Origin of the sequence: Tritonibacter sp. SIMBA_163, from assembly GCF_046535935.1 — a bacterium.
GTDB classification, from domain to species: Bacteria; Pseudomonadota; Alphaproteobacteria; order Rhodobacterales; family Rhodobacteraceae; genus Epibacterium; species Epibacterium scottomollicae.
This window is the reverse complement of the sequence record NZ_JAWJBP010000007.1, coordinates 1-112,655: the sequence shown is the minus strand read 5'-3', so window position 1 is coordinate 112,655 and position 112,655 is coordinate 1. Positions and strand designations below refer to the sequence as shown.

Below are 112,655 nucleotides of genomic sequence, written 5' to 3'. Positions count from 1 at the left end.
GTCGAGAAGGCGCAATGATCCGTGGCCACCACCGACAACGATCCGGACTGCAGGCCAGCCCAGAGGCTGTCCTGATGCTGCTTGCTACGGAACGGCGGCGACATCACCCGGCGCGCGGCATGATCCCAGTCGGCGTTGAAATACTCGCTCTCATCCAGCGTCAGATGCTGGATCAGCGGCTCGCCCCAGACCCGTTTGCCTTGCATGCGCGCACGGCGGATGGCCTCGTGGCTGTCCTCGCAGGAGGTGTGCACCACATAGAGCGGCACGCCCGCCATATCGGCGATCATGATGGCACGGTTGGTGGCCTCGCCCTCCACCTGTGGCGGGCGGGAATAGGCGTGCGCCTCGGGGCCGGTGTTGCCCTGCGCCAGGAGTTTCGCGCTGAGTTCGGCGACCACATCGCCGTTTTCAGCATGCACCATGGCAATGCCGCCCAGCTCCGACAGCCGCTGGAAGGACGAATAGAGCTCATCGTCGTTCACCATCAAGGCGCCCTTGTAGGCCATGAAATGCTTGAATGTGTTGATGCCACGCGTCTCGATCACGGTCTTCATCTCGTCAAAGACCTGCTCACCCCACCAGGTGACCGCCATATGGAAGGAATAGTCGCAGTTCGCCCGCGTGGATTTGTTATCCCAGCGTTTCAGCGCTTCCAGCAGGCTCTCGCCCGGCTGCGGCAGTGCGAAATCCACCACCATGGTGGTGCCGCCCGCCAGACCTGCGCGGGTGCCGCTTTCGAAATCATCTGTGGAATAGGTGCCCATGAAGGGCATCTCCAGATGGGTATGCGGATCAATCCCGCCCGGCATCACGTAGCAGCCGGTGGCGTCCAGCACCTCGTCGCCCTTCAGATCCGGGCCGATTTCGGTGATGACTCCGCCCTCGACCAGCACATCCGCCTTATAGGTCAGATCCGCGGTCACGATAGTGCCGTTCTTGATGACTTTGGTCATTGTTATCTCCCTGTGGTCCAGCGCCTGTCGCGCTGTTGTCTGTCATCCCCGGGCCGGCTTCTTGTGGCTCTGAATACCCCGGGAGAGGCGCGCCTGCAAACGGCGCGGCGGGGGCGGCGCCCCCTTGTTCCTGTGCGGTCAGGCGACGATCTCTGCCGTCTCCAGCACCGCATGCAGCATCACATCGGTGCCCGCTGCCGCCCATTCCTGCGAGATATCCTCGGCCTCATTGTGGCTGAGCCCATCGACACAGGGGCACATGATCATCGCCGTCGGCGCCACATCGTTGATCCAGCAGGCATCGTGGCCAGCGCCCGAGACGATATCCATATGGCTGTAGCCCAGACGTTCGGCGGCATTGCGCACCGCCGAGACACAACCGGGATCAAAGGTGACAGGATCAAAATGCCCCACCGGCTCGATCTCCAGCCCGAGGCCCAGCTCTTCGGCGATCTCGGCAGCCTTGGCCTCGAATTGCGACCGCATCGAGGTCAGCTTTTCCAGATCCGGGGTGCGGAAGTCGACGGTGAACACCACCTTGCCGGGGATCACGTTGCGAGAGTTCGGATAGACGTCGCAATGCCCGACCGCACCCACCGCATGTGGTTGATGCGCCATGGCGATCTCATGCGCCGCCTCTGTCATCCGCGCCATGCCAAGGCCCGCGTTCACCCGCATATTCATCGGGGTCGAACCCGTGTGCGCGTCCTTACCGGTCACCGTGCATTGCAACCACCAGAGCCCCTGCCCGTGGGTCACGACGCCAATGTCCTTCTTCTCAGCTTCGAGAATCGGCCCCTGCTCGATGTGGAGCTCGAACATCGCATGCATCTTGCGCGCGCCGACCGCCTCATCACCGACCCAACCGATGCGCTTCAGCTCCGCGCCAAAGCTCTTTCCCTCGGCATCCTCACGCCCGTAGGCCCAGTCCTGCGTGTGTTTGCCAGCAAAGACCCCGGAGGCCAGCATAGCGGGGGCAAAGCGGGTGCCCTCCTCATTGGTCCAGTTGGTGACCACGATGGGGTGTTTGGTCTTCACGCCAAGGTCGTTCATGGTGCGGATCACTTCCAGCCCGCCAAGCACGCCAAGCACACCATCGTATTTGCCGCCCGTCGGCTGGGTGTCGAGATGCGAGCCCATGTAGACCGGCAGCGCGTCAGGATCTTCGCCCGCCCGGGTGGCAAACATGTTGCCCATCGTGTCCAGCCCCATGGTCATGCCCGCGGCCTCGCACCAGGATTGGAACAGGGCGCGGCCCTCGGCGTCTTCGTCTGTCAGCGTCTGGCGATTGTTGCCGCCCGCGATGCCGGGGCCGATCTTGGCCATCTCCATCAGGCTGTCCCACAGCCGGTCGCCGTCGATTTTCAGATTCTGTCCAAGCGTCGTCATTTTACGCTTCCTTCCCTGTCGTCTGCCCCATTCTCATCTCGCGGAACGGGTTTATTGTGGCTGGTGCAGCCTGGGTCAGTGGCTTATGTCTCGTCCAGTGGAATTATCGGGCCTTTCGGTCTGACATTTGACCATCTGGTCAAACTCACGCTAACAGCAGATGACACTCAGTCAAGAATTAGCGCGCCTTTCGTGATGTTTTACATTCGCGCTGCTGGACAAATGCGTGAAAACCGGGCGAGTCTGCCGGTGATCATATGAAAAGAGAGACCCGGCCCGACATGCCCAGAGACCGCAGCCCCACCCGGATCCAGAAACGCAACCGCGCCACGATCATCGAAGCGGCGCTCGACGTGTTCTCCCAACATGGGTTTCGCGGCGCCACGGTCGACCAGATCGCCACTGCCGCCGGGCTGTCAAAGCCCAATCTGCTCTATTACTTCCCCTCGAAAGAAGCGATTTTCACCGAACTTTTGTCAGAGTTATTAGATACTTGGCTGGCACCCTTGAGAGAAATTGACCCGCAGGGGGAGCCGCTTGACGAAATTCTGGCTTACGTGACGCGCAAACTGCAGATGAGCCAGGACATGCCGCGCGAAAGCCGTCTCTTTGCCAACGAAATCGTGCAGGGTGCGCCGCGGATGATCGATGCGCTGTCGACGGATCTGCGCGCGCTGGTGGATGAAACAGAGACGATTTTTGCGGATTGGATGGATGCGGGGCGGATCGCACGCGTGCATCCCCGTCACCTGCTGTTTTCCATCTGGTCCCTGACCCAGCACTATGCGGATTTCGAAGTGCAGGTGCAGGCCTTGATGACGCCAGAAGATCCGTTTGCAGAGGCAGGCGCCTTCCTGGATACGCTCTATCGCCGTATGCTGACCCCGACGCCCTCACCGGCGATTTTGGGTGACGCATAGCCAGATATCACGGGTTTTGTCGGCCTGAAAACGCAATGTCCTGATGCCATTTCGCCGTGCGCACCGCGCCTTTTGCCCAGTTTGGCGTTTGGTCTGGCTGGCATCTGATCTGGGTGCTGGCGTATCATCCTATTATCAGACGTATACAACGCCAACACCCTCCGTAATTTCACGCGGCGCCCAACGGCGCGACGCCCTTACTCCGCAGCAGTTGCCGCAGGGTTGTTCGGATGCGCAGTCCAGTTGCCATACTCGCCGGACACCACCTGCCCCGTGCGCTCATCCACCGCGCCGACTGCGATCTCTTCCATGGTGATGCAGTTCTCGACCGGGCAGACATTGACGCAGAGGTTACAGGCCACGCATTCATCGTCCTTCACGGTAAAGGTCCGGTCCTCAGACATGGCGATCGCCTGGTGCGAGGTATCCTCGCAGGCCGCAAAGCAGCGACCACATTTAATGCAATCGTCCTGGCTGATCCGCGCCTTGGTGACGTAGTTCAGGTCGAGATACTGCCAGTCGGTGACGTTCGGCACAGCCATGCCGCGGAAGTCCTCGATCGAGGTGTAGCCTTTCTCGTCCATCCAGTTGGACAGGCCGGAAATCATCTCTTCCACCACCTTGAAGCCATAGGTCATGGCAGCGGTGCAGACCTGCACGTTGCCGGCCCCCAGCGCGATGAACTCCGCCGCGTCGCGCCAGGTGGTCACGCCACCGATGGCAGAGATTGGCAGGCCAGCGGTCTGCGGATCACGAGCGATCTCGGCCACCATGTTCATGGCGATCGGCTTGACCGCCGGGCCGCAATAGCCGCCGTGGGTGCCCTTGCCACCAATCATCGGCTCCGGCGACATCGCATCCAGATTGACCGAAGTGATCGAGTTGATGGTGTTGATCAGCGACACCGCATCGGCATTGCCCGCATGTGCGGCGCGCGCCGGGTGGCGGATGTCGGCGATGTTCGGCGTCAGCTTCACGATTACCGGCTTGCCGTAGTATTTCTTGCACCATTCGGTGACCATCTGGATGTATTCCGGCACCTGCCCCACGGCGGACCCCATGCCGCGTTCAGCCATGCCATGCGGACAGCCGAAGTTCAGCTCGATCCCGTCGCAACCGGTCTCTGCCACACGCGGCAGGATCGCCTTCCACGCGGCCTCCTCGCAGGGCACCATGATGGAGGCAATCAGCGCACGGTCCGGGTAGTCCTTCTTCACCCTGGTCATCTCATCGAGGTTCACCTGCAGCGGACGGTCGGTGATCAGCTCGATATTGTTGAGCCCCAAGAGCCGTCGGTCGGCGCCCCAGATCGCGCCGTAGCGTGGGCCGTTGACGTTGACCACCGGCGGGCCTTCGGCGCCGAGCGTTTTCCAGACCACACCACCCCAGCCGGCCTCAAAGGCGCGACGGACGTTATATTCCTTGTCGGTGGGCGGCGCGGAGGCCAGCCAGAACGGGTTCGGCGATTTGATGCCGAGGAAATCTGTCGTAAGATCAGCCATTTGATCTCTCCCTATTTGCTAACTGTGCAGCCTGCCCTGCGGCGCAGGGCGGCACACAGCGGCTTCAGCCCATCAGGCTGGTATGGATGTCTTCGGCCGCGTCGCGGCCCTCGGCAACGGCGGTCACGGTGAGGTCTTCTCCGCCCGAGGCACAATCGCCCCCGGCCCAGACCCCGGCGACGGACGTGCGGCCTGTCTCGGAGACCGCAATTTTGCCGCCAGTGACGTCCATGCCCTGCGGCGCGCCCTCCAGCGTTTGCCCGATCGCCTTGAACACCTGATCGGCGGCCAGACGGGTGGTCTCGCCGGTGCCTTTCACGCGTCCGTCGACAACCTCGGTGTATTCCAGCTCGATCTCGGCGGATGCGCCATTGCCGTGGATGGCCTTTGGCATCACGTTGAACATCAGCTTAACGCCCTTGGAAGCGGCGAGATCCTGTTCGAACCGGCTGGCGCCCATTGCACCGCGATCCCGGCGATACGCGATGGTGACGTTTTCCGCGCCCAGCAGTTTCGACTGCACCGCCGCGTCCACCGCGGTCATGCCGCCGCCGATCACCACCACGTTGCGGCCCACCGACAGTTCGGTCAGATCATCCGCCTGGCGCAGATCCTCGATGAAGGACACCGCATCCCGCACGCCTTCCTTGTCCTCACCCTCGGTGCGCAGCGCGTTGACGCCGGCGAGACCGATCGACAGGAACACCGCGTCATGGTCGGCCTTCAGCCCTTCGAGGGTCAGCCCCTTGCCAAAGCCCTTGTCATATTCGATCGAAATGCCGCCGATCTGCAGCAGCCACTCGACCTCGCGCGCGGCAAAGTCATTGGTGGATTTATAGGCGGCGATGCCAAATTCGTTGAGGCCACCAGCCTTGGACTTAGCCTCATAGACCACCACGTCATGGCCCTTCATCGCCAGACGATGCGCTGCGGCCAGTCCTGCCGGGCCTGCGCCCACAACCGCGATCTTCTTGCCGGTACTGGCCGCGCGGGTGAATGGATGCACGTCCTGTTCCATCAACAGATCGGTGGCATAGCGCTGCAGGCGACCGATTTCGACCGGCTTGCCTTCGGCCACTTCGCGCACGCAGACCTCTTCGCAGAGCGTCTCTGTCGGGCAAACCCGGGCGCACATGCCACCAAGGATGTTCTGGTTCAGAATTGTTTTGGCCGCGCTTTCAGCATGGCCACCCTGAATTTCACGGATGAACTGGGGAATGTCGATCGAGGTGGGGCACGCGGTCATGCAGGGCGCATCGAAACAGAAATAGCAACGATCCGCCGCGACCGTGGCCTCATGCGCGTCAAAGGGCGCATGAAGATCCCCGAAGTTGTCGGCAATCTCTGCCGCGGACAAGCGCGCGGCGTGAATCCCGGATGCCTGGTGGCTACTCGCCATTGGGTATCTCCCTATTGGTGTTGGGTGTTCGTTTTTTCTCTTGTTGTTGGAATCAGAGTGCCACAGGCTGATTTTTTATCAACTGGTAAAATTTTGGATTACTGTATTTTCTTCATAAAATGCGCAAACAGCAGCCCGTAAACCACTGTTCCGATTGAACAAGACGCAAGTGATGAAATCGGTGGCAGATGCGCGTGCATAGCACGTCACCAGATCGTCAAACGCAAAACGGGGACCTGAGTCCCCCCAGATCCCCGTTCAAACAGCTGTGTTGCGCAGACCGCGTTAGTGCATGCCGAGCGCTTCTTTGTACATTTCCAGCACCGCCTCTTCTTCGGCAATGTCGTTCTCGTCACGCTTGCGCAGAGCGATGATCTTGCGCAGAACCTTGACGTCATACCCGCGCCCCTTGGCTTCGGCCATGACCTCTTTCTGCTGCTCGGCGATCGCTTTTTTCTCTTCGTCCAACCGCTCGAACCGTTCCACGAACTGACGCAGCTCGCCTGCGGTCACGCGGTAGTTTTCGCTCTTTTCGTCTTCGGTGATGTCCATGTGATGGCCCTCGTGCAATTTGCCTCAACTGGTCCGGCTTGCCACCGGTTGAGGCAGAGGGATACAGCGCCCTCCCCCGCCCCGCAAGACTGGAGTTAACCGCCCTCGCGCTTGCAGTGCGGCGACCACTCTTGTAGGCGCTAATCCACCGGTACGGCCCGCGCGCGCTTCGCTGCGTCGGACGCTTGAGACAAGAGGTAGGCGGAAATGGAATATCTGGTTTGGGCCGGCGGCGCCCTGTCGATCCTGGGCATGCTGGGGCTTGCATGGTGCGTGCTAAGCGTCGTGCGCGCAAAGCGCAAAGGGCTCGACGACGAGGAGCTGCGCGCCGTTTTGCAATCGGTTCTACCGAAGAACCTCGGTGCGTTGCTGCTGTCGGTGCTGGGTCTGATGCTGGTCATGGTCGGCCTGTTCCTGAGCTGATCGCCCCGGATCAGGCTTCTGACCGGTTGCGACACCGACCCAGGCGCAACCGGCGGTCTTCAATGTCGCGTTTCAGATCGGCATATTGTCGAACTGGCTTTCGACGATTTCGTCATTGAGAACCTGCTCCGTGCGCCGCAGATGTGCGGGCACCGAAACTCCGGTGTCTTTGATCCGCTTCAAGACCTGCGCAAACTCTGGCTGCAGGTCCAATCGAGCCTGTTCCGGCGCGATGCGGATCTTCTTCTCAAGCTGGCAGGCACGTTCAATCAGTTGCTCCGTGGTCATTCGTTACTCTCCTCCCCTACACAACGGCGTCACTGGCCCCGAGGCAGTCTCTGGCGCGTCGCCGCATTGCAACAGTCTACATCAATCCAGAGTTGCCGCAATGTCAGGCGAGCGCAATTCCCTAAATTGACGCAGGCCTGCAGAAAAAGTCTAAAAATAAGGCACACCGCGCTGCAGCGAGGACGAGCTTTGATTTCTGCACACGCAAATGAAATGCTGCGATAGCTAGCGTTAACTCAACTCTTACGTGTGTATCACATAGGAGCTCGACAACCAGAACCACATTTATTTTCTCGGTCGATTTTATTGCAGTGCAGCACCCTTCTCAGGCGATCGGGGACCAGAGAATCCCCGATCAGCCCCGCCATTCCCATGCTGGCGGCGCGCCCTCGCGGGGCGTCGACGCGAACGCAGCCCCGAAACGTTGCGGTGCTGTCTCATGCCCAGAGAGGTTGCAGCCGCCTCACCCTTGCACGGGCTCTGTCGCTGGGTGCGCGTCGGCACGGCTGTGCCGGGACCGCGCCTGTGCTTCGTTCTGGACCAGCGCGCGGCAAACGCGTAAACAAACGCCATGGATGCACGCACGCTTACGCCCCGCTATTCGGTTACTCCGCAGATCTCCGTGGAGGATGTTCCCGCCATTGCCGCAGCCGGTTTCACGACCGTGATCTGCAACCGTCCTGATGCGGAGGTTCCGCCGAGCCATCAGGCGGATACGATTCGTGCTGCTGTGGAAAGCGCCGGTCTGACCTTTCATGTCCTCCCCCTGACACATCAAACGATGACCCCAGAGAACGTCGCTCAGCAACGTGCCTATTTTGAAAATGCCGACGGTCCGGTACTGGCCTATTGTGCCTCCGGTACACGTTGTTCTGTGATCTGGGCCCTGGGCCAAGCGTCCGACGTTTCGGTGGACGAGATAATGTCGACAACGCAGAAAGCGGGCTATGACCTGTCTGGTTTGCGCCCAACTCTGGAAGCGCTAAATGGCTAAGGCTGTTTCTAACGCTCGATAAAGTCACATTGCATATGGCCCGCGCATGAAATGCCGGGCCATTTTCGACAGAACACACCACGCGTTGCTCATAGCTGTTTGCTCAGACGCGTTTCGCGCCATTTGCACCTCGTCGACCTTAAGTGCCGGTTTCCGGCAGCTCGTGATTGAGGCCCGCAAGTTCCGAAATCTCTGCCGCGGCATCATCTGCGTTGAAATCCCCGAGATCGTTCATCGGCAGTTCCGGCAGCTCCCCCATGCCAGCAAAATCACCCATCGGCATATCGCCCGCATCGAGCCCGCCGTCGAGATTGCCACCGAGGTCGCCGCCCAGGCCTCCCCCGAGGTCTCCGCCGAAATCGTTGCCCATCATGCCGCCAAAATCATCGCCGAGGCCATCGCCCGGCTCTTGCAGCCCCTGTGCCGCAATCGACAGGTCCAATGTATTGTCTTCGAGCGCGGGCGCTGCGCCCTGGCCAATGCCGTCAGAGAAGACACCTTCGTTGCTGGGAACCAGTCGGGTGCGCTGCTCATGCAAGCGCACAGCCCTGGCCCCGTTGATCTGACCGAGGCGTCCCTTCGCAATATGCTGACCGTTGATCGCAATCAGATCAGTCTCATAGAGATAGGCCTGATCCAGCGGCAGCAAATCGCCTGCTTTCAGACCAGAGAACTGGCGCAGTGGAATACGCTTCTTGCACAGGACGGCCGAAAGCTCTGCGCGCATTGAGCCGACGCTGGAACCAAGGCGCGGCCCGCTCACCGAATTGGATTCGTCATATTCCTCGACCGACGGTTCCGGCAGCACCAAGCAGATCTCGCCCTGCATCTTGCCGGTCGCCAGATCCACATTGAGGTTGATAACGCGATAGTCATCAGCTTCCATCCCAAGGACCAGCGTGCGCACATCCTCGACCTGAGCGCCGAAGCGATAGCCCTCGAAGATGCGCAGATCAGTCTGCTCCTCAAGCAAGGCCGTGACCTTGGAGAACATTTTTTCAAGAAACTCCGCCACCATGGCGGCATCCGTGGGCGTATAATTTCGCTCGTCACCGTACATGCCAAGCACGGTGCCCATGGTCTGCTGTTGAATCAACGCGGTCACCGCCGCCGCGTCGAATGTGGCCGCGCCGATGCGCCCTTCCGGACAATCCAGCACCACCAGCAAATGCTTGTCGGACAGCAGTCCACTGAGATCCTCTGGCACGCGGTTGGTCTGGCGCGCTGCAATCACCGCCATGGGCAGTTCACACAGGTCCTCGGCTGCACGCGCCACAGACCTGCGCAAGGCCTTCAGCGTGATCGAGCCACCTGTTCCTGCTGTGCCCTCTTTTGAGGCCGCAAGTTTTCGCGCCAGTCCCCCGACCGCGCGCTTGCCATCCTCGCTTTGATCCTTGTCAGTCATAAAATGAACCTGAGCCTTCCACACCCGTATGAAACTGGTTTTAGCCCAGAGCTGGTTACCAAGACCTTTACAGAATTCAGCGGATTTCTTCTATTTTCATCTGAATTGGAAAAGTTACACGAAACGCCGCCCCCGCAAGCGCTGGTTGAAAGCTAATATCGCCTCCAAGACGGCGCATGATCTCCTTGCAAATCGCCAGGCCAAGCCCCGCCCCACCAGCACGTTCCGGCGTCGCCCGCGAGAATTTTTCAAAAATCATCTCGTGGAAATCTGCAGGGATGCCCACGCCATTGTCACAAAAATCGACATGAACCTGCCCGTTCGTATTGGAAACGGAAATTTGCAACTCTGGCGCAACGGCTGTGCAATATTTCTGAGCATTCGCAATGAGATTGATAAAGACCTGCGACAGCCGGTCCACATCCGTTTCCACCTCCATTGCCTCCACTGTGCGATCCCGCGTGACGCGCAGGGGCCCATCTGCCCCGGCCAGTGCGGATGCGACGGCATGGTCGAGAATATCCGACAGATGACGGTGAGACACATTAAGCGTCACCTCACCGCTCTCCAATACACTGAGATCAAGCAGATCGTTCAGCAGCCGCGTCAGACGCAGAGCCTCGTCGTGGATGATCGAGGCGTATTTATGCTGCTCCTGTGCGTTCAACCCCGGCTCGTCCCGCAAGATCTCTGAGAACGCCCGGACGGAGGTCATGGGCGTGCGCAATTCATGGCTGACCTGACTGAGAAAGACGTCTTTCTGCTCCGAAAGCTGCGTCAACTTCTGGTTGGTCTCGCGCAGCTGCCGCGCAGTGCGCGACAGTTCCTGAGACTGCGCCTCCAGCCGGCTTGAATACTCCAGAAGTTGCGCCGACTCGTCCGCCACAGCCAACAGATCTTCAACCGACACCGCCGCCCCGCTGACGATCTGACCGATCATCGCATGGGCTGCAGCCGCCCCGATCGAGGCGCTCAGCTCGCGCTCCAATTGTTCCAGGAAAACCGGCGTCGGCTCCGGCAGAGGCCCGGGTCCTCCCTGACGTTTCAATGCCGCCTGAAAAAACACCTGCGCCTCGTCCGGACCCAGGATGCGTTGGGACATGATCATCAGATCCTCGCTCTGGGCAACTGAGCCGGTCCAACCGCCGGGTCCTGCGGAATGATCGAAGACATGTACGAATTGCGCACCCTGTAGGCGCTCCATCGGGCTTGGAAAACTGCAAACGGACACAATCGCATAGGCGGCAATATTCAGGCTCATGGACCAGAGGACGCAATGCACGATCGGGTCCAGCCCCTCGATGCCAAACAGGGCCTGCGGTCGAAGCCAATGCAGGCCAAACGGTCCGTGCATCAGCGTCTCGGCCGAGAACACCCCGCCAGCAACCTCCGGCAAGAGAAGCGTATATCCCCAGACCGTGAAGCCGATGAACAGCCCCGCCAGCGCCCCGGACCGGGTGGCACCGCGCCAGAACAACCCGCCCACAAGCGCAGGCAGGATTTGCGAAATACCGGAGAACGATATCAGGCCAATGGCGGCCAATGCGGCCCCTCCGCCGGAAATCTGGTAGTAGGCATAGCCCAGCCCCATGATGGCAGCGATCGAGAAGCGGCGCGCAAAAAGCACAACGGAGCGCACATCCCCCGACACCGACGCACCACCAAAGGCTCCGGTGGTGCGCAGCCAGATCGGCATCACGATGTGGTTTGACACCATGGTCGACAGGCTCATGGCGGCGACGATCACCATCGACGTGGCCGAGGAAAACCCGCCGAGGAACGACAGCATCGCCAGCCCGTTCTGCCCTTGCGACAGCGGCAGCGTCAGCACGAAGAGATCCGGGTTGGCGCCCTCCGGCAACAGCTCCAGCCCGAGAGCCGCAATCGGCACCACAAAGATCGAGATCAGCAGCAGGTACGTGGGAAAGGCCCAGGCGGCGACGCGCAGATGTCGCTCGTCCTCATTCTCCACCACCATCACCTGAAACATGCGCGGCAGGCAGACGAAAGCAGACGCCGCAAGAAACGTGATCGCGGTCCATCGCCCGCCATCGACCTGCCAACCGCCGATAGGCGATTGGTCTACGCGATCCAGCACCTGTTCCACGCCTCCGGCCAGCCCCCACACGACAAAGATGCCCACTGCAACCAGTGCAATCAGCTTCACCACCGCCTCTAGTGCGACGGCCATGACCACGCCGTGGTGGCGCTCATTCGCATTGAGATTGCGGGTGCCGAACAGAATCGCGAAGAAGGCCAGCCCGGTGGCAATCCAGAACACCGTGCCGCTTTCATTGTGGCTCCGGGTTGGATCCGCCTCGGCGAAGATCGCCACCGACAGGGTGATCGATTGCAATTGCAGCGCGATGTAAGGTGTCACTGCGATCACCGCGAGCACGGTCACCCCGATGGCCAAGACGTTGGATTTGCCGTAGCGCGCCGACAGCAGATCCGCGATCGAGCTGATCCGCTGGCTGCGCCCCACGCGCACCAGTTTGCGCAGCCCCCACCACCAGCCGATCATCACCAGCGTCGGGCCAAGGTAGATGGTGATATACTCCATCCCCGACCGTGCCGCATATCCAACCGCGCCGTAGAACGTCCAGGCGGTGCAATAGATCGACAATGAGAGCGTATAGATCAGCGGTGATCGCATGAAGCGCGCGCTGCGCCCCCTGAGAGCCTGCCGATCAGCCCAGAATGCCACCATGAACAAGAGGGTCACATACCCGATACTGACCATCGCCAGAAGGTTCAGTGAGGTCATGCCTTCGTCTCCGAGGAGGAGCGATCTGGCTCCGCATCCGGCAGGCGTTCTGTCAGCACATCTACGGCTTCTGTCGGAGCGCCCTTGCCTGTCCAATGCACCGCCCAGCGACGCACGGCGATGGAAAAGCCGAACGAAAACAGGATCAGTCCGATCCAGACAGAAAAGATATAAATCATCGCAGAGGACATGCTGCTGCCCGACTGGCTGTCCGGCGCCACATCAGCTGACGGGTCAAGCTCTTGCCGTGCCCACAACAACGGCACCAGAAACAGCAGAGCCCCGATGAAGGGCGCAAGGCGCGAGATATCCATAAGGCGTCGTCGACGATAGGTACGCCGTTCGACAAAGGGGGCACGCAGCTCGTCCTTCCCGCCTGCGCCATCGGAGCGTATCATCGCGCGCGGCTCAGCCTGCGTCGCATATGGACGACACGGAGGGCATTGCTTGCTGCGCCTGAGCGTTCAGGTCGCGCACCGCGGTCAACACTTCCGTGTTGGAAAACGGCTTGGTCATGAAGCGGGTGACGCCAGCGCGTTCCGCCATTTCACGATCCTTGAGCTGACCGCGTGCGGTCAACATCAGCACAGGCAGATGAGCCATCGCCTCCACCTCTCTGATTTCGCGGATAATTTCCATACCGCTCTTACCAGGCAGCATAAGGTCGAGAATGACCAGATCGGGCGCCTCGGCCTCGATCACCGCCAGCGCATCGCTGCCGTCTGCATGTACCTTCACCTGCCACCCCTCGCGTGAGAGCAGGAAGCGGATCGCCTCTGCGATATTGGCTTCGTCTTCGATCAGAACGACTCGTCCAGCCATAGTCCCTCATGTCCTCCCCATGCACCGCGCCGTTTGCCGGTTCCTCCGGGTGCGGGGCGATCTTTGCATAGAACCAAAGCATCTGTCACCCGGCAGTTACATCTGCGCATGTTCCGCCCCGTCCGCATCCCGCAGGATCGACGGTTCACGACGCGCGGCGCACCCACGGCGCACACAGATGCGACAGCTGGCCCCCACGGGGCGCGAGTCTTCCGGCACAGGCTCATCGGGGAGCTGGGACGGCAGGATCAGCATTGCCGCCCGCAAGACTGGGTCATGGTCAAAGATCGGGGGCTCTGCCGTCCAGGAGATCGCAAAGCACGCGCTGTCACGCGCGGCCCGACCCTGCTGGTGAACGCGCCGTCGGATTGGCCTGCCCGGCTGCGACAGCGCCGTGAACAGCGGCCACAACGGGCAGGACGCCCCAAACCGTGGCAGTGAAAAGCCCGCGACAGGCTTGCGAAACAGGATCGAGCCGGAGGCGTCACAGATCACCAGACCAGCGGGGCGTCCCAAGACCTCTTCCGGGATCACCGCGAGACGGCGCAGCATGCGATGCAGATCGACGCCAAACTCCCGCGCCAGAACATCCGGTGCGACACCGCAGCGCCCTAACGCTTCCTGCAAGATGGCCAGCGGCATTTCGCGGGCATCCGCCTCGTAATCCGCCAGCGCTGCTGCTGCGAGTTTGCGGGCGGCACGGCTGTCCAGTTCGGACGCCGCATCCGCAATCTGCTGCGCGCTGCGCTCGCCCGCCTCCAGCTCTGCAAAATAGAACCCCCGCGCGGTAAAGAACGCCTCGACTTCCTCCTGTGGAATTCCACGGCGTTCCGCCCCCTGGTCGCTGTCGTCCAGAAACCGCACCAGCGCCCGGCTGCTGTCGGCCAGCCGCTGCGCATCTTCGTCCAGGTTTCGGTGAAATCGGTCGCGCCACTCGGCTTCGAGTTCGCCCGGCTCTGCCAGAATGCCCGCGGTGGACCGGATGGCCGCAGCGGTGGACAGGACCTCGTGCAATGACGCCGCCAGATGCGGATCATGGGTCAGCCGATCCGAAAGACTGCGCACCGTGCGTTCCAGCGCGCCAATGCGGCCATGCGTTTCAGCCAGCACTTCCGCCCAACCTGGAAAGCGGCCGGCAAATTCGTCGACCCGATCTATTTCCACTGCCGGCGTGCGCGCCTCCGCGGCTGCCTCGCGCAGGGAGGCCACCAAGGTCGCCTCGACACCATCGGTCAGGATCGACGGCTCAACGCCCAGCACATTCGCCAGCGTCACCAGCAGCTTGCCGCCGATTCTGCGGCGGTTGTGCTCGATCAGATTGAGGTATGAGGCGGAGATCCCCACATCCCGTGCCAGATCAGCCTGACGCAGCCCCAGCATCAGGCGCCGCTCACGAATGCGGCTGCCGGTCAGACTGTCTCCTGCCATGGTGATACCTCCTCCGGCAAAACATCGGATTTTCAAAGGCTTTCTGCGTCGCAGAATAAGAAAATTTACCGCAAACAGGGTGCCTCTGTACATTTCTTTACAGAAAAACCCCACAAAACAAGGGTTTTATTGCGATGATTTACAATACGCGCCCATACTCATTTTGCACAATGATGCGAGGAGACGCGCGAAAGTGAGGAGTCGCGCCTCTCCTTTTTATTCCAGGGAGGAAACCAAATGTCCAAGACAGACCTAAGCCGTCGTGGCTTGCTCAGAACCGGTGCCGTGACAAGCGCCGGGCTGGCGCTGCCGACGATTTTCACCGCGCAGAGCGCCTCGGCCTTCACCAATGATCCCACCGGCGGAAGCGTCACCCTCGGCTTCAACGTGCCGCAGACCGGCCCCTACGCGGATGAAGGCGCCGACGAGCTGCGCGCCTACCAGCTGGCGGTCGAGCACCTGAACGGCGAAGGCGACGGCGGTATGCTGAACACCTTCACCTCCAAGGCGCTGGAAGGCAGCGGCATCCTGGGCAAGAAGGTGGAATATGTCACCGGCGACACCCAGACCAAATCTGATGCGGCGCGCGCCTCTGCGAAGTCGATGATCGAAAAAGACGGCGCCATCATGATCACCGGCGGGTCGTCCTCTGGCGTGGCGGTTGCGGTTCAGGGCCTGTGCCAGGAGGCGGGCGTCATCTTCATGGCGGGTCTCACCCACTCCAACGACACCACCGGCAAGGACAAGAAAGCCAACGGTTTCCGTCACTTCTTCAACGCCTACATGTCCGGCGCTGCGCTGGCTCCGGTGCTGAAGAACCTCTATGGCGATGACCGCAAGGCCTATCACCTGACCGCCGACTATACCTGGGGCTGGACGCAGGAAGAATCCATCAAGGCCGCAACCGAAGCGCTGGGTTGGGAGACCGTCAACACGGTGAAGACCCCGCTCGCGGCGACCGACTTCTCCTCTTATATCGCGCCGGTGCTGAACTCCGGTGCAGACGTGCTGGTGCTGAACCACTACGGCGGCAACATGGTGAACTCGCTGACCAACGCGGTTCAGTTCGGCCTGCGCGAGAAGGAAGTGAACGGCAAGAACTTCGAGATCGTCGTGCCGCTTTACTCCCGTCTGATGGCCAAGGGTGCGGGCGAAAACGTGAAAGGCATTCACGGCTCCACCAACTGGCACTGGTCGCTGCAGGACGAAGGCTCCAAGGCGTTTGTGCGCTCCTTCGGTACCAAATACGGCTTCCCGCCCTCTCAGGCGGCGCATACCTGCTACGTGCAAACGCTGCTTTATGCGGATGCGGTGCAGCGTGCCGGGTCGTTCAACCCCTGCGCGGTGGCCGAAGCGCTCGAGGATTTCGAATTCGACGGCATGGGCAACGGCAAGACGCTCTATCGCGGCGACGATCACCAGTGCTTCAAGGACGTTCTTGTGGTGCGCGGGAAAGAGAACCCGACATCCGAGTTCGACCTTCTTGAGGTCGTCGAAGTCACGCCACGGGCGCAGGTCGAATACGCAGCGGATCACCCGATGTTCGCAGGCGGCCAGCTTGGGTCCTGCAACCCGGGCTCCTAAGCGAGAGCACACAGCACAGGTCGGGCGCGGCACACGCGCCTGACCACCCCTCTCCCGCACAGCTGAGGTCCACCTGAAACGCGCCCCGATGGCCATCGGGCGTGACCTGCTGCTGCACTCCGAAACCAGCCACCCAGACGAACCGGAAGGTGGGGATCATGGACGCATTCCTTCTGCAAATCCTAAACGGGCTCGACAAGGGCTCTGCCTATGCGCTGATCGCATTGGGCCTGACACTCATCTTCGGCACTCTTGGTGTCGTGAACTTCGCCCATGGGGCGCTGTTCATGATCGGGGCCTTCTGCGCGGTGACGCTGCAGAAGATCTTCAGCCTCAGCTACGAGACCGTGGATCCCGACAAGACCGACTTTCTCGGCAACCCGCTGAAAGTGAAAACCCCTTATGTGGAAAGCTGGTTCGGCCCAGAGTTCGGTGGTGCGATCATCGACTGGTCGGTGCCACTGGCGATCCTCTTTGCGATCCCGATCATGGTGGCTGTCGGCTTCATCATGGAGCGCGGGCTGATCAAGCATTTCTACAAACGCCCCCATGCGGACCAGATCCTGGTGACCTTTGGCCTGGCCATCGTGCTGCAGGAAGTCATCAAGTATTTCTACGGCGCCAACCCGATCCCAACGCCCGCGCCCGACGCGCTGAACGGTGTTGCCAACCTCGGCGCGGTGATCGGCATGGACCTGATCTATCCGGTCTGGCGCATCGTCTACTTCTGCTTTGCCTGTCTCATCATCGGCGGCGTCTTTGCCTTCCTGCAGTTCACCACCTTCGGCATGGTGGTGCGCGCCGGCATGGCCGACCGCGAAACAGTGGGGCTCCTCGGCATCAACATCGACCGTCGCTTCACCATCATGTTCGGCATCGCCGCCGCGGTGGCAGGGCTGGCGGGCGTCATGTACACGCCGATCAATTCGCCCAACTACCACATGGGCATGGACTTCCTCGTGCTGTCCTTCGTTGTGGTCGTTGTGGGCGGCATGGGCTCCCTGCCCGGCGCCGTCCTTGCGGGCTTCTTGCTCGGCATTCTCGAAAGCTTTGCCTCGATGGAATGGGCCATCAACCTGATCCCCGGCATCAACCAGATCATCATCTACCTCGTCGCCATCATCATCTTGTTGGTCCGCCCACGTGGCTTGATGGGGCGCAAAGGCGTGATGGAGGACTAACCCAATGTTCGGACTTGATAAAAGAGACACAACCCTGCTTCTGATTGTGGCTTGCCTCGCGATCTTTGCACCCTTCATCCTGAACCCGTTCCCGACCGACAGCGGGCTGGCACAGTTCAACGCCGGCTACCCGGACCTGATGCAGCGTTTCGTGATCTTCGGGATCTTCGCCATCGGCTTCAACATCCTCTTCGGGCTTACGGGCTACCTCTCCTTTGGCCATGCCGCGTTTCTCGGGGTGGGCTCCTACTCGGCGGTCTGGATGTTCAAGCTCCTGAGCATGAACGTGCTGCCGGCGATCATCCTCAGCGTCATCATCGCGGGCCTGTTTGCCCTGGTGATCGGCTACGTGAGCCTGCGTCGCTCCGGCATCTACTTCTCGATCCTGACGCTGGCCTTTGCGCAGATGTCCTTCAGCCTCGCCTATTCGGTGCTGACGCCGATCACCAATGGTGAGACCGGCCTGCAGCTGACACTGGATGACCCGCGGGTGCTGGGCCAGACGTCCACGGCGGATGGCTCGATCCCGGTGACCAACTTCTTTGGTCTGGAGATGCGCAGCACCTATGAGATGGCGGTGGGCCCCTGGGCGTTCCAGTTCAACATGGGCTACTACCTCTGCGCGCTGGTGCTGATCGCGGCCTTCTACCTGTCGATCCGCATCTTCCGCTCGCCTTTTGGCATGATGCTGCGGGCGGTGAAATCGAACCAGCAGCGGATGAACTATACCGGCCTAAACTCCAAACCCTACACACTGGCGGCCTTCGTGATCTCCGGCATGTATGCGGGGCTTGCCGGTGGCCTCATGGCCTCCATGGACCCGCTTGCGGGCGCGGAGCGGATGCAGTGGACCGCCTCTGGTGAAGTGGTTCTGATGACCATCCTCGGCGGTGCGGGCACCTTGATCGGGCCAGTGCTGGGCGCGGGTTTCATCAAGTACTTTGAGAACATCTTCTCCAAGATCAACAGCAACGTTCTGCACAGCTGGTTCAGCTTCCTGCCGGATGGGCTTGAGGATTTCATCGTCTTCATCATCTACCCGTTCATCGGCAAGGGCTGGCACCTGACCCTGGGCATCCTGTTCATGCTGGTGGTGATATACCTGCCAGGCGGTCTGGTCGAAGGCGGACAGCGCATCGGCAACTGGATCAGAGGGCGCAAGAAGTCTGACGCCCGTCAGAACGAAACCCACCCGGCGGAATAAGGAGAGAAATCAATGAGCATTCTCGAAGTCAAAAACGTCGGCAAACGCTTTGGTGGCCTGCAGGCGCTCTCTGATGTGAACCTCTCCGTCAAGGAGAACTCCGTTCACGCCATCATCGGCCCCAATGGGGCCGGTAAATCCACCCTGCTGAACTGTCTGGTGGGCAAGCTGATCCCCGACACCGGATCGGTGATGTTCGATGGCCAGTCCGTGCTGGGGCGCGCACCCTACGAGATCAACCAGATGGGGATTTCCCGCGTGTTCCAGACGCCCGAGATCTTTGGCGATCTGACAGTGCTGGAAAACATGATGATCCCCTGTCTGGCCAAGCGGGATGGCGCGTTCGAGCTGAATGCGATCGCGTCCGTCATGGGGCAGCGGGACATCATCGACAAGGCCGAGCATATGCTGGTGGAGATGAACATGGCCGACAAGCGGCACATGCATGCCGCTTCGCTGTCGCGCGGTGACAAGCGGCGGTTGGAAATTGGCATGTGCCTCAGCCAGGAGCCGCGCCTGCTGCTGCTGGACGAGCCCACCGCCGGCATGGCGCGGGCCGACACCAACAACACCATCGACCTGCTGAAGCAGATTTCCGACCAGCGTGACATCACCATCGCCATTATCGAACACGACATGCATGTGGTGTTCAGCCTCGCCAACCGGATCACCGTATTGGCCCAGGGCACCCCGCTGGTGGAGGACAACCCAGAAAACATTCGTGGCAATCCAAAGGTCCGCGAAGCCTACCTCGGCGAAACCGCGTAACAAGGGGACAGAGATATGAACGTCAAACCTGATTTCTCGAAAGGCGCCAATCAGGCGGCCACAGCCCCTGCCTTCCTGTCGATCTGGGATGTGCATGCCTATTATGGCGAGAGCTATATCGTGCAGGGCATCAACTTCAACGTCCATGAGGGCGAAATTCTGGCGCTGCTGGGCCGCAACGGCGCGGGCAAGACCTCGACCTTGCGGTCGATCGCCCGCACTGGATCGCCCATGGTGACACGGGGCGAGATCTGGCTCGACCACCAGCCGCTGCACCTGATGGCAAGCCATGAGGCCGCGGCGGCAGGCCTTGGTCTGGTGCCAGAAGATCGCCGCATCATCGCCGGCCTTACCGTCGAGGAAAACCTGCAACTTGCGCAGATTGCCCCGCCCATCGGTTGGTCCATCGAGCGGCTCTATGAGCTGTTCCCGCGTCTTGGCGAACGCCGGAAACAAGAGGGTGTGACACTTTCTGGCGGCGAACAGCAGATGCTGGCGATTGCCCGTGCCCTGGCCCGCGACATCAAGGTTCTGCTGCTGGACGAACCCTATGAAGGCCTTGCCCCGGTGATTGTGGATGAGATCGAAAAGACCCTCATCCACATCAAGGAACAGGGCATGACCACGGTCATCGTTGAACAAAACGCCGTGCGTGCACTGCAACTCGCGGATCGCGCAGTGATCCTGGACACTGGCGGCATTGTCTTTGACGGCACCGCGGCAGAGGTGTTGGAAAACGAAGAGCTGCGTTCGGAATATCTCGCGATCTGAGCCCCCTCTCCTCCCCGTCGCACGGTCTTGGACAACCGGGCGCACCTTATTGGCCGGGCCTGTTTCAGCGCCCGGTCATTTTTTGCCCCTGTCATTTTTTGCGACCTCCGGGGCCTGCGCCCTTTCCCCGGACGGTGCGTTCGGCATAAGACAAAGACCATGTCTGATCCCGCATTTGAATTCGCCCCCGTTGGTCTGGCCCTGCTTGAGCATCGCGTCATCAAGCGCTGCAACCTCCAATTTGCGGAAACCTTCGGTGGCAGCCCGGCAGAGCTGTGCGAGCTGCCGATTGCAGCCCTCTACCCCAGCGCCGAGGACTATCAACGCATCGGAGAGATCCTGCAGCTGCCCGAGGCGCAAAGCGGGGTCTACAATGATGAGCGCATCATGCGACGCACCTCCGGCGCGCTGTTTTGGTGCCGTGTCCGGGGCCGCTCCACCAGCATCAGCCAGCCCTTCCTGACTGGGGTGTGGTCCTTTGCCGACCTGTCCGAGGAACGCCCGGTTGTCAGCCTGACCCCGCGTGAGCGTGAGGTGGCCATTCTGACCTGCCGAGGGCTCTCGGCCAAGGAGATCGGACTGAAACTCGACCTCTCCTACCGGACGGTAGAGACTCACCGGGCGCGGCTGCTGGACAAGTTTGGAGCACGCAAGCTGCCCGAGCTGGTGGCAAAACTCAGCGGCATGCCCCTTTAAGCGAGGTCTGCGGCGGAACATTCCCCTGCAAAAACCATTGTAAACCGCCGGTTTCATCCCCATCCTGTGCCCTGACTGAGTACACTTTCCTTATGGTCAGCTATGGCCTATAAGGCCGCAAATTCCCGCCCCGGAACCGTTCGGGGCCAGACAGGACCCTGCCGAGGAACAAAATGACAAATAAATCTCATGAAGCAGATGTGGCATTCATCAAGGCTCTGGCAGAGCTTTTGCGCGAGAACGACCTGACCGAACTGCAGGTGAAGCGCGACTATGCCGAGGATGACAGCCTGAACGTGCGCGTTTCCCGTCAATTCCCCGCCGCACCGGTTGCGCCGATGCAGGTGGCAGCCCCGGCCCCGATGGCCGCAGCAGCACCTGCCGCAGCCGCCCCGGCCGCCGCAGCCACACCTGCCGAGGATCCGGCCAGCCACCCCGGCGCCGTAACCTCGCCGATGGTGGGCACCGCCTATCTGTCCCCAGAGCCGGGCGCGTCCGGCTTCATCAGCGTTGGCCAGCAGGTCAGCGAGGGCGACACGCTGCTGATCGTCGAAGCGATGAAAACCATGAACCACATTCCGGCGCCCAAGTCCGGCACCGTGAAGCGCATCCTGGTTGAGGATGGTGCTGCGGTGGAATTCGGTTCCCCGCTTGTGATCGTCGAGTAAGGCGCAGCCATGTTTGACAAAATCCTGATTGCCAACCGGGGTGAGATCGCGCTGCGCGTGATCCGCGCCTGCCGCGAGATGGGCATCCAGTCCGTGGCCGTGCACTCCACCGCCGATGCCGATGCAATGCACGTGCGTATGGCTGACGAGTCGATCTGCATCGGCCCGCCTTCTGGTGCGCAGAGCTACCTGTCGATCCCCGCCATCATCTCCGCCTGCGAGATTTCCGGCGCTCAGGCGATCCACCCGGGCTATGGCTTCCTGTCCGAGAATGCCAACTTCGTGCAGATCGTCGAAGATCACGGCATCACCTTCATCGGCCCCTCGGCGGAACATATCCGCCAGATGGGCGACAAGATCACCGCCAAGGACACAGCCAAGGCGCTTGGCATCCCCTGCGTGCCCGGCTCTGATGGCGGCGTGCCGGACGTGGAGACCGCCAAGAAGGTCGCCGCCGACATGGGCTACCCGGTGATCATCAAGGCGACCGCCGGTGGTGGGGGCCGTGGCATGAAGGTGGCCGAAACCGCCGCCGATCTCGTGCAGGCCTTCCAGACCGCGCGCTCCGAATCCAAGGCGGCGTTTGGCAACGACGAAGTCTACATGGAGAAATATCTCCAGAAGCCGCGCCACATCGAGATCCAGGTCTTTGGCGACGGTCAGGGCGGCGGCGTGCATCTGGGCGAACGCGACTGCTCCTTGCAGCGGCGCCACCAGAAGGTGTTCGAGGAAGCCCCCGGCCCCTCCATCACCGCCGAGGAACGCGCCCGCATCGGCGAAATCTGCGCCAATGCCATCGGCAAGATGGGCTATTCCGGCGCCGGCACCGTCGAGTTCCTTTACGAGGACGGCGAGTTCTACTTCATCGAGATGAACACCCGCCTGCAGGTGGAACACCCGGTGACCGAAGCGATCTTTGGTCAGGACCTGGTGCGCGAACAGATCCTGGTGGCCTCTGGTCAAAAACTGTCGTTCTCGCAGGACGATCTGCAGATCAACGGTCACGCCATCGAGGTGCGCATCAACGCGGAGAAACTGCCGAACTTCTCGCCCTGCCCGGGCAAGATCACCGCCTTCCACGCGCCGGGCGGTCTGGGCGTGCGGATGGATTCGGCGCTCTATGACGGCTATTCGATCCCGCCCTATTACGACAGCCTGATCGGCAAGTTGATCGTGCATGGCCGCGACCGGGACGAGGCGCTGGCGCGTCTCAGCCGCTCGCTGGGCGAGCTGATCGTGGATGGCGTCGACACCACCGTGCCGCTGTTCCACGCGCTGCTGCAGGAAAAGGACGTCCAGACCGGTGATTACAATATTCACTGGCTGGAAAAATGGCTCGACGCCAACCTGTGAACCAGACTTGATGACGACAGGGGTGGCAGAGTTTCTGCCGCCCCTTTTTTTCATTGTGTTAGACTCCAACTCATGACGCTGAGCGCAGATCTCCTATTGCATGCCTATGCCAGCGGCGTCTTTCCCATGGCGGAGAGCCGCGACGACCCCGACGTGTTCTGGGTCGACCCCAAGCGTCGTGGCATCCTGCCGCTGGATGGGTTTCGCATCTCTCGCTCGCTCGCCAAGCGCATTCGGCGGGGTGGCTATGAGATTGCGATCAATACCGATTTTGCCGGGGTCGTGACGGGCTGCGCAGATCGGGAAGAGACCTGGATAAATGACGAAATCTTTGATCGATATGCGGAATTGCACGATATGGGCTTCGCCCATTCGCTTGAGGTCTGGCAGGATGCAGAGCTGATTGGGGGTGTCTACGGCGTGTCGCTGGGGGCAGCGTTCTTTGGCGAGAGCATGTTCTCGCGCCGAACCGATGCCTCAAAGATCGCCCTGGCCTACCTGGTGGACCGCCTGAACGCCGGCGGCTACATCCTGTGTGACACCCAGTTCATTACGCCGCATCTTGCCTCACTCGGCGGGCGGGAGATCGCTCGCGCACGCTATCGCAGGATATTGGCAGAGGCCTTGCCACAATCCGGGGATTTCCTGTCGCCAGACATCCCTGACCCTCAGCTGCTCTTGCAGCGCAGGACCCAGACGTCGTAACGGCGATGGTCCAGCGCATTCAGCGCCGGGCTTGACGCGATCATCCAACCATCAAAGAACACTTTGCCGTCCTGACGATCCCGGATGCTCAGATAGGCGTAGGCATCGCCAGAGGGGTTCTCGGTTGGATAGCGACACTCTTTCAGCGTCACCAGCAATCCAAAGACCTCTGCGGAACTACCGGTTTGCAGCTCGACATCAACGCTCTTGCCGTTGACTTTGTCGAGGCCACGCAAGCTGACAATATTGCCTTTTTCCGCCTCGACCCGCTCCACCGTTTCGCGTTTCTCGGGCACCAGAGGCTCGGTCGGCGCAGGGGCCAATTCTTCGATAGAGATGGACTGAGCGGCCACAGTTGTGGCGCAGGCGAGACCAAACAAAACTGTCGTTAGTCGAAACATCACGAGTCGTCGCCGCCGCTGCCGGATACGAACTTCACCAGAAGCGAAATCAGGCTCACCGCCCCTTGGGTGTCCACAATCTCGTCCCCGGATTCAAAATTGAACGGCGACCCTCCGGGCATGACTTCTACGAAGTTGCCGCCCAGCAGGCCTTCGGACGCAATCACGATGGCGCTGTCGTCAGGGATCATGATGTCTTTACTTACCGAAAACGTCGTATCGGCGCGAAACGTTTCTGCGTTCAGCTCCACACCGGTCACCGTGCCGATCTTGACACCAGCCAGCCGGACGTCCGTGCCGACGCTGACACCTTCAAGGGAACGGAACGACGCGGTGAGCGGATAGTTTTCACCGCCGCGGGACAGGCCCGCCGCCTGCGCCGCATAGAAAGCGAAGCCCGCAGCAACCACCAGCACAAGGCCGCCGGTCAGAACTTCGGTCGTGGAGTGGGTCATTCAAAACCTGCCTTTTGGCCAGATCGAAACGGGTCATCAGGTTGGTCTCTGATGGCCCAGGAAATTGCTTTATTCGGGGCTCCAGGCCTCGTAGTCGCTGCGCTCTTTCGGAGCGCCGCCAGCCCGGATTGATCCTGCAGGCGCATAGGCCAGCATAGTACCGGTCAGGTTTTCCTGATGCGGCTTTTCCCACGGCTTGTGCTGCAGCGGCTTTTCACTGGGCACCTCGTTGAAGGTGCGGTGCAGCCAGCCGTGCCAATCCGCGTCAACACGGGAGGCCTCGGCCTCACCATTGAAAATCACCCAGCGGCGACTGTCATCGGCATTGCGGTAGAACACATTGCCCTGACCGTCCTCTCCAACCTTCACCCCCTTGCGGCGGGTGTAGATCATGGTGTTCAGGGTGGCGCCGTTCCACCAGGTCACGGCCTGCAAAAGCGTATTCAGGATTCCCATCGGTCCCTCCGAAAATCTCGTTCCCGATATGGCGTATTCTGCGTCCGAGGTCCAGTGGTTCGCGCCCCCGTGGTGAAGACGCAGGCGGGAATTGGCAGTTTTAACGCAATCGGTTAGGAGGTTGAGCCCTGTTCGGCGCGATATTCACAAAACCGTAAACGATTGCCAAAGGGATCGGTAACGGTGATTTGCAGCCCCCATGGCATAGCCTCAAGCGCCGGTTTGATGTTGCGATAACGCCGATCGCCCAATTCCTGATGCAGGGCCATGGCGCCCGAGATGGGCACAAAGCAGGTTGAGCCCGGCGTCGCGTCCCCGTGATGTTCGCTCAGATGCAGCACGCATCCGGACCGAGAAATCTGCATATAGATGGGGAAATCCTCTTCGTGGCGATGTTCCCAATCAACAGAAAACCCGAGATAATCGAGATAGAACTGCTGGGCCTTCTCCAGATCAAAGATGCGGATCACTGGGATAGCGGGGCGGATGTCGGTGGACGCCTTGTCTGTCATCTGATGCGCCTCAGGCCGACGGCGCCAGCGCGGTGACTTCGATCTCGATTCGAAATTGCGGCGCAATCAGATTGCACTCGGTCATTGTCGCGGCCGGTGGGTGATCCCCAAAGGCGTCCTTCAACAAAGGCCAGCAGGGTTCGAACTCGGCGGCATCCGGCAGGTAATAGTTAACCCGCACCACATCCGAAAAACTGGAACCAGCCTGTTGCAATGCACCCCGGATCGTCTCAAGCGCAGACCGGCACTGAGAGATCACATCTTCGCCCTGCCCCACTGTGCCAGCCACATGAACAAAGCCCCCTGCGACCACGGCCCGGCAGTATCCGATCTTGTCTTCAAATTCACCGCCGGAGGAAATGCGTCTGATGGTCATGAGGGATCCTTCTCTGTCTGCACAGTCAGTGTCTTGCTCCCCAATTTTGTAGGCGATCACGCGGGGGGGCAGAATTGCAATCTAAACAATCCTGCTATGCACAGACATGGTCAGGCGAGCGTGGACTGAAGAAAGCCGATCAGTGCTGTCCAGGCCCGCTTTGATGAGCGTTCATTGAACATCATGCCGCCTGCCTGATCTTGGGCTTTTGGGTTTGTGAAGGCATGTCCAGTGCTGCCAAATCCAAGCACCTGCCAGTCTGTACAATACTGGCTAAGCTCCTCTGCCAGTGTCTGCAGCGCATCAGGCGGGGCCAAAGGATCATCCCAGCCGTGCAGCACCAAAACTGAGGCCTCAAACGGTTTGTTGTCGAAATTCGGCGCGTCATAGACGCCATGCAGTGGGACGCAGGCCCGAATATCGGCTCCTGTGCGCGCCAGATCGAGCACGGCCTTGCCACCGAGACAGTAGCCCATGGCTGCAATCCGATCTGCATCCACCTGCGGCAGGTCCCGTGCAGCGTCGACTGCAGCGCGCATTCGTCGGGCCAACACGCGGCGATCTGAGGTGACTGCCGCCATTTGCGCTCTGGCGTCCTCGGGCGTCTCCACCCGGAGCCCATTTCCGTAGTAGTCCACCGCCAGCGCCACATAGCCAAGCGCCGCCAGTTCGGCGGCCCGCGCCCGCTCAAAATCACTGAGCCCGCCAAAGGCCGGTGCGATCAGCACGCAGGGCGCCGGGCCCCGTTGCGTTTCGTCCCAGACCAGATGGCCGATAAACTCATCCGTCCCGTCACTATAGGAGAAGGTCTGGTTTTGCATTTATGCCTCCGAAACAAATCAGTTCCGCCCGCGCGTCCCGCGACCCGTGCTGCCGCGGGACCACCCAGAAAAAAGGGCCGGTGTCCTGCTGACACCGACCCCGTTCATTTCATTTCGACACCAACAGAGATCATCCGGCGGTGGCCGATTCCTTTTCATCCGCGTGGATCATCAGGGGCTGCGCATCGGAGGTGACGGCTTCCTCATTGACGACAACCTTGGTCACGCTCTCCATGCCCGGCAGTTCGAACATGGTGTTCAGCAGAATGTCCTCAAGGATCGAGCGCAGCCCTCGCGCGCCAGTCTTGCGTTCGATCGCCTTCTTGGAGATCGCGGAAAGTGCTTCATCGGTGAAGTCCAGCTCGGTCTCTTCCAGCTCGAACAGGCGCTGATACTGTTTGACCAGAGCGTTCTTCGGCTTGGTCAGGATGGTAATCAGCGCGTCCTCGTCCAGATCTTCGAGCGTCGCCAGAACCGGCAGACGACCGACGAATTCCGGGATCAGGCCGAATTTCAGCAGATCCTCAGGTTCGAGATCGCGGAAGGTTTCACCAATGCCCGCTTCGCTTTCGTCGCGCACATCAGCGCCAAAGCCCATGGCAGAGCCCTTGCCGCGCTGTTTGATGATCCGGTCGAGACCCGCAAAGGCGCCACCGCAGATGAACAGGATGTTGGTGGTGTCCACCTGCAGGAATTCCTGCTGCGGATGCTTGCGGCCACCCTGCGGCGGCACGGAGGCCACGGTGCCTTCCATCAGCTTCAGCAATGCCTGCTGCACGCCCTCGCCCGACACATCGCGGGTGATCGAAGGGTTTTCGGACTTGCGGGTGATCTTGTCGACTTCGTCGATATAGACGATGCCGCGCTGCGCTTTCTCGACGTTATATTCGGACGCTTGCAACAGTTTGAGGATGATGTTTTCCACATCCTCCCCGACATAGCCAGCCTCGGTCAGCGTCGTGGCGTCGGCCATGGTGAAGGGCACATCGAGGATGCGCGCCAACGTCTGCGCCAGCAAGGTCTTGCCGCAGCCGGTTGGGCCAATCAGCAGGATGTTGGATTTCGCAAGCTCAATGTCATTCCCGGCCTTCTGGGCGTGGTTGAGGCGCTTGTAATGATTGTGCACCGCCACCGACAGCACACGCTTTGCCGTCGCCTGACCGATCACGTAATCATCCAGAACCTCGCAGATATCCTTTGGCGTCGGCACGCCATCGGTGGCCTTCATGCCGGAGGCCTTGGTCTCCTCGCGGATGATATCCATGCACAGCTCGACGCATTCATCACAGATGAACACCGTCGGTCCCGCAATCAGCTTGCGTACCTCATGCTGGCTCTTGCCGCAGAAACTACAGTAAAGCGTGTTCTTGCTGTCGCCGCTCGAGTTCGTCGCCATGGTCTACCTTTCCATCCGCCTCGGGGCCAGCGCGTGTCAGTATGCCCCGATTTCCAACCAGCTTAGGACAGCTCCCAACCGGCCACAATGTCAAATTGTGCTCCCTGACACACACAAGTGCACAGGGAACACAAAGCCGGCACAGTCGCCGGATCAGCTCTCTTCGTCGTCACCCTTCGCACGGTTCTCGACGATTTCGTCGATCAGACCAAATTCCTTGGCCTGCTCTGGTGCCATGAAATTGTCGCGTTCCAGCGCCTTTTCAATGGTCTCGTAGTCCTGACCGGTGTGTTTCACATAGATCTCGTTGAGGCGGCGCTTCAGCTTCTGCGTCTCCTCGGCGTGGATCATGATGTCCGTCGCCTGCCCCTGATAGCCACCAGAGGGCTGGTGCACCATCACGCGGGAGTTGGGCAGCGAGAACCGCATGCCGGCCTCACCCGCGGTCAGCAGCAGGGAGCCCATGGAGGCCGCCTGACCGATCACAAGGGTCGACACCTTCGGCTTGATGTACTGCATGGTGTCATAAATCGACAGGCCAGAGGTCACGACACCGCCGGGGCTGTTGATATACATGGAGATTTCCTTGGACGGGTTCTCCGCCTCAAGGTGCAGCAGCTGCGCCACGATCAGCGACGACATACCGTCATGCACCGGACCGTTGAGGAAGATGATACGCTCCTTCAACAGGCGCGAGAAAATATCATATGCCCGCTCGCCCCGGCTGGTCTGTTCAACGACCATCGGCACAAGAGTGTTCATGTAGGTTTCTGTTGGATCAATCATTGGACCTGCCTGTCTTGGGATCTTGTCGAGCACCATACCCGACGAAGGATTACCCGAGTCTTAGTGCTGCGAAAAATGGGCTGCAAGAGGTGCACCCGCATTTTAGCGGCAGCGTGATCCTGCAAATCATCAGGCCGATGCCTCAAGCGGACGGTCTCCGGTGTCGTTATTCACCGCACCGAGGTCGCAATATCCGGGCACATATCCCTGCCACGGGGATAGCTGGTATAAGAGCGCCGAACACACATGGTCCTGCGCCCGCACCCTTAGCCAGCATGGAAACGCCCGTGTCCGACGACAGTTTTGTTCAAAAAGGCGCTGCCGCCACGCTCTCGATCCCGCACATCGGAGAGCCGCAGGATTTCTATTTCCTGCTGTTGCCCAAGGCGACAATGCTGCCCGTCGCCGCGGCGATCGAACCGCTGCGGATTGCCAATCAGGTCACCAATACAAAGCTTTACCGCTGGTACATCATGACCGAGGACGGTGCACCGCTGCGCTGTTCCAACGGGATGATGGTGACCCCGGACATGGCGCTCGGCGCCTTGCCCTCGGATGGGATGGGCTTTGTCTGCGCCGGGGTGGAGCCTCAGGATGCGGCGGGCGATATCACCCTCAACTGGCTTCGGCGCGAACATCGCTTCGGCCGCAAGCTGGGCGGCATCTGCACCGGCGCCTTTGCCTTGGCGCAGGCCGGGCTGATCAAGAACCAGCCCTTTACCCTGCATTGGGAAAATCAGCCCGGCTTTGTCGAACGGTTCGAACACCTGAAGCCCTCGCCCAATATCTACGAGGTCACCGGCAGCCTGATGACCTGCGGCGGCGGCAGCGCGGCCACAGACATGATGCTGACCCTGATCGAGGAGCGTCACGGCAAGCAACTCGCCATCATCGTCGCCGACATGTGTCTGCATGTGCGCTCGACCTCGGGCGCGGCGCCGCAGAAATCGAACTACGCGGTCGCCATCGGCAGCCGCAACCAGCGCCTGCTGAGCGCGCTGCAATTGATGCAGGAATCGCTTGAGGAGCCGCTGTCGATCGGCGCGCTATGCACCCGGCTTGATATCTCGCGCAGACAGCTGGAACGGCTGTTCTCGCGTTATCTCGATCAGAGCCCGATGCATGTCTACTCCGACATGCGCCTCAGCCATGCCTTTGCGCTGATGAACGAGACCTCGATGTCGGTGACCGAAATCGCGCTGGCCTCCGGCTTCAACTCCGCGACTCATTTCTCGCGCCAGTTCAAGCGCAAGTTCGGCGCCAGTCCGCATTTCTTCCGCAAGGGCTGGGCCTGAGTCCCTTCGGCACCGTTCCCGAGGCACGCGCCCCCCAGACCTGACGGCAAACGCACTGAAATGTGACGAGTATTTCAACCCGGTTGCGCGTACACCCGGTCCAGTCTCGTAGCCAGCCAGGAGCCCTCGCCATGGTCACACAGTCACTCTCTGCCCGTCTTGCCGCCGGGGCGATTGCCGCCTTTGTTCTGGCCGCCCCATTGCACGCCTCTGAGCAGGGCGCGGATCTTCAGCCACGCGATGGCTGGGCGGTGCACGCCAGCATCAAGGATTACCCCACCCTGCTTGCGGATCTGAAAGCGGCTGTGCGCGACCATAATATGGGTGTGGTGACGGAGGCCGGCCCCACCGATGCCGCTGCCGCCCGTGGCATCACCATTCCCGGCAATCGCGTCGTGGGAGTCTTTGCCAATGACTACGCGGTACAGATCCTTGACCTCTCCACCGCCGCCATGATCGAGGCGCCAATCCGCTTTTATGTCACCGAAGGGGATGACGGCACCGCCACCCTCTCCTACAAGACACCAAGCCATGTGTTTGCACCCTATGTGCCTGAGGCTGGCGAGAAACTGGCCGCCGTCGCGGAGCAGCTGGATGGCGTCTTCGGCGCCATTGCCACCGCCGCCCTGCGCGACTGACCCATCTGATTCCAACGCGAGATGTTTCCTCCGATGACCCAATCCCTCCGCGCCGCCGATGTTCTCGCCCGTCGCCTCTATGAGGCGGGCTGCCGCCACGCCTTTGGCATGCCCGGCGGCGAGGTATTGACCCTCGTTGATGCGCTCACACGGGCCGGTATCACCTTCCACCTCGCCAAACACGAAAACTGCGCCGGTTTTATGGGCGAAGGGGTGCATCACGCCGATGGCGCTCCGGCGATCCTTGTGGCCACGATCGGCCCCGGCGCCCTGAACGGGGTCAACGTGGTGGCCAACGCCCATCAGGACCGGGTGCCGATGCTGGTGCTGACCGGCTGCGTCGATGCGGAGGAGGCGCAGACCTACACCCATCAGGTGCTGGACCAGCAGGCGGTCTTTGCCCCGATCACCAAGGCCAGCTTTCGTCTCGACGCCGCCGCCGCCGAGGTGATCGCCGATAAGGCCGTTACCATTGCCACGGAGGCCCGCCAGGGGCCGGTGCATATCGACGTGCCGATCACGGTGGCAGAAACGCCTGCAACCGAACGCCGCCCCCGCGGCGCGCCTGCCGGAGCAACCGCGCCTGCCGGTGCGACATTGGCGCAGGCGCATGGCTGGCTGGCAGAGGCCACCCGCCCGTTGGCAGTGATCGGCCTTGATGCGCTGCTGCCCGGCGGCGCGGAGGCCACAAAGTCTTTCCTTGAAGCCCGCCAGATCCCCTTTGTCACCACCTACAAGGCCAAGGGCATCCTGCCCGAAAACCATCCGCTCTGCCTCGGCGGGGCCGGATTGTCGCCGCGTGCGGACAGTCACCTGCTGCCGCTGCTGGAGGCCGCCGACCTGATCCTCTGCATCGGCTATGATCCGATCGAGATGCGCACCGGCTGGCGTGACGCCTGGGATCCGCGCCACACCCGGGTCATCGACATCACGCCAGAGGCCAACAGCCACTACATGCATCAGGCCAGCCTGCCGCTGATCGCGGATCTGCCCGCCACGCTGGCCGCATTGGCCGTGGCGCCGCCCGCTGCCCCTCTCTGGTCGGGCGGCGAGATTGCCAAGACGCAATCCGCGCTGGCCGACGCCTTCCCGCACACCGACGACTGGGGCCCCGCAGGCGTCATCGCCCAATGCATGGAAACCCTGCCCCGCGACACCCTGCTGACGGCAGACAGCGGCGCCCATCGCATTCTGCTCAGCCAGATGTGGAAATGCAGCTCACCGCGCCAGCTGGTGCAATCCTCCGGTCTCTGCACCATGGGCTGCGCCGTGCCGCTGGCGATGGGGCGCAAGCTGGCACAGCCCGACCGCACGGTTGTCAGCTTTTCCGGCGATGCGGGGTTCCTGATGGTCGCAGGAGAGCTGGCCACCGCCGCCGAGATGGGGCTTGCGCCGATCTTCGTGGTCTTTGTCGATGCCTCCCTCGCCCTGATTGAACTGAAGCAGCGCCAGCGTCAGCTGCCCAACGCGGCCGTCGATTTTGGCCACCACGACTTTGCCGCCATCGGGCGCGCCTTTGGCGGTCAGGGCCATCGCGTGCGCAACCGCGCCGAGTTGACCACAGCGCTTGATGCGGCCATGCAGGCGGACACATTCACCGTGATCGCCGCGGAAATCGACCGGGAGGGCTATGATGGCCGGATCTGACTTGTTGCCCCATGGCGCCCTCAAGGGTGTCAAGGTTCTCGACCTTACGCGCATTCTGGCCGGTCCCACCGCAACCCAGTTGCTGGGCGATCTTGGCGCGGATGTGATCAAGGTGGAAAACCCGTCGACGGGCGGTGACGACACCCGCCAATGGGGCAAGAGCGTCGCCGAAGATGCTGACCTCACACCCTATTTCATGGCCGCCAATCGCAACAAACGCTCGCTGGCGCTGGATATTGCCCACGCCGAGGGACAGGCGATCATCCGCCACCTGGCGCAGCAGGCAGACGTTCTGGTCGAGAATTTCAAACCCGGCGGGCTTGCCAAATACGGTCTGGATTACGCCAGCCTGCGCGAGAGCTGCCCGCGGCTGGTCTATGCTTCCATATCGGGATACGGCCAGACCGGACCCAATCGCGAAAAACCCGGCTATGACCTGATGGCGCAGGGATATGGCGGCATGATGTCCCTGACCGGCGAGCCTGACGGCGCGCCGATGAAGGTGGGCGTCGGCGTCGCGGATGTGATGTGCGGCATGTATGCCACCATCGGCATCCTCTCGGCACTGCGGCACCGAGATCTTACGGATGAGGGCCAGCAGGTCGAGCTGTCGCTGGTTGACGCGCAGATCGCCTGGCTGATCAACGAGGGCGTCAGCTACCTCAACACCGGGCAAAAGCCGCTGCGGCGTGGCAATGAACACCCCTCGATCATGCCTTATGGCACCTATGAGACCTCCGACGGCCATGTGATCCTCGCGGTGGGCAACGACAGCCAGTTCCGCCGTTTCATGGCGTTTCTGTCGCTTGAAGGGCTGGCGGAGGATGACCGTTTTGCCACCAACCCGGCACGGCTGGAGCACCGCGACGCGCTCAACGAGATCCTGAAGCCCGCCTTGCGACGCTTCAGCACCCAGCAGGTGATCGACGGCATGGAGGCCGCCAAGGTCCCTGTCGGGCCTGTGAAGACCCTCGATCAGGTGTTCGAGACGGATCAGGTCGACGCGCGCGAGATGGTTGTGACCATGCACTCCGGTGACACGCCGCTGCGCCTTTTGGGCAATCCTCTGAAGTTCTCGCGCACGCCGGTGACATACCGTAAAAGCCCGCCTAAATGCGGCGCAGACAGTGACGAGATTCTCTCGTCCGATGCGCCCTTCAAGGACGACTGACATCAACAGACGTGTTGCGGCCTTTGCCCGCCCCGCAATGTTACAGCCCCCGGCGTTTGGGCCGTCATATGCTGCATCAAACGGCATAGCATCCCGCTTTTGCGCCGTTTTTTGCTCATTTGCTCTGACGACAGTGACACAAAACCGCGCACAGCCACACGCGCCTTCACCAAAGCGCGAGTGGGGGGCGCGCGGCCAAAAGCGCTCCGCTAGCATCGTTTTCAACACAAGTTTTTTTCTCAAGCGCGCGAAAGTGACCCGCCCATGACCCAGGATATATTCGGACAGGATTGCAGTCTGACGGACGCGCATGCGCTCGATGCATGGAACGGCCTTCAACTTGGCGTGCTTGCCCATGCCGCAAGCACGGCCGATCATCTGGGCGCATTGCTGAAGGCCGCCCCTGATTTTGCACTAGGGCAGGCCATTCGGGGGATCTCGCTGCTGATGCTGGGTCGCTCTGAACTGGTCCCAATTGCGCATGAGGCGCATGCGATCGCAAAATCCGCCTATGAGGGCGCCCTGCCGCGGGAACGCAAGTACATTGATGCGCTGGAGGCCTGGCTTGGCGGCAAACCCTCGCGCGCCGTTGCCTGCATGGAAGAGGTTCTGACCCTTTACCCTTGCGATACGCTGGCGATGAAACTCAGCCACGGCATCCGCTTCATCCTTGGTGATGCACGCGGCATGCGGGCCTCGATCGAACGGGTTCTGCCTGCCTATACCACGGAACACGCCGGTCATGGCTACCTGCTCGGCTGTCACGCCTTCACGCTGGAGGAGACCGGCGAATACGACCGCGCGGAGATCACCGGGCGCCAGGCCCTGTGGACTGCGCCGGATGATGCCTGGGGCCTGCATGCGGTCGCCCACGTGCATGAGATGACCGGCAATGCCAAGGCCGGGCTCGACTGGTTTGACGGGCGCGAACAGGCCTGGGCGCATTGCAACAACTTCCGCTACCACGTCTGGTGGCACAAGGCGCTGATGCATCTCGATCTCGGGCAGGTCGACGCGGTGATGCGGCTTTATGATGACGAGGTGCGCAAGGACAAGACCGACGACTACCGCGATATCTCCAACGCCACATCCCTGCTGATGCGTCTGGAGCTCGATGGGATCAATGTCGGCAACCGCTGGGACGAATTGGCGGATCTCTGCGCAGAGCGCACTGAGGACGGCAGCCTGATCTTCGCCGATCTGCACTATCTTCTGGCGCTGGTGGGCGGAGACCGAAAATCAGCAACAACCCGTCTGGTCGAGCGGATCCACGCCGACGGGGTGTCCGGAACAACCGAAACCGCGCAAAGAATGGCCGACCCGGGCGCGACAGTTGCAACAGGGCTTGAGGCTTTTGGTGAAGGTGACTACCGAACAGCCTTTGATCGCCTCGCTAAGTCTCGGGATTCGTTGCAACTTGCAGGTGGCAGCCACGCTCAGAGGGACGTCTTTGAGAGAATGACCATAGACGCCGGTCTGCGGGCCGGAAACTGGGCGCATGTGGAAGCCATTCTTGATGACCGTCAGGCAAAACGCGGTGGCGCCGAAGACAATTACGCGATTGCCCGTCGCGCTTTGATCGCATCCGCCCGGAACAAGGGCAGCACCCAAAGCGTTCCAGCGGAGTGATCCTTTAGGAGATTGAAAACTGATGGCAGAAGTCGCGCCCTTTCCGGCGCCTGATAAGGGGAGCGCGTCCCGCGCCGCCGCCAATGCGATGAGTGCCCCGCCGGAGACTGCGGTGGCGTCACGCCCCCGCGACCCGCGCCTGGATTTCTACCGCGGCATTGCGATGTTCATCATCCTAAGCGCGCATATCCCCGGCAACCGCTGGGGCAGCTGGATACCGGCCCGTTTCGGGTTCTCGGACGCCACGGAGATCTTTGTCTTCTGCTCGGGCATGGCTTCGGCGATCGCCTTTGGCGGCTCCTTCGCCCGCAATGGCTGGTGGATGGGCACCGCCCGCGTCGCCTATCGCTGCTGGCAAGTGTTCTGGGCCCATATCGGCTTGTTCTTCTTTCTTGCCATGTCGATGGCCGCGCTTGATCTCTATGGCGGCTTTGACAAGAGCTACATCGGGTCGCTGAACCTGCACCGGTTCTTCTCCAACACGACGCAACAGATCGTCGGGATTTTCACCCTGACCTATGTGCCGAACTACTTTGACATCCTGCCAATGTATCTGGTGGTGCTGGCCTTGATGCCTGCCGTCATGGGCGTGCGCAAAGCCGGACGCTGGGCCGTGGCCTGCCTGTGCATCGCACTGTGGTTGCTTGCGAACCCCTATATGATCGGCATGGGCCCCGATGGCCTGTCCCTGCCAGCCGAACCCTGGTCCGAACGCGAGTGGTTCTTCAACCCCTTCGGCTGGCAGCTTCTGTTCTTCACCGGCTTTGCCTTCATGTCGGGCTGGCTGCCAAAACCGCCCGTCAGTCGCACACTCGCGGTGCTTGCCGTGGCGTTTCTGGTCTTCTCCATGCCGTTCGGCTCCTGGAAGGTGTTCAGCTGGCTCAATGCAGCCGCTCCAGATCTGGGCGAGACCATCCGCCCCGCCTGGCGCATCACCGACGAATGGCGCGAGAAGACCGACTTCGGTCTGCTGCGCTACATGCACTTCCTGTCGCTGGCCTATCTGGCGTGGCTCGTTGCCGGTGAAAATGGCCAGAACCTGGTGGCGCGCGGCACCTCCGTGATTTCGCGCACCTGGGCCACCGTCATTACCCTGATTACCAAAGTCGGTCAGCAGAGCCTCGCGGTGTTTGTCGCCTCTATGGCGCTGGCCCGCTTCATCGGAGCCGTGCTCGATCAGACGGATCGCAGCATCACCGTGACCGCTGCCGCAAACCTTGCCGGTTTTGCCCTTATCATCGGCTGCGCCTATGGCGCGGCCTGGTTCAAATCCCAACCGTGGAGACGCAAACGATGAGCAAACTGAGCCGTCGTTCCTTCCTGCAAACCGCATCCGCCCTGTCGCTGATCGCTGTCGCACCTGCTGTCCAGGCGACTGCCGGAACAGAGAAGTTTTCCCGTGCCGATGTGATCGCACGGGCCAAGGCCCTCGCGGAGCGCCCATACAGCGCACGCAGCTCCGTGCCCGATGACTGGCTGGCGATGTCTTACGACCAGTATCGCTCGATCCAGTTTGATGTGGACAAGGCGCTCTGGGCGGGCACGGATCGAAGCTACAATGTCGATTTCTTTCTGCCCGGTCTCTATTTCGAACGTCCGGTCCTGATCCACTCCGTTGTCGACGGCATAAGCACAAGCGTGCCTTTCGATATGGATCGGTTCAACAAGCACCCCGAAATTTCGCCCAAATTGTCCAAGGAAGGCGCGCTCGGCTATTCCGGTTTCCGCCTGCGTACGGATCTGGATGACGAAAACCATCCGGGCAAGAAAACCGAATTCTGCGTTTTCCAAGGCGCGAGTTACTTCCGTGCCATCGCCAATGGCAACAACTACGGGCTCTCGGCCCGTGGTCTGGCGCTGAAGACGGCCGACCCGGAGGGCGAAGAGTTCCCCGAATTCGTCAGCTTCTGGCTCGAGGCCCCCGGCCCGCTACAGGAGAACATGATCGTTCATGCACTGATGGACAGTCCCTCGGTCACCGGCGCCTATCGCTTTGACATCACGCCCGGAAATCCCTGTGTGATGGATGTCGAGGCGACGTTGTTTGCCCGCAAGGACCTGACCCACGCTGGCCTTGCGCCGCTCACGTCGATGTTCCTCTTTGATGGCACCAACCACCAGCGCTTTGACGACTTCCGCCCGGCGGTCCACGACAGCGATGGCCTGTTGCTGAAGAACGGCCATGGCGAGGTCATCTGGCGGCCACTGGCCAACCCGACCCGCCTGCAGGTATCGAGTTTCGTGGATGAAAACCCGATGGGCTTCGGCCTGATGCAACGGGCGCGCAAACTGTCGGAGTTTGCGGATCTCGAGGCCTTCTACCATCGGCGCCCCTCGCTCTGGGTCGAGCCCAAGGGCGACTGGGGCAAAGGCGCCGTGACGCTGGTGGAGATCCCCGCCGACAAGGAGATCTACGACAATATCGTGGCCTATTGGCGTCCGGACGAACCCTATGCCGAAGGCACGCGCGTCGATCTGGAGTATCGGCTGACCTGGGGCGAGGAGCCGGTACCGGACCTGCCGCGCGTCATAAATACCGCGTCGGGCGCAAAGATCTTCGGCGACCCGGGCCGTCTGATGGTCATTGATTTTGAGGCGCACCCGCTGTTCGAGGCGGCCCCGGATGCTTTCACCATCCATGTGTCCTCCCCCAATCTGGAGACCCGCGACGGCATTCTCCAACGCAATCCGGAAACCGGCGGCATGCGGCTGGCGTTTTCCTTCGATCCGGGCGATCAGACTCATGTTGAGCTGCGCGCCCAACTTCGGAAAGATGGCGCTGCGGCCTCCGAAGTCTGGCTTTATAGGTGGACTGTTTAAATGCGTGACTTCCCTCCCACTCCCCTGATCCCTCCGGAGACTCCGCTGGCAATGCCGGCGCAGGACTTCGGGACCGAGTTTCACGACGTCAAAGCGCCGGCCACCGGTGAGGGTCAACCCGGCGTTGCCCTGTGGCGCATTCTGGCGTTTTCGCCCGCGATGGCTGCCACAGTGGCCCTCGGCTGGGTCATGCAAGGCTGGTTTGCCGCTGATGGCACCACCATGCTGGAGTGGGTTCTGTTGACGCTGATCGCATTCAACTTCTTCTGGATCACCTTCACTGTCTCCACCGTGCTTCTTGGGCTTTACAGCCTGTCCCAGACCCGCCCGACGCCAACCCGTGGTCCGCGCAAGCCGATGCGGGTTGCCCTGCTGGTGCCGGTCTATAACGAGGTGCCGTGGTACGTGCTCGGCAATGCCCGCTCGATGCTGGAGGAACTGCGCGCGATCAGCGGGGCGCACCAGTACGACATGTTCATTCTGTCCGACACCCGCGATGCAGAGATCGCCGCGCAGGAAGAACAGAGTGTCCGCGCCCTGCGGGACGAATTGCCGGAGGGCATCAGCCTCTACTACCGGCGCCGCGAAAAGAACACCGCCCGCAAAGTCGGCAATATCCACGACTGGGTGACCCGCTGGGGCGGCGATTACGAGGCAATGCTGGTGCTGGATGCAGACAGCCTGATGACAGGCCGTGCCATCGTGCGCCTCACAGATGCGCTGTCACGTGATCCCGCCGCCGGCCTCATTCAGAGTTTCCCGCAACTCATTGGTGCACAATCCGTTTTTGGCCGCATGCAGCAGTTTGCAAATGGCGTCTATGGTCTTGCACTGGCCGAAGGGTTGGCGCGCTGGACCGGGCATGAAGGCAACTACTGGGGGCACAACGCCATCATCCGCACCCGCGCCTTTGCCGCCTGCGCCGGCCTGCCGGAACTGCCGACACTCACCGGTGGCACTTCGATCATCATGAGCCACGACTTTGTCGAAGCAGGGCTTCTGCGCCGCGCGGGCTGGCGGGTACGGTTCCTGCCGCGCATTCGCGGCTCCTACGAGGAAACCCCTGCAACCCTTGTCGATCACATCCAGCGGGACCGTCGCTGGTGCCAGGGCAACCTGCAGCATCTGCGCATTCTCAACGCCACCGGCTTTCACGCCATGTCGCGGTTCCACCTCGCTCATGGGGCGATCGGCTATCTCATGGCGCCTGTGTGGTTCGCTCTTCTGGTGATCTGGGCCGTGATCGGTCATGACGAAGGCGCCTCGGTCATCACCTACTTCTCGGAGAAGAACCCGCTGCGGCCAAACTGGCCCGACATGAGCGAGCCGCGTCATGTCGCCGTGATCATCCTGATCTACGCCATGCTGCTTGCGCCCAAAATCCTGTCCGTCGCTGCGCTGCCGCTGACCGGGCGGCGGATTTCGGACTATGGTGGCATCGGGCGGTTCCTGCTGTCGATGCTGACGGAAATCCTGCTGGCGATCCTCTATGCGCCGATCCTGATGGTTCAGCAGATGATCGCCGTGCTGCGCACCGTCTTTGGTCTGCAAAAGGGCTGGTCGCCGCAGGCACGCGCGGGCGGGCACTACAGCCTCGCGACACTGTTCAAATGTCATGCGCTGGAGACGATCAGTGGTGTGACGCTGTGGATCGGCGTTGCGACGGGTTTGGTTTCGCTCTGGCTGGCACCGATCGCGCTGTCGCTGGTGCTGGCGGTCCCGTTGTCGGCCCTATCCAGCCTGCGCCTTCCGCGTCGTTGGATGAGCACCGCCGAAGGGCTGCATGAGCCACGAATTAACCGGGCTGCACGGCATTATCGCGGCCTGCTGCGGAAAAACCTGCACGGTCCCGATGCGCCTGTGCAGGCCGTCGAGTGACGCTGACCTGATAACGACGCGGGGGCGGCCTGCCCCCGCATCCATCCGGACCTCCGAAAGATCCAAGCTGAAACTAGTCGGTATGTTCGGCGTCGAGTTCGCTGGCTTCCAGCCAGTTGATCGCCCTGTCCGCCCAGCCCTGCGGGATCATGTGCCCACCCGGGAACAGCTCAAAGGCCAGATCTGCTTCTGCGTGACAGCTCCAACTGCGCAGCATCAGCTCGCCCTCCTGCCACATGCGATCCGGCGCATGGGTGGCGCAGCCGAGCGTCTCGCGCCACAGCTCCAACCCGGCCCAGATATCGCCCTGTATAAAGCGTCCACCGCCGAGGATGCGCCCCTCCAGAGGCACAACGCCATCGGTCCAGCCGTGACTTTGGTAGAGCCGTACAGGCCCCGCACAGTCCTCAGGCTGCTGTCGCCAGAACCCACCCGAGACCGGAAGATACGCCGCAAAGCTGTCTGGCCTCTCACAGGCCAGGTAGTTCACCATAAAGGCGCCCGATGAAAACCCTGCGAGAACAGAGCCTTCGACATCAATATTGAACCGCTCCCCTGCATCCGCAAGCACCGCAGGTAGAAAGTCGAAATCGTCGCGTCCACCAAATGTCGGCAAAAAAGACCAACTGCGCGGTCCATCCTCGGCACGGCGCGCACCGTTGGGCGCGATCACTGCGTAGCCCCGGTCTGTCAGTGCTGAAATCACGCCGCGCATACTCAGAACGCCCCGCGCAGAGCCGCCGTGGCCGTGCAGGAACATCACCGCGGGCACAGCGCCTTGCCCGTCCGACGGCAGGACGAGTTCATAGCTGCCGTCAGGCAACGTGCAGGCGCCCTCTGCCGTGCCGCATATCGCATGGGCCGCAGGCGCCGCCATGATCAGCCCAAGCGCGAGGGAGGTGATCGCAGCAGAGTGTGTCATCCGTTCCATGCGCGCACCGGCAGGTTTGAATTGATCCAGCCCGGCCCCGCAGCAGACCCGTACATGCCTTCGGGCACATCCATGATCGTGGTGAACCCCGCCGCAATCAGACGTTTACTCAGCCGCGCGGACCGCACGCCACCCGCACAGATCAGAGCAACCGGGCGCGGGCTTTCCCCCTGCATGAGCGTGGTCAGCGCTTCGGTGAAATCGGCACGCCGCATATCGAGTGGAACGGCGCCCTCCGGCACGCCAGTGCGACGCCATTCCGTCGGGGTGCGGATATCCAAGAGCAGAATATCCCCCATCGAGGCTTTGGCATGCGCCTGTTGCACCGTCAGCAGACCGCCCTCATGAGGCGGCGTATATCGGTAGAGCCACCACCAGGCGCCGCCGCTGCCCGCAACAGCCACCGCGCCCAGCATCAGGCCCCTGCGGTTGAAACTGGTCACATGTCCGATTTTTTCCATGGTTCTATCCGTAGACGTGGCCTCATCCCTCTCCTAGCATGAACGTCATGATTGCGCGCGATCCGCGCGGTGACGAGCTGTTCAAGATCGCGTCATCGCAATGCTGCATCGCCGCAACCAGCGGCGGCGGCAGAAAACATGCGGCCCAATGTCACATTTAGCTGTTTCCGATCCGAAACAGTCCACTTTCAGAGCGGATTTTCTGGAACACCACTGGAAATTTCCTTACGCAAATAGCAGCTAAGGGCCTGTTGCCCGAAAAATAAAACAAATGCCCGACCTGGAGAGTATGACGTGTCCCTTTTCTTGATAGCGGCCCTGCCATTCCTCGGCGCGCTGTTTCCCGCGCTTCTGATCCGTGCCGGTCGCAATGCCTCGGCCTCATCTGCCGGGCTTGCGACGGGCCTCGCCTTTATCGGCCTTATGCTGCACGCCCCTGCAATTCTGCGAGGAGAGACAGTTCAGGTCGGCCTCGAATGGCTGCCCGCGCTGGGGCTGCATGCGAATTTCTTTCTCGACGGGCTGGGTTTTCTGTTTGCCACCATGATCCTCGGGATCGGGCTGCTCATCATCCTTTATGCGCGCTTCTACCTGTCGCGAGAGGATCCGATGGGGCAATTCTATACCTATTTGCTGCTGTTCCAGGGCGCGATGGTTGGTATCGTTCTGTCCGACAACATCCTGCTTTTGTTGATCTTCTGGGAACTGACCTCGCTGTCATCCTTCCTGCTGATCGGCTATTGGAAGCACCTGCCAGAAGGCCGTCAGGGCGCGCGCATGGCACTGACAGTGACCGGCATGGGCGGGCTGGCCATGATCGGTGGCATGCTGATCCTCGGCAATATCGCCGGCAGCTATGACATCAGCGTCATCCTGCAGAACAAGGACGCGATCCAGTCCTCGGATCTCTATCTTCCTGCATTGATCCTGATCCTGATCGGGGCCTTCACCAAATCGGCGCAATTCCCGTTTCACTTCTGGTTGCCGCATGCGATGGCCGCGCCGACGCCAGTTTCGGCCTATCTGCATTCCGCCACGATGGTGAAGGCAGGCCTGTTCCTGATGGCGCGCCTGTGGCCAGTGCTGGCAGGCACGCCGGAGTGGTTCTACATCGTCGCCACCACGGGCCTGATCACCATGGTGCTTGGTGCCGTGATCGCGTTGTTCAAGGATGATCTTAAGGCGCTCTTGGCGTTCTCTACCGTCTCGCATCTGGGCCTGATCACCATGCTTCTGGGCATGGGCACCAAACTGGCGGCCGTGGTCGCGGTGTTCCACATCATCAACCACGCCACCTTCAAGGCCGCGCTCTTCATGTCTGCGGGCATCGTCGATCACGAGGCGCACACGCGGGACATCAAACGCCTTGGCGGGCTGCGTCACCTGATGCCTGTCACCTTCGTGATTGCCACTCTGGCGTCGCTGTCGATGGCGGGCATTCCGCCGCTCAACGGGTTCCTGTCAAAGGAAATGATGCTGGAGGAGATTTCGCACACCAGCTGGATGCAAAGCCCGCTCGCCATGTCGATCCTGGCAACCATCGCGGCGATGTTCTCGGCGGCCTACTCCTTTCGTTATATAGCGCATGTGTTTCTCGGCCCCAAACGTGACGACTATCCAGCGAAACCCCATGATCCGGGGTTCGGCATGTGGGCATCGCCCGCCTTGCTGGTGACACTGGTGGTTCTGATCGGCCTGTTCTCGGCCAAGCTGGTCGGCCCTCTGGTTGCCGCCTCCGCAAGTGCCGTCATCGGCGGAGAAAAACTGCCCTATTACTCGCTGAAACTCTGGCATGGGGTCACGCCTGCGCTTTACATGTCGATCATCGCCATTGTCGGCGGTCTTGTGCTGCTGGCCCTGCACCGCCCGCTGGAGCGGGTCTGGAACGCCCTGCCCCGTCCGGAGGCTAAGGTGATCTTTGATGCCATCGTTAGCGCAGCCACCCGTTTGATGCAGGGTATCACGGCCCGGCTGCATGACGGCTCGCTGACCCGCTACGGCGCAATTATGATCAGCTTCACCGCGGCCCTCAGTATCTATGCCTTTTCAACCGGCCTTTTGGGCGCACCCACCCGTGCGTTACAGGAGGCAGGTGCCTTGCCCATCGTTGCATGGCTTTGCCTCATCGTGGCGGCCGCCTGCATCGTGTTGTTCCACCGTCGTCGGTTCATCGCGCTGATCCTGATCGGTATCGTCGGCCTGATCGTGTCGCTGTCGTTCAACTATCTCTCGGCACCGGATCTTGCCCTGACACAGATCTCGGTCGAAGTGGTGACAATCATCCTGATGCTGCTGGCACTGAACTTCCTGCCCAAGGACACGCCGGTCGAAACCCCGGTCCTGACCCGGATGCGGGACGGCGTGATTGCGATCATCGGGGGCGTCGGCGTCGGCGGCCTGATCTACGCGATGCTGCTGCGGGATTTTGCCTTCCCGTCCATCTCCGGCTTTCACGTCGAAAACTCCTACAAGGGCGGTGGCGGCACCAATATGGTGAACGTCATCCTCGTGGATTTCCGTGGCTTTGACACCTTTGGCGAAATCATCGTGCTGGGCATCGCGGCGCTGGTCATCTTTGCGCTGACCGAGGCAGTGCTGTCCACGCGCGTGCGGGCCTATCTGCTGAACCGCAAACCGGACATTGAGCAGGCGGGCGACAGTCATCCGGGTATGATGGTCGTGGTGACGCGGATGATGATGCCCGTGGCTTTGATGGTTGCGGCCTACATCTTCTTCCGCGGGCACAATCTGCCGGGTGGTGGCTTCATCGCCGGTCTGATCGCGGCCATTGCCGTCATCATGCAATACATGGCCTCCGGCTTTGGCTGGGCGACGGAGCGACAACGCTTCCCCTACCACGGCATCATCGGTTCAGGCGTGCTGATCGCAGCCGCAACAGGGATTGGCGCCTGGTTCAACGGCCAGCCGTTCCTGACCTCCGCCTTTGGCTATGTGCATCTCCCGCCATTGAACGAATTCGAGGTCGCCACAGCCGCATTGTTCGACCTTGGCGTGTTTCTCGCCGTCGTGGGCGCTGTCCTGCTGGCGCTGGAAAGCCTCTCGCGCTTTGCATGGCAGCCGGGCTCCGCATCCGAACATGCTATGGACATCAACCCTGCCCGCGACGATGCGGAACAAGACATGAAGGAGGCCTGAGAGCATGGAATTTCTCGTTGCTTCAGCCGTCGGCCTGCTCACCGCTGCGGGGATCTATCTGGTGCTGCGTCGCCGCACGTTCCCGGTGATCCTCGGCACCTCGCTGCTGTCTTATGCAGTGAATGTATTTCTCTTTGCCTCCGGGCGATTGGCGAGCAATGCGCCGCCGATCCTCAACAAATACGCCGATGTGCCCTATAGTGATCCGCTGCCGCAAGCGCTGGTGCTGACGGCGATCGTGATTTCCTTCGGCATGACCGCAGTGGTGGTGATGGTGGCCCTCGGGGCCTACCTCAGCGCCCGCAACGACAATATCAACATGGACGACACTGCGCCTGCGCAGGGAGAGGACGCATGAACCACCTTCTGATTGCGCCCATCGTGCTGCCTGCGCTGGTGGCACCATTCATCATCATGGCATTGCGCTACCACATTGATCTGCAGCGCATATTCTCGCTGGCCAGTAACGTGCTGCTGGTCGCGATCGCGATGGCGCTGGCCGTACAGGCCGCCGACGGAACAGTGCAGGTCTACGAGCTGGGCGACTGGCAAGCGCCCTTTGGCATCGTACTGGTGCTGGACCGTCTCTCGGCGATGATGGTTCTGCTCACCACGGTTCTCGCGCTGGCGGTAAACCTCTATGCGGTGGGCAGCAAATGGGACGAGCGCGGCGCCAATTTCCATCCGCTGTTCCTGTTTCAGCTGATGGGCATCATCGGCGCCTTCCTGACCGGGGATGCGTTCAACCTGTTCGTGTTCTTCGAGGTGTTGTTGATCGCCTCCTATGGTCTGATGATCCACGGCGGCGGCGCGCGGCGCTTTCAGGCAGGCGTGCAATACGTGGTGTTCAACCTCCTTGGCTCCACCCTGTTCCTGTTTGCGCTTGGCACCATCTACGGGGTGACTGGCACGCTCAACCTGGCCGATCTTGCAGTGCGTGTTGCAGAACTCCCGGCCGAGGACACCGCATTGATCCGCGTCGGCGCGATCATGCTCCTGCTCGTCTTTGCGATCAAAGCGTCGCTGTTGCCGCTGCACTTCTGGTTGCCTGCCTCCTACGCCAACGCGCCTGCCCCGGTGGCGGCGCTGTTTGCGATCATGACCAAGGTGGGCGCCTATTCCATTCTGCGCATCTATACGCTGGTCTTTGGCCCCGATGTGGCGGTGGTCGAAGGGTTGGTGGACAGCTGGCTGCTGCCCGCTGCGCTTCTGACCGTCGCCATCGGCGCGATTGGCGTTCTGGGTTCAAAAGAGATCGGTCGCCTGATGTCCTTTGGCGCGATCACGTCGGTCGGCACGCTCTTGACCGCAATCGCGCTGTTCACGCCCGAGGCCACCGCAGCCGCCCTCTACTACACCGTACATTCGACACTGGCTGCGGCAGCGCTGTTTCTGGTGGCTGATATGGTCCGTCAGCGTCAGGGGGACGACATCGCGCCAAAACCGGTGATGGCGCAGAGCGGGCTGATTTCGGTCCTGTTCTTCATCGCAGCAATCGCCACCGCTGGCATGCCTCCGCTGTCCGGTTTCCTGGGCAAGCTGCTGATCTTGGACGCGGCGCGCGACAATACGCTGGCGGTCTGGGTCTGGGCGGTGATCCTTACCAGTTCGCTCATCACCATCATGGGCTTTGCCCGCGCAGGCACGATGATCTTCTGGAAAAGCCACGGCCTGCCGCGCGATGACAGCATGGCAGAACCAGAGATCGAGGTGGAACACCGCCATGGCGGTGACGGAGCGCGAACGGCACCTACACCTGCGCTGCCGTTTGTCGCGACCTTCGGGTTGCTGGCCGGGCTGGTTGCCCTGACCCTCTTTGCAGGGCCGATGATGCGCTACACCAGCGCCACTGCAAACGACCTCTTTGCGCCACAGGCCTATATTGAGACGGTACTGGCCAACCGCGACCGCCCTGTTTCCGAGCCTGACCCCGACGAGGCCGCAGACTATGATGCCGGGCAAGACAGCGCGAGTGAAGCCGCCGCCGAGGAGAGCAACTGATGAGGATCTTTAATCGCCTTCTTCCGCACCCGCTGCTGACACTGTTGCTGACGGTGATCTGGCAGCTGCTGGTCAACCGTTTCTCTCTGAACTCGCTGTTGTTTGGCTTCTTTCTCGGGCTGCTTATTCCATTCGTGACACAGCCCTACTGGCCCAACCGCCCCAAGCTAAAGAGCCCGCTGCGGCTGGCAGGGTATGTGCTCTTGGTGTTCTGGGACATCGTGGTCGCCAACATCATCGTGGCGCGCATCATTCTCTTCATGCCCAACAGCAAGCGACAGCCTGCTTGGGTCGAAGTGCCGCTGGACATCCGCACACCAGAGGCCATCGCGATGCTCGGCGGCACTATCACCATGACGCCCGGAACGCTCACGGCGGACATTTCGGCTGATGGGCACTACCTGCTGGTCCACTGCCTGCACGCACCGGATACGGCGGCCGTCAGAGATGACATCAAATCCCGCTATGAAACCCGCCTGAAGGAGATTTTCGAATGATCGAATATGCCTATATCTTCGCCTTCGGCTGTTTCGCCGTCGCAATGCTGATGAACCTCTGGAAGGTGGTCACAGGCTCTGAAATCACCGACCGCATCCTCGCGCTGGATACCATGTTCATCAATTCCATCGCCTTGGTGGTGTTGTTTGGCGTCTTCCTGAGCTCGGAAATCTTCTTTGAGGCTTCGCTGATCATGGCAATGCTCGGCTTCATCTCAACCGTGGCCTATGCGCGCTTCCTGCTGCGCGGCAACATCATCGAGTGAGGAGACAAAAATGATCATCGACCTTCTCATCACCGGTTTCATCATCGTGGGGGGCCTTTTTGGCTTTGTGGGCTCCTTCGGCCTGCTGAAGCTCAACGACCCGATGTCGCGCATGCATGCGCCCACCAAGGCCACCACACTTGGGGTCGGTGGCGTGCTGCTTGGCTCCATGCTGCATGCCTGGGCCTACGAGGGGCGCGTGTCGGCGCATGAGCTGCTGATCACCCTGTTTCTGCTGGTCTCCGCTCCGGTCACGGCAAATTTCCTTGCCAAGGTGTTTATCAACCAGCAGACAAAGCCCAAGGATCTGCCGACACCCGGCACATGCAAGCTCTGGGCGACGCATAACAAGCCCGAGCACCACCCGGCGTCTGAACAGACCGGGGCCTGAGCGGCCTCTCTGGCGGTCGCATGCGACAATGAGGCCGATACAATGCACAGTCCCCGCCTTCCGCTGACCCGCGATCTGGTCCTTGTGGGAGGCGGGCACACCCATGCGCTTCTGCTGCGGATGTGGGAAATGAACCCCCTGCCGGGCGTGCGCCTCACCCTCATCAATCCCGGCCCAACCGCGCCCTACTCCGGCATGTTGCCGGGCTTCGTGGCCGGGCACTACACGCGCGAGGCGCTGGATATCGACCTTGTGAAACTGGCGCGCTTTGCCGGCGCGCGCCTGATCCTTGGCGCTGCCGAACAGATCGAGCCGGCCACCAAGCGTATCGCCGTCCCGGGACGGCCCGAGATCGCGTATGACATCGCCTCCATCGACATCGGCATCACCTCTGCGATGCCGGATCTTCCCGGTTTCGCCGATCACGCCATCCCCGCAAAACCACTCGGCATGTTAGCTTCCGCATGGGAGGCATTTCGCGCCGACAGTTCTGCCGCACGTATCGCCTGCATCGGTGGAGGTGTCGCCGGCGCGGAGCTGATCCTCGCCATGTCTCACGCGCTGCGCCAGCACAATCGCCTGACGCAGGCCACGCTGATCGACAGCGATATGGCCCTGTCGGCTTTGGGAGAGCAAAGCCGGTCCCGCCTGCGCGCCGCACTTGAAACCCATGGCGTCACCTTGCTGGAGCAGACTAGGATTGATCGGCTGACGGAGGGCGAAATCCACCTTGAGGACGGCCATGTCCTTCTCAGCGATTTCACAGTCGGGGCCGCCGGTGCGCGTGCCTATGGCTGGCTTGGCTCCTCCGGCCTCGAACAACACGATGGCGCGCTTGTGGTGGATTCAAACCTGCAAACCTCTGACGCTCATGTCTTTGCCGCCGGCGATTGCGCCCATATGGCCCGGACGCCACGCCCAAAGGCCGGGGTTTACGCGGTGCGACAGGCGCCCATTCTCTTTCACAACCTCAGAGCCATGCTGAGCGGTGGCACCCTGAAAGACTATCATCCGCAAAAAGACTACCTGAAGCTGATCTCCATGGGCGGCAAGACAGCGCTCGCGGATCGCAACGGGCGCAGTTTTTCCGGCGCATTGCTGTGGCGGTGGAAGGATCACATCGACCGAAAGTTCATGGCGAAATTCGACGATCTGCCGGTCATGGCACCGCCCCCCTTGCCTCGCGTTCGCGCCACAGGACTGGAGGAGGCGCTCGTTGCAAAACCGATGTGTGGCGGTTGTGGCTCAAAGGTCGGACGCGACAGCCTGCACCGGGGGCTTGGCAGCTATACGGGCGCAGCAAGAGCCGACGTGACACCCCTGCCTGGCGATGACGCGGCGCAGCTGCTGACCGGGGGCGCGATCCAGGTGATCAGTACCGATCACCTGCGCGCCTTCACCGAAGATCCGGTGACCATGACCCGCATCACCGCGCAGCACGCGCTGAACGACATCTGGGCCATGGGGGCCCGCCCGCAAGCGGCGACTGTCACCCTGATCCTGCCGCGCCAGACACCGGACTTGCAGGAGCGCCTTCTCGGCGAGATCATGAGTGCCGCGGATCAGGAGATGACATTCGCGGGCGTGGCCATCGTTGGTGGACATACCTCGCTCGGTGAGGAACTGACGCTTGGCTTTACCATCACTGGACTATGCGCTTCCGCCCCGCTCACACTGGCAGGCGCCCAGGAGGGGGATCACCTGATCCTGACAAAGCCACTGGGATCCGGCACTATTCTTGCCGCAGAAATGACAGGTCAGGCGCGGGGGCGCTGGGTGGCCGACGCGCTCGACCTGATGTCTCAGAGCCAACGCAAGGCCGCCGAGGTATTGTCTGCACAGGCCCATGCCATGACCGATGTGACCGGCTTTGGCCTGCTGGGGCATCTGCAGGGAATGTGCGAGGCCTCTCATCTGGGGGCCGAAATCCGCTTTGACGCGATCCCCGCGATGCGCGGCGCCCCGGAATTGGCAGAGGCCGGGGTGCGTTCAACCATATTCGACGACAACGCCGCCTTGCTGCCCGGCATTGGCACTGCCGGCGCACGCGCGCTGCTGTTCGACCCGCAAACCTCAGGCGGGTTGCTGGCCGCAGTGCCCTCAGATCAATCAGAGCGGCTCTTGGACCAATTGCGAAACCACGGCTATTGCGCGGCTGGGATCGGCGTCATGCGTGGTGCGGGCGAAGGGATCGTTCTGCGATGACGGCGCAAGCCAGGGTGCGGTTTGATGGGTCTTTCCCCTGACGGACGTCAAAGATGTAGAACACACCATGCCCCCTCAAAGGAGTCTCATCGTCAGACAGAAAACCGACACACCGGTGACTCAGGATCAATCGACCCTGCCCCTAGCGGCCAAACCTCTGCAGAAGAGTCATGATCTGCTCTGCAGCAGCAAGCCGATCCTGCGGTGCGAGCCCCTTTAGCGACAGACGCCCCAGCCCGTCCACCTCATAGCGCGCGCGTGCCTTGCGATAGGCGGGGTCATAGTGGTCAGCCATCAACCGCGCCGTCAGCCCCCGTTTATCCCCGGCCTCGATCAGCGAGATCCAACCATCCACAACCGCATGAGAGCGGTGCGTCCGCAATGGATCGAGCTGCGCCCGCAGACGATCCGCATCCGAGAGGATGTCGTCATAGGCCTCGACCAGATAGTCGCAGCGGGCCTCAAACGGGGCGTCCATATCTATGCGGGGCGCGGTCTTCATCGCCTCCCACAGGCTGGGTGGCAGGATGCGGGCGCCGATCTTGCTGGCCTCCGCTTCCACAAGAACCGGACGCGTCGGGTCCATGTCTGCAAGAGCGCAGGCGATATAGCTCTCGAACCGTTTCTGGCTGGGTTGCCCACCGGGCCGCGCACCAAGCAGAGAGCCCCGATGACGCGCCAATCCCTCCAGATCGAGCACCTGCCCGCCAAGGCGTTCAACCGCCTGCAAGATCTCGGTCTTGGCGGTCCCGGTCAGCCCGTCCAGCAGCACCAACTGATGCGGCAGTGATGTCTCATAGAGGGCCGCATGCACCAACCGGCGATAACTCTGATAGCCGCCCTGAACCACCTCGGCGCGCCAGCCAATCTGGCTCAGCATCCAGGTAAAGCTGCCGGATCGCTGCCCGCCGCGCCAGCAATAGACCAGAGGACGCCACCCCCCCTCATAGGCGCTCAGACTGTGCTCTATGTGGTTGGCCGCGTTGCGAAACACCATCGCAGCACCAATCTTGCGCGCGCGAAAGGAACTCTCCTGCACATATATCGTGCCGACCTCGGCGCGTTCATCATTGTTCAGCACAGGCAGGTTGATGGCGCCGGGCACATGGTCCTCGGCATATTCAGCAGGGCTGCGCACATCGATCACGGTGTCGTGCCCATGCGCAAGAAAATCGGAAAGTGTTTGAAAGGTCAGAGCCATGCCCCATCTCTACTCTCACAGCCGGGGCAACAAAACAGAAATTCGCCGGACTGACGCCGCCACCCGACCGATTTTGCCGAGATAGGGACCCGACCCAGAGCCGCGAACGGAACACTCAGATGCCCGATCCCGAATTGGAAATCGCCACCCTGCCTGCCACGCTGATCCGGCGCCTGCATCAGATCTCGGTGGCGCGGTTTGCGACGGTCATGAGCGCCGCCGGGCTCGATCTGACGCCGGTGCAATACACCGCGATCGCCGCATTGGATGCAAGGCCCGGCATAGATCAGGCGACCCTCTCCGGATTGATCGGATATGACAGGGCGACTCTGGGCAAGGTCGTGGAGCGGCTGGAAATCAAACAGCTCGTGCAGCGTGACATCTGCCCCGAGGACCGCCGCGCCCGCCGCCTGCGCCTGACGGAACGGGGACAGTCCCTGTTTGCCGCAGCCCGTCCCAATGTGGAGGCCATCCAGCCGGAGATCCTGTCTAACCTGACGCCAGAAGAGCGTGAGGCATTGGTGCGGCTCCTGACCAAGGCGACGGATGTGGACGCACGCGGCGCTCCTTATGATGCGGATCGCCCAAGCTGACGCCGCATCACAGGCCGGCGTTCAAAAGTCTGCGCCGCACGTCCATTGATGTCGCATACTTAGTCACGTGATCGCCCAGCCTCCGGGCAGATATTCTTATCAACAGCGCTTGCGCGCAATTTCGATCCGCGCCTCCATCATGGACATATCCGCAATGATCTGACGACGTTTGCTGCGATCCCCGGTGTCGCGCAGCTCTTCTCGCAGGCGTGCCAATTCTCGGCTCAGGGAGACCACTTCCGGAACCGCTCCATTCTCTTTCATGATCCGGTTCATCACCGCGTTCTCCGGGTCCTCGCACTCCGGCAGCGGTTTGCCTGCCCCGTCAAGGTTGTCGAAGGCCCCGTCCCGCTCAGCAGCTTCAATCCGGGCATTGATAAGGTCGATCAGCGGATGGTCCATAGGGGCAAGATAGAGGGAGGACCGCTGGCAGGCAACGCCATACCCAAGGCACCCTCACGTGGAGGTCCCACGGTAAGGAGCCGTTCGGCGACATGCGATGCACAGTCACGTCTCTGTCATCCATGCAACCGAATGTGTTGTGATAACTGCATATCCACTACGTTGCCTCGAACAACATTCACAGCGACCAAAATGAAACATCAAATCACCTTCGCCCGTCTACCTGACATAGAACCCGACGAGATCATTGCTCACATGTCCGACCCACGCGTCGCCGAGCACATGCCTCTCCTGACATTCAAGTGGGACAAGTCCGCGGTGGCCAAATTTGTTGCAGCAAAGGAAGAGTGCTGGAGCCGTGATGGGCTCGGCCACTGGGCCATATTGTCGGATAAGACATATGTTGGATGGGGGGGATTTCAGAAGGAAGGAGACGAGTGGGATTTCGGCTTGGTTCTCACGCCACAATCCTTCGGGCTTGGCGCGCGCATTTCAAAGCAGGCTATCGACTTCGCCCGTGCCGACGAACGCATTCCTTTTGTGACGTTTCTCCTGCCTCCGTCGCGTCGGAACCTCGGCGCGCTCGACCGGCTTGGAGCCGTGTTCATCGCTGAGCAGGTGTATGACGGTGAAACATTCCTTAAATTTCGGCTAGAAACCGAGTGACGGCTTAGCCCCACGCCGCAGCCAATAAAAACCCCCGCCGGATCTCTCCGACGGGGGCTGAAAACGCACCATCAAACGGGCTTATTTCTTGGTGATGCGGCCATCGGTATAGGCGCTGTAGGGGCCGACTTCGGCGAGGTATTCAGCAACCACATCGGCCAGGTCGGGGCCGTAGTCGTAGGCGTTCTTGTCGTCGCCTGCGAACATCTTGTAGCCGTCGCCACCGTTGCGCACGTAGTTGTTGGACACCACGCCGTAGGTTTTGGCAGGATCAATCGCGACCCAAGACTCTCCGTCCATGACCATTACCTCAGAGATACGCGCGCCCGGCTCTTTGGACGCATCAAAGGCGAACTTCATCCCCGCAACTTGCGGGAAGCGACCCGCGCCCTCTTCGATCTGACCAACACCATTTTCCAACGCGTCGATCATCGCCTGACCGGAGACCTCAAAGGTAGACAGTGTGTTCTGGAACGGCAGCACGCTCAGGACTTCGCCCATGGTGACTTCGCCCGCGTCGATGGAGGAGCGCAGACCGCCGCCATTCTGAATTGCCATGCTCACGCCCTGATCTTTCACCCGCGCAAGCATCGCATCGGCAACCAGATTGCCCATGGAGCACTCACCTGCCCGGCAGACATCGCGCGAGCCATCAACGATATCCTTGGTTTCCGCAACGATCCGGGTTTTCATTTCCTCGATCGGCGCGCCCATTTCCTTGATGCGTGCCGTCATCTCCGCATCCGGTGTCACCGATGCATCCAGAAGGATCGGCTCACCCTCAGCTGAGACGACATTGCCCTCATCGTCAAAGGTCACGGTCAATTCACCAAGGTATTTGGAATAGGCATAGGCCTGCACCACCGGCACGTCGCCAACCATGGTGGGGTACGGACCAGCGGCGCGATCAGAGGTGTTGGACAGCAGCGTGTGCGAATGGCCGCCCACCACCAGATCCAGCCCCGGAACCTGCTCGGCAATCTCCATATCCTTGGCGAGCCCCACATGGGTCAGTGCGATGATCTTGTTCACACCTTCCGCTTGCAGCGCTTCGACATCGGCGGCCAAGCTGTCGATTTCATCCTGAAACACAACATTCGGCCCCGGCGAGGACGTCTCGACCGTATCGGTCGCAAGTGCGGAGATGATGCCGATCTTCTCGCCTCCGACCTCAAGCACCACATGATTGCCGACCTTGCCCTTCAAGAGCGGCTCGGAGGTCAGGTCAAGATTGCCAGAGATCACCGGAAAGGACACGGTGTCGACGAATTTCTCAAGACCAGCCGGGCCATCGTCGAATTCATGGTTGCCAACGGCCATCACATCATAGCCGATGTCCTCCATGAACTCAGCCTCGGCCGCGCCTTTGTAGGTGGTGTAGAAGAGCGACCCCTGAAACGGATCGCCTGCATCCAGCAGAACGACGTTCTGACCTTCCAGCGCACCGCGCATCTCGTCCACCTTGGCCTTCACCCGCGCGATGCCGCCAAAGCACTTGCCCTCGGCCTCATCGTCTGCGCCGCAGGTGGAATCATACTTGTTGATCGACTCGATGCGGCTGTGAATGTCGTTGGTGTGCAGAATGGTCAGCTTATAGTCCGCTGCGGCCATGCCCGCGGTCAGACCCAGCGCTGCTGCCGACGTCAGTAAACGTGAAATCATAGGATAAACCCTCACCTTGTTATGCCACCTCTACCGGCGGTTGTTATGGTCTCAGTATTCGTGATCTTTGCCCAAACAGTCAAAAACAAACTTACGTGACACCGCGATGTAGACGCAGGGGAAACTTTGCGCTGCCCTTCGCACAAGCACTCTTGCGCAAAGGGGGCGTCTGAGGGCATGAGGTGGCCATGCTGATTTACAAGATTTTCCGTGACGACGAATGGCGCGCCTTTGAGGCCGCCGGTGAAACCGATGGCGCGCCCGTGGACCTTGCGGACGGCTTTATCCACTTCTCGACCGCCCCGCAGGCGGCAGAAACCGCAGCCAAGCATTTCGCGGATGCCGAGGGGCTGTGGCTTCTGGCGTTTGAGGCGGATCAGATGGGCGATGCGCTCAAATGGGAACCGTCACGCGGTGGCGCACTGTTCCCGCATCTCTATCGCCGGCTGCAACATGCCGAACTGATCTGGGCCAAACCGCTGCCGCTGGTTGAGGGCGTTCACCGTTTTCCCGCAGAAATGGTCTGAGCGCGCCGACGCGCAACAAAGGAGGCACGGCCGATGAAGCTGTCCGAAAAACTGGCGCTGGCCGTGATGCATCGCCTTGATCCCGAAACCGCGCATGGGCTGTCCATCAAGGCCCTGAAATCCGGTCTCACGCCCTGCCCCGGCCCGGTGACATCGCCGCGCCTGAAGACAGAAATTGCAGGTCTGAGCCTGCCCAATCCGGTCGGGCTGGCCGCAGGCTTTGACAAGAACGCCGAGGCGCTCAGCGCGCTCACTCAGGCCGGTTTCGGGTTTATCGAGGTGGGGGCCGCAACCCCGCGCCCTCAACCGGGCAATCCCAAACCGCGCCTGTTTCGCCTGAGCGAAGATCGCGCGGCGATCAATCGTTTCGGCTTTAACAATGAGGGCATGGAGGCGGTTGGCGCACGCCTTGCTCAGCGACCCAAGGATGGTGTGATCGGCCTCAACCTCGGCGCCAACAAAGACAGCGATGACCGCGCGCAGGATTTTGCCCGCGTCCTGAGCCATTGCGGCGCGCATCTGGACTTTGCCACCGTCAATGTCTCCTCTCCCAACACCGAAAAGCTGCGTGATCTGCAGGGCAAAGCTGCCCTTTCGGCGCTATTGGCAGGGGTCATGGAGGCACGAGAGGGCCTGGATCGCCCGATCCCGGTGTTCCTCAAAATTGCACCCGACCTGGATGAGGCAGGTCTTGACGATATCGCTGATGTCGCGCGCGAAAGCGGGATTGATGCGGTGATTGCAACCAATACGACGCTTGCCCGCGATGGTCTGAAAAGCGCGCAGCGCGATGAAATGGGCGGGCTCTCCGGCGCACCATTGTTTGAAAAATCCACCCGGGTGCTGGCACAGCTCTCCACCCGGCTTGACGGAGCCGTGCCGATCATCGGTGTGGGCGGAATTTCCTCGGCTGAGGACGCCTATGCCAAGATCCGAGCGGGTGCATCAGCGGTGCAGTTTTATACCGCGCTGGTCTATGGCGGCCTGTCACTTGCAGCAGAGATCGCCAATGGCCTTGATGCGCTTCTGGCGCGCGACGGACATGACAGTGTCGCGCAAGCGGTTGGCACCGATCGCGCAACTTGGCTCTAGTCATCCAAGGCAGCCAGGGGCGCTCCCGCCCGTCAGGGATGCTTTAAAAAGCCCCCTTCCCGTTGGGCCCGGCAGGCCGCGCCAAAGGCGCGGCCTGCCCCCGGCGATTTGCAAAGCAAAGCGCAAAACCTCACCTGTGATTTGCGATAGCAAATCTCCGCTTGGTATCAGGCGCCTCGCAAAGCGTCATCGCAGCAATTCATCCCGCAGGCGAAATCGACGCCTCCAGCCGAGGGTAGCGGGCCGCCAGCGTCGCCGCGCGGGCGAGGTTCAGCACCATAAGCGCCAGCCACAGTCCGTGATTTCCCAGCACCGGCACACAGACCACAAGCGCGATCACATAGATCCCCACCGCCTGGATCATCGCGATCCGCATGTCGCGGGTCCAGGTGGCGCCGATGTAGATGCCGTCGAACATGTAGCTTGCAACGCTGATCAGCGGTGCCAGCGCCACCCAGATCAGATAGCTCCGCGCGGTTTCACGCACCTCCGGCGCCGTGGCCATCAGATCGATCAGCGCAGGTCCGCCGCACCAGAAGGCCAGCGCCAGAGCCACCGCGAAGCACACCCCCCAGTGGGACGACACAAGCGCTGCCCGGCGCAGGCGCACAGGATCCCGCGCGCCAACAGCCCCGCCCACCAGCGCTTCGGCGCTGAAGGCGAACCCATCCAACGCAAAGGCGGTGATCTCGATAAACTGGATCAGCACCTGATTGGACGCCAAGGTCACATCGCCCAGATCTGCGCCAAGGAACAGGAAGGTTGTGAACGACAGCGTCAGCAGCACCGACCGCACCATGATGTCGCCATTGACCTGCATCATCCGCTTCAGCCGCGCACGGTCGAAAATCCGCGCCCAATCGTACCACTGGTCGCCCGCAAAGGCCGATCTGCACAGCCAGAGGCCAAAGGCCAGCCCCGTCCACTCGGCGATCAGCGTCGCGATGGCGACCCCTTCGACGCCCCAGCCGAGCCCCAGCACGAACCACAGATCCAGCGCGATATTGAGCCCGTTCATCCAGATCTGCAGCAGGAAGACCCCCCGCGTGCGCTCGATCGCGATCAGCCAGCCCGTCACGGCATATAGCCCGATGGTCGCAGGCGCGCCCCAGATGCGGATCTGCAGATATTGCCGCGCCAGACCCTCCACCTCGGCACTGGCGGGCGCCAGCGCAAAGGCGCCCCAGAACACCGCCACCTGCGCCAGGATAAAGAACAGACCCGCGCCGCCTGCAAGGATCAGCCCCCGCATCAGCAGCGCGCCGGTCTCGGCCTCATCTCCGGCGCCGCGCGCCTGTGCCGCCAGACCGGTGGTGCCCATGCGCAGAAAACCGAACACCCAGTAGATGGTCGACAGGATCACCGCGCCGATGCCAACGGCGCCGATTGGGGCCGCCTCGCCCAGCTGTCCCACCACGCCCGTATCCACCGCACCCAGGATCGGCACGGTGGCATTGGACAGAACGATGGGCAGCGCGATTTTCAACACCCGGCTGTGGGTGATCGGTCCGGAGGCCTCCGACATGAAATTGGTCCTTCGTGATCAGCCCTCGGAGGGGCGCTCCTGCGGCATCAGGAAATGCCCGGTCGCCTGGGCAAACAGCTTGTCCTTGTGGTCCTGCCAGGCCGCCACATGCACCGAGGCATAGCGCCGTCCGGAGCGGTTCACGGTGGCGCGCGCGTAGGAATCGCGCGGCAGACCGGAGCGCAGGTAATCCACCGTGAAATCAATGGTCTTGGGCAGGCGCGGCATCTGCCCCGCCGCCATCGTTTCCACATCCAGATCACCGCTTTCGAACTGTGGCCAGAGGTGGAACCACTGCAGGGTGATCACCGAGGTCACCTCGAGAAACGCTGCCGTGGCCCCGCCGTGGATCGCCGGCAGCATCGGGTTGCCAATCAGATTGTCGTGGAAATGCATGGTCGAGGTCAGCTCATCGCCGCGACGCTCGAAGGTGATGCCAAGAAAGCCGATGTAAGGCACCGATTCCACCAGCGCCGCCAGGGCCGCATCACGGCGTTGCTTGATCACCTGCACGGGTTCAGGACGCGGGCGGCTCATGATTTCATCTCCACTGTGAAAGCGCCGGAGGCGGTGGCCACGGGTGTCTCGCTCTGCTCATCCGTCGCCACCGCGCGCACAAAGGCGACATTGCGGGTCACGTGGTGACAGGTGGCGGTGGTGGTGATGGTCTGGCCGGGGGTTGCGCCGCGCATATAGTCGATGCGCAGGTCGATGGTCGCAGTGCTGGAGGGCGCGCTCGGGTGACTCATCACCGCCGCACCACAGCAGGTGTCCATCAGCGCCGAGACCGCGCCGCCATGGATCACACCGGTGTCCGGATCGCCGATCAGCTTCTTGTCATAGGGCATCACGATCACCGCGCGCCCCTCGCCGATCTCTGTCAGCTCCATCCCCAGCGCACGCGAATGCGGGATCGCCTCGATGAACTGGCGCGCCAGTTGCGTCTTGTCTGCCATGGGGAGCTCCTTGTCGCTGTTGCCTCATTTATCAGGTCCCGCTCCCCAAAGCGCAAGGCTTGCAAAACTCCCAGTTGCACCGCTCGGTTCACTTCCTTAGGTTGCCCCACAAGGGAGGACGTGGATGACCGAAACAAAACTGTCATTCAAGGAGATGTGCGCCGAGTTCGAAGTGACTCCGCGCACCCTGCGCTATTACGAATACATCGAACTGCTGCAACCAGAGCGGCAGGGGCGGTCCCGCTTCTATGGGCCCCGCGATGTGGCGCGGATGAAGCTGATCCTGCGCGGGCGCAAGTTCGGCTTCCAGCTGGAAGAGATCCGCCAGTGGCTCCTGATCTATGACAAGGAAGGCGACGCGGCCCAGAACCGTGCCTTCATCGAAATGGCCGACCGCCAACTGAAGGAGCTGGAACATCAGCGCCAGCAGATCGACGAGGCGATGGAAGAGCTGACCGACCTGCGCAAGGTGACCCTGAACCTGCTGGATGGCTGATCTGCTCTTGTGAGGCGCAAGACCCGGCTTGGGTTTTGGATCGGTGCCAATATCTCAACTGCGGTCGCACCCTAGTCGTGATGCACGCTTGGACCTTTCAGCCATGAAACATCTATGAAGAACTTTCGCTGGCAAGTCGCCGGAAACGTCCAAGGCAATTGTTTGTCAGTAGAGCTGATCGATGAATACGGAGATGTATTTGCGGACATATCTCGCTGCGATGGCCCCAATGCACTCACACTCAACACCTTTGGCAACGACATTGATCTTGGCATCGTGGAGGCATTCATCCGCGTCGCCCGCGAAAGATTGGAGTGTTTCGAAGACGGTTCGTCGCTGACAAAGGCCCGAACCAACCAGAGATTTACAACAGAGTGAGAGGCCGTGTGGACCCGCTCTTTCGACTTCGCTGACAGTCACACCAGAATTTTCAGTGCAGAGAGACCCGTCACGCCAACGGGCACTACAAAGCCCTGACCTGCACAGGAAACGCCCTATTTTACGCTTGTTTTCCGGTCGTTGCGCCGGGGAGCTCCGGCGATTTCCTGCCCTTCCGGCTCACGACGTCACGTCAAATCGCCCTGCCACCACGTCACCCTTTGAAGTGACGCGGCGTCGAAGTTACGTAAACGTCAAGTTCATGTTGTAACTCTCGACAAGAGCCGCCAAGGTTTACGCAGACGACGCCAACGTAAAGCAACATCTGAGTGACGCCCCCATGACTGAAGACACCAAATCCATTCGCGATATGTGTGACGAGTTCGGAGTGACTCCGCGCACGTTGCGATTTTACGAAGCCAAGGAATTGCTGTTCCCAGTCCGGGACGGGCAAAAACGCTTGTTCACCAAACGCGACCGGGCGCGGCTGAAACTCATCCTGCGTGGCAAGCGATTTGGGTTCAGCCTCGAAGAAATCCGCCAACTTCTGGACCTCTATCACATGGGTGACCAGCAACTGACGCAGCTGAGCCGCACCTATGACATTGCCCAGGACCGTCTGGCCGACATGGAACGCCAGCGCGACGAGCTGACCGAGGCGATTGATGACCTGAAGGATCAGCTGAAATGGGGCGAGAAAGTCATCGCCTCGATGAAAACAAACGCCAAGGCGGCCGAGTAACACTCACCGCCCTGCCCGCCTGATTGAATCCGCAAACCGCACCACTCCAACCAACGAGGACCGCGATGCCGAGCTATACCGCCCCCACCAAGGACACACAATTTGTCCTGCATGACGTGCTGAACATCAAGGAGTCGGGCATCCCCGGCTACGACGAACTGGAACGCGACTTCACCGGCGCCGTGCTGGAAGAAGCAGGCAAGATCGCCCGTGACGTGCTGCACCCGCTGAACGTGGTGGGCGACACCGAAGGCTGCCGACTGGAAAACGGTGTGGTCTACACCCCGACCGGCTTCAAGGCCGCATTCGAGCAAGTCAAGGAAGGCGGCTGGCCCGGACTCGACATGCCGGAGCAATACGGTGGTCAGAACATGCCCTATGTGATGGGCACCGCCGTGGGTGAGTTCTTTTCCGCTGCCAACCAGGCCTTCACCATGTATCAGGGCCTGACCCATGGCGCGGCCTCGGCGATCTTGGTGCATGGCACCGATGAGCAGAAGGACAAGTATCTGCCCAAAATGGTCTCCTGCGAATGGACCGGCACCATGAACCTGACGGAGCCCCATTGCGGCACCGACCTCGGGCTGATGCGTACCAAGGCAGAGCCGCAGGACGATGGCTCCTACGCGATCTCCGGCCAGAAGATCTTCATCTCCGCCGGCGACCACGACATGTCCGACAACGTGATCCATCTGGTGCTGGCCAAGATCCCGGGCGGCCCCGAGGGCATCAAGGGCGTATCGCTGTTCATTGTGCCGAAATTCCTGGTGAAAGACGACGGCTCCGTTGGCGAACGCAACGGTGTCTCGGTCGGCAACATCGAAGAGAAGATGGGCATCCACGGCAACTCCACCTGCGTCATGAACTACGACGGCGCCAAAGGCTGGCTGCTCGGTGACATGCATAAAGGCATGCGCGCCATGTTCACCATGATGAACGAGGCCCGTCTGGGCGTCGGCATGCAGGGTGTGGCGCAGGCCGAGGCCGCCTATCAGAACGCGGTGGACTACGCCAAGGACCGCCTGCAGGGCCGTGATGTGACCGGTGCAAAAAATCCCGACGGCCCCGCCGATCCGCTGATCGTGCACCCGGACATCCGCCGCAGCCTGATGGATCAGAAAAGCTTTGCCGAAGGCGCACGCGCATTCCTCCTGTGGGGCGCTACGCTGATCGACAAGGCCCACCGCGGCGAGGACAAGGATGCCGACGGCCTGATCTCGCTGATGACTCCGGTCATCAAGGGGTTCCTGACCGACCAGGGCTACGACATGACCGTGAAGGCGCAGCAGGTCTATGGCGGCCATGGCTACATCGAGGAATGGGGCATGTCGCAATACACCCGCGACGCCCGCATCGCGATGATCTATGAGGGCGCAAACGGCGTGCAGGCGCTGGATCTGGTGGGCCGCAAGCTGGCGCAGGACGGCGGCAAGCATGTGATGGCTTTCTTTGATCTCGTCAAAGGGTTCTGCAAGGAAAACGCCGAACTTTCCGACGATTACGCAAAGGACTTCATCGAACCACTGAAGGCGGCATCGAAGGATTTGCAGGCGGCGGGGATGTATTTCATGCAAAACGGCATGAAGAATCCCAACCACGCGCTCGCAGGTTCCAACGACTTCATGCACATGTTCGGCCACGTCTGCCTCGGCTTGATGTGGGCGATGATGGGCAAGGCGGCCAAATCGGCGCTTGACGCCGGGGCCTCTGACGCGGCGTTCTACGAGACAAAGCTCGCCACCGGCCGCTACTACATGGCACGTCAGCTGCCCGCGACCAAACTGCACCTTGCCCGCATCGAGACCGGCGCCGACACGGTGATGGCGCTCGACGCTGCGCAGTTCTGATCGCGATCTGCGACATGACAGCGGATGCGCCCTTCAGGGCGCATCCGGTCCCTTCTGCAGCCGGGGCGCATTTGGAAAAGAGAGGATCCGAATATGCCCAAACGTTTTCGCCTGACCCGCCGCTTTCCCGTCGCCATGACCGAGGACGGATTTCGCAGGCTCAAGCGCTTTGCCCATGAGGCCGGACTGGACGAGGGAGAGGCGCTGTCCTTTCTGTTCGAGAATTTCGACAGCGTGATCAATGAGGATAATCTGACCCACCGCATGCGGCTGTTCAACGCCGAGCTGGAGGATCGAAAACGCTGACGCCAGGACCCGAATCCTGAACCAGGGCGTCAAAGGGGAGAGAGATGAGCGCAGAGCTGGATTTCCGGACCTCATCCGCATGGATGAGCGACGAGCACAAGATGCTTGCCGACATGACACAGAGCTTCATCACCAACGAATGGGCACCGAAGTTCGAGCGCTGGCGCAAACAGGGCGAAATGGATCGTACCACCTGGGCCGAGGCCGGTGAGCTGGGCCTGCTCTGCCCCTCCATCCCGGAAGAATACGGCGGCGTCGGCGGTGATTTCGGACATGAGGCCGCGATCCTGATAGAGGCGAGCCGCGCCAATCTGGCCAGCTGGGGCCATGGCATCCACTCCGGCATCGTGGCGCATTACATCCTCTCCTATGGCACCGAAGAGCAAAAACAGCGTTGGCTGCCCAAAATGATTTCGGGCGAGCTGGTGGGTGCGCTGGCGATGACGGAACCCTCCACCGGCTCCGACGTGCAGGCGATCAAAACCAAGGCCGTGCGGGATGGCAATGTCTACCGGCTGTCGGGGCAGAAAACCTTCATCACTAACGGCCAGCACGCCAACCTGATCCTCGTCGCCTCCAAGACCGACCCCGCGCTGGGGTCCAAGGGGGTCTCCCTTGTGGCCTTGGAAACGGATGGTGCCGACGGCTTTACCCGTGGTCGCAATCTGGACAAGGTGGGACTTCATGCCGCCGATACCTCGGAGCTGTTCTTTGACGACATCGCCATCCCACTAGAGAACATCCTAGGCGGCAGTGAGGGCCAGGGCTTTTACCAGATGATGCAGCAGCTGCCACAGGAGCGGCTGATCATTGCCTGCGGGGCGGTTGGCGCGATGCAGGGCGCGGTAGAGCGCACCATCGCCTATTGCAAGGAACGCGAGGCCTTTGGCGGCCCGCTGACCCAATTCCAGAACACCCGATTCAAGCTCGCCGAATGCCTGACCAAGAGTAAGATTGCCCGCGCCTTCCTTGATGAATGCATGGTGGAACACCTACGTGGAGAGTTGAGCGTCGAGAAAGCCGCAATGGCGAAATACTGGATTACCGATACCCAAGGAGAAGTGCTCGACGAATGTGTGCAACTGCACGGAGGATACGGATTCATGCAGGAATACGCCGTGGCCGAGATGTGGGCGGATGCACGTGTGCAACGGATCTATGGCGGCACAAATGAGATCATGAAAGAGCTGATTGCGAGGTCGATGTGACAGATCTGACGCTTTGCCTTGACGGATCTGACGGGAGCCTCCGGCGGAGGTATTTGAGAAAAGATGAAGTCATGGGGCGCGCCCGCCCCCGGGCTCTCCGCCTAATGGGCAAGCGCGCCTTCACCTTTTGCAGTCATCGGCTCCTCAGCCTGTACCGCATCGCCATATTGCTGCCTTCTTGGTTAACAGACCCTCAAAGGTCTTCATCTTTTTCCAAATACCTCACGGGGGTGCGGGGGTGTGACACCCCCGCCGCGACATCGCCACTGGGAGGGGCGGTCTGACATGAAACTCCATTGTTTTGGCGAATCCGGCCATTCCTACAAGGCCGCTCTCGCGCTTGAACTGGCAGGGCTCGACTGGGAGCCGGTGTTTGTGGACTTCTTCAGCGGCACGACCCGCGGCGCAGAGTTCCGCAGTGACATCAATGAGATGGGCGAATGCCCTGTGCTTGTGGACGGCGAGGTGACGCTCAGCCAATCCGGCGTGATCCAGCAATATCTTTCGGACACGTACGGAAAATTTGGCGGCAACACCCCGGAGCAGAAGCGCGAGATCCTGCGGTGGCAGCTGTGGGACAATCACAAGCTGTCCTCCAATGCAGGGCTTTGCCGATTTTTGATGAATTTTCTCCCCCAGGAGAAGCGCCCCGCCGAGGTGATCGCCTTCCTGCAAGGACGCTTAAAAGCCACCTATGCGGTTTTGGAGAAACATCTGGAAGGCCGTGACTGGATCGTGGGGGACGCAGTGACCAACGCCGACCTCACCTGCTGCAGTTATCTCTACTATCCGGAGCCCTTCGGCTTTGACCGCGAAGAGCACCCCAATATCGACGCCTGGCTGTCGCGCATCTCTGCGCTGCCTGGCTGGAAACACCCCTATGATCTGATGCCCGGCAACCCGTCGGATCGAGCTTGAGGAGACCAATATGACCGAAGCTTACATCTACGACACCGTCCGCACCCCGCGCGGCAAGGGCCGCAAGGACGGCGCTTTGCACGAGGTGACCTCTGTGCGGCTGTCCGCCCTCACCCTCAATGCACTGAAAGAGCGCAATAGCCTCGAAGGCCATGCGGTCGAGGATGTGATCTGGGGCAATGTCACCCAGGTGATGGAACAGGGCGGCTGCCTGGCACGCTCTGCCGTGCTGGCCTCGGACCTTGACGAGTCCATCCCGGGCCTCGCCATCAACCGCTTCTGCGCGTCTGGCATGGAGGCCGTGAACCTGGCCGCGAACCAGATCCGTGGCGGCGCCGGACAGGCTTATATCGCAGGCGGCGTGGAGATGATGGGGCGCGTGGCCATGGGCTCCGACGGGGCGGCGATCGCCGTGGACCCGACGCTTGCCATGGACAGCTATTTCGTACCGCAGGGGATCTCGGCGGACATCATCGCCACCGAATATGGCTTCAGCCGCGATCAGGCGGATGCCTTTGCGGTGGAATCCCAACGCCGCGCCAAGGCCGCATGGGACGACAACCGTTTTGCCAAGTCCATCATCACCGTACGGGACCAGAACGGCTTGCCGATCCTGGATCACGATGAATACATGCGTCCCGGCACCGACATGCAGGCGCTTGGCGCGCTCAACGCATCCTTCCAGATGATGGGCGAAGTGATGCCCGGGTTTGATGCGGTGGCAAAGCTCAAATACCCGCATCTGGAGAAGATCAACCACATTCACCACGCCGGCAACTCCTCCGGCATCGTGGACGGCGCGGCTGCCGTGTTGATCGGCAACAAGGAATTCGGCGAACGCCATGGGCTGAAGCCGCGCGCGCGCATCCGGGCCACCGCCAAGATCGGCACAGATCCCACCATCATGCTGACCGGCCCGGTGCCGGTGACCGAAAAGATCCTCGCCGAGACCGGTATGAAGATCTCCGATCTGGATCTGTTTGAGGTCAACGAGGCCTTTGCCTCGGTGGTGCTGCGCTTCATGCAGGCCTTTGACGTGGACCCGGGGCTTGTGAACCCCAACGGCGGCTCCATCGCCATGGGTCACCCGCTCGGCGCCACCGGTGCGATCATCATCGGCACGCTCCTGGACGAGCTGGAACGCCAGGACAAGGAGTGCGGTCTCGCGACGCTTTGCATCGCCTCCGGCATGGGGGCCGCCACCATCATCGAGCGCGTCTGATGCCCAAGCTCGACCTGTCACAGATCGCCACCAAGGGCGGCTCCACCTATCCCGGCAAGTTGGCCGGGAGCGTGGAGGGGCGCACGTCACAGCGTCTGGGCGATGCCGCAGGGATCAGCCAGTTTGGCGTCAACCTCGTGCATCTGGAACCCGGCGCGCTGTCCTCCCTGCGCCACTACCATATGGAGCAGGACGAGTTTGTCATGGTCACCGCTGGCGCGCTGGTGCTGGTGGATGACGCGGGCGAACATGAAATGAACCCTGGCGATTGCGCCGCCTTCCCGAAAGGCGATGCAAATGGCCACCACCTTATCAACAAGAGCGATGCGCTGGCCTCCTTTCTTGTCATCGGCACCCGCACCGAGAGCGAGACGGCCTTCTACAGCGACCTCGACATGATGGTGAAGGTTGCAAACGGCGCCTTCACCTTCACCCGTAAAGACGGCAGCCCGCTGACGGCTGACCAGATCGGAGACGACACATGAGCGATTTCACATATGACGTAGACGCCGATGGCATCGCCATCATCACCTGGGACGCGGTGGACAAGTCCATGAACGTCCTCACCCGCGAGGCCTTTGGCCTGGTAGAGGAGTTCATTGATCGCGCGCTGGCGGATGACGCGGTCAAGGGCGTGGTGATCACCTCGGGCAAGAAGGATTTTGCCGGCGGCATGGATCTGAACGTGCTGGCCTCTATCCGCGAAGAATCCGGTGAGAACGCTGCACAGGGCCTGTTCGACTTCACCATGAACGGCCACCGCATCCTGCGAAAACTGGAACGCGCCGGCATGGAGGCCAAGACCAACAAGGGCGGCAAGCCGATTGCCTGCGCCATCAATGGCACTTGTGCGGGCATCGGCACCGAGATCGCGCTGGCCTGTCATTACCGCAGCATGACCGACAATCCGAAAGCCAAGATCGGCCTGCCGGAAATCCTGCTTGGTATCTTCCCCGGCGGCGGCGGAACCATCCGCTATTCAAAGATGGTTGGTGCTGTGAACGCCGCACCGGTGCTGCTGGAAGGCAAGATGCTGGACCCCAAGAAGGCGAAATCTGCCAGCCTTGTGGATGAGGTTGCCGCCGATCCGCTGGAGGCCGCCCGTCAATGGGTGCTGAATGCAAAGCCTGCGGATATCGTCAAACCCTGGGACGCCAAGGGCTACAAGATGCCCGGCGGCGCGCCCTATCACCCGGCCGGTTTCATGAACTATGTCGGCGCCTCGGCGATGGTGCACGGCAAGACCCAAGGCGCCTTCCCCGCGGCCAAGGCGCTGTTGTCGGCGGTCTATGAGGGCGCTCTGGTCGATTTCGACACCGCCCTGCGCATCGAGGCGCGCTGGTTCACCCATGTTCTGATGAACCCATCCTCCTCGGCGATGATCCGATCCCTGTTCATCAACAAGCAGGCGCTGGAAAAAGGCGCGGTGCGGCCCAAGGGCATCGATGATCAGACCGTGAAGAAGATCGGCGTTCTGGGCGCGGGCATGATGGGGGCCGGCATCGCGCTGGTCTCGGCGCAGGCCGGCATGGACGTCGTTTTGATCGACCGCGACCAGGAGGCTGCCGACAAGGGCAAGGCCTATGCCGCCAACTACATGGATCAGGGCATCAAGCGCGGCAAGGCGACGGCAGAGAAGAAAGAGGCTCTGCTGGGGCAGATCACCGCAACGCCGGATCTGGAGCACCTCAAGGGCTGTGACCTGATCATCGAAGCGGTGTTCGAGGACCCAAGCGTGAAGGCCGAGATGACAAAGAAGGTCGAGGCGATCATTCCCGAGGACTGCATCTTTGCCTCCAACACCTCCACCCTGCCGATCACCAGCCTGGCAGAGGCCTCGGTCCGGCCCGAGCAGTTCATCGGCATCCACTTCTTCTCGCCCGTCGAGAAGATGTTCCTGGTGGAGATCATCAAGGGCGAGAAGACCGGCGACCGCGCGGTGGCCAAGGCGCTGGACTATGTGCGCCAGATCAGAAAGACGCCGATCGTGGTCAATGACGCGCGGTTCTTCTACTGCAACCGCTGCATCATCCCCTATCTGAACGAAGGTCTGCGGATGATCACCGAAGGCGTGTCGCCGGTGTTGATCGACAATGCCGCGCGCCAGCTGGGCTTCCCGGTGGGGCCGATCCAGTTGACCGATGAGACGTCGGTCGATCTCGGCGCCAAGATCGCACGGGCGACCAAGGCGGCGATGGGCGATGCCTATCCCGAAAGCCCCGCGGATGATCTGATCTTCTGGATGGAAGATCAGGGCCGTCTGGGCCGCAAGGCCAACGCGGGCTTCTTCGACTATGATGAGAAGGGCAAGCGGGTGGAATACTGGACCGGCCTTGCGGACAAGTACCCGCAGGCGGCCGAGCAGCCAGATCTGATCGAGGTGCAGGAACGGCTGATGTTCGCGCAGGTTCTGGAAGCGGTGCGCGCGCTGGAAGAGAACGTGCTGATGGACATTCGCGAAGGCGATGTCGGCGCGATCCTCGCCTGGGGCTTTGCCCCCTGGTCCGGCGGTCCGCTCTCCTGGCTCGATATCATCGGCACACCCTATGCGGCCGAACGCTGCGACCAGCTGGCAGAGGCTTACGGCGACCGTTTTGCCTGCCCGCCGCTCTTGCGGGAGATGGCCGAGAAGGGCCAGACCTTCTATGGCCGCTTTGCCCCCGCCGAGGACGAGGCTGCCTGAGGCGGCATCCATCGAGGCACCACCACAAGGTCGCCCCTTCGGGGCGGCCTTTTCTTATGCGAGGCGCTGCCTCGCGCTCCGAGATATTTGAGAAAAGCTGAAGGACAGGGCCACGATGTTGTGCTAGTCTGGTGCAGCACCTGCCGTGGTAGCGGTGTTTCCCCCCGATCAGAATTCAAGAGGTAGGTCATGTCCGACCAACTGTTTGCCGTGACCGGCGGTCCCGGATCAGGCAAAACGACATTGCTCGAAGCACTGGCACAGCGTGGGATCACATGTATGCCGGAAGCAGGACGCGCCATCATACGCGATCAAAGCTTGATCGGCGGGCAGGCCCTGCCTTGGGAGGATCGCAGCCTCTTTGCCGAAATGATGCTGTCGTGGGATCTGCGCTCCTACCGCGAGGCAAGCGCCATGCCGGGCCCTGTGATGATGGATCGTGGCATTCCCGACAGTCTTGGCTACCTGCGCCTCTGTGATCTGCCCGTGCCGACGCATATGGAGCAGGCAGCCCAACGGTTCCGATACAACAGACGGGTGTTCGTCGCCCCGTTCTGGGACGAGATCTTCGAACAGGATGAAGAGCGTACACAAGGCAGGGACGAAGCACGGGCGACACTATGCGCCATGGAAGACGTCTACCGCGCGCTTGGATATGAATTGATCCCCCTGCCCTTTGCCAGTGTTGCGCAGCGCGTCAGCTTTGTCCTGTCGCACCTGTCAAACGCAGAATGACCTGCTCCGGGGGGAAGAAGCAGGTCATTCTTTCAGGAGGGCGTCTGTGAGAGAGTGTGGAGATCAGGCGAAAGCGGCGTATTGCGGCTCTCCGGTGCCGCCGTTTCCGGCCATTGCGCCGGGGGTCCAGAAGCTGTCCTCGGTGATCATGTCGATGACCAGTTCACGCGCCTCGGTGGCGGAGAGAATGCTGTAGAGCTCATCGGCCTGTTTCGTCACGCAGTAGTGCATCAGGTCATGCTGTGCCGGGCAGAAGGCCAGTACACCCGCTTCGATGTAGACCACCTCGTCCTCATCAAAGCTCAGCACCACGGTTTCCATGGTCACCTGCTGCGGGGCGCGGGTGATGCCGCGATATCCTTCGAGAGCGCAAGCCGGAACAACTGCAAACGGATCACCAAGCGCATCTTCGAGCAAGTCATGTTCAATCACCACGCCCTGCTCTGGTTTTACCCAAAGGGGGTTGCGGTTGCCCAGTGCGTCACGGGGGATATAGACCGGCGCCATTTCCTGAGCGGAGGCGGTGTCGCCCAGAACCAGCGTGCGACGTTCAATGGATTTGATCGGGCGCATGCCGTGATCGAAGGTCAGGACTTCGTCACCTGCGGTGAGCGCGTCAACCGGGCGCCAACCCGCTGCCGTGGCAACCATGGTACCGGCTAGAAAACCTGCATGCCCGGTCGCCACCATCGGATATTCAGTGGTGAACGCTTCTGCCATCGGGGAGGCATTCCGTTTTGCAAACCAATCCAGCATGTTCCTGTCCTTTCGACTTCTAAGTTGCTTCGGTCCTCTGGGGCTCGAAGCTCCAATCGCCGTTCCGTGAATTCTTTATAGCAAACCGGTCGGGCCTGGGCGCGGTCTCTTAGGGAGCCGCTCTCACTCAAAGGGATAGGGTGTAATCGTTAAAAGAGTATTCAAATCGTTCGATTTCGGTAGCGCAGCACGTCCTTACGGCAGAAACGGCCGGTGAATCATAGTAAACACGCCAGTCGCGGTCTCGGTGCGACTCATTGATAACGGGCAAATCGAGCGCGAATCCCAAATGGTCGAACAATGGCTGCGCGTCAGACGCGAAATGTTCGAGACGTATATAGAGGCTGCAATGCTCCCGCCCATCAGATTGGCGCATATACGCAGGCGCGGGCTGGGCGGACAGTGCGCGCATCACCAAGGGATCAGTCACAAAGTCCGAAAACACGCGCGTCCTGGCCAGCGGCACCATCGGGTGGTCAAAGCTCTGCGCTTGTAACCAGTGATAGAGGCTCACCATCCGGTCCCACGGATTGCGTACCAGCGTGAAGGCAAACATCTGTCGCAACTCTTCAGCGCTGGCCAATCCTTCGATGTCGGACAGGGTGGAATGCTTCCACAACCGCCCTCGCGTGGTGATCCCCTGCAGGCGGCGCCGACGCTTTATCGCTTTGGGCGTGTCACCCAGCATCTCATCCCCGGCCATGGCGCGATCCTCCAGCGCCAGCGCCAATGCGGTGCCACCGGTCTTGGGAATATGGATAAAAACGTAGTTGCGCCCGCGCGAAAGGATCATGCGCAGAGGCTAACTCATTCAGCCTGCTGAGGAAACACGAGGGTTCGGCGCTCATGATCGAGATTTTCTCTCTCGAAGCATTCGATCTCTTTCAATTTCGGGATCTCCAGCGCAATATTCCGCCTCAAGGGGAAGAACTCCGGCACGACAGAGGAGGAGGACACATGGGTTGGCTGGCGGATGAAACGGGTCTGGAGCGGACGGCGGCAAACTATGTGCCACTGACGCCCTTGTCGCACCTGCAGCGCGCGGCGCATGTTTTTGCGCAGGACACGGCTGTGATCTATGGTGGGGTTCGACATAGCTACAGCGCGTATTACGACAGATGCACCCGACTGGCCGCAGCGTTGGCTGGCATGGGGGTGAAGCCGGGCGATGTGGTCGCGACATTGCTGCCCAACATCCCGGCGCAAGCAGAGGCGCATTTCGGCGTGCCTGCCTGCGGCGCGGTTCTGAACACCATAAACATCCGGCTCGATGTGGACACGGTCGCCTATATCTTTGACCACGGTGGTGCAAAGGTGGCTCTGGTCGACAGCGAGGTTCTGGCGCTCGCAGAGGCAGCCAAGGCGCAGATGGAGGGAGACGGCCCGATCCTGATCGAAGTGCCCGATGCCGAAGCGCGGATCAGCGCCAGCGGACGCCATGTGACCTATGAAGATCTGCTGGCAGAGGCACCGCCTGCGTTCGACTGGATCATGCCCGAAGACGAATGGGAGAGCCTCGCCCTCAATTACACCTCCGGCACCACCGGGCGGCCCAAAGGCGTCGTCTGTCACCACCGCGGCGCCTATCTGATGACCATGGGCACGGTGATCTCATGGCGGCTGCAGATGCGGCCCGTCTATCTGACCATCGTGCCGCTGTTTCACTGCAACGGTTGGAATCACACCTGGATGATGCCGGTGCTGGGCGGCACGGTGGTCTGCTGCCGCAATATCACGGCGGCTGCGATCTATGACGCCATCGCCGATGAGGGCGTCAGCCATTTTGGTGGCGCGCCCATTGTTCTGAACATGCTCGTCAATGCCAAGCCGCAGGACCGGCGCGCCTTTGATCATACGGTGGAGGTCTTCACCGCAGGCGCGCCCCCAGCCCCCGCCACCCTGACTAAGATAGAGGCGCTCGGCTTTCACGTCACGCAGGTCTACGGGCTGACCGAGACCTATGGTCATGTCACCGAATGCCTGTGGAAAGGCGCGGAGTGGAACATGCTCGACACCACAGGGCGCGCCGCCGTCAAGGCACGACAGGGTGTTGCCTTTCCGATGATGGAGGAGGTGACGGTTCTTGACGACAGCCTTGCAGAGGTTGCTAAGGACGGAACAGCGCAGGGTGAAATCGTGATGCGCGGCAACTCGGTCATGAAAGGATATCTGAAGAACCCGGAGGCCACCACAGAGGCCTTTGCCGGGGGGTATTTCCACTCGGGCGACATCGCGGTCCAACATCCCGATGGCTATATTCAGATCGCCGACCGCGCCAAGGACATCATCATCTCTGGGGGCGAGAATATCTCATCGGTCGAGATCGAGGGCGTCCTGATGGCGCATCCGGATGTGAACCTGGCCGCCGTGGTCGCCAAGCCGGACGAGAAATGGGGCGAGGTTCCCTGCGCCTTTGTGGAATTGAAGGAGGGCGCGACGGTGGATGAGGCCGGATTGATCGACTTTGCGCGACGCACGCTTGCGGGGTTCAAGGCCCCCAAGGCGGTGATTTTCGAAGAGCTTCCTAAGACCTCCACCGGCAAGATCCAGAAGTTCGAACTGCGCAAGCGCTTCAAGACCTTCTGACATCAGGGAAAAAATATCCACAAGCCTGGGGTTTCGGTGGCAAAGCGGTTTGCTGCCGACATCCCTTGCATGCTAAAACAACCATAGAACAACAGGAGCAGGCATACCCGGTTCATGACGGTACTCCGTGAATTTCAGCGGCTTGAGGCGGTCGGAATCTGGCGCCCGTCGCCAGAAGACCAGCGACGTGATGTGATCGTCTCGCTCGGGAACGCCACGCTCACCATCACCGACATGCGGGACCGCCCGCTGGCGCATTGGTCTTTGGCTGCGGTGGAACGGGCCAATCCCGGTGAATTCCCAGCACTCTATCATCCCGATGGCGATCCCGGCGAAACGCTTGAGTTGGCCGAGGATGAAACCACCATGCGCGAGGCCATCGAAACCGTGCAAAATGCAATCAGCCGCGCCCGCCCGCGCCCCGGTCGGCTGCGCGTCTTTGGTGGCATCGGCGTGGTGGCCTGTGCGTTGGCCCTTTTGGCTTTTGGCCTGCCTCAGACCATGCGGACACAGACGCTGGCCGCAGTGTCCGAGGTCCACCGAAAGGCAATTGGTCAGGCACTATTGGGGCGGATCGAACGGGTCTCCGGCCAGGCCTGCTCCACCCCCGAAGCCGATCCGATCCTGAAGAAACTCGCGGAACGCACCGGTGTACGCCGGGTTGCCGTGCTGCGTTCCGGCATTGCGGAGAGCCTGACCCTGCCGGGGGGAATCGTGTTGATGCACCGATCCTATTTCGAGGACTACGAGGATCCTGCTGTCGCAGCAGGCGCAGTTCTGGTTGAACATGTGCGCGCCGATGAACGCGATCCAATGGCAGATATTCTTGATATTGGCGGCATCGGCGCCACCTTCCGCCTGCTGACCACCGGCGAAATCAGGCGCGATACGCTGGACCGCTATTCCGAAACCATGCTGTCCTCACCACGCCCAGATGTGGAGACCGAAGCCCTTCTGGCCGAATTTGCCCGCGCCGCGATCCCCTCCACGCCCTATGCCTATGCCCGTGATGTCACCGGCGAAAGCACCGTCAGCCTGATCGAGGCAGACCCGATGGCGGGACGTGAACTGGCGCCGGTTCTGAATGATCGCGACTGGGTGCAGCTGCAGAATATCTGCGGCTGATCCAGCGGACTAAGCAGGCCCTCTGCACCTACGCGAACAAAAGAGACCGGGTAAATTGAAAAGACCGGGCAATTGCCCGGCCCCTCATCTCACTCTCGGTTCTTCATCTCACCGTCAGGCGAAACGGCTACTTGCTGAGCCGTGCACCGCTGAACCCGGCGGCCCGGATGCGCTGCAGCGCTTGTTCGGCGCCGGCAGTGAATGGGCCAGCCAGCACCACCTTGAGCGTCTGCCCATTGCGCGTCACAGAGCCCAGCCGCATCTGCAGTCCAGTTGCCGCCGCAAGGTCACGCGCCACCGCGCGGGCCTGTGCCGGATCCGCCAGCGTCGCGGCGCGAACGTACCGTGGCGCCGCTTGGACCGAAGATGTGTTTGGCAGAACCGCGTCAGGCGCAGAGCGCGTAGACAACCGCGTCACCACAGCCCCACCGCGACGCGGCGGCACGATCCCGTATTTCGCCTTCGCATCCCACAGCACGAATGGGGTCTTATTCAGTGCCCGTTCGACCGGGCGGCGCGGCAGGCTGTCGCTCCAGACTTGCGCCATCTGTGCATCACCTTGCGGCGTACGCACACCACGCAGGCGGTTCATGCGATTGTCGGCCCGGTCCGCAGGTGCGTAGCCTTCGGGGACAACCGCACGATCACTCAAGACAGTTGGTCGGATGGTCTGTTCCGCACGATGAATATTGAGGCGATCATCTTCCCAGGCCACGCGATAGCCCTCGGGCACCTGCAGGTCTTCGCTCTTGCGCCGCTCCAGGTAAACATGCACGGGCAGAATGCGGGTATTGGGCGTGATCTGAGCCAAGGGGTTATCGGACGTGCGCACGCGCGCAGCGGCAACCGGTACCGTTGTCGGCGCAACCGGGGCCGGAGCGGCAGCCACCGGCTGCGGCGCGCGTCGCACAGGACGCGCTGGAGCAAGAGTGGCCTCTGCCTGACCGGCTGAGGTCATCTCGGGTGTGCGTTGGGGTTTGACAGCGGCAACCGGGGGATTACTTACCGGTGTCGGGGTGGCCGTGCGGACCGGCGCGGCCGCGCGGCTCTCCGCTTCGGGTGCAAGCGTAATGATGTCCGGCTGCGGCCCTGCGGGCTTCTGGCTCGACGTGCCCGCCACCTTGGTCGGCTCGGCCCCGCAGAGCTGCTGGCGTGCCCGGTTTACCCGCGGGATCCAGGCAATATTGCCGTCGACTCCGGCGCGAATGAAGATACAGCCCCGGCTGTCGACATATTGCCGCCCCTGATAGCTTGCCGGGGGGAACTCCGCAGGCTCGGCGGTGCGTGACGAAATTTGCGCTTCGACACCGCCTGTAAACCCACCTGCCAAGATGATGGACACTGCCGTAACTATAGTGATTTTCATGGCCCCACCCCACAACATATGGGCCCAAGATGACTGAGTTTCCGGTGTGAGTAAAGGTAATGCCCGCAACAATATCGGGTGTTTCGGCCAATCGTCGCCAGATTGTCGCCGCTCAGCCCGACGGGAGGGGCGGAACGGCTCTTTGCATGATGTGACAGCATTGCTGTCGGGCGATGTGCAGGTTTACTTGGTGCCGAACATGCGGTCGCCAGCGTCGCCGAGACCGGGCATGATATAGCCCTTTTCATTCAAGCCACGATCCAGCGATGCGGTGATGATTTTGACATCCGGATGCGCTTCTTTCATGCGCGCCACTCCTTCGGGCGAGGCCAGCAGGCACAGGAAACGGATATTGTTGGCACCTGCCTCCTTCAGCAGGTCGATCGCCGCCACCGAGGAGTTGCCGGTCGCCAGCATCGGATCCACCGCAATCACCATCCGGTCGGAGATCTGCTGCGGCACCTTGAAGTAGTATTGCACCGGCTGCATCGTCTCTTCGTCGCGGTACATGCCGACAAAGCCGACACGCGCCGACGGCACCAGCTCCAGCACACCGTCCAGCATGCCGTTGCCTGCGCGCAGGATCGACACCAGTGCCAGCTTCTTGCCCGCGAGGATCGGTGCTTCCATATCCTCCATCGGGGTTTCGATGGTGGTGGTGGTCAGCGGCAGCTCGCGGGTGACCTCATAGGCCAGGAGCTGGGTCAACTCGCGCAGGAGCTGGCGGAATTCCGAGGTGGACGTGGCCTTGTCACGCATGATCGTCAGCTTGTGCTGCACCAGCGGGTGGTCAACAACTGTCAGGTGGTCACTCATCAGGCACACTCCATTTTGCTTTTTGCTGTCTTAAAACAGCGTGATTGTGAACAAAAGCGCTTTTGCCGCGCGTGGCAGCACGGCCGTTACAGAAACGACCGCCCCGGCCCCTGCGCGGCCACGCCGAGATGCGTCGCGACCGAGGCCGCCACATCCGCAAACCGCACCGAACCGATCAACCCTGCACCCGCGCCTGCGATCAGCACCGGCACCTGTTCGCGGGTGTGGTCCGTGCCGGGCCAGCTGGGGTCATTGCCGTGATCGGCGGTCAGGATCATCAGATCCCCCGGGCGCAAGCCTTTGATGACGCGCGCGATCTCACCGTCGAACCACTCCAGCGCGCGGGCATAACCGGAGATGTCGCGGCGATGGCCATAGAGGCTGTCGAATTCGACAAAATTGGCAAATGTCAGGCTGCCGTCCTCGGCGCTCCGCACCGCTTCTGCCAGATACCCCATAAGCTCGGCATCCGCGCCTTTCTTCAGCGTATCAATGCCCTGCATGGAGAAGATGTCACCGATCTTGCCGATCCCATGCACACGTCCGCCGCTCTGCTGCACCCAATCGGTGAGGATCGGCGCAGGCGGAATGATGGCATAGTCACGCCGGTTTGTGGTGCGGGTGAATCCCTCTTCCGGGCTGCCTACGAAGGGGCGTGCAATCACCCGCCCCACTTTCATCGCATGCAGATACGGCGCCACATCACTGCAAAGCGCCAACAACCGGTCGAGGCCAAAGCTCTCCTCATGCGCGGCGATCTGGAACACGCTGTCGGCCGAGGTGTAGCAGATCGGCAGACCGCTTCGCATATGCTCCGCGCCCAGCTCGCCGATGATGGTAGTGCCGGAGGCATGACAATTGCCGAGAATACCCTCGGTGCCCGCCGCCTGCGCCACATGAGCCACCAGTGCGGCGTCAAACGCATCGCCCTGGTCCGGAAAATAGGTCCAGTCCCAGGGCACCGGCAGCCCGGCCAATTCCCAATGCCCCGAAGGCGTATCCTTGCCCGCACTCACCTCAGAAGCCGCGCCCCAGAGTCCCTGCGGCGCAGCGTCCAACCCCGGCACCGGCTGCGATGACGCCAGCCGCACCGCCGCCCCCAGCCCCAGCGCATCCAGGGTCGGCATATGCAACGGCCCGCTGCGCCCCTCCTCGGCCCGCCCTTCGGCGCAGGCTTGGGCGATATGGGCCAGCGTATTGGCTCCGAGGTCTGGCAGATCCTTATTGAAATAACTCGACGCATCCGGCGCGCCGCCGATCCCCACGGAGTCCATGACCACCAGAAAAGCACGCGCCATCATGTGATCCTTTCATGCACCAGCGGCGGCAACTCGGGGGCAGCAGGCGCTATGCTCACCGCCGCCCGCAAGGCCGACGTCGCCTCTTGCGCGGCGTCCATGTGGGCGGCATGCACCCGCGCGATCACATCGCCCCGGGTCAGGTTTGCCCCCAGCGGCACAAGATCAGAAATCCCCACCGCCAGATCCACCCGGTCGCTCTCCACCATGCGCCCGCCGCCCAGCCGAACAACCGCCAGGCCAAGCGCCTCGCCGTTGATTGCGGCAACATGACCGGCACTCTCGGCTGTCACCTCAAGGATCACCGGCGCTTTGGGCAGGATCGTCTCCCAGCTCTCGGCAAAGCCTATCGGCCCGCCCTGTGCCGCAACCATGCGGGCAAAGCGGTCCGCAGCCCGGCCATCCGCCAAAACAGCGGTAATCTGCGCCTCGCCATCTGCAATACTCTCCGCCAGCCCCGCCTGAACCAGCAGCCCGCCGCCCAAGGCCACTGTGATGTCGAGGATTGGCCCTGCCGCCTGCCCCTTCAGCGCCCGCATCACCTCAGCGACTTCCAACGCATTGCCCAATGCGGGCACCAGCGGCTGGTTCATATCAGTGATCAGCGCCTGTGTCGGGCAGCCGGCGGCATTGGCCGTCTCCACCAGCGAAGTTGCCAGCGCGCGAGCCTCCTCCAGCGTTTTCATAAACGCGCCGGAGCCGATCTTCACGTCCAGCACCAGGGCCTGCGGGCTGGCCGCCAGTTTCTTGGACAGGATCGAGGCGGTAATGAGGTCGAGACTCTCGACCGTCGCGGTCACATCCCGCACCGCGTAAAGCCGCTTGTCTGCAGGTGCAATCCGTGCCGTGGCGCCCACGATGGCACAGCCCACCTCGCCCACGATGCTGCTCAGCCGGTCCTGCGAGACCTGCGTGCTAAGGCCGGGAATGGCCTCCAGCTTGTCCAGCGTGCCGCCGGTATGGCCCAGCCCGCGCCCGGAGATCATCGGCACATAGGCGCCGCATTCCGCCAGCGCCGGCGCCAGCAGCAGCGAGACACAATCGCCCACGCCGCCGGTGGAATGCTTGTCCACCACCGGTCCCGGCAGATCCCAAGTCAGCACGTCGCCGCTGTCCCGCATCGCCAGCGTCAGGGCGCTACGCGCGGCGGGCGGCAGGCCGTTGAGACAGACCGCCATGGCAAAGGCACCGGCCTGTGCATCAGAGACCTCGCCACCAGCCAGCCCTTGGGCAAACCAGGTCAGGTCCTCGGCGGACGGCACCTGCTTTTGTCGCAACTTCGCAATAACCGCACGCGCATCCATAATGTCAGCTCCGCTCCATGTGGCCCGCGTCAAAGGCACCGGGCAGAAGATCGCCGATGGTGGTCTTCATCTCGACCCCATCCGTGGTTGCCAGGGTCACGGCGACATCCGCCGCCCCGAATTCCTTCAGCTTCTGACGGCAGCCGCCACAGGGCGGGACCGGGCTCGGGCAATCTGCAATCACATAGACCTCCGCCAGTTCGGTCTCACCAGAAGCGACCATTGCGGCAATGGCGCCCGCTTCCGCGCAGGTGCCCTCGGGATAGGCGACATTCTCGACATTGCAGCCGACATAAACGCTGCCGGAGGTCGCCCGGATGGCCGCGCCCACCTTGAAGTTAGAATAGGGCGCATGGGCGTTTTCACGCACGGCGGCGGCCGGAGCGCGCAGCGACGGGCCGGAGGGTGCATCAGATGCGGGCATGGGGGTACTCCATCCTGGGCCCCCGGCGCGGCATCCGCATGGGATCCAAAGCCGGTTGGGCCGTAGTGTTCCTGTTCACCGCCAGTCTTTGCCGGTTTTGATCGGATGGTCAAACGCGATCTCTGCGCGTGATGTGCGATCCACCCGGTTCTGCGGTTTGGTGAGGCCTGCCCGCCTGCGGCTTGTCTGGTGCGATGTGATGATGTCAGATGTGCATATTCCGCCGAGAGGAGATCGTGCGACAAAACGCGGTTCCCCTCGATGAAAAAATAGTTTAACGCTAAACTATCACCATCAGGAGCGCTTATTCATGCCCGACAAGACATCGGAATCCCTGCGCGACGCGGCCCTTCGCTACCACGAGTTCCCGCGCCCCGGTAAACTGGAAATCCGCGCCACAAAGCCGCTGGCCACCGGCAATGACCTCGCCCGCGCCTATTCGCCCGGCGTCGCCGAAGCCTGCCTCGAGATCAAGGAAGACGAGGTCAACGCCGCGCGCTTCACCGCCCGTGGCAATTTGGTTGCGGTGGTCTCCAATGGCTCCGCCGTGCTCGGCCTCGGCAATATCGGCGCGCTCGCCTCCAAGCCGGTGATGGAAGGCAAGGCGGTCCTGTTCAAGAACTTCGCCAATATCGACTGCTTCGATATCGAGGTGAACGAGAGCGATCCGGAAAAGCTGGCCGATATCGTCTGCGCGCTGGAGCCGACCTTTGGTGCCATCAACCTTGAAGACATCAAGGCGCCGGATTGCTTCATCGTCGAAAAGCTCTGCCGTGAGCGGATGAACATCCCGGTCTTTCACGACGACCAGCATGGCACCGCAATCGTCGTCGGCGCTGCGGCCACCAACGCGCTGCACGTGGCGAACAAGGCCTTCGAGGACATCAAGATTGTCTCCACCGGCGGTGGTGCGGCGGGGATTGCCTGCCTCAACATGCTGCTGAAACTGGGGGTGAAGCGCGAGAACATCTGGCTCTGCGACATCCATGGTCTGGTCTACGAGGGCCGCGAAGAGGACATGAACCCGCATAAGGCCGCCTTTGCGCAGGCCTCGGACAAGCGCACCCTGGACGAGGTGATCGACGGCGCGGATCTGTTCCTCGGCCTCTCCGGCCCCAATGTGCTGAAGCCCGAGATGGTCGCCAAGATGGCGCGCCGTCCGATCATCTTTGCGCTGGCCAACCCGACGCCGGAAATCATGCCCGACGCCGCACGTAAAGTGGCCCCGGATGCGATCATCGCCACCGGGCGCAGCGATTTTCCCAATCAGGTCAACAACGTCCTGTGTTTCCCGTTCATCTTCCGCGGCGCGCTCGACGTCGGCGCGACGGAGATCAACGACGAAATGCAGATCGCCTGCGTCGACGGCATCGCGGAGCTGGCGCGCACCACGACCTCGGCCGAGGCCGCTGCCGCCTATAAGGGCGAACAGCTGACGTTCGGCGCCGACTACCTGATCCCGAAACCCTTCGACCCGCGTCTGGTGGCTGTGGTGTCCTCTGCCGTGGCCGGCGCGGCCATGAAGAGCGGCGTGGCGAAACGTCCGATAGACGACCTCGGGGCCTATCGCGCCAAGCTGAACCAGAGCGTGTTCAAATCCGCCCTCCTGATGAAGCCGGTGTTCGAGGCCGCCCGCGCCGCGGCCCGTCGCATCGTCTTTGCCGAGGGCGAGGATGAACGGGTGCTGCGTGCGGCTCAGGAAATCCTGCGTGAAACCACCGAGACCCCGATCCTGATCGGTCGTCCCGAGGTGATCGAGAGCCGCGCCGAACGGCTGGGCCTGTCGATCCGCCCCGGTCAGGACGTGCAGATCGTGAACCCGGAAAACGACCCGCGCTACCGCGACTACTGGTCCAGCTATCACCGCATCATGGAACGCCAGGGGGTCACGCCGGATCTCGCGAAGGCGATCCTGCGCACCAACACCACCGCCATCGGTGCCATCATGGTACATCGCGGCGAAGCGGACAGCCTGATCTGCGGCACCTTCGGCGAGTATCGCTGGCACCTGAACTACGTGCAACAGATCCTCGGCGGCGGCACCTATGCCCCCCATGGCGCGCTGTCGATGATGATCCTCGAAGATGGGCCCCTGTTCATCGCGGACACGCAGGTGCGCATTGAACCCACCCCGGAAGAAATTGCCGAGACCGTGATCGGCGCCGCCCGCCATGTGCGCCGCTTTGGCCTGACACCGCAGATCGCACTGTGTTCACAAAGCCAGTTCGGCAACATTCCGTGCGATACGGGAGCGCGCCTGCGCGCCGCACTGGAAATCCTCGACGACAAGCGCCGGGACTTTGTCTACGAGGGCGAGATGAACATCGACACCGCGCTCGACCCGGAGCTTCGCGAAAGGATCTTCCCCAACTCCCGCCTTGAGGGAGCCGCGAATGTACTGGTCTTTGCCCATGCGGATGCCGCATCCGGCGTGCGCAACATCCTGAAGATGCGCTCCGGCGGGCTGGAGGTCGGTCCGATCCTGATGGGGATGGGCAACCGCGCTCATATCGTGTCGCCTTCGATCACCGCGCGCGGATTGCTGAACATGGCTGCCATCGCAGGCACGCCCGTAGCCCACTACGGCTGACGCCCAGCGCGCAAAGCAGACAGCAAAGGCGGGTCGCAATCTGCGCCCGCCTTTGTCCGGATTGGGGGTCGTCGGATGCCAGCCCCTGAGGCGGGCATAGCCTCATCCCACCACCCCTGCGCTGACCGTTTGCGCAAACTGAGTCGCAACTGTCTGCGCAATATCTGCAAGAGTTAGCTTTGCAACTTTGCAGACTTCGGAATTTTCTTCACCGAAATGCCGGCCACGTCATGGTTTGCAAACTTTGCAATCCGAATTGGCAAATTCATCCACAAATCTGATCCGATCTGACGCAGGGTCGCCCAGCGCGCTTGCGAGGGTTTGAGCCTTGCGCCTAGGCTCTGTCGCAAGAGGAGACAGTGAGGAGGATCCCCATGACCTATTCTGAGGTGTATGCACATTGGAAGGCTGACCCGGAAGGGTTCTGGATGGAGGCCGCCACGGCCATCAGCTGGGACCAGGCGCCGACGCGGGCGCTGAGCGATCTTGGCGACGGGCTTTATGAATGGTTCGCCGACGCCAAGGTAAACACCTGCTACAACGCCGTTGACCGCCATGTGGAGGCCGGGCGCGGTGAGCAGACCGCGATCATCTACGACAGCCCCGTCACCCACACAAAGCGCGAGATCTCCTATGTGGAATTGCGCAACCGGGTGGCGACGCTGGCCGGGGCGCTGCGGGCCAAGGGGATCGAGAAAGGCGACCGCGTCATCATCTACATGCCGATGATCCCCGAGGCCATCGAAGCGATGCTGGCCTGCGCCCGCATTGGCGCGGTACATTCCGTGGTCTTTGGGGGCTTTGCGTCCAATGAACTGGCAGTGCGTATTGATGACGCCACCCCCAAGGCGATCATCGCCGCCTCCTGCGGCATCGAACCGGGGCGCACGGTGCATTACAAGCCTCTGCTGGACGGCGCCATCGAACAGGCCAGCCATAAGCCCGACTTCTGCGTCATCTTCCAGCGCGAACAGGAAGTGGCAGAGCTGATCGAGGGGCGTGACGTGAACTGGCACGGGTTCCAGTATGGCGTGGAGCCTGCAGATTGCGTGCCGGTAGAGGGCAACCACCCCTCCTATATCCTCTATACCTCTGGCACGACTGGGCAGCCCAAGGGGGTGATCCGCCATACCGCCGGCCAGCTAGTGGCGCTGAACTGGACGATGAAGAACATCTTCAACGTCGATCCCGGTGATGTGTTCTGGGCCGCCTCCGATGTGGGTTGGGTGGTGGGTCACAGCTATATTGCCTATGCGCCGCTGATCCATGGCAACACCACCATCGTGTTTGAGGGCAAGCCTATCGGCACTCCTGATGCGGGCACCTTCTGGCGGATCATCTCGGAACATAAGGTCAAGACCTTCTTCACCGCCCCCACCGCCTTTCGCGCCGTCAAACGTGAGGACTCCAAGGGCGAATACGTGGCGAAATATGATCTCTCCTGTCTCGGTCAGGTCTATCTGGCGGGCGAACGGGCCGATCCCGACACTATCACCTGGGCGCAAGATCAACTGAAGGTGCCGGTGATCGACCACTGGTGGCAAACAGAGACCGGCTGGCCGATTGCCGCAAACCCATTGGGGATAGAGACACTGCCGGTGAAACTGGGCTCTCCCGCAGTGCCGATGCCGGGCTATGACGTGCAGATCCTCGATGAAGGGGGCCACCCGATGCCTGCGGGCGAACTGGGCGCCATTGCCATCAAACTCCCCCTGCCCCCGGGCACGCTGCCAAACCTGTGGAATGCCGAGGATCGCTTCCGCAAAAGCTATCTCACCACCTTCCCCGGTTATTACGAGACCGGCGATGCAGGGATGATGGACGAGGACGGCTACCTCTACATCATGGCGCGCACCGATGATGTCATCAATGTCGCCGGACACCGTCTGTCTACTGGCGCGATGGAGGAGGTACTGTCGGGCCACCCGGATGTCGCGGAATGCGCCGTCATCGGGGTGGCGGATAGCCTGAAGGGTCAGGTGCCGCTTGGCTTTCTCTGCCTGAATGCCGGATGCAGCCGCAGTCATGCGGAGATCAACGCCGAAGTCGTCAAGCTGGTGCGCGACAAGATCGGCCCGGTCGCCGCTTTCAAGCTCTCCTGTGTGGTGGACCGACTGCCCAAGACGCGTTCGGGCAAGATCCTGCGCGGCACCATGGTGTCGATCGCCGATGGCACGGAGTGGAAACAACCGGCCACCATCGACGATCCGGCGGTTCTTGAGGAGATCACCGTCGCTCTGAGGGCGCTCGGCTACGCGATGTGACCCCGTAAAGACGACAAAGCGGCCCCCGACGGGGACCGCTTTGCTTCATCGAATGCCGCTTGCTCTACGGCAAATGGTCACTGACGCGCCGCGAAATCATCGACCTGACGTTCAGCTTCGTCCTTGGCCACGCCGTAACGCTCCTGAACCAGACCCACCAGTTTTTCACGGTTGCCGGCCACCTGATCGATCTCATCTTCAGTCAGCTTGCCCCACTGGTTCTGTGCGGAGCCTTTGAGTTGCTTCCATTTGCCTTCGATAATATCCCAGTTCATCGTCAATACTCCTGTCTGTTTGGCGTCGCTCACACTGCATAAACTGCGATGCGTGCTGCTTGACCTGACAACGTGGATGCACCGGGATTGTTCCAAATTTTCTGACAACCGCGCGCCCGTATCTGTCAGGGGCGCACGGTTTTTGGCTCCGCGAAAAACTGCACCCTGATGCTGGCCTGGTCTGCCAACTCTCCGTTGCGATGGCGAAACTCGACCACATACTGGCGTGGTCCTGCCGGGTAGTAACCCGCACAAGGCGCAAACGGGTCAAAGCTCGCCGCGACCTGCGCCTCGATCTGCTCTGCGTATTGCGCGCCCAACTCAGGGGTTCCACCCGACTTGTAGCTAATGCCCGCGCCCTGCCCCTGGCTCGGCGGGCATCCCCAGCCAAACAGGAACTCATACTCAGAAAAGGCCTCGAACACCCAAGGGTCACCATTTGCATCGGGAAGCGCAAACCACGCGGCATTGTAGATGATACCCTCCTCCGAATACATCAGCGACACGCCGGAACAGCTGTCCGTCACAGGGTCGTAGTCGGCGCATTCATAGGGCGTGTCGATCATGTCATCCATCACTTGCAGGACAGACACGAATCCCTGTGCGTGTCCCATTGAGCTGACCAACACACCGGCGGTGGCCAGCAAAGCGCACCGAATAGTCTTCATCATCTGATTATGATCTCTCGTATCAAAGGACGCAGGATCTCCCTCCTGCACTGGCACGACACTGTTGTGACCGGCCTGAACATATCCTTAACAGGATTGGCCCTTCCCAGCCCAGAGGACGCGCACTAGTCTCTCGATCAAGGAGATTGTTAACATGTCAAATCAAGACCTTTGGCGCCTGAGCGCAACCGAATTGTCCACCCTGACCACAGCCGGTGACATCACGCCCACAGCCGCCGTGCAGAACGCCATCGCCCGTCTGGATGCAGTGAACCCAGCCCTGAACGCCGTCGTGGAGGATCTCCGGGACGAAGCCCTGGCCCGCGCAGAGGCTCTCGACGGCACCCCAGCACATCTGCGTGGCCCGCTGCATGGCGTGCCGGTGACCATCAAGATCAACGTGGACCAGACCGGCCATGCCACCTCCAACGGCATTCCCGCACTCAAGGACCTGATTGCCCCGGACGACGCGCCGGTGGTGCAGAACCTCGAACGCGCAGGCGCAGTGGTAATCGGGCGCACCAACACACCGGAATTCTCCTTTCGCGCCGACACCGACAATCCGCTCTACGGGCGGACGCATAATCCCTGGGGGCGGCATATCTCGCCCGGTGGCTCTTCCGGTGGCGGCGGGGCTGCGGTCATGGCCGGCATCGGCCCGCTGGCCCATGGAAACGACATCGGCGGCTCCCTGCGTTTTCCCGCCGCCGCCAATGGCGCGGTGACGGTGAAGCCCGGCCTCGGCCGCGTGCCGGCCTGGAACCCCTCCCAGACGGCAGAACGCGGGCTGCTGGCCCAATTGATGAGCGTGCAGGGCCTGATGACCCGCTCCGCCCGTGACCTGCATCTGGCCATGCCCGCAATGATAGCACCGGATGTGCGCGACCCCTTTCACGCACCGGTGCCCTGGCAGGGTCCCAGTGTCTCAGGCCCGACAAAGGTCGCCTTCACCCGCAACCCGCACGGCTATGATCTGCACCCTGAGGTCGAGGCCGCATTGCTCTCGGCCCGCGACGCCCTCACCGATGCGGGCTACATCGTCGAAGAGATCGAGCCCCCCAATGTGTTCGAGGCCGGACGCACCGGCTACCGCGCCTTGATGGGTGAGATACACGCGCTGATGAAGCCGGATCTGGATGCCGTCGGCTCAGACGTCATCCGCACCATGTTCGACACCTATTTTCAGGAGTTCCCGCCCTATCAGGGTGACGAGCTGCTGAAGATGTACGCCAAGCGCAGCCACTACGCCCGTCAATGGGCGCTGTTCATGGCGGATTACCCGCTGGTGCTGACGCCGTTCCTGCCACAGCCCTTCTTTGCGCCAGACCGGGACCGCGAAGGGGTCAAAGGCGCCCATGACGTGCTGGGCTGCGCGGTCTATTCCTACGCGATGAACTACATGGGGTTGCCCGCCGCCTGCGTGCCCTCCCGCCTGGCGCAATTGCCCAAGGGGCCGCAGCCCATCAACGTACAGATCGTGGCGCAGCGCTGGCGCGAGGACATGGCCGTGGATGCCGCCATCGCCATCGAGGACCGTCTCGGCCAGATGGCACCTCCTCTTTGGGACCACATGGCCGCACAGGTCTGAGTTCTACCATTGGGGCCGCCTCATGGTCCCCGCGGCACCGTTTCATCTTTTTTGAAATACCTCCCGCCGGGAGGCAACGGCCCCGTGCCCCGCGGGCACGGGGCTCACCCTGTCGCGCGTCAGCGCGTCCGCTGGGGTCAGGGGTTAGTTGAACTGCTCAGAGATCAGCCGTTCCTCCAGCCCGTGGCCGGGATCAAACAGGATCTTATGGCTGATGCTGCGCTCGCTCTGGATCTCCACCCAGTCGATATCCTTGAACGACACCGAATCCGCCTCCGCCATCACCGGCCGCTTTGCCGCGTCGATCACGTCGAACCGCACAGTTGCCCCGCTGGGCAATAGCGCTCCGCGCCAGCGCCGGGGTCGGAACGCCGCGATTGCGGTCAGCGCCAGCACATCCGCCCCGATCGGCAGGATCGGACCATGGGCCGAGAAATTATAGGCGGTGGAGCCCGCCGGCGTGGACACCAGCGCCCCGTCGCAGACCAGCTCCGCCATCCGTTGCCGCCCATCCACCGAGATCTGCAACTTGGCCGCCTGCGGCCCCTGACGCAGCAGCGACACCTCGTTGATTGCCATCGCTTCATGCATCTGCCCGTTGCGATCCCTTGCATGCATGCGCAGCGGGTGGATGGTCTCTTCCTGCGCGTCGGCCAGACGCTCCATCAGATCGCCCTCACCATAGCTGTTCATCAAAAAGCCGACGGTGCCACGGTTCATGCCATAGATCGGCACGTTCAGATCCACCGTCTCGCGCAGTGTGTGCAGCATGAACCCGTCGCCGCCAAGCGCCACGATCACATCTGCCTCGCTCATCTCGACGCTGCCGTAGCGACTGACCAATACGCCACGCGCGGTTTGCGCCAGCGGGGCCGTACTGGCCAGAAATGCGATTCTCATGGAACGTGATCCTGTTTCCGGAAGGGTCCAAACGGTTCCGAAACAAGCACAGGTTTTCCCCGATGACCAGACTTGCCGTTCAGCTGACCCGTTTCGTCGCTTTACAGTCTTTCAGATCCGTGAAGTTTCCGATAGGAAATCTCGCAAAGACCACCCCCAACCAGACGGAGCCAGCATGACTGAGACCCCCCGTGACACCGGTTTCTTCACCCAGAGCCTTTCCGAGCGTGACCCGGAGCTGTTCGGCGCAATCACCGACGAGCTTGGCCGTCAGCGCGACGAGATCGAGCTGATCGCCTCGGAGAACATCGTCTCCGCCGCCGTTATGGAAGCACAGGGTTCCGTGCTGACCAACAAATACGCCGAAGGCTATCCGGGCCGCCGCTACTACGGTGGCTGCCAGCATGTGGACGTGGCGGAAAACCTTGCCATCGACCGCGCCAAGCAGCTGTTCAACTGCGAATTCGCCAATGTGCAGCCGAACTCCGGCAGCCAGGCGAACCAGGGCGTGTTCCAGGCACTGCTGCAGCCCGGTGACACCATCCTCGGCATGGATCTGGCCTCCGGCGGTCACCTGACCCATGGTGCGGCGCCGAACCAGTCCGGCAAATGGTTCAACGCGGTCCACTACGGTGTGCGCGAAGACGACAACCTGATCGACTATGACCAGCTGCAGGCGCTGGCCACCGAGCACCAGCCCAAGCTGATCATCGCCGGCGGCTCCGCCATTCCGCGTCAGATCGACTTTGCCAAGTTCCGCGCCGTGGCCGACAGCGTCGGCGCCTGGCTGATGGTCGACATGGCCCACTTCGCCGGTCTCGTGGCCGCGGGCGAGCACCCCTCGCCCTTCCCGCATGCGGATGTGGCCACCACCACCACCCACAAGACTCTGCGCGGTCCGCGTGGCGGCATGATCGTCACCAACAACCCGGATCTGGCGAAGAAGTTCAACTCCGCCATCTTCCCTGGCATCCAGGGTGGCCCCTTGATGCACGTGATCGCCGGCAAAGCCGCCGCCTTTGGCGAAGCGCTGAAGCCCGAGTTCAAATCCTACCAGAAGCAGGTGCGTGCCAATGCGGTGGCCCTGTCGGATGAGCTGATCAAGGGCGGTCTGGACATCGTCACCGGTGGCACCGACACCCATGTGATGCTGGTGGACCTGCGTCCCAAGGGCGTGACCGGCAACATCGTCGACAAGGCTCTGGGCCGCGCGCATATCACCACCAACAAGAACGGCATCCCGTTCGACCCGGAAAAGCCCACCGTGACCTCCGGCATTCGTCTGGGTACCCCGGCGGGCACCACCCGTGGTTTTGGTGAGGACGAGTTCCGCGAGATTGCCCGCCTGATCGTCGAAGTGGTCGATGGTCTGGCCGCCAATGGCGAAGACAGCAACGCGGCAGTCGAGGAAACCGTGCGTGGCAAGGTCGCAGCCCTCTGCGCGCGCTTCCCGCTCTACCCGAACCACTGAGTTTGATCGCCTTTGAGCGATCATGAACACATAAACCGCCGCGTCTCGGACGCGGCGGTTTACTGTTTCTATCTGTGGCGACTGACAAAAGGAGCAGGCGTTCCCTGCCCCCCGTTTGCCGCATCAGCTCTCGGAAGATGGTTCCTTCAACGCCTCTTCCAGCATGCGCTCGTTGCGGACCTCTTCGATGCGGCGGATCCGATCGGAGCTCTGACGGATATCAAAGCGGTATTTCACCACGTTGATCAGGCTCAGTGTCAGCAGCAGGATGCCCATGCCCCAATATCCTTTGGTCGCCAGCGGCACCTCGGTCGACAGCCAGAGCGAAATGCCCAGCATGCCATAGGCGACCACGACGCCGATGATGTTGAGGTTGGTGATCAGGGCGTTCTCATTGCGTGCGTCAAACATGGTTTTATCCTTCATTTCCAAATAGATTGTCTGCGGAGCCTAGCGCTCCCGGGTTTTCGTCTCAGGGCAGTTCTGCCCTCGCATGTCGGGATCAGCGTTCGGTCTTCAGGCGGCTCAGCACATCCGTTGACGTGCTCTTGAGCGGCGTGCCAAACCCCGCATCCGCCAATTGATCCGCCACCGAGTGCGGCGCGAGACCGGTTTCAATCTCGCCCAGAATTTCCGAGGCCTCGAAGGGGTCTTCCTGGCCCAGGACCTCCTGGATCAGCTCAGCCGCTTCATCCATGGGCTGGCGGTTCAGCGACCGGCCAAGGCTGGCCTGAGCGCGGTGCTCGCCCTTGACGGCGCGGGCCGAGATCGCGCCCTGCCTCAAATCAATCAGACGACGGTGCGCCGTCTCCACCGATTGACGCAGGCGCATGATGCGCGCCTCCAGACGTGACCGCGTGTCCTGACGCAGGCTGCGCTCATTCTCCATTTCGGCAATCGCTGCGGCAGCGGCTTCGGCCAGATCGTCGCGCCCCTCTGTCAGGGCCGCACGTGCCCGCGCCGTCAGATCCGCAATCCGCGTATCCAAGGTTGCAATCTGGCGCTGCTCGGCCCGTTCTTTCTGGATCAGGCTCACCAGCGTCGACTTTGCCGATTTCAGGTCATCGGTGGCCTGGGCAATTTTCTCCTCGATCAGTTCGATCGAATACTGCTGGCGGACCTGCGCCTCTGCTCTGCGATTTGCGCCCGTCATCAGGGTCTTGAAAGTTGAGAACATGATCGCTCCTCCATTCGTGAACATCGTTCACAAGTGGGGTAGCAAAGTCATGAACGCCGTTCAAGATATTTTTTGAACAATGTTCAAAAGGTATGGATTACCTGACCATCAACCGTGACAAAACCAATGCGATCATCCGTCGGATGTCCTGTGGCGGCACACCGGAGATCCGGTTTTCAAGCCCAAGAAGCACAATTCCATGAACAGAAGAAAACAACGCCCGCACCGTCAGGGCCTGCTCTTCTGCTGGCTGATCAGGGAACAACTCCGCCACCGGGCCCGCGATATGCTGGAACAGCCGATCCAGCGCCGTGCGGTACCAGACCGGCACCGCGCCATCCGCAGGCAATTCCAGATCGAACAGGGCGCGCCACAGGCGACTATTGTCACTCGCAAAATCCAGATAGGCCTCACTCATCAGGATCAACCGATCCGTGGCAGACGCGCCCCGTGATGCGGTTATGGACGCTTCGACCACCGCGCCCAACCGCTGAAACGTGCGACCGTTCACCGCCATCACAAGCGCGGTCATGTCATCGAACGCGTTGTAGATTGCCCCCACCGCACAGCCCGCATCCTTGGCCAGATCGCGTGCGCGCAATGCCGTAACCCCCGTCTCCCGAATACGCGCTTCCGCCGCAACAACCAGTTTGTCGCGCAGATCCGCTCTGCGTTGCTCTGCTTTTGTCGTCATGCTTGCCCGCCAATTCTTGAACCATGTTCATGCACCTATAAACCCGCTCAGGCGCGAGATGCAAACCTTGGCATTGCATCTGGGGCTGCACCCTGTCTCGGCGGCAACACTCTGTCAGGGCAGACAAAGTCAGGGCAAACAATCAGGATGGACTTTGGCGCGGTTTTCTCGTCATTTGCCCCGCATGATCCAGACTGACCAAAACCCGAACCGCACCCGCCGCCTTGAACGCACCCTCGGCGACTGGATGCGCGCCCGCTTGCCCTTTGCGGTGGCGGAATTCGTGATGTTCACTCTGAAACAGGGCTGGGCAGCGATATTCGGCATTCTGCTCCTTGGGGGACTGCTGATTTCAGATCGCATCTGGCAGCCGGATTGGGCGCTGGCGCGCTATGATGCGCTGTTGCTCTATGCGCTGGGGCTGCAGGTGCTGTTTCTGGCCGCCGGCATGGAAAGCTGGCGCGAGGTGCGGGTGATCCTGCTGTTCCATCTCACCGGCACGGTGATGGAGATCTTCAAGGTTGATGCGGGCAGCTGGGCCTATCCCGGCGACGGTCTGGCGAAACTCTGGGGTGTGCCACTGTTTTCCGGCTTCATGTATGCCTCCGTTGGGTCCTACATGGCGCGGGTGATCCGCCTGTTCGACATGCGCTTTGCCCCCTACCCGCCGCTATGGCTGGCCACCTGCCTAGCGGTTGCGATCTATGTGAATTTCTTCAGCCACCATTTCCTGCCGGATATCCGGCTGGCGCTGTTTGTCGCCACGGTGGTGATCTTCATCCGCACCCGGATCTGGTTCTATATCGGCGGACAAGCCTATTGGATGCCGCTGCCGCTGGCGGCCTTCCTGTCCAGCTTCTTCCTCTGGGTGGCGGAAAACGTCGGCACCCGCACCCGCACCTGGCTTTATGCCGGTCAGGACAGCGACCAATGGGTCAGTATCGCCAAGATGGGCAGCTGGTATCTTCTGCTTTATGTGAGTTTTGTCACTGTGACATTGGTGGTGCGCGATGCGCTCTCACACACGCCTTACCGACCGGTCACGCCAACCGATGTCAGACAAAGCCCCGCCAGCGCAACACCACCACCATAAGTGCAATGACACAGATCAGCGCAAAGCCAACAGTGGCCGCGATATCCAGCAGCCGCCCCTTGCGCCGGTCCTTGAGGTCCAGCTCTGCCAGATAGGCCCGAAGCCGCCGCGCTTTTCGGAGCAGACCGTCCTGATCCAGCGTTGCAGCGATGCGCGGATGGGCAAAGCTTGCCTCCGCTGCCACCAGATCATCCGCCGCCCGGCGCATCCGGTGCGGCAGGTGACGCCGAGCCCGGCGCAGGCTGTCAGCCAGCTCGCCGGAGAGTTTCAGTCGTTTTTCCAACAGCGTTTGGATCTGGTCCAGCTCACTCTGTAACGTCTCGCTCATGGCGCGGGGATCCTCGGGCTGCGCGTGTAACAAGCTGGACCATACCCACCGCGGGTGCGGATCTCAATGCCGCCGTGCGCGCAAGGTTGGGGGCTGACAGTCGGGCGGGTTGCGGCTATCACCGCCCTATGCTGAATACGATCATACATGGCCACCCGACCGACCAACCACCCCTGCTGATTGCCCATGGCCTCTACGGCTCCGGGCGCAACTGGGGCGTGATTGCAAAGCGCCTGTCTGATGAGCGGCAGGTGATTGCGGTGGATATGCGCAACCACGGCAACAGTCCGCAGACCCAGACCCACAGCTATGCCGATCTGGCCGAGGATCTGGCCGAGGTGATCGCTGCCCATGGCGGGCGCATGGATGTGGTGGGGCACTCAATGGGTGGCAAGGCGGCGATGATGCTGGCGCTCACCCACCCCGACGCGGTGAACAGGCTGCTGGTCGCCGATATTGCCCCGGTGAGCTATGAGCACACACAGGCGCATTTCATCACCGCCATGCGCAGTGTCGACCTCGCGCGGGTGAGCCGCCGGTCCGACGCACAGGAGCAACTGGCAGAGGCCGGCGTGGACGCGATGCTGCAGAGCTTTTTCACCCAATCGCTGGATGTGGAGAACAAACGCTGGCGATTGAACCTCGACACGCTGGAACGCGAGATGCCGCATATCCTGTCGTTTCCGGAGGTTGAAACCCATTGGGACGGAGCAGCGCTGTTCCTGACCGGGGCCAACTCCGATTATGTGCAGGCGGAGCATCGCAGCCGCATCAAATCGCTGTTTCCCGGTGCCCGCTTTGCCAAGATCCCCGGCGCGGGCCATTGGCTGCACGCGGAAAAGCCGCGCGAATTCGAGGCCACGGTGCGCGCGTTTCTGAACGCCTAGGTCAAGGTCAGATAGCAAACAGACGGACCCCTTCGCCTGCTGTGGTGTCTGTTCGCCAGACCGGACTGGCCTCGCTCCTTCGCGTGAGGCTTCAGTAGGTCAACAACAACCGATCCCGGACCGCCTCTGTCTGCATCCGCTGGCCACCCATCTGGAACCGCTTCAGCATGGATTGCCCCATATTGACGAGGATCTCGCGCTGAAACAGCCCGTGCGGGATCTCGATGTCACAATAGACATCGCCGGATTTCTTGGTGCCGTCGATCGACATGGCCACCCGCACCCCGCGCGCCTTGCAGGCAGCGATGCTGGCGAACAGCTCCTCCAGCCGGAACGCCTGCGCGCCATACAGAATGGTCTGCGAATGCGCATAGGGCGGGTCGCAATAGACCACATCCCCTGCCCGCGCCTGTGCCATGGCGGCGCGATAATCCAGACAGGCAAAGCGCGCGCCCGCCATCCGGGTACGCCACATGTCGACCCGCTCGGCAAACTTATGCGGCTTCATCACCGGGTGGCTGCCGCAGGGCGTCGACATATAGCCATCCTTGCGGCGAAACCGCACCACGCCGCCGTAACAGGCCCGGCACAGGAACAGGAAATCCGCCCCATTGGGCGTGGCATTGTAACGGGCCTTGATTGCCTCGTAGACCTCCACACGGTCGCCCGCCATGAAGGCCTCATAGCGCGCCTGGTACCACTGGTTCAGCAACTCGGGGTCATCCTGCAAGGCCTGCCAGATCTCAACCAGCGGCGGGTAGATGTCGGAGCCCACGGCGCGGGTGGGCCGCAAGTTGGCCATCACACCGCCCGCGCCCAGAAAGGGTTCGAAATAGGTGCCATAATCCTTGGGCAGATGGGCGACGATCTCATGGGCAAAGCGTTGCTTGTTGCCGACCCATTTCAACAGCTGGGTCTTGAACGGAGGAGCCGGTGCCTCGCCCGCCACGGGCAACAGCGCGTCCATCCCCTCAGACCTCGTCCCGATAGGCGATCCGCCGCGTGTAGCTCAGCGCATTGGCGGCCACGAGGCGATAGTGACGCTCCTGCAGTACCTGGATCTCATCGCCCTGCACCGCCAGTTCGAACAACGCCACGATGCTGTCATCCATGAACTGCGCGGCGATCGCACGGCAGCGCATGCCGGGAAACTTGGCGTCGGCATAGCGGATGTCCTGACTGACCTGCACGATGCCGATCTGATCCTTGCCACCCTTGGCCTGCACCGGAATGATGGTATGGCAGCCGTACCGGTCGAGGCCGATATAGAGCTCGTCGATCTCGATCTGGCCCATGCCCTTCACCGTGGTGCGCAGGTGGTTCTGCAGACTGTAGGTGGTGAGGCCCAGAAACGTGTCGATCAGCCGGTTGTAGCGCACCACCGCCAGCAGCGCCTGCTCGTCATCCAGCGCATAGGCGCGGATGATGGCGGGGGTGGCGTCGGGGATGTCGATGACCTCCAGATCCTGCTGCGGCAGGATGCGGTTGATCTTCACCAGGCTGAATTTATAGACCGCTCGCCCGGCCAGTTCGATCACCCATTCGCGCCCCTCGGGCTGGGTGGCCACGATGGCTTCGGGCAGCACATTGCGAAAGCGAAAGGAATAGAGCACATCACCGAGGTTCTTGGGCAGTTTGATCGCCAGCTCCTGTGCGGCCTGTTCCAGCTCCTCGCGGGTGAAGCCAAACTCGGTCGCGCCTTCGCTGTAACGTTCGACAAAGATCTTCTCGATCAGGGCGCTGTAGCGGTTCTGCTGCTTAGCCATTGGCGGTCTTGGGCGCGGTCTCTGCGCGTTCCAGCTCGATATCCGCCTGCCGCCGCTTGGTCGCGCCGCTCTTGCGGTCCCGGCGCGCTGGCATGGCGTCCACCTCGAAATGGGCAGCGGCGCGGGTCAGGTCGAACTGCAGCAGCTTGGGATCCCCCAGCGCCAGCGTACCCTCCGGGCGTTCGGGCTGATAGCCAAGTGCTGCCATCATCTGAGCCGCCACGGCACGGGCCAGGGGCGGCGGCACCGAATTGCCGATCTGACGCGCACCATGCCATTTGGTGGCGTTAAAGCGGAACCAGTCGGGGAACCCGTGCAGCCGCGCCATCTCGCGCACGGTGACGCAGCGGTCGTATTTGTAGTGGATCGGGCGCGGACTGGTGAAGGCACCGCGCGCCCCATCCGTGCCCGCCCGCAACGTGTTGGAGACACCGCCCCGGGCCAGCTTGAAGAAGCGGCTGATCGGCTCCACCGCACCCTCGGCAGTTTCGCCAAAGCGACGGCGGGTGATCTCGGTGTGACCGGTCCGCGCGCTCGACGTTAGAACCGAGGGCTGCCAGTCGCGGATATAGCCGTGGTGCCAGGCATCATTGGTCAGCCCGCGCAGCTCGGCCGCGTAGTCCGACGGTTTGCCAAACCGCACACCGCGCGTGGCATCGCTGTCCAGCAGCGCGTCAAAGCGTTCCGCATCTGGCAGATCCCCCAGCGCCTCGCGGCAGCTGGGCCCGTCAGGCAGCCCTTCGAAGGTCTTGGGCTTGCCGCTGATATTGGTCTGCGGCGCGGGGTATTCGGGCAGCGGCAGGCCTTTCTTGACCCCCATCAGGATCAGTCGCTCACGCGATTGCGGCGTGCCGAAATGGGCGGCGTTCAGCACCTTCCACGGCGTGCGACAGACATATCCAGCCGCATCAAAGGCCGCCACCAGCTCCTCAAGGAACTGCTTGTGCTTGCCCACCGTCAGCCCCTTGACGTTCTCGAACACAAAGGACTTGGCGTCCAGTTCCTTGACAATGCGCAGGAAATCCATCGCCAGCCGGTTTCGCGGATCGTCCAGCACCCGCTTGCCGATCATCGAGAACCCCTGACAGGGCGCGCCGCCGGAGACACAGTCGATTTCCGCATCGCCCAGGCCTGCCGCCGCGCGGATCTGCTCGCCGCTCAGCCCCTCGACAGAGCGCGCCAGAACCGCCGTATGGGGGAAGTTGAACTTGTGAACGGCGCAATGGACCGGGTCGATTTCCACCGCGGCCCGGACGTCAAACCCCGCCTGCTCGAACCCGAGGCTAAGGCCACCTGCGCCCGCAAACAATTCGACTGCGATCGGTCTCAACTTTCGGCGCCCTTCGTTCACGTTTGATTCTCATATTCTAGCATGGGAGAGACGCGATGTCGATCGCGTCTGTACCTCTTACACAAGCTGCAGATCGAATGCCAGAACGTCTCAGAGCCGACAGGAGTAACGCCTAGTCCGCTGGAGCGGCGGCGCGGACAATGATGGCAGTTTCGGGCAGCTTTCACGTCCCACGCATTGCGACGAACGCCGTCATTTCAGCTTTAGATCCATTGGCGTGATGACTATAGTGAGCGCCGGAGCTTCTAACTGGAAAGGCTGTGCTGGCCGTGACTTCGAACAAAGTCCCATTCAACCGCCCCTCATTCGTCGGACAGGAACTGCGCTGGGTCACCGATGCCATCGAGCGGGGTCAGCTCTCCGGGGATGGTCACTTCACCCATCTGTGCAACGAACAGATCCGAACCGCCACAGGTGCCGCTGCGGCCTTGCTGACGCATTCCTGTACTGCCGCTCTGGAAATGGCGGCGATCCTGTGTGACCTTGAGGCCGGTGACGAGGTCATCATGCCGTCGTTCACCTTTGTCTCGACGGCCAATGCTGTCGTTTTGCGCGGTGCAGTTCCGGTATTTGTCGACATTGACCCGAACACCCTGAACATTGATCCCAAACGGGTTAAAGCGGCGGTTACATCGCGCACCCGTGCGATCATCGCGGTCCACTACGCTGGTTTCCCTGCCGATATGGATGCGCTGGCAGAGATCGCGAGGACGCATGAGCTGGTGCTGATCGAGGATGCCGCTCAGGCCTATGGCTCCACCTACAAGGGACGGCCCGCAGGATCGCTTGCGGATATGGCCGCCTTCAGTTTTCATGAGACCAAGAACATCATCAGCGGTGAGGGCGGTGCGCTGACCCTGACACGGCCCGATCTGGTCGAACGTGCGGAGATTATTCGCGAGAAGGGAACAAACCGGTCCCGGTTTTTCCGTGGTCAGGTTGATAAATACACCTGGGTTGATCTGGGATCGTCCTTCCTGCCCGGAGAATTGATTGCCGCCTTCTTGCATGGTCAGCTGGAAATGGAGGCCGAGATCCGTAGCCGCCGCTGCGGTCAATTTGATCGCTACATGGCGGCGTTTGCCGATCTCGAAGCCGAAGGGCGGCTCAGACGGCCGATCATCCCGGAGCAGACCACAGGCAACGGCCATATGTTCTATCTGCTTTTGCCGGATCAGGACACGCGCGACGATCTGATCGCATTTTTGAAAGAGCGCGGCATTGGCGCCCCCTTCCACTACGTGCCTTTACATTCCTCCCCCGCCGGTCAGAAATTTGGTCGCGCCGACGAGGAACTGCCTGTGACCCAGGACACATCGGATCGTCTCCTGCGGCTGCCCATGTTTTTCTCTCTCGGCGCTGATATCGAGGGCGTGATTGATGCTACCACCGCGTTCTTCAAGCGCGGTGGGCACTGACATGGCCTATCTCACTCAGGCACAACTCGACACCATGGGCTTTGCCAGCCTTGGCCACGATGTGAAGATCAGTGACAAGGCCTCCATCTACAACGCCGAGCAAATGACCCTCGGGGATCATACCAGGATCGACGATTTCTGTGTCGTGTCTGGCTGTGTGATCACGGGCCGTAACGTCCATATCGCGCCATTGTGTCTGGTTGCAGGCGGAACCCCGGGGATTGAATTCTCCGATTTTTCCGGCCTGGCCTATGGCGTTAAGATCTTTGCGCAATCTGACGATTACTCCGGCGCCACCATGACAAACCCAACCGTACCAGCCGCGTTCAAATCGGAAACCAAGGCGCGTGTCTCTCTCGGTCGCCATGTGATCGTCGGCGCAAATGCGGTTGTTGCCCCCGGTGTTTCACTGGCGGACGGGACAGCCGTTGGTGCAGGATCGGTTGTATTGGCATCAAGTGCGCCGTGGTCGATCATGGCAGGCGTTCCGGCCAAGCATATCAAGACCCGGTCTTCCGACCTGCTGGCCCTCGAAGATGAGCTTCTTCTGCAGGCGGAATCGCATTGACCAAATCCAGACGCCCTAACTACGTGATATATGCCCCCGATTTCGATCCAGATAGCGGCGGCGCGATATTCCTGCACCAGCTGGCTCATGCATTGGGTCAGCTGGGCGAAGACGCTTCGCTGTGGCCCTGGAATGTGCCGAGCCGGAGCGACACCAGAAAGCATCTGCGACGCATCATCCGAAACCCAGGCCTGCTCTGGCAAACGCCCGTCGGAAAACTGATGCGCGACCCGAGCATGCAAAGCCGAATAGCCACCCACAAGGATCTGCGCTCCGACACGATTGTGGTCTATCCGGAGGTCACACTCGGCAATCCGCTGCAGGCCCGCAAGGTCGCCCGCTGGCTGCTCTACAAGCCCGGACTGAAGGACCCGTTCCAGTTCACCGAGAATGAAATGTTCTTTCGCGCCGGGGAGATGTCCGATCTGCCTGAGATGACGGGCGGCGCCGAAGACCTGTTTCTATGGCGCCGCAATCCGGTCTATCGCAATGAGAACAGACCAGAGCGAAACGGCGTTTGCTATATGGTCCGCAAGGGGCATGAGAAAGAGCGGATCCCGGAAACCGAGGATCCCGCAGCCATCTGCATCGACGGCCTGTCCCATGAAGAGGCTGCCGAGGTCTTCAATACGTGCCAGATCTTCTACAGCTACGATGAGGCCACACTCTACTCTCAATATGCTGCCATCTGCGGCTGCACGAGCGTCATTGTCCCCGGCTTCTTTCGAGATCGGAGCGAATGGGTCGCGTCACATCCGCTCGGTCGGGTTGGCGTTGCATATGGGCTCGACGATTTGGATCATGCCCGCCAAACCCGTAGCCAGGTGCAGGGCGTCCTAGACGCGCAGGAACAAGCCGGGCTGGACACAGTCAGGCGTTTCATTTCCACGACACAAGCCGGTTTCTCCGTAGCGTAGTCACAGCTGCGGTCGCGAACCCAGAATTGAACGCCTCTCCAGTCCTGAACTGAACCGTCGGGAGCAGGTAAGTCACAAACAGCTGATGGGCCTCCATGTTAAGTGAGGCGGCCTACCTGAGTAGGTACAAACAATGCCGAAGCAGAGCCCAAGGCGTTGATGTGAAACTCTCCAGCATTTTCAAAGTGGTACGGGCGGCGGGACTCGAACCCGCACGGCTAAAGCCTGGGGATTTTAAGATTTCGCCTTTTCCTTTGTTTTCAACAAGTAGGTTACACAAAAAACAAAGCCCCGCACCGCAAATAGCGGTCCGGGGTTGCCTAGCTGGGGGAGACGATTTGGGTCGACTTAAAGCACTTCTGACTCCAAATGTTCCCGTGCCTCTTTGAATTTCTCCGACCGACCGTGTTTGGCTGGGAATCGATCAAGCAAGTCGAAGCTGATCTTCATCCGCCATCCTGTCGACGATCACTTCGCGAATAAACCTGCTGCACGCTGTGCATAGCCTGATTAAGGAAGCCAGCCCGGAGCGGTGATTGGTCCAGAGCGCAGCATGAAACCAAGCGTGACGCCAAGGGCGGAGAGCGGACGTTCGCTGCACGTGTGAACGCATCCTGCCTCGACACCGAAGCGGACATTACACCAAGATCCTCCCGCTGAGCCGCTCGTTATCTACTCAAAGGGCGGAGGCCAGACTGTCGCTACGGCCTCATGAGCAACCATATACGCCGCTACAAGCAGACATTTCTCATACCACCCACATTGGCGTCATTGATGGGTGCGACCGGCCTGCGAATTTGATTAGTTGCAATAGCACCGTGCAGTTACCTACCGCGGTGCATAGCCGGTCCACGCGAGCGGGTTCTCAGACGCACGCGCACAGGGTAGGGACGCACAGGCAACATAGGGATCGAAATGTCACAACTTGGCGCTCAAGGTCGTTGATATCGATCGAAAAAGGATGATTCTTATTTAGAGCAGCGCTTCCGACAATGGAGTTTGAGTAGTGGACGCAAAAACAGAGCTTGGCTACGGGAGTGATATTATTTCCGCAATGGATAATTGGGGTGAAAAGACGTTGGCGCCTGTCTCAATTCTCATGGGGAAGCACGTGGAGCAATGCGTTAAGAACCGACAGACATTCAAAGAGAATGATATAAATCTGACTCAGGCGCATGCGTCGGCTTGCAGTGCATTTCTAAACTTCATCTCACGTTGCTGTGGAAAGCAATTTGATGAAGTAACCGGTGCCCCGGCGCAACAGCTTGACCTTATAACGCACTTCATACACGGCATAAATCTTTGTGAAATAGCGATTGTTGAAGGACTATACGCGCAGGCCGCGACCCTTCTGAGACAAGAGCATGAGTTGATCTCAGCGGTGCAGGAACTCGGCATTTCGAAACGAAAGGACGGCAAGACACCACACGCAACCGTCGGCCGACTGAAAAACATGGGGAAGGTCTATGGTGAACTGAGCGGCGCGGCGCATGTTTCTCAATCCCAGCTCATGCACGACATAATCGCCACGGAGATTGGCGACCGGAAAGGGCCGTCTGTAGTCCCACTATTCCATCGTGAACTTGCGCGGAACCTGTATGCTCTGCATGTGTCTTATATTTGCCAGATGACCTTCATCGCAGACGAAGTTCACGGCGCACTTGGAATCGGACACCTTATTGAGGAGGAGAAATCCCTCCTCGTAGTCGCGACACAAATTCTACATGAAGAGGGATTGATTGAAATTGAAGCAGATGAAGTTGGTGAGGCATTTCTGAAAGGAGTTTCCTGAGGGTTGCGGTCATTTTTCCAACCACAATTCATCCATGTGAACACCGCCGTATTTGTGATTTTTTCTCAGGTGTTCAAGTGATTGACATGCAATACTGACTGCGATCCGTCCTCAGCTGTGCTGCGAAAGCTCGACTGGTATGGGGCGGGCGGGACGCTATGCGTGGAATGACCACGTGCTTGCCCCTGCTGCATCGCGGCACATTTGCTTTGATCCCAGCTCGACTGCTCCCTTTATGATCCGAGGTTGGTCAAGAGCAGAAAACGTTTTTGAATTCTACTTCACCCGGGGAAAGAACAGAATAAAGTGCTCTGATCCAGATTCAGAAAGAAAATGATTCATGCTCAAGCCTCATGACAACGATCCCCTGGCTACACTGCGCAGGCGGATGGCAAAATCTCTAAAAGGCTTCGAAAGTGGTCTGCCTGAAGGATGTGACCCTTGGAAGCTGCGAGGCGGCCGCGCTGACCCGAAGCTCTTTCCGGTCCCCGAGTTAGTTCTCTTTGCTCTTCGCGACGTAATGGGGTTCACTTGGAGCGGTCCTGGAGAGAAGGTGCGTTGGTCGATCTATGCGACTGTCGAGGGTGAACCATTCGTTTTTGAACTCCGCAAATTTGGCTTTGCGATAGATCATCGCAGCGACGTTCCGTCGGCGCTCCTGAAGCGGGTTGTGGGGCAACTATCCTCGTCGCTGCGCCTACTTGAGCCTATTCTTTCCCACTTTGCGAAAGTGCAAATCGCTGACGGCAACCTTACGCTTGAAAATAGGCTGGCAGAATTCGATAACCGGTATCGCTACTTTCGTGATCTTGCCGACAGTGCGTTCGGAACGAAACCCAATTTGACGTCAGACATCGCGCCAACTACTGACAGCTCCAAGGAAACGGAAGACTTTTCCGACCTGACCGCCCGAATGAATCGAGCTTTAGCCCGTGAGCAAGAAGGTTTTTTTGCTTCTGCGGCAATGGTGGACGCATACTTCAGCAAACTTGAGCATCGGGTGCTCTTGCTGCGTGCATTCATTGGCCGTCCGCTCGCCTCGGGCGACTTCGAGGCGTTCTTGCAAAAGACTTGGGACGAGAGGTTGCGCGACGTAGCAAACTTCGAGGCCGATCCCGCTCGTGGACACCTTTTGGGACGATTGCGGGACGTTAAGGCGGCAATCCGAAATCCGCTTGCGCATGGAGGTGTCGAAAACGACGGAGGTGCGTTCTACTTTCATATGCCACGCATTGGGGCAATCCCGGCGAACTTGTCGCGTTATCGTGGGCGTCTACGTATGAGTTTCTTTCCGATTGCTGATACGAATCATACCGAGATTTGTGCCCTATTCGACGAGGTGGATGAGCTGCTTGAGCAGGGCCCCCTCGAGCTACCAAACGAGTTCGTTCGATGGGGGATTGACCCTCAATTCGATAGTGGTTCCATCGAGCGCTACGCCCAAGCTCTTTCTGGGGGCGCGGAGACCGTCGATGCGCTGGTTGCTACTCTCAGCCGCGAATGGGAACGCCACGCCAATTATGAGCACTAATTTCTGAGTTCCTCCACTATAACACCGCCATAGTTCGCTTGGTTCTGAGGACTGCCCGCTTGGGCGCCTTTTGTCGGCTTGAAGTGACCTGCGCTTGCGGGCATGCAGATGGCAGTAAGGTCCACATCGCCAACTTCGAGTTGCTGACCGATTTTGCGCGAGGTCGCCGAAGTCCGCTTTTGGAACGCTGTGCTGAGGCATTGGTAAGCTGCGTGAATGTCTGAAACGGGCCGGTTGTAACGTTTGCTAACAACGGTGTTTTTTCCAATACAGATCCCAGCGAGCTGCCCAACCTCCATCTACCATCGCGCAATTTATGTCTCCCACTCTTGGAGATACGCACCAAGAAGCCGTGCGGTTTCCTCCGGCAGAGCCGTCAGATCGGCATGTAAGAGTTGGCCCTGTCAACATGATATGTCCGTGCTTGCTCACCCCAGTTCGAGTACCCAAGATGGTGACCAGCGCGTCGCGGGCGGTTTCAGCACTTGCGCTCGGGCATGGATGGCCGGACGAGCAGGTACCATCGAGTTCTCTAGCTGCGATACCCGACAAGCGTAGCCGTGGCCCTTCCTCGCACCAGATCGGGCCATCACCATCCCAAACATGGGTAGGTGTACATTCGAAGGTCTGACCGCGCGAAATGATCGGTACGTCTGCTTTTAGACAGAGAGGAGCCATGGCGGTTACGGCTAAACACAAAACAGCTTGTGGTATCTGAACGCTTGTGATGGCTGAATCCTTTATATGTTTGGCTTTCCATGGCGTCAGTAGTCTGTTTGCATTGTCGAATACAGCCAAGTGAAGGATGGCAAGCATGATCTTCTTATATACTGAGGATGTCCGGAATAACGGACCGCGCTTTAATGTTCTGAGGTTGGAGCGAAAGGCCGCTTGGTATACCTGATGCTATATTCAGCGATAGATAGCAATTGATGGTTCTGTCGCGGTTTTTCCATTTATATTTCAGCCATGAAAGTTAGCATCCCAGCTGTTTCTTGATAGAGTTCACGCGGGCAACATTTTTAGGGGTGCTTTGGCCACACAATGCCTCACATGGAACCCCATCTTTGTCGCCGTCAGCTCTAGAATAGCCACAGACGCACCATTGGTAGACGGCTTCTTCGCAGCTACGGACTTTCCCACAGGTTTTGCCACACGTATAAGATTGCGCCGTTTGGTAAGAGTTCAGCCGTGTCAGCAGATCCTTCTCCGCGATGCTCTGTGTCGCGAATAGCGCCAGCGCTGTGACTGAAAGTAGCTTTTTCATAGACCTGTCACTTTTTTGAAAATCAGTGTGTAGCGACGTTAAAGCGCCGCGAAGCTTTATAGTCAAAGATCATAACAGCCGCGGGTTAATGACCGGCGAACGATTACTGACGCTTAATATCGTCGGCATTTGGGCACGACGAGGGTGCCGCAATGCGGCGAACAAATTACTGACAGAAGGCGGCAAAAGGCTAGGAGCGCCCCTTGCCTTCCGGTCAGGCCCGGACTTTGCAAAGGTCACGTTCTGCGCTCCGCCGACAACTGTTCCTAGCGCTGCCTCGCCTTGACCACCAGAGCAGCTCGAATGTCCGTTCCTGGGAAGCGTTTTGCGGCTACAGCGAAGTCTTCGCTACGCCTAGCACTAATGATTTCAAAGGGCCGATGTAGCGTGCATCGGGAAGGCGATTTCCTAGTTCGCAAGGTCGACAGCTGGCCGCCATCCACCGTCACTATCTGATGGAGATGGGCCAAATTGGAGCGGTGTTGGCGCGGATCGAGGCGGCTGGTGGAGGGATGCTTCGAGAGGTCGTACGCTCCCATTTTGGCTATGAGGAGACTGAATTGGCAGAGGTCATCGGATATTCCCTCGGATCGATTTGAAACCGCATCCGGATCAGCTAAGCATCGCCTGAAGTAAATGCAGTGTCGGAGCGCGTTCGTCCGCGCTGCAGCCGTTCGACGGTCAAGAACACTGCATGCAGTATGAATCGCGGCATTAACGGGCCGGACCGCAGCACCTAGGCGAAATTTTGGTATCTTGCTGGGATGGTGATCTCGGCCCCACCCACTGTCCTGCTGTCGCCCACTAAACCGACCGCATGCCAAGAGCCTGGAACTTTGTTCCGGGCTCTTCCGCTTTCTTCAGGTGGATGAGCTCTCAGTCCTATCATAGTTATAGATAGTAACTTCGGAGACTAGAACTTTCTACATCCGCTTGAAGCAATCTCACCAGGTTCGACAGGGTGCCCAGGCTGCGGGTTGAGAATAACTGGCTGGATACCGGTAATGTGTCGCATGCAGGCGTCGACAGAAGCCTCTGCCATCCTTCGTCCACCAACGTAGATGTCGATCCAATCGTGTCCTTGGTGCCCGGAATGGCAGGGGCCATCCTGCGGTCGATGCCCATCTCCGCAAAGATCTTCTACGATGGCGTACTTTCGCAATCTTTTAATGTAGAAGCGAGTTCCGGCTGGATAATCCATGATACTACGCCCACCCTTTTTTACGTGTCCAACGGCGAGAGTAACTGGATCGGAATAGGTTCCGGCTCCTCCTGCTGAACGGTGTATCACCGGACGAGCGATCTGGGCCGAACCGCGTGGCGTGTTGTCCCAGTAGCTGTAGCCCGTCAGATAGGCGTTCATCGGCGTCTCCACAGGAAGCCTTGATATGTCTCGATACCCGAGAGATGTGCTCGCTCGATTAACAACATCGAGACCGTGGGAGCGAGGTGTGCCGCAAGCAGCCAAAAGCGCCAAGCTCAAGACCGGTGCAAATTTTAATTTACGAAATGTGTTCATTGTTTACTCCTAACCGGAAGGAATGGAACTTGTGCCGTTAGCTTGATGAAGACTGCAGGCACCTCTATCGGTAAACATTCCTGGTTTCTGAGGAGCTAAGTTTCCAAATTAGATACAATGTAATTAATTTAAATTATTGAATTCGTGCATTCCATCGACTTAGCAGGAGCAGTGGCCGATGAGTTATTGAATGCGTGAAAAAAACAAAAATTCAAAATCTGGAACAATTAAAGAAGCTTGAACATATATTGTGCCACCAACAACAACGCACCCTAAATGTAGATTCGCTCCATCGATAGTATCGGTATTTGGAATGGTGACCTGATAGATAACGTACCCATTCCACGCAATACGTGCTTATGCGTGGCATGGGTTATTGTTTTATTTACCAGTTTCTCAAATCCTAGGCTGTGCGCTTACAGACCTGGGAACATTGATATGTGTGCAAAAACTGCCTCTGAAACCGCGAAAAAATTCTTTAGAAAAATTCTTTGGACGGGGTCTAGTAGGCCTATATCCGAGAGAAGTAGGCACCCTCCTCACAGAATGCGAGATCGGCGAACACTGTTCACACTAAAGTCCGAAACACTGCAAGATCCCGAAGCCGCCAGTTCTACAAGCTCGGCTATTCTGAACTATGAGCAAGTGCTCGCTTACACTTTTCTTTACGCATCAGAACAGCTTACAGACTTTGACAAGCGAGATGACCTCTCGAATGCCGTGGCCAGAGCGGACCGGCAGTCAGTGCTTCATGCTCTACTTGAAGCTTACCTGCACATGGGAAGCACGCCAGATCAGCAAGCCTTGTTTAATCAAGGGGTCCATTGCGATGTATAAGTTCTATTCTGCGAGCGGAGTGATTGGCCTTTCTCGCTACGAGGATGGCCGGGATCTTCCTGAACGCTTCAATGATGGCAGTCGTGAAACCATACCTTCTGCAGGCTGGTCTTCGGAAGAATGGTTGGCAACCATGCTCACACAGCTAGTAGAAGAAGAGAATATGAACCTTGAGCAACTCATGTCACATCTGGCGACTATGGGTGTAGCCGATGATCGAGGTTAGCGGTAGCGTCGAACCTATTGTGTCCTACTAAAGCAGTAGCGCCAGCAATGGCAGCAAGCCCAAAGCGATTGCCGCGATCCCCAAGCCACCATCATCATCAAAATCCTCATCTGGTTCGGGTGATGGCTCATCCACAGGTGGTACATCACCCGGACCAGACGTTAACGACTCAATGAGTGCTTCGGCGTCGTAGACCCCGTCAATCTCCCCAACCTCATCTTCGACTATACCTACGGCTTCCCAGTAGACCTCCATCTCTTCAGTCCAGGTAGGTTGAGAGACCACCACGCGCATGACTTCTAAGCTATCGAGATCGGCGTGAAGAATCCCGTTATTGAATATTTCGTTCTCAATCTCTTCAGAGGTCGCCTCTTCAACGTTCGCGTTTGCATTTCTACTACCGGGTGTGTCTCCCTCGTCAACTCCGAGGTAGGTTACTGAAATGTTCTCGCCACCGCTCAACAACCCCGAAAGATCGAAGTCGTTTGACGTAACCTCTTCAGATTTCGAAGTTAAGAAGAGCACCAGTTCGTCTGGGTTTCCGAATGCGTGCACATCGATTGTAGGGGAAGAGTATTCGGTTTCTGAGTTCTCCGAACCCACTAGGTCTATGGATCGATTTCCGGGCAAGCTCTCTTCCATCATCCGAAACATCTCACCGCCGACGGTGAGCTCATCGTGTTCGAATCCGGAACTTAATGCGTTTCGAGTGTTTTGAAGTAGAGGCCAAGCGTGAGCAGTGTCGACACCATGCTCAGGGAACTGCTCTAGGATTTCCAGCATTTCATGCGCTTGTCGCAAGCCATAGTCGGTGTCAGGGTCAAGTGAAGGAGTGGATTTCAAATTCCACTCAGTGACATATGTGTCGAGGTCTTCGTTCCTCTCAAGCCACGTACTTTCCACAAGCCTGGTAGAAAAGTCACGCATCTCGGGGTTGAGTTCGCCTCTTGTGTAGATATGGGACGATACTCCGTCGATCTGGTCAATTTCCTGATCGTCGAACTCATTCATGATGAGCGCATTGTTAACCTTTGACCAGTTGATCTCACCGCTTGAAAAAGTGAAGCCTTCGCTAAAGTCTTGACTGTATTCTTCAGACAACGCGCTCAAGACTGCCTCAGGTGTATCTAAATCGTCGTAGGAACTATCCAATCTTGCAAAGTCGAAGTTAGTTCCTGCCTGTACGACAACATCTATGTCTCCTGTGTCGAAACCCATGTCTTGAGAGTCTGACAAAGCTTGATCAATAACCGAAGACATCTCGCTAGACAGCCGGCCATACTCGACGGATGACATTTGCCCCGATCCCCAGTACTCGTTGCCGATCTCGAACGCTGCAATTTCACCGTTGCCGTGCACTCCACGTACGACATCGCGAACAAAACCATAGAGCTCCTCATGATCAAAATCTGGTTCTCGGTCTCCATTTTCGTCAGTGGATTCAGAGAGATAAGTTCTTGTCGGGATGACAACAGTCGTCGATATTCCGAGTTCCCCTGCAGTGGTTAGCCAATCATTGAGTGGGATCAGATTCACCGGTTCGCCGTTCTCAGGATTTATGCCAGAGGAGCTATTGGGGTTCGAGATATCGAAGTACTCTTCAGTAACTGATCCTCCCGGAAAACGTACCGTTTCCACCCCCAAATCCTGGACTAACTGCCGATAAGACTGATCACCGTCTAAGGTATCCCTATGGAACAGAAAATTCCCACCAAAATTATCTTGTGTGAAATTTGATCGGAATTCTGGGTTTGCACCAATGGCAGTCGACATCACAGTTCTCCAAGTGTGGGCATTGCTGAACTTGCGCCAAAATTGCCAACAAAATGGAAACGATAAAAATTTACTGTAATTCGGCTTCCTTAGGTTAATTAACCAGGCCTGAGGAGAATTTTTTGTTTTTATTTGACGAGATTCGCACTCTTGAAATATAGTCGGGTTGGAAAATCTTGTCCTGACACCTGATACAATGGATATCTGAGATCAAAGGATCGCTGAAGATAAACTCAATGGAGAGTGCTCCGTACGATGGAACTGAGATACTCATCTATGTGCACAGCACCTTCAGGAGAGCCAAGTTCTTCTGTATTGGTTCCTCTAGCTCGGTTAGCATAGGGGTCCAGCATCTGACTCAATTCAATGAGGGATGCTGGGTTCTAATTGATGACACAGGCAACGTGATTGCGGGTTGCACTGTATCCAAACAGGAGCCTAGCGGATGGTTACCCTGGACAGACTGACAACTTTCGGGTGTTTTGCGATATAGAATAGTGAAGCGAGCATGTCGCGTGTTTGCTGCGCGGTGTGCAGCATTGCTATGGCAGAACTTGCAGTCTTGAATGTCCGTACTTGGGAGATCTGCCGATTTCCTTCACTCTTGCAGCGAAGGCTTCACTGCGCCTTGTCTGAATGTCGAGTTTAAGCTGCGGACCGGTCATCCCGCTGGTCGGACTGAAGCCTGAAAGCTCAAGTTTCCGGTGGCCGCACCGCCGCAAGTCCGGTTTGAGCCCTTATCAGCCCCCGTAGATGCCGACACTGACGATAGGAATGCGCCGCTGGCGACTAAAGAGTATGCACTCTAAGCTGCCTGGGCAGCCTGATCATGCGCAATGAAGGAGAGCATCGTGACAGCATACATCATTGGCCAGATGGAGATTCACAGTCGGGATTGGATGGATGAATATTTTGCGAAGATTCCTGACCTGGTGAAACGTCACAACGGGGCTTTCAAGGTCCGTGGCGGCAAGCCGGAGCAACTTGAAGGGGAGGGCAAGATGCCTGATGCTGCTTTCGTCATCGAGTTTCCAGACCGCAGTCATGCTACATCATTCTGGAATTCAGACGAGTTCCAGTCTCTTGCGGTTCTGCGACGCACTGGCTCCACACTGAACGCAATCCTCACTGATGCGGTGGAGTGATCGCATTTCGGCTTCGCCCCACCTCTCCGCCGTTCAGCGCGCGATCAGCTCAAGTGCCGAGGGCCCGGCGCTATGGCAGGGCCCTCGTTTCGTGGGTGTATGAAGTCCACGCAAAGTCCGGGAGGGTATAAGTCCCGTAGCTTCAGTTTGCACACCGCAGCCTTTTGGCGCCAGTAAATAGACCGCAAGCAAAAACAAACAGCGATACAGACTGGCCCGCCAATCAGTGAGGATCAGTCAGGTTCGCGCCTTCGCAACGGGTTCCTGTTTTCGAAGGACTCCCCAGCCGTTGCAGGCGGAGCATTCGTGTACCACGCCGCTCCGGCTGGTCTCCTTCCCATGCCCATGGCAGGCCGGACAGACCTTCGCCGAGGCGCTGCCACCCCGCCGACGGGGCGAAGGCGAGGTGGCAGCGAGTGACGGGCGCTTAGTCAATGTATCGCTGGATGAGACCAGCCAACTTGCTGCGCGCGAGGTTCGACAGAACGCTGTCGTCTGGCCCGAGGCGCAGGATGGCGTCGGGCACAGACCTTTTGGCATGCTCCACGGCCTCGCGGATCAGAACGTCCGCCGCTTCATTCGGCCCCCGCTCGACACCGGCGCGAATGCCGCTCATCAGGGCACTGTGCAGCGCCTCGCGGTGGCGGGCCTCAATATCGAGCCCCCAGCGCTGTTTGGCGGTATGGGCGGCGCTTCCGATCAGAGCGGTCAGAAGCACACCCAGGCCGCTGAGCACGACGGGGAGCAGCTCCTGGAAAAGTTCATTCAGGTTCATGGGTTGGTCCTTTTCAGTTTGAGAGATGAGAATGCCGATCCCCGATCAAAAGCGGAGAATGGCCAGGAAACGCCGCAGCCAGTTGACGCGCGGTGCGGGCGATTTGGGTTTGGGAGACACGTCTATGGGCGGCAGCTTGCGCAGCGCCTGGTGCAGTGCGGCACGGGTCTTTGGTCCGCTCACCCCGTCCACCGTCAGCTGGGCCGCACGCTGGAAGGCCCGCACATCTGTCGGACCATGACCGAGCAGGACCAGCTGCGCCCTTTGGGTCCAGTCCCGCCGCTGAGCGTAGTGGTTGTATCCGCCGTTCACCTTGCAGGTGATGCGCTTCACGTCACCCTGATCGGCGAGCGCATTGAGGCCGCGGGTGGTCCAGTACCAAAGCGCCACCAGCCCCTCCCACGGATCGGTCAACACCGCGTCCGGGTCTGCCTCAAAGTCGGGTGCGGTGTGGTCGATCCCTCTCGCCCAAGCGGTGAAGGCGCGATAATTCCACCGCCCGGTGATCTGGATGGGACCGCGCCCGCGCAACAGATACCCATCGCCATCCCGCTCCGGCGTGTTGCCGAGATCCGTGCGGATGTCATATCGCGCCTGCGCGGCAGTCGGCCCCCATAGCTCGCGGTCGAATCGGAACGCCCCGCTCTCCACCAGCACCTGCCCCAGAAGGCAGGCAACCCGGTGTCGCCGGTTCAGGCCAACGTCGCTGCCGTAGGCATTCAGCGTCTTCAGGAACGACACGGCGTTGTCTGCCTGCGTGCTCCCTTTCGGGATCTTTCCGGTGATCTTCTGCAGGGTGTCAAATGTCAGGATTTGCATCATGCTGCCTCCAAAGAAAAAGCCCCGCTCAAGGCATGCTTGGCGAGGTGTGAACGGTTTGATTTTTGCGGGATTTAGCGGATCGGCAGGCGCTCCATGCGCTCCAGCCGGTTGTCGATCTTGTTTAGAGTGGAGAGGATCAGAGACAGGCGCTCATCCTGACGGGCGAGGCTTGTTTCATTGGCGCGCACACGCCCGGTCAATGCGGTCTGCCGCGCCTCTGATGCAGTCAGGTCGACCCGCAACCCGTTGATGGTTTGGGCAAGGCTCTCGGTTTCTCCGCGCAGTGTCGCGACCTGCAAGCCGACCCAGAGCCCCGCGCCCACCAGCCCGCAGGCGACGGTCCAGGCAAGCGACTTGTTCAAGGTGATGCCGCGGTCGCTGTTTTCGATCATGGTCATGTCCTGTCCTCAGATTGCCAGCGCCGCGCCAAAGGCCGCCTGGATGTCAAAGCCTGCCGGATCGCCCGACGCTTCGATCTGCGCGGCCACTGTGGCCTCGGCGGCAAAACAGGCCTGAATGTGCTGCACCACGGCTTGCGCCGCCGCCTCGACCTGCGGCTTTGTCAGCTCGACAAAGCCGGTGGGTGTTTTCCACGCCAGCGGCGCGCTGATCATGCCCTGCTGCAGGGCGCTGACCGCGCCGGAGAGCGACAGCCGCGTCGCCTCATCGCCCGGCACTTGCAAGCCACCCGGCAGGACCACGCCTGCCACGGAACACTGCCAGCGAATGTCGGCGAGCTTTGCCAGCGCCTTGGCCCGGTCCTGTTCGATGCGCGCGGCGGCGGTGACCACTTTGGAAAAGTCGATATTGCTCATGCCTCGCCCTCCGGTTCATCCGTTGGGGCCTGCTCCACCTCATAGGGCGGCAGGGGCACCGGCCCGTCGCCGGTCAGTGTCACTGGCTGCGGAAAGCGGGTTTCCTCTGGCGCGTCCGCACCATGCGGCAGGATCAGGGTCAGGTGGAGCGTACCGTCCTGGCGAGTGACTTCCGAGGCCAGCCAATCGCAAGCCACCGCCTCGCGGGGCAGCACGTCGCCCTCTGACAATGCGGTGAAGTCGAAGGCCTCGCCGTTGAGGGTCAGCACGTCGCCGTGCCGGGTTGCGGTCAGCGCCGTGTCGCAGCGCATGGGTGTGATTGAGATTTGCATGCGGTGTCTCCTTTAGAACCAGCGGCCGATGGCCATGGCGCGAACGGTGCGATTGGTAGAGGCGCTAGGTGCAAACACGGTTATGTCGGCGTCCGCAAAGCCAAGCACGCGAAAGCTGCCCCAGTGTGTTTGGCTGTTCCCCATGGACGTAACGGCTCCGGTCACCGAACCGGCACCGCCGGAGAAGGTGGCCGGAAACGCCCAGGCGAGAGGAGAGGCGTTACGATAGATGGCTCCGGTGGCCGTTGTGACATCAACAGATGCAAAGTCGGGCGAGATGCAGATCTGAGTGCCATCCGCAAAGCGCACATATTCCCCGTTGGCGTTGCTGCCGCGCTCGATCACCGCGCCGGTGGGCGTGCCGCCGAAGTGCGAGACCGTGCCCAGCAGGTTCTCCGAATGCAGCAGCTGCGCCCAGCCTCCGAAGCTGTTGCCGGAGGTGCGCACCAGGATCTCGCTGGATGCATTCGGCGCTGACGAACTGCCGCGCGCCGCTATCTGCACCCCCCGCCCCGCATTCCGGCGCAGCTGCAGGAGTGCGCCGTCAAAGGGCCAGCCATCGGCAGCCGCAATGTTGTAGAGACCCGCCGGGGCGTCCAGTTGTGCGGGATCTGCTAGGTTTGGCGGGTTCGTGGTCAAAATTCCGCCCGCGCCCGTGGTCAGCAATTTCCCGTCGCTTGCATCAACGGCGCTGGCCTGCACCGCCGCGCCGCTGGCGCGACCGGCGCTGTCGAACTCGATAGCCTCCTGATTACCTGCCATCAGCGCCAGCCGGGAACTGCCCGCCGCATTGCCGATGGTGGTCTTGTTGCCATCGGTCTGCACATAGAAGTTCGACGCCACCCCGTCGCGGAATCTGGCCAGCACGCCGGGCGCGCCCAGCACCTCCAGATCGGTGAACTTCGCCGCTTCCGGATGGGTCAGCCCCACGGAGACGCCATTGATCGCGCCCTCGATGGCGGTGACGTTGTTCTCCAGGAACTCGATAAACGCCAGCAGCTCATTGCGATGGGTGACCGCGAAGTGCTGGAACAGCGCATACATCTTGGCGTCAAAATCCGCCTCCGG

108 protein-coding genes and 1 pseudogene (1 of these 109 running past the window's edge) are annotated in these 112,655 nt (G+C 60.7%); 57 read left to right on the top strand and 52 right to left on the bottom strand.

The features are described 5' to 3' along the window. Window positions 1-956, bottom strand: partial view of a dihydropyrimidinase gene (gene hydA / locus R0J92_RS12730; protein WP_411051926.1) — the 5' portion only. It extends 499 nt beyond the left edge of the window; only the first 956 of its 1,455 coding nucleotides appear in the window; the start codon lies at window positions 954-956; its stop codon lies beyond the left edge, outside the window. Between the two features lie 138 nt (window positions 957-1,094). Further along, window positions 1,095-2,345, bottom strand: a complete 1,251-nt coding sequence (locus tag R0J92_RS12725) for a Zn-dependent hydrolase (protein WP_317386397.1) — start codon at window positions 2,343-2,345, stop codon at window positions 1,095-1,097. 281 nt (window positions 2,346-2,626) lie between these two features. On the opposite strand from R0J92_RS12725, the gene R0J92_RS12720 reads away from it, so the two are divergent. Continuing rightward, window positions 2,627-3,265, top strand: a complete 639-nt coding sequence (locus tag R0J92_RS12720; RefSeq protein ID WP_411051925.1) for a TetR family transcriptional regulator C-terminal domain-containing protein — start codon at window positions 2,627-2,629, stop codon at window positions 3,263-3,265. A 197-nt stretch (window positions 3,266-3,462) separates the two neighbouring features. Here the strand turns inward: R0J92_RS12720 and preA are convergent, their stop codons facing one another. The 3 genes from preA to R0J92_RS12705 form a co-directional block, all read right to left on the bottom strand. After that, complete coding sequence (preA, locus tag R0J92_RS12715; RefSeq protein ID WP_317386399.1) at window positions 3,463-4,767, bottom strand: NAD-dependent dihydropyrimidine dehydrogenase subunit PreA; 1,305 nt, start codon at window positions 4,765-4,767, stop codon at window positions 3,463-3,465. Between the two features lie 64 nt (window positions 4,768-4,831). After that, window positions 4,832-6,166 carry an NAD(P)-dependent oxidoreductase gene (locus tag R0J92_RS12710; protein WP_411051924.1) on the bottom strand — a complete coding sequence of 445 codons (1,335 nt, stop codon included), beginning with the start codon at window positions 6,164-6,166 and terminating at the stop codon, window positions 4,832-4,834. A 285-nt stretch (window positions 6,167-6,451) separates the two neighbouring features. Next, on the bottom strand, window positions 6,452-6,718 hold the full coding sequence (locus R0J92_RS12705; RefSeq protein WP_106164760.1) for a DUF2312 domain-containing protein: 267 nt from the start codon (window positions 6,716-6,718) through the stop codon (window positions 6,452-6,454). Window positions 6,719-6,925: 207 nt separating this feature from the next. Between R0J92_RS12705 and R0J92_RS12700 the strand changes: the two genes are divergently transcribed. Then, window positions 6,926-7,141, top strand: coding sequence for a hypothetical protein (locus R0J92_RS12700; RefSeq protein WP_317386401.1), 216 nt, complete (start codon window positions 6,926-6,928; stop codon window positions 7,139-7,141). A gap of 72 nt (window positions 7,142-7,213) precedes the next feature. On the opposite strand, the gene R0J92_RS12695 is transcribed toward R0J92_RS12700, so the two are convergent. Then, window positions 7,214-7,429, bottom strand: coding sequence for a hypothetical protein (locus tag R0J92_RS12695; RefSeq protein ID WP_106164762.1), 216 nt, complete (start codon window positions 7,427-7,429; stop codon window positions 7,214-7,216). 571 nt (window positions 7,430-8,000) lie between these two features. Here R0J92_RS12695 and R0J92_RS12690 point away from each other — a divergent pair. Continuing rightward, window positions 8,001-8,423: a TIGR01244 family sulfur transferase gene (locus R0J92_RS12690; RefSeq protein ID WP_411051923.1), complete on the top strand. Its 423-nt coding sequence runs from the start codon at window positions 8,001-8,003 to the stop codon at window positions 8,421-8,423. Window positions 8,424-8,562: 139 nt separating this feature from the next. On the opposite strand, the gene R0J92_RS12685 is transcribed toward R0J92_RS12690, so the two are convergent. The 5 genes from R0J92_RS12685 to R0J92_RS12665 all read right to left on the bottom strand — a co-directional run bounded on the left by R0J92_RS12685 (window position 8,563) and on the right by R0J92_RS12665 (window position 14,845). Beyond that, a complete protein-coding gene (locus tag R0J92_RS12685) occupies window positions 8,563-9,828 on the bottom strand; it encodes a FliM/FliN family flagellar motor C-terminal domain-containing protein (protein WP_411051922.1) in 1,266 nt (421 codons plus the stop codon). Between the two features lie 76 nt (window positions 9,829-9,904). Then, window positions 9,905-12,595: an ATP-binding protein gene (locus tag R0J92_RS12680; RefSeq protein WP_411051921.1), complete on the bottom strand. Its 2,691-nt coding sequence runs from the start codon at window positions 12,593-12,595 to the stop codon at window positions 9,905-9,907. After that, a complete protein-coding gene (locus R0J92_RS12675) occupies window positions 12,592-12,993 on the bottom strand; it encodes a hypothetical protein (RefSeq protein ID WP_411051920.1) in 402 nt (133 codons plus the stop codon). Before R0J92_RS12675 ends, R0J92_RS12680 begins: the two co-directional genes overlap by 4 nt. Before the next feature lie 10 nt (window positions 12,994-13,003). Continuing rightward, window positions 13,004-13,417 carry a response regulator transcription factor gene (locus tag R0J92_RS12670; RefSeq protein WP_411051919.1) on the bottom strand — a complete coding sequence of 138 codons (414 nt, stop codon included), beginning with the start codon at window positions 13,415-13,417 and terminating at the stop codon, window positions 13,004-13,006. A gap of 96 nt (window positions 13,418-13,513) precedes the next feature. Continuing rightward, entirely contained in the window at window positions 13,514-14,845 is a 1,332-nt protein-coding gene (locus tag R0J92_RS12665; protein WP_411051918.1) for a helix-turn-helix domain-containing protein, read from the bottom strand. A gap of 237 nt (window positions 14,846-15,082) precedes the next feature. On the opposite strand from R0J92_RS12665, the gene R0J92_RS12660 reads away from it, so the two are divergent. The 9 genes from R0J92_RS12660 to aat all read left to right on the top strand — a co-directional run bounded on the left by R0J92_RS12660 (window position 15,083) and on the right by aat (window position 23,775). Continuing rightward, window positions 15,083-16,429 (top strand): substrate-binding protein, encoded by a 1,347-nt coding sequence (locus R0J92_RS12660; protein ID WP_317386408.1) that lies wholly within the window; start codon window positions 15,083-15,085, stop codon window positions 16,427-16,429. A 158-nt stretch (window positions 16,430-16,587) separates the two neighbouring features. Next, window positions 16,588-17,610 carry a branched-chain amino acid ABC transporter permease gene (locus R0J92_RS12655; protein ID WP_106164770.1) on the top strand — a complete coding sequence of 341 codons (1,023 nt, stop codon included), beginning with the start codon at window positions 16,588-16,590 and terminating at the stop codon, window positions 17,608-17,610. 4 nt (window positions 17,611-17,614) lie between these two features. Next, complete coding sequence (locus R0J92_RS12650; RefSeq protein ID WP_411051917.1) at window positions 17,615-18,814, top strand: branched-chain amino acid ABC transporter permease; 1,200 nt, start codon at window positions 17,615-17,617, stop codon at window positions 18,812-18,814. A 12-nt stretch (window positions 18,815-18,826) separates the two neighbouring features. Continuing rightward, on the top strand, window positions 18,827-19,582 hold the full coding sequence (locus R0J92_RS12645; protein WP_106164772.1) for an ABC transporter ATP-binding protein: 756 nt from the start codon (window positions 18,827-18,829) through the stop codon (window positions 19,580-19,582). Between the two features lie 15 nt (window positions 19,583-19,597). Next, window positions 19,598-20,353, top strand: coding sequence for an ABC transporter ATP-binding protein (locus tag R0J92_RS12640; RefSeq protein WP_106164773.1), 756 nt, complete (start codon window positions 19,598-19,600; stop codon window positions 20,351-20,353). A 159-nt stretch (window positions 20,354-20,512) separates the two neighbouring features. Then, window positions 20,513-21,049 (top strand): PAS and helix-turn-helix domain-containing protein, encoded by a 537-nt coding sequence (locus R0J92_RS12635; RefSeq protein WP_317386409.1) that lies wholly within the window; start codon window positions 20,513-20,515, stop codon window positions 21,047-21,049. A gap of 173 nt (window positions 21,050-21,222) precedes the next feature. After that, window positions 21,223-21,717, top strand: a complete 495-nt coding sequence (gene accB, locus R0J92_RS12630; protein ID WP_411051916.1) for an acetyl-CoA carboxylase biotin carboxyl carrier protein — start codon at window positions 21,223-21,225, stop codon at window positions 21,715-21,717. A gap of 9 nt (window positions 21,718-21,726) precedes the next feature. Then, window positions 21,727-23,070, top strand: a complete 1,344-nt coding sequence (accC, locus tag R0J92_RS12625; RefSeq protein WP_411051915.1) for an acetyl-CoA carboxylase biotin carboxylase subunit — start codon at window positions 21,727-21,729, stop codon at window positions 23,068-23,070. A gap of 72 nt (window positions 23,071-23,142) precedes the next feature. Then, on the top strand, window positions 23,143-23,775 hold the full coding sequence (gene aat / locus R0J92_RS12620; protein WP_411051914.1) for a leucyl/phenylalanyl-tRNA--protein transferase: 633 nt from the start codon (window positions 23,143-23,145) through the stop codon (window positions 23,773-23,775). Here the strand turns inward: aat and R0J92_RS12615 are convergent. From R0J92_RS12615 to R0J92_RS12580, 8 genes are all read right to left on the bottom strand, one after another. Next, a complete protein-coding gene (locus tag R0J92_RS12615; protein ID WP_317386413.1) occupies window positions 23,739-24,176 on the bottom strand; it encodes a DUF2155 domain-containing protein in 438 nt (145 codons plus the stop codon). The genes aat and R0J92_RS12615 overlap by 37 nt on opposite strands. Beyond that, window positions 24,176-24,631 carry an outer membrane lipid asymmetry maintenance protein MlaD gene (gene mlaD / locus R0J92_RS12610; RefSeq protein ID WP_106164779.1) on the bottom strand — a complete coding sequence of 152 codons (456 nt, stop codon included), beginning with the start codon at window positions 24,629-24,631 and terminating at the stop codon, window positions 24,176-24,178. Before mlaD ends, R0J92_RS12615 begins: the two co-directional genes overlap by 1 nt. Before the next feature lie 69 nt (window positions 24,632-24,700). Beyond that, a complete protein-coding gene (locus tag R0J92_RS12605; protein ID WP_106164780.1) occupies window positions 24,701-25,087 on the bottom strand; it encodes an NADH:ubiquinone oxidoreductase subunit NDUFA12 in 387 nt (128 codons plus the stop codon). Between the two features lie 113 nt (window positions 25,088-25,200). Then, on the bottom strand, window positions 25,201-25,599 hold the full coding sequence (locus R0J92_RS12600) for a glyoxalase superfamily protein (RefSeq protein ID WP_411051913.1): 399 nt from the start codon (window positions 25,597-25,599) through the stop codon (window positions 25,201-25,203). 10 nt (window positions 25,600-25,609) lie between these two features. Then, entirely contained in the window at window positions 25,610-25,975 is a 366-nt protein-coding gene (locus tag R0J92_RS12595) for a RidA family protein (protein WP_411051912.1), read from the bottom strand. A 110-nt stretch (window positions 25,976-26,085) separates the two neighbouring features. After that, entirely contained in the window at window positions 26,086-26,796 is a 711-nt protein-coding gene (locus R0J92_RS12590; RefSeq protein WP_411051911.1) for a dienelactone hydrolase family protein, read from the bottom strand. A 130-nt stretch (window positions 26,797-26,926) separates the two neighbouring features. After that, on the bottom strand, window positions 26,927-28,192 hold the full coding sequence (clpX, locus tag R0J92_RS12585; protein WP_106164784.1) for an ATP-dependent Clp protease ATP-binding subunit ClpX: 1,266 nt from the start codon (window positions 28,190-28,192) through the stop codon (window positions 26,927-26,929). Between the two features lie 153 nt (window positions 28,193-28,345). Continuing rightward, window positions 28,346-28,978: an ATP-dependent Clp protease proteolytic subunit gene (locus tag R0J92_RS12580; protein WP_106164785.1), complete on the bottom strand. Its 633-nt coding sequence runs from the start codon at window positions 28,976-28,978 to the stop codon at window positions 28,346-28,348. A gap of 287 nt (window positions 28,979-29,265) precedes the next feature. Between R0J92_RS12580 and R0J92_RS12575 the strand changes: the two genes are divergently transcribed. The 8 genes from R0J92_RS12575 to mdoH all read left to right on the top strand — a co-directional run bounded on the left by R0J92_RS12575 (window position 29,266) and on the right by mdoH (window position 40,056). Beyond that, the gene (locus tag R0J92_RS12575; RefSeq protein ID WP_317386419.1) at window positions 29,266-30,273 is read left to right on the top strand and encodes a GlxA family transcriptional regulator; all 1,008 of its coding nucleotides are present in this window, start codon (window positions 29,266-29,268) and stop codon (window positions 30,271-30,273) included. A gap of 131 nt (window positions 30,274-30,404) precedes the next feature. Further along, window positions 30,405-30,911, top strand: a complete 507-nt coding sequence (locus R0J92_RS12570) for a DUF302 domain-containing protein (protein ID WP_411051910.1) — start codon at window positions 30,405-30,407, stop codon at window positions 30,909-30,911. A gap of 33 nt (window positions 30,912-30,944) precedes the next feature. Further along, a complete protein-coding gene (locus R0J92_RS12565; protein WP_411051909.1) occupies window positions 30,945-32,558 on the top strand; it encodes a thiamine pyrophosphate-binding protein in 1,614 nt (537 codons plus the stop codon). After that, window positions 32,542-33,729: a CaiB/BaiF CoA transferase family protein gene (locus R0J92_RS12560; protein WP_411051908.1), complete on the top strand. Its 1,188-nt coding sequence runs from the start codon at window positions 32,542-32,544 to the stop codon at window positions 33,727-33,729. Before R0J92_RS12565 ends, R0J92_RS12560 begins: the two co-directional genes overlap by 17 nt. Before the next feature lie 264 nt (window positions 33,730-33,993). Next, window positions 33,994-35,358, top strand: coding sequence for a tetratricopeptide repeat protein (locus R0J92_RS12555; RefSeq protein ID WP_317386422.1), 1,365 nt, complete (start codon window positions 33,994-33,996; stop codon window positions 35,356-35,358). Window positions 35,359-35,380: 22 nt separating this feature from the next. Further along, complete coding sequence (locus tag R0J92_RS12550; protein ID WP_411051907.1) at window positions 35,381-36,655, top strand: OpgC family protein; 1,275 nt, start codon at window positions 35,381-35,383, stop codon at window positions 36,653-36,655. Continuing rightward, entirely contained in the window at window positions 36,652-38,178 is a 1,527-nt protein-coding gene (locus R0J92_RS12545) for a glucan biosynthesis protein (RefSeq protein WP_411051906.1), read from the top strand. The genes R0J92_RS12550 and R0J92_RS12545 overlap by 4 nt, the downstream gene beginning before the upstream one ends. Further along, window positions 38,179-40,056: a glucans biosynthesis glucosyltransferase MdoH gene (gene mdoH, locus R0J92_RS12540; RefSeq protein ID WP_317386424.1), complete on the top strand. Its 1,878-nt coding sequence runs from the start codon at window positions 38,179-38,181 to the stop codon at window positions 40,054-40,056. Between the two features lie 73 nt (window positions 40,057-40,129). Here mdoH and R0J92_RS12535 read toward each other — a convergent pair whose 3' ends face one another. After that, entirely contained in the window at window positions 40,130-40,987 is an 858-nt protein-coding gene (locus R0J92_RS12535; protein WP_411051905.1) for an alpha/beta hydrolase family esterase, read from the bottom strand. Next, window positions 40,975-41,448 carry a rhodanese-like domain-containing protein gene (locus R0J92_RS12530; RefSeq protein ID WP_411051904.1) on the bottom strand — a complete coding sequence of 158 codons (474 nt, stop codon included), beginning with the start codon at window positions 41,446-41,448 and terminating at the stop codon, window positions 40,975-40,977. The genes R0J92_RS12535 and R0J92_RS12530 overlap by 13 nt, the downstream gene beginning before the upstream one ends. Window positions 41,449-41,742: 294 nt before the next feature. Here R0J92_RS12530 and R0J92_RS12525 point away from each other — a divergent pair, with 294 nt between their 5' ends. Genes R0J92_RS12525 through selD form a run of 7 tightly spaced genes read left to right on the top strand, consistent with a single transcriptional unit; the run spans window position 41,743 to window position 49,964 of the window. Continuing rightward, window positions 41,743-44,604, top strand: a complete 2,862-nt coding sequence (locus R0J92_RS12525; RefSeq protein WP_411051903.1) for a monovalent cation/H+ antiporter subunit A — start codon at window positions 41,743-41,745, stop codon at window positions 44,602-44,604. 4 nt (window positions 44,605-44,608) lie between these two features. Then, window positions 44,609-44,962, top strand: coding sequence for a Na+/H+ antiporter subunit C (locus R0J92_RS12520; protein ID WP_411051902.1), 354 nt, complete (start codon window positions 44,609-44,611; stop codon window positions 44,960-44,962). Then, on the top strand, window positions 44,959-46,605 hold the full coding sequence (locus R0J92_RS12515; RefSeq protein WP_411051901.1) for a monovalent cation/H+ antiporter subunit D: 1,647 nt from the start codon (window positions 44,959-44,961) through the stop codon (window positions 46,603-46,605). Before R0J92_RS12520 ends, R0J92_RS12515 begins: the two co-directional genes overlap by 4 nt. Further along, complete coding sequence (locus R0J92_RS12510; protein WP_411051900.1) at window positions 46,605-47,102, top strand: Na+/H+ antiporter subunit E; 498 nt, start codon at window positions 46,605-46,607, stop codon at window positions 47,100-47,102. The genes R0J92_RS12515 and R0J92_RS12510 overlap by 1 nt, the downstream gene beginning before the upstream one ends. Next, window positions 47,099-47,368 carry a K+/H+ antiporter subunit F gene (locus tag R0J92_RS12505; RefSeq protein WP_106164799.1) on the top strand — a complete coding sequence of 90 codons (270 nt, stop codon included), beginning with the start codon at window positions 47,099-47,101 and terminating at the stop codon, window positions 47,366-47,368. The genes R0J92_RS12510 and R0J92_RS12505 overlap by 4 nt, the downstream gene beginning before the upstream one ends. Before the next feature lie 10 nt (window positions 47,369-47,378). Then, window positions 47,379-47,759 (top strand): Na+/H+ antiporter subunit G, encoded by a 381-nt coding sequence (locus R0J92_RS12500; RefSeq protein WP_317386431.1) that lies wholly within the window; start codon window positions 47,379-47,381, stop codon window positions 47,757-47,759. A gap of 42 nt (window positions 47,760-47,801) precedes the next feature. Beyond that, a complete protein-coding gene (gene selD, locus R0J92_RS12495; protein ID WP_411051899.1) occupies window positions 47,802-49,964 on the top strand; it encodes a selenide, water dikinase SelD in 2,163 nt (720 codons plus the stop codon). A gap of 142 nt (window positions 49,965-50,106) precedes the next feature. On the opposite strand, the gene mnmH is transcribed toward selD, so the two are convergent. Beyond that, entirely contained in the window at window positions 50,107-51,165 is a 1,059-nt protein-coding gene (mnmH, locus tag R0J92_RS12490; RefSeq protein ID WP_411051898.1) for a tRNA 2-selenouridine(34) synthase MnmH, read from the bottom strand. 119 nt (window positions 51,166-51,284) lie between these two features. Between mnmH and R0J92_RS12485 the strand changes: the two genes are divergently transcribed. Then, the gene (locus R0J92_RS12485; RefSeq protein ID WP_411051897.1) at window positions 51,285-51,758 is read left to right on the top strand and encodes a MarR family winged helix-turn-helix transcriptional regulator; all 474 of its coding nucleotides are present in this window, start codon (window positions 51,285-51,287) and stop codon (window positions 51,756-51,758) included. A gap of 99 nt (window positions 51,759-51,857) precedes the next feature. Here R0J92_RS12485 and R0J92_RS12480 read toward each other — a convergent pair whose 3' ends face one another. Then, complete coding sequence (locus tag R0J92_RS12480) at window positions 51,858-52,160, bottom strand: DUF1992 domain-containing protein (protein ID WP_411051896.1); 303 nt, start codon at window positions 52,158-52,160, stop codon at window positions 51,858-51,860. A gap of 192 nt (window positions 52,161-52,352) precedes the next feature. On the opposite strand from R0J92_RS12480, the gene R0J92_RS12475 reads away from it, so the two are divergent. Then, window positions 52,353-52,826, top strand: coding sequence for a GNAT family N-acetyltransferase (locus tag R0J92_RS12475; RefSeq protein ID WP_411051895.1), 474 nt, complete (start codon window positions 52,353-52,355; stop codon window positions 52,824-52,826). 81 nt (window positions 52,827-52,907) lie between these two features. On the opposite strand, the gene R0J92_RS12470 is transcribed toward R0J92_RS12475, so the two are convergent. After that, window positions 52,908-54,488 carry a bifunctional metallophosphatase/5'-nucleotidase gene (locus tag R0J92_RS12470; protein WP_106164806.1) on the bottom strand — a complete coding sequence of 527 codons (1,581 nt, stop codon included), beginning with the start codon at window positions 54,486-54,488 and terminating at the stop codon, window positions 52,908-52,910. Between the two features lie 188 nt (window positions 54,489-54,676). On the opposite strand from R0J92_RS12470, the gene R0J92_RS12465 reads away from it, so the two are divergent. Together R0J92_RS12465 and R0J92_RS12460 are read left to right on the top strand one after the other, a co-directional pair. Beyond that, a complete protein-coding gene (locus tag R0J92_RS12465) occupies window positions 54,677-55,015 on the top strand; it encodes a DUF952 domain-containing protein (RefSeq protein WP_106164807.1) in 339 nt (112 codons plus the stop codon). Between the two features lie 33 nt (window positions 55,016-55,048). Continuing rightward, a complete protein-coding gene (locus R0J92_RS12460) occupies window positions 55,049-56,107 on the top strand; it encodes a quinone-dependent dihydroorotate dehydrogenase (RefSeq protein ID WP_411051894.1) in 1,059 nt (352 codons plus the stop codon). A gap of 199 nt (window positions 56,108-56,306) precedes the next feature. Here the strand turns inward: R0J92_RS12460 and R0J92_RS12455 are convergent, their stop codons facing one another. Genes R0J92_RS12455 through R0J92_RS12445 form a run of 3 tightly spaced genes read right to left on the bottom strand, consistent with a single transcriptional unit; the run spans window position 56,307 to window position 58,588 of the window. Next, window positions 56,307-57,632: an MATE family efflux transporter gene (locus tag R0J92_RS12455; protein ID WP_317386438.1), complete on the bottom strand. Its 1,326-nt coding sequence runs from the start codon at window positions 57,630-57,632 to the stop codon at window positions 56,307-56,309. Window positions 57,633-57,650: 18 nt separating this feature from the next. Continuing rightward, window positions 57,651-58,169, bottom strand: coding sequence for a PaaI family thioesterase (locus R0J92_RS12450; RefSeq protein WP_411051893.1), 519 nt, complete (start codon window positions 58,167-58,169; stop codon window positions 57,651-57,653). Next, window positions 58,166-58,588, bottom strand: a complete 423-nt coding sequence (locus R0J92_RS12445; RefSeq protein ID WP_106164811.1) for a PaaI family thioesterase — start codon at window positions 58,586-58,588, stop codon at window positions 58,166-58,168. The genes R0J92_RS12450 and R0J92_RS12445 overlap by 4 nt, the downstream gene beginning before the upstream one ends. A 124-nt stretch (window positions 58,589-58,712) precedes the next feature. Between R0J92_RS12445 and R0J92_RS12440 the strand changes: the two genes are divergently transcribed. From R0J92_RS12440 to R0J92_RS12390, 11 genes are all read left to right on the top strand, one after another. Continuing rightward, window positions 58,713-59,084: a MerR family transcriptional regulator gene (locus R0J92_RS12440; RefSeq protein ID WP_106164812.1), complete on the top strand. Its 372-nt coding sequence runs from the start codon at window positions 58,713-58,715 to the stop codon at window positions 59,082-59,084. A 114-nt stretch (window positions 59,085-59,198) separates the two neighbouring features. Beyond that, window positions 59,199-59,462: a hypothetical protein gene (locus tag R0J92_RS12435; protein WP_411051892.1), complete on the top strand. Its 264-nt coding sequence runs from the start codon at window positions 59,199-59,201 to the stop codon at window positions 59,460-59,462. Between the two features lie 340 nt (window positions 59,463-59,802). Continuing rightward, window positions 59,803-60,204 (top strand): MerR family transcriptional regulator, encoded by a 402-nt coding sequence (locus tag R0J92_RS12430; RefSeq protein WP_106164814.1) that lies wholly within the window; start codon window positions 59,803-59,805, stop codon window positions 60,202-60,204. A gap of 65 nt (window positions 60,205-60,269) precedes the next feature. Continuing rightward, entirely contained in the window at window positions 60,270-62,051 is a 1,782-nt protein-coding gene (locus R0J92_RS12425) for an acyl-CoA dehydrogenase C-terminal domain-containing protein (protein ID WP_411051891.1), read from the top strand. Between the two features lie 93 nt (window positions 62,052-62,144). Continuing rightward, window positions 62,145-62,357, top strand: coding sequence for a hypothetical protein (locus tag R0J92_RS12420; protein WP_317386444.1), 213 nt, complete (start codon window positions 62,145-62,147; stop codon window positions 62,355-62,357). Window positions 62,358-62,401: 44 nt separating this feature from the next. Further along, the gene (locus tag R0J92_RS12415; protein WP_411051890.1) at window positions 62,402-63,565 is read left to right on the top strand and encodes an acyl-CoA dehydrogenase family protein; all 1,164 of its coding nucleotides are present in this window, start codon (window positions 62,402-62,404) and stop codon (window positions 63,563-63,565) included. Window positions 63,566-63,850: 285 nt separating this feature from the next. After that, complete coding sequence (locus tag R0J92_RS12410; protein ID WP_411051889.1) at window positions 63,851-64,483, top strand: glutathione S-transferase family protein; 633 nt, start codon at window positions 63,851-63,853, stop codon at window positions 64,481-64,483. A gap of 10 nt (window positions 64,484-64,493) precedes the next feature. Further along, window positions 64,494-65,705, top strand: a complete 1,212-nt coding sequence (locus R0J92_RS12405) for an acetyl-CoA C-acetyltransferase (RefSeq protein WP_411051888.1) — start codon at window positions 64,494-64,496, stop codon at window positions 65,703-65,705. Beyond that, the gene (locus R0J92_RS12400; RefSeq protein WP_106164820.1) at window positions 65,705-66,190 is read left to right on the top strand and encodes a cupin domain-containing protein; all 486 of its coding nucleotides are present in this window, start codon (window positions 65,705-65,707) and stop codon (window positions 66,188-66,190) included. Before R0J92_RS12405 ends, R0J92_RS12400 begins: the two co-directional genes overlap by 1 nt. Further along, on the top strand, window positions 66,187-68,388 hold the full coding sequence (locus tag R0J92_RS12395) for a 3-hydroxyacyl-CoA dehydrogenase NAD-binding domain-containing protein (protein WP_411051887.1): 2,202 nt from the start codon (window positions 66,187-66,189) through the stop codon (window positions 68,386-68,388). The genes R0J92_RS12400 and R0J92_RS12395 overlap by 4 nt, the downstream gene beginning before the upstream one ends. A 189-nt stretch (window positions 68,389-68,577) precedes the next feature. Further along, on the top strand, window positions 68,578-69,123 hold the full coding sequence (locus R0J92_RS12390; RefSeq protein WP_411051886.1) for an AAA family ATPase: 546 nt from the start codon (window positions 68,578-68,580) through the stop codon (window positions 69,121-69,123). 63 nt (window positions 69,124-69,186) lie between these two features. On the opposite strand, the gene R0J92_RS12385 is transcribed toward R0J92_RS12390, so the two are convergent. Beyond that, window positions 69,187-69,879, bottom strand: a complete 693-nt coding sequence (locus R0J92_RS12385) for a Hint domain-containing protein (RefSeq protein ID WP_106164823.1) — start codon at window positions 69,877-69,879, stop codon at window positions 69,187-69,189. Window positions 69,880-70,006: 127 nt separating this feature from the next. Then, window positions 70,007-70,672, bottom strand: a complete 666-nt coding sequence (locus R0J92_RS12380) for a sulfotransferase family 2 domain-containing protein (protein WP_411051885.1) — start codon at window positions 70,670-70,672, stop codon at window positions 70,007-70,009. A 164-nt stretch (window positions 70,673-70,836) separates the two neighbouring features. Between R0J92_RS12380 and R0J92_RS12375 the strand changes: the two genes are divergently transcribed. Then, the gene (locus R0J92_RS12375; RefSeq protein WP_411051884.1) at window positions 70,837-72,465 is read left to right on the top strand and encodes an AMP-binding protein; all 1,629 of its coding nucleotides are present in this window, start codon (window positions 70,837-70,839) and stop codon (window positions 72,463-72,465) included. Window positions 72,466-72,579: 114 nt separating this feature from the next. Then, a complete protein-coding gene (locus R0J92_RS12370) occupies window positions 72,580-73,590 on the top strand; it encodes a hypothetical protein (RefSeq protein WP_411051883.1) in 1,011 nt (336 codons plus the stop codon). Window positions 73,591-73,717: 127 nt separating this feature from the next. Here R0J92_RS12370 and R0J92_RS12365 read toward each other — a convergent pair whose 3' ends face one another. The 5 genes from R0J92_RS12365 to R0J92_RS12345 form a co-directional block, all read right to left on the bottom strand. Then, complete coding sequence (locus tag R0J92_RS12365) at window positions 73,718-74,956, bottom strand: SPOR domain-containing protein (protein WP_411051882.1); 1,239 nt, start codon at window positions 74,954-74,956, stop codon at window positions 73,718-73,720. A 183-nt stretch (window positions 74,957-75,139) separates the two neighbouring features. Next, the gene (gene upp, locus R0J92_RS12360; protein ID WP_106164827.1) at window positions 75,140-75,772 is read right to left on the bottom strand and encodes a uracil phosphoribosyltransferase; all 633 of its coding nucleotides are present in this window, start codon (window positions 75,770-75,772) and stop codon (window positions 75,140-75,142) included. A gap of 86 nt (window positions 75,773-75,858) precedes the next feature. Next, on the bottom strand, window positions 75,859-77,070 hold the full coding sequence (locus R0J92_RS12355; protein ID WP_411051966.1) for a phosphopentomutase: 1,212 nt from the start codon (window positions 77,068-77,070) through the stop codon (window positions 75,859-75,861). Then, window positions 77,070-78,374: a thymidine phosphorylase gene (locus R0J92_RS12350; protein ID WP_411051881.1), complete on the bottom strand. Its 1,305-nt coding sequence runs from the start codon at window positions 78,372-78,374 to the stop codon at window positions 77,070-77,072. The genes R0J92_RS12355 and R0J92_RS12350 overlap by 1 nt, the downstream gene beginning before the upstream one ends. 4 nt (window positions 78,375-78,378) lie before the next feature. Beyond that, window positions 78,379-78,798 (bottom strand): cytidine deaminase, encoded by a 420-nt coding sequence (locus R0J92_RS12345; protein ID WP_317386457.1) that lies wholly within the window; start codon window positions 78,796-78,798, stop codon window positions 78,379-78,381. A gap of 310 nt (window positions 78,799-79,108) precedes the next feature. Here R0J92_RS12345 and R0J92_RS12340 point away from each other — a divergent pair, with 310 nt between their 5' ends. Together R0J92_RS12340 and prpE are read left to right on the top strand one after the other, a co-directional pair. Next, a complete protein-coding gene (locus R0J92_RS12340; RefSeq protein WP_411051880.1) occupies window positions 79,109-81,388 on the top strand; it encodes an NADP-dependent malic enzyme in 2,280 nt (759 codons plus the stop codon). 374 nt (window positions 81,389-81,762) lie between these two features. Continuing rightward, window positions 81,763-83,652 carry a propionate-CoA ligase PrpE gene (gene prpE, locus R0J92_RS12335; protein WP_411051879.1) on the top strand — a complete coding sequence of 630 codons (1,890 nt, stop codon included), beginning with the start codon at window positions 81,763-81,765 and terminating at the stop codon, window positions 83,650-83,652. 77 nt (window positions 83,653-83,729) lie between these two features. On the opposite strand, the gene R0J92_RS12330 is transcribed toward prpE, so the two are convergent. Both R0J92_RS12330 and R0J92_RS12325 read right to left on the bottom strand, forming a co-directional pair. Next, complete coding sequence (locus R0J92_RS12330; RefSeq protein WP_106164832.1) at window positions 83,730-83,927, bottom strand: CsbD family protein; 198 nt, start codon at window positions 83,925-83,927, stop codon at window positions 83,730-83,732. 125 nt (window positions 83,928-84,052) lie between these two features. Continuing rightward, window positions 84,053-84,598, bottom strand: coding sequence for a hypothetical protein (locus R0J92_RS12325; protein WP_411051878.1), 546 nt, complete (start codon window positions 84,596-84,598; stop codon window positions 84,053-84,055). Between the two features lie 151 nt (window positions 84,599-84,749). Here R0J92_RS12325 and R0J92_RS12320 point away from each other — a divergent pair, with 151 nt between their 5' ends. Beyond that, on the top strand, window positions 84,750-86,183 hold the full coding sequence (locus R0J92_RS12320; protein ID WP_411051877.1) for an amidase family protein: 1,434 nt from the start codon (window positions 84,750-84,752) through the stop codon (window positions 86,181-86,183). 144 nt (window positions 86,184-86,327) lie between these two features. Here R0J92_RS12320 and R0J92_RS12315 read toward each other — a convergent pair whose 3' ends face one another. Next, window positions 86,328-87,083, bottom strand: coding sequence for an NAD kinase (locus R0J92_RS12315; protein ID WP_106164835.1), 756 nt, complete (start codon window positions 87,081-87,083; stop codon window positions 86,328-86,330). A 175-nt stretch (window positions 87,084-87,258) separates the two neighbouring features. Here R0J92_RS12315 and glyA point away from each other — a divergent pair, with 175 nt between their 5' ends. Continuing rightward, on the top strand, window positions 87,259-88,554 hold the full coding sequence (glyA, locus tag R0J92_RS12310; protein WP_411051876.1) for a serine hydroxymethyltransferase: 1,296 nt from the start codon (window positions 87,259-87,261) through the stop codon (window positions 88,552-88,554). 123 nt (window positions 88,555-88,677) lie between these two features. On the opposite strand, the gene R0J92_RS12305 is transcribed toward glyA, so the two are convergent. From R0J92_RS12305 to R0J92_RS12295, 3 genes are all read right to left on the bottom strand, one after another. Beyond that, a complete protein-coding gene (locus R0J92_RS12305) occupies window positions 88,678-88,965 on the bottom strand; it encodes a hypothetical protein (protein WP_106164863.1) in 288 nt (95 codons plus the stop codon). 91 nt (window positions 88,966-89,056) lie between these two features. Further along, window positions 89,057-89,731 (bottom strand): PspA/IM30 family protein, encoded by a 675-nt coding sequence (locus R0J92_RS12300; RefSeq protein WP_411051875.1) that lies wholly within the window; start codon window positions 89,729-89,731, stop codon window positions 89,057-89,059. A gap of 97 nt (window positions 89,732-89,828) precedes the next feature. Then, window positions 89,829-90,425 carry a TetR/AcrR family transcriptional regulator gene (locus tag R0J92_RS12295; RefSeq protein WP_411051874.1) on the bottom strand — a complete coding sequence of 199 codons (597 nt, stop codon included), beginning with the start codon at window positions 90,423-90,425 and terminating at the stop codon, window positions 89,829-89,831. Window positions 90,426-90,609: 184 nt separating this feature from the next. Between R0J92_RS12295 and R0J92_RS12290 the strand changes: the two genes are divergently transcribed. Further along, the gene (locus R0J92_RS12290; protein ID WP_411051873.1) at window positions 90,610-91,518 is read left to right on the top strand and encodes a DUF817 domain-containing protein; all 909 of its coding nucleotides are present in this window, start codon (window positions 90,610-90,612) and stop codon (window positions 91,516-91,518) included. Here R0J92_RS12290 and R0J92_RS12285 read toward each other — a convergent pair. After that, window positions 91,481-91,846 (bottom strand): hypothetical protein, encoded by a 366-nt coding sequence (locus R0J92_RS12285; RefSeq protein WP_411051872.1) that lies wholly within the window; start codon window positions 91,844-91,846, stop codon window positions 91,481-91,483. The genes R0J92_RS12290 and R0J92_RS12285 overlap by 38 nt on opposite strands. Before the next feature lie 128 nt (window positions 91,847-91,974). On the opposite strand from R0J92_RS12285, the gene R0J92_RS12280 reads away from it, so the two are divergent. Beyond that, window positions 91,975-92,733 carry an alpha/beta fold hydrolase gene (locus tag R0J92_RS12280; RefSeq protein WP_411051871.1) on the top strand — a complete coding sequence of 253 codons (759 nt, stop codon included), beginning with the start codon at window positions 91,975-91,977 and terminating at the stop codon, window positions 92,731-92,733. 91 nt (window positions 92,734-92,824) lie between these two features. Here R0J92_RS12280 and R0J92_RS12275 read toward each other — a convergent pair whose 3' ends face one another. From R0J92_RS12275 to R0J92_RS12265, 3 genes are read right to left on the bottom strand one after another with little or no spacing between them, the layout of a single operon-like run. Next, window positions 92,825-93,700, bottom strand: a complete 876-nt coding sequence (locus R0J92_RS12275) for a DNA adenine methylase (RefSeq protein ID WP_411051870.1) — start codon at window positions 93,698-93,700, stop codon at window positions 92,825-92,827. A 4-nt stretch (window positions 93,701-93,704) separates the two neighbouring features. Next, window positions 93,705-94,499 (bottom strand): endonuclease, encoded by a 795-nt coding sequence (locus R0J92_RS12270; RefSeq protein ID WP_106164843.1) that lies wholly within the window; start codon window positions 94,497-94,499, stop codon window positions 93,705-93,707. Further along, window positions 94,492-95,829 (bottom strand): DNA cytosine methyltransferase, encoded by a 1,338-nt coding sequence (locus tag R0J92_RS12265; protein WP_411051869.1) that lies wholly within the window; start codon window positions 95,827-95,829, stop codon window positions 94,492-94,494. Before R0J92_RS12265 ends, R0J92_RS12270 begins: the two co-directional genes overlap by 8 nt. A 290-nt stretch (window positions 95,830-96,119) precedes the next feature. Here R0J92_RS12265 and rffA point away from each other — a divergent pair, with 290 nt between their 5' ends. The 5 genes from rffA to R0J92_RS12240 all read left to right on the top strand — a co-directional run bounded on the left by rffA (window position 96,120) and on the right by R0J92_RS12240 (window position 102,076). Next, a complete protein-coding gene (gene rffA / locus R0J92_RS12260) occupies window positions 96,120-97,268 on the top strand; it encodes a dTDP-4-amino-4,6-dideoxygalactose transaminase (protein WP_411051868.1) in 1,149 nt (382 codons plus the stop codon). Between the two features lies 1 nt (window position 97,269). Then, window positions 97,270-97,836, top strand: a complete 567-nt coding sequence (locus tag R0J92_RS12255; RefSeq protein WP_411051867.1) for an acyltransferase — start codon at window positions 97,270-97,272, stop codon at window positions 97,834-97,836. 23 nt (window positions 97,837-97,859) lie between these two features. After that, complete coding sequence (locus R0J92_RS12250; RefSeq protein ID WP_411051866.1) at window positions 97,860-98,753, top strand: hypothetical protein; 894 nt, start codon at window positions 97,860-97,862, stop codon at window positions 98,751-98,753. Between the two features lie 1,006 nt (window positions 98,754-99,759). Beyond that, window positions 99,760-100,545 carry a hypothetical protein gene (locus R0J92_RS12245; protein WP_411051865.1) on the top strand — a complete coding sequence of 262 codons (786 nt, stop codon included), beginning with the start codon at window positions 99,760-99,762 and terminating at the stop codon, window positions 100,543-100,545. A gap of 340 nt (window positions 100,546-100,885) precedes the next feature. Next, window positions 100,886-102,076 (top strand): hypothetical protein, encoded by a 1,191-nt coding sequence (locus tag R0J92_RS12240; protein WP_411051864.1) that lies wholly within the window; start codon window positions 100,886-100,888, stop codon window positions 102,074-102,076. Window positions 102,077-104,256: 2,180 nt separating this feature from the next. Here the strand turns inward: R0J92_RS12240 and R0J92_RS12235 are convergent. Then, window positions 104,257-104,862, bottom strand: a complete 606-nt coding sequence (locus tag R0J92_RS12235; protein ID WP_411051863.1) for a hypothetical protein — start codon at window positions 104,860-104,862, stop codon at window positions 104,257-104,259. Window positions 104,863-105,691: 829 nt separating this feature from the next. On the opposite strand from R0J92_RS12235, the gene R0J92_RS12230 reads away from it, so the two are divergent. Next, on the top strand, window positions 105,692-105,925 hold the full coding sequence (locus R0J92_RS12230) for a hypothetical protein (protein ID WP_411051862.1): 234 nt from the start codon (window positions 105,692-105,694) through the stop codon (window positions 105,923-105,925). 27 nt (window positions 105,926-105,952) lie between these two features. On the opposite strand, the gene R0J92_RS12225 is transcribed toward R0J92_RS12230, so the two are convergent. Next, entirely contained in the window at window positions 105,953-107,698 is a 1,746-nt protein-coding gene (locus R0J92_RS12225) for a type I secretion protein (RefSeq protein ID WP_411051861.1), read from the bottom strand. Window positions 107,699-108,549: 851 nt separating this feature from the next. Here R0J92_RS12225 and R0J92_RS12220 point away from each other — a divergent pair. Next, complete coding sequence (locus tag R0J92_RS12220; RefSeq protein WP_317385619.1) at window positions 108,550-108,843, top strand: DUF1330 domain-containing protein; 294 nt, start codon at window positions 108,550-108,552, stop codon at window positions 108,841-108,843. 427 nt (window positions 108,844-109,270) lie between these two features. Here the strand turns inward: R0J92_RS12220 and R0J92_RS12215 are convergent, their stop codons facing one another. The 6 genes and pseudogenes from R0J92_RS12215 to R0J92_RS12190 all read right to left on the bottom strand — a co-directional run. Next, window positions 109,271-109,618, bottom strand: coding sequence for a hypothetical protein (locus R0J92_RS12215; protein WP_411051860.1), 348 nt, complete (start codon window positions 109,616-109,618; stop codon window positions 109,271-109,273). 45 nt (window positions 109,619-109,663) lie between these two features. After that, the gene (locus tag R0J92_RS12210; RefSeq protein ID WP_411051859.1) at window positions 109,664-110,440 is read right to left on the bottom strand and encodes a peptidoglycan-binding protein; all 777 of its coding nucleotides are present in this window, start codon (window positions 110,438-110,440) and stop codon (window positions 109,664-109,666) included. A 71-nt stretch (window positions 110,441-110,511) separates the two neighbouring features. Continuing rightward, window positions 110,512-110,838: a hypothetical protein gene (locus R0J92_RS12205; RefSeq protein ID WP_106163722.1), complete on the bottom strand. Its 327-nt coding sequence runs from the start codon at window positions 110,836-110,838 to the stop codon at window positions 110,512-110,514. Between the two features lie 9 nt (window positions 110,839-110,847). Then, window positions 110,848-111,255, bottom strand: coding sequence for a DUF4376 domain-containing protein (locus R0J92_RS12200; protein ID WP_411051858.1), 408 nt, complete (start codon window positions 111,253-111,255; stop codon window positions 110,848-110,850). Continuing rightward, entirely contained in the window at window positions 111,252-111,587 is a 336-nt protein-coding gene (locus R0J92_RS12195) for a hypothetical protein (RefSeq protein ID WP_411051857.1), read from the bottom strand. Before R0J92_RS12195 ends, R0J92_RS12200 begins: the two co-directional genes overlap by 4 nt. 12 nt (window positions 111,588-111,599) lie before the next feature. Continuing rightward, a pseudogene (locus R0J92_RS12190) lies at window positions 111,600-112,655 on the bottom strand (hypothetical protein); the annotation flags it as partial.

Excerpts from the sequence above, each read along its gene's own strand:
- R0J92_RS12725 (WP_317386397.1), bottom strand. The coding sequence starts at position 2,345 with ATGACGACGCTTGGACAGAATCTGAAAATCGACGGCGACCGGCTGTGG.
- R0J92_RS12720 (WP_411051925.1), top strand. The coding sequence starts at position 2,627 with ATGCCCAGAGACCGCAGCCCCACCCGGATCCAGAAACGCAACCGCGCC.
- preA (WP_317386399.1), bottom strand. The coding sequence starts at position 4,767 with ATGGCTGATCTTACGACAGATTTCCTCGGCATCAAATCGCCGAACCCG.
- R0J92_RS12710 (WP_411051924.1), bottom strand. The coding sequence starts at position 6,166 with ATGGCGAGTAGCCACCAGGCATCCGGGATTCACGCCGCGCGCTTGTCC.
- R0J92_RS12705 (WP_106164760.1), bottom strand. The coding sequence starts at position 6,718 with ATGGACATCACCGAAGACGAAAAGAGCGAAAACTACCGCGTGACCGCA.
- R0J92_RS12700 (WP_317386401.1), top strand. The coding sequence starts at position 6,926 with ATGGAATATCTGGTTTGGGCCGGCGGCGCCCTGTCGATCCTGGGCATG.
- R0J92_RS12695 (WP_106164762.1), bottom strand. The coding sequence starts at position 7,429 with ATGACCACGGAGCAACTGATTGAACGTGCCTGCCAGCTTGAGAAGAAG.
- R0J92_RS12690 (WP_411051923.1), top strand. The coding sequence starts at position 8,001 with ATGGATGCACGCACGCTTACGCCCCGCTATTCGGTTACTCCGCAGATC.
- R0J92_RS12685 (WP_411051922.1), bottom strand. The coding sequence starts at position 9,828 with ATGACTGACAAGGATCAAAGCGAGGATGGCAAGCGCGCGGTCGGGGGA.
- R0J92_RS12680 (WP_411051921.1), bottom strand. The coding sequence starts at position 12,595 with ATGACCTCACTGAACCTTCTGGCGATGGTCAGTATCGGGTATGTGACC.
- R0J92_RS12675 (WP_411051920.1), bottom strand. The coding sequence starts at position 12,993 with ATGATACGCTCCGATGGCGCAGGCGGGAAGGACGAGCTGCGTGCCCCC.
- R0J92_RS12670 (WP_411051919.1), bottom strand. The coding sequence starts at position 13,417 with ATGGCTGGACGAGTCGTTCTGATCGAAGACGAAGCCAATATCGCAGAG.
- R0J92_RS12665 (WP_411051918.1), bottom strand. The coding sequence starts at position 14,845 with ATGGCAGGAGACAGTCTGACCGGCAGCCGCATTCGTGAGCGGCGCCTG.
- R0J92_RS12660 (WP_317386408.1), top strand. The coding sequence starts at position 15,083 with ATGTCCAAGACAGACCTAAGCCGTCGTGGCTTGCTCAGAACCGGTGCC.
- R0J92_RS12655 (WP_106164770.1), top strand. The coding sequence starts at position 16,588 with ATGGACGCATTCCTTCTGCAAATCCTAAACGGGCTCGACAAGGGCTCT.
- R0J92_RS12650 (WP_411051917.1), top strand. The coding sequence starts at position 17,615 with ATGTTCGGACTTGATAAAAGAGACACAACCCTGCTTCTGATTGTGGCT.
- R0J92_RS12645 (WP_106164772.1), top strand. The coding sequence starts at position 18,827 with ATGAGCATTCTCGAAGTCAAAAACGTCGGCAAACGCTTTGGTGGCCTG.
- R0J92_RS12640 (WP_106164773.1), top strand. The coding sequence starts at position 19,598 with ATGAACGTCAAACCTGATTTCTCGAAAGGCGCCAATCAGGCGGCCACA.
- R0J92_RS12635 (WP_317386409.1), top strand. The coding sequence starts at position 20,513 with ATGTCTGATCCCGCATTTGAATTCGCCCCCGTTGGTCTGGCCCTGCTT.
- accB (WP_411051916.1), top strand. The coding sequence starts at position 21,223 with ATGACAAATAAATCTCATGAAGCAGATGTGGCATTCATCAAGGCTCTG.
- accC (WP_411051915.1), top strand. The coding sequence starts at position 21,727 with ATGTTTGACAAAATCCTGATTGCCAACCGGGGTGAGATCGCGCTGCGC.
- aat (WP_411051914.1), top strand. The coding sequence starts at position 23,143 with ATGACGCTGAGCGCAGATCTCCTATTGCATGCCTATGCCAGCGGCGTC.
- R0J92_RS12615 (WP_317386413.1), bottom strand. The coding sequence starts at position 24,176 with ATGTTTCGACTAACGACAGTTTTGTTTGGTCTCGCCTGCGCCACAACT.
- mlaD (WP_106164779.1), bottom strand. The coding sequence starts at position 24,631 with ATGACCCACTCCACGACCGAAGTTCTGACCGGCGGCCTTGTGCTGGTG.
- R0J92_RS12605 (WP_106164780.1), bottom strand. The coding sequence starts at position 25,087 with ATGGGAATCCTGAATACGCTTTTGCAGGCCGTGACCTGGTGGAACGGC.
- R0J92_RS12600 (WP_411051913.1), bottom strand. The coding sequence starts at position 25,599 with ATGACAGACAAGGCGTCCACCGACATCCGCCCCGCTATCCCAGTGATC.
- R0J92_RS12595 (WP_411051912.1), bottom strand. The coding sequence starts at position 25,975 with ATGACCATCAGACGCATTTCCTCCGGCGGTGAATTTGAAGACAAGATC.
- R0J92_RS12590 (WP_411051911.1), bottom strand. The coding sequence starts at position 26,796 with ATGCAAAACCAGACCTTCTCCTATAGTGACGGGACGGATGAGTTTATC.
- clpX (WP_106164784.1), bottom strand. The coding sequence starts at position 28,192 with ATGGCGACGAACTCGAGCGGCGACAGCAAGAACACGCTTTACTGTAGT.
- R0J92_RS12580 (WP_106164785.1), bottom strand. The coding sequence starts at position 28,978 with ATGATTGATCCAACAGAAACCTACATGAACACTCTTGTGCCGATGGTC.
- R0J92_RS12570 (WP_411051910.1), top strand. The coding sequence starts at position 30,405 with ATGGTCACACAGTCACTCTCTGCCCGTCTTGCCGCCGGGGCGATTGCC.
- R0J92_RS12565 (WP_411051909.1), top strand. The coding sequence starts at position 30,945 with ATGACCCAATCCCTCCGCGCCGCCGATGTTCTCGCCCGTCGCCTCTAT.
- R0J92_RS12560 (WP_411051908.1), top strand. The coding sequence starts at position 32,542 with ATGATGGCCGGATCTGACTTGTTGCCCCATGGCGCCCTCAAGGGTGTC.
- R0J92_RS12555 (WP_317386422.1), top strand. The coding sequence starts at position 33,994 with ATGACCCAGGATATATTCGGACAGGATTGCAGTCTGACGGACGCGCAT.
- R0J92_RS12550 (WP_411051907.1), top strand. The coding sequence starts at position 35,381 with ATGGCAGAAGTCGCGCCCTTTCCGGCGCCTGATAAGGGGAGCGCGTCC.
- R0J92_RS12545 (WP_411051906.1), top strand. The coding sequence starts at position 36,652 with ATGAGCAAACTGAGCCGTCGTTCCTTCCTGCAAACCGCATCCGCCCTG.
- mdoH (WP_317386424.1), top strand. The coding sequence starts at position 38,179 with ATGCGTGACTTCCCTCCCACTCCCCTGATCCCTCCGGAGACTCCGCTG.
- R0J92_RS12535 (WP_411051905.1), bottom strand. The coding sequence starts at position 40,987 with ATGGAACGGATGACACACTCTGCTGCGATCACCTCCCTCGCGCTTGGG.
- R0J92_RS12530 (WP_411051904.1), bottom strand. The coding sequence starts at position 41,448 with ATGGAAAAAATCGGACATGTGACCAGTTTCAACCGCAGGGGCCTGATG.
- R0J92_RS12520 (WP_411051902.1), top strand. The coding sequence starts at position 44,609 with ATGGAATTTCTCGTTGCTTCAGCCGTCGGCCTGCTCACCGCTGCGGGG.
- R0J92_RS12515 (WP_411051901.1), top strand. The coding sequence starts at position 44,959 with ATGAACCACCTTCTGATTGCGCCCATCGTGCTGCCTGCGCTGGTGGCA.
- R0J92_RS12510 (WP_411051900.1), top strand. The coding sequence starts at position 46,605 with ATGAGGATCTTTAATCGCCTTCTTCCGCACCCGCTGCTGACACTGTTG.
- R0J92_RS12505 (WP_106164799.1), top strand. The coding sequence starts at position 47,099 with ATGATCGAATATGCCTATATCTTCGCCTTCGGCTGTTTCGCCGTCGCA.
- R0J92_RS12500 (WP_317386431.1), top strand. The coding sequence starts at position 47,379 with ATGATCATCGACCTTCTCATCACCGGTTTCATCATCGTGGGGGGCCTT.
- selD (WP_411051899.1), top strand. The coding sequence starts at position 47,802 with ATGCACAGTCCCCGCCTTCCGCTGACCCGCGATCTGGTCCTTGTGGGA.
- mnmH (WP_411051898.1), bottom strand. The coding sequence starts at position 51,165 with ATGGCTCTGACCTTTCAAACACTTTCCGATTTTCTTGCGCATGGGCAC.
- R0J92_RS12485 (WP_411051897.1), top strand. The coding sequence starts at position 51,285 with ATGCCCGATCCCGAATTGGAAATCGCCACCCTGCCTGCCACGCTGATC.
- R0J92_RS12480 (WP_411051896.1), bottom strand. The coding sequence starts at position 52,160 with ATGGACCATCCGCTGATCGACCTTATCAATGCCCGGATTGAAGCTGCT.
- R0J92_RS12475 (WP_411051895.1), top strand. The coding sequence starts at position 52,353 with ATGAAACATCAAATCACCTTCGCCCGTCTACCTGACATAGAACCCGAC.
- R0J92_RS12470 (WP_106164806.1), bottom strand. The coding sequence starts at position 54,488 with ATGATTTCACGTTTACTGACGTCGGCAGCAGCGCTGGGTCTGACCGCG.
- R0J92_RS12465 (WP_106164807.1), top strand. The coding sequence starts at position 54,677 with ATGCTGATTTACAAGATTTTCCGTGACGACGAATGGCGCGCCTTTGAG.
- R0J92_RS12460 (WP_411051894.1), top strand. The coding sequence starts at position 55,049 with ATGAAGCTGTCCGAAAAACTGGCGCTGGCCGTGATGCATCGCCTTGAT.
- R0J92_RS12455 (WP_317386438.1), bottom strand. The coding sequence starts at position 57,632 with ATGTCGGAGGCCTCCGGACCGATCACCCACAGCCGGGTGTTGAAAATC.
- R0J92_RS12450 (WP_411051893.1), bottom strand. The coding sequence starts at position 58,169 with ATGAGCCGCCCGCGTCCTGAACCCGTGCAGGTGATCAAGCAACGCCGT.
- R0J92_RS12445 (WP_106164811.1), bottom strand. The coding sequence starts at position 58,588 with ATGGCAGACAAGACGCAACTGGCGCGCCAGTTCATCGAGGCGATCCCG.
- R0J92_RS12440 (WP_106164812.1), top strand. The coding sequence starts at position 58,713 with ATGACCGAAACAAAACTGTCATTCAAGGAGATGTGCGCCGAGTTCGAA.
- R0J92_RS12435 (WP_411051892.1), top strand. The coding sequence starts at position 59,199 with ATGAAGAACTTTCGCTGGCAAGTCGCCGGAAACGTCCAAGGCAATTGT.
- R0J92_RS12430 (WP_106164814.1), top strand. The coding sequence starts at position 59,803 with ATGACTGAAGACACCAAATCCATTCGCGATATGTGTGACGAGTTCGGA.
- R0J92_RS12425 (WP_411051891.1), top strand. The coding sequence starts at position 60,270 with ATGCCGAGCTATACCGCCCCCACCAAGGACACACAATTTGTCCTGCAT.
- R0J92_RS12420 (WP_317386444.1), top strand. The coding sequence starts at position 62,145 with ATGCCCAAACGTTTTCGCCTGACCCGCCGCTTTCCCGTCGCCATGACC.
- R0J92_RS12415 (WP_411051890.1), top strand. The coding sequence starts at position 62,402 with ATGAGCGCAGAGCTGGATTTCCGGACCTCATCCGCATGGATGAGCGAC.
- R0J92_RS12410 (WP_411051889.1), top strand. The coding sequence starts at position 63,851 with ATGAAACTCCATTGTTTTGGCGAATCCGGCCATTCCTACAAGGCCGCT.
- R0J92_RS12405 (WP_411051888.1), top strand. The coding sequence starts at position 64,494 with ATGACCGAAGCTTACATCTACGACACCGTCCGCACCCCGCGCGGCAAG.
- R0J92_RS12400 (WP_106164820.1), top strand. The coding sequence starts at position 65,705 with ATGCCCAAGCTCGACCTGTCACAGATCGCCACCAAGGGCGGCTCCACC.
- R0J92_RS12395 (WP_411051887.1), top strand. The coding sequence starts at position 66,187 with ATGAGCGATTTCACATATGACGTAGACGCCGATGGCATCGCCATCATC.
- R0J92_RS12390 (WP_411051886.1), top strand. The coding sequence starts at position 68,578 with ATGTCCGACCAACTGTTTGCCGTGACCGGCGGTCCCGGATCAGGCAAA.
- R0J92_RS12385 (WP_106164823.1), bottom strand. The coding sequence starts at position 69,879 with ATGCTGGATTGGTTTGCAAAACGGAATGCCTCCCCGATGGCAGAAGCG.
- R0J92_RS12380 (WP_411051885.1), bottom strand. The coding sequence starts at position 70,672 with ATGATCCTTTCGCGCGGGCGCAACTACGTTTTTATCCATATTCCCAAG.
- R0J92_RS12375 (WP_411051884.1), top strand. The coding sequence starts at position 70,837 with ATGGGTTGGCTGGCGGATGAAACGGGTCTGGAGCGGACGGCGGCAAAC.
- R0J92_RS12370 (WP_411051883.1), top strand. The coding sequence starts at position 72,580 with ATGACGGTACTCCGTGAATTTCAGCGGCTTGAGGCGGTCGGAATCTGG.
- R0J92_RS12365 (WP_411051882.1), bottom strand. The coding sequence starts at position 74,956 with ATGAAAATCACTATAGTTACGGCAGTGTCCATCATCTTGGCAGGTGGG.
- upp (WP_106164827.1), bottom strand. The coding sequence starts at position 75,772 with ATGAGTGACCACCTGACAGTTGTTGACCACCCGCTGGTGCAGCACAAG.
- R0J92_RS12355 (WP_411051966.1), bottom strand. The coding sequence starts at position 77,070 with ATGGCGCGTGCTTTTCTGGTGGTCATGGACTCCGTGGGGATCGGCGGC.
- R0J92_RS12350 (WP_411051881.1), bottom strand. The coding sequence starts at position 78,374 with ATGGATGCGCGTGCGGTTATTGCGAAGTTGCGACAAAAGCAGGTGCCG.
- R0J92_RS12345 (WP_317386457.1), bottom strand. The coding sequence starts at position 78,798 with ATGCCCGCATCTGATGCACCCTCCGGCCCGTCGCTGCGCGCTCCGGCC.
- R0J92_RS12340 (WP_411051880.1), top strand. The coding sequence starts at position 79,109 with ATGCCCGACAAGACATCGGAATCCCTGCGCGACGCGGCCCTTCGCTAC.
- prpE (WP_411051879.1), top strand. The coding sequence starts at position 81,763 with ATGACCTATTCTGAGGTGTATGCACATTGGAAGGCTGACCCGGAAGGG.
- R0J92_RS12330 (WP_106164832.1), bottom strand. The coding sequence starts at position 83,927 with ATGAACTGGGATATTATCGAAGGCAAATGGAAGCAACTCAAAGGCTCC.
- R0J92_RS12325 (WP_411051878.1), bottom strand. The coding sequence starts at position 84,598 with ATGATGAAGACTATTCGGTGCGCTTTGCTGGCCACCGCCGGTGTGTTG.
- R0J92_RS12320 (WP_411051877.1), top strand. The coding sequence starts at position 84,750 with ATGTCAAATCAAGACCTTTGGCGCCTGAGCGCAACCGAATTGTCCACC.
- R0J92_RS12315 (WP_106164835.1), bottom strand. The coding sequence starts at position 87,083 with ATGAGAATCGCATTTCTGGCCAGTACGGCCCCGCTGGCGCAAACCGCG.
- glyA (WP_411051876.1), top strand. The coding sequence starts at position 87,259 with ATGACTGAGACCCCCCGTGACACCGGTTTCTTCACCCAGAGCCTTTCC.
- R0J92_RS12305 (WP_106164863.1), bottom strand. The coding sequence starts at position 88,965 with ATGTTTGACGCACGCAATGAGAACGCCCTGATCACCAACCTCAACATC.
- R0J92_RS12300 (WP_411051875.1), bottom strand. The coding sequence starts at position 89,731 with ATGTTCTCAACTTTCAAGACCCTGATGACGGGCGCAAATCGCAGAGCA.
- R0J92_RS12295 (WP_411051874.1), bottom strand. The coding sequence starts at position 90,425 with ATGACGACAAAAGCAGAGCAACGCAGAGCGGATCTGCGCGACAAACTG.
- R0J92_RS12290 (WP_411051873.1), top strand. The coding sequence starts at position 90,610 with ATGATCCAGACTGACCAAAACCCGAACCGCACCCGCCGCCTTGAACGC.
- R0J92_RS12285 (WP_411051872.1), bottom strand. The coding sequence starts at position 91,846 with ATGAGCGAGACGTTACAGAGTGAGCTGGACCAGATCCAAACGCTGTTG.
- R0J92_RS12280 (WP_411051871.1), top strand. The coding sequence starts at position 91,975 with ATGCTGAATACGATCATACATGGCCACCCGACCGACCAACCACCCCTG.
- R0J92_RS12275 (WP_411051870.1), bottom strand. The coding sequence starts at position 93,700 with ATGGACGCGCTGTTGCCCGTGGCGGGCGAGGCACCGGCTCCTCCGTTC.
- R0J92_RS12270 (WP_106164843.1), bottom strand. The coding sequence starts at position 94,499 with ATGGCTAAGCAGCAGAACCGCTACAGCGCCCTGATCGAGAAGATCTTT.
- R0J92_RS12255 (WP_411051867.1), top strand. The coding sequence starts at position 97,270 with ATGGCCTATCTCACTCAGGCACAACTCGACACCATGGGCTTTGCCAGC.
- R0J92_RS12240 (WP_411051864.1), top strand. The coding sequence starts at position 100,886 with ATGCTCAAGCCTCATGACAACGATCCCCTGGCTACACTGCGCAGGCGG.
- R0J92_RS12235 (WP_411051863.1), bottom strand. The coding sequence starts at position 104,862 with ATGAACACATTTCGTAAATTAAAATTTGCACCGGTCTTGAGCTTGGCG.
- R0J92_RS12230 (WP_411051862.1), top strand. The coding sequence starts at position 105,692 with ATGTATAAGTTCTATTCTGCGAGCGGAGTGATTGGCCTTTCTCGCTAC.
- R0J92_RS12225 (WP_411051861.1), bottom strand. The coding sequence starts at position 107,698 with ATGTCGACTGCCATTGGTGCAAACCCAGAATTCCGATCAAATTTCACA.
- R0J92_RS12215 (WP_411051860.1), bottom strand. The coding sequence starts at position 109,618 with ATGAACCTGAATGAACTTTTCCAGGAGCTGCTCCCCGTCGTGCTCAGC.
- R0J92_RS12210 (WP_411051859.1), bottom strand. The coding sequence starts at position 110,440 with ATGATGCAAATCCTGACATTTGACACCCTGCAGAAGATCACCGGAAAG.
- R0J92_RS12205 (WP_106163722.1), bottom strand. The coding sequence starts at position 110,838 with ATGACCATGATCGAAAACAGCGACCGCGGCATCACCTTGAACAAGTCG.
- R0J92_RS12200 (WP_411051858.1), bottom strand. The coding sequence starts at position 111,255 with ATGAGCAATATCGACTTTTCCAAAGTGGTCACCGCCGCCGCGCGCATC.
- R0J92_RS12195 (WP_411051857.1), bottom strand. The coding sequence starts at position 111,587 with ATGCAAATCTCAATCACACCCATGCGCTGCGACACGGCGCTGACCGCA.